Source organism: Amycolatopsis lurida (assembly GCF_900105055.1).
In the GTDB taxonomy this organism is placed as follows: Bacteria; Actinomycetota; Actinomycetes; order Mycobacteriales; family Pseudonocardiaceae; genus Amycolatopsis; species Amycolatopsis lurida.
Window position 1 is genome coordinate 1,533,485 of the sequence record NZ_FNTA01000004.1, and the last position, 113,665, is coordinate 1,647,149.

Genomic DNA, 113,665 nt, shown 5'->3' on the forward strand with positions numbered 1-113,665 from the left:
GCGGACCTTCAGCGGCATCTTCAGCAGTTCGGGTGTCGGTTTGCGGGGCATCGGCACCGGCGGGATCAACTCCAGCGGGTAGCCCCGCGCCGGGACGAGCTTGTTCTCCAGCCCGCGCTCGGTCCCGAGCGCGATCACCTTCGCGTCGGGACGCAGGCGCATCACCGCGTCGGCGAGGGCGAGTGCTGGTTCGATGTGCCCTGCGGTACCACCGCCGGCGACCACGACCACCGGTGCCTTGCCGGCGACCTCGCCTGCGGCGCCACCTCTGACGGGGTTGTTCACCTATGACCTCTCCGGTTTGCGGTACCCCGTTTCGCGGTACCGCGGTTCGCCGCCGTTCGCGCGGCCGTCCTCCTGCCGGGTTCCCGTACCGAACGGCGCCGCTCCTGTGCGGGCGAAGGCCTCGCCGTCCTCGGCGCGGGCCTCGCCGCCTTGGCGGCGCCTCCCCTGGCCGCGGCGCCCTTGCGCTTGGCGGGCGGGCGGTACGGCTCGGGCGCGGGAAGCCTCAGCAGGCGTCCGAATTTACCCGGCCCCTGCGAGCGCAGTGCGGCCACCGCCTCCGGTTCGTGCCGGGCGGCGTTGGCGAGGATCCCCATGATGAGCATGGTGATCACCAGCGACGTGCCGCCGTAGGAGATCAACGGCAGCGTGACCCCGGTGACCGGCAGCAGCCCGACCACGTAGCCGATGTTGATCCCCGCCTGCGCGACCAGGAAGACGGTCAGCGTGCCGGACACGATGCGGATCCACGGGTCGAGGTTGCGGGTGGCGATCCGCAGGCCCACGACGGCGACCCCGGCGAACAGCCCGAGCACCACCACGCAGCCGATGAAGCCGAGTTCCTCACCGATCAGGGCGAAGATGAAGTCGTTCTGCACGTTGGGCAGGTAGCCCCAGTTGGACTGGCCCTGGCCGAGGCCCTTGCCGAACATCCCGCCGTCGGCGAGCGCGAGTTTCGCCTGGTTGGCCTGGAAGCCGTCCGCGCTGGTGTCCGGATCGCCGGAGACGAACGACATGACCCGCGCCAGCCGGTACGGGGCGATGATCGCCAGCACCAGGATCCCGGCGAGACCACCCGCGAGGATGACGCCGAACAGTCGTTTCGGCGCGCCCGCGAACCACAGCAGGGCCATCAGCACCACCGCGAGGGTGATCGTGCCGCCGAGGTCGGGCTGCATCATGACCAGCGCGAACATCAGCAGCGCGATCGGCACGACCGGGACGAGCAGATGCCGCCACTGGTTGATGATGTTGTACTTGATCACCAGGATGTGCGCGCCCCAGAAGGCCAGCGCGACCTTCGCCGCCTCGACCGGCTGGAAGGCGAACCCCCCGAGCCGGAACCAGCCTTGCGAGCCGTTGACCTCGGAGCCGAGCGGCGTCAGCACCAGCACGAGCAGCCCGAGGCACACCACCGTCGCCGTCGCCGACAACCGCCGGACGCGTTCCAGCGGCACCCGGAGCCCGATCCAGAACACCGCGGCGCCGATCGCGACGAACATGAGGTGCTTGCTGAACTGGGCGTACACGCCGGTGCCGGTTTTGGGGTTGTACGAGGCGACCGACGACGCCGACAGCACCATCACGATGCCGATCACGGTCAGCACGCCGGTGAGCGCCAGGACCAGGTGGAACGAGGCGAGCGGCCGCGAAAGCCAGGCCGTCAGCGCGGTACGGAAGGCGACGAACGGGCTTTCCTTGCGTTCACGACGCTTGCGCGGCGCGGTTTCGCGCTTTCTCTCCTCAACCGCCGTCACTGGTCTCCCCCGCACCGTCGCGCAGGACACGGACCGCGCTCGCGAACGCGTCGCCGCGTGCGCCATAGCTCGAGTACATGTCCAACGACGCCGCGGCGGGGGCCAGCAGCACCACATCTCCAGGGCGCGCCAGGGCTCGGGCCGCCTTCACCGCCGCAGTCATGGTGTCATCGTCACCCGAAGGGAGGCTGTTCACCGGGACATCCGGCGCGTGTCGCGCGACAGCGGCGGCGATCACGGGTGAATCGACGCCGAACAGGACGACACCGCGCAGCCGCCCGGCGATCGAGCCGACGAGTTCGTCCACGGAAGCACCCTTGAGCTGGCCACCGGCGATCCAGACGACGTTCAGATGGGCGCGCAGCGAGCCGCTCGCCGCGTGCGGGTTGGTCGCCTTGGAGTCGTTGATGTACCGAACGCCGTCGATCTCGCCGATCTCCTCGGCCCGGTGCGGGGCGGGCCGGTACTCGCGCAGGCCCTTGGCGACGTCCTCGCCGGTGACGCCGTACGCGCGGGCCAGCGCGGCCGCGGCGAGCGCGTTCGAGACGTTGTGCGGGCCGGCGGGGCGCACGTCGGCCAGGGTGCCGAGTTCATCGGCGCTGGTCGCCGGGTCGGCGACGAAGGCGCGGTCGACCAGCAGATCCTCCACGATCCCGAGTTCGCCCGGGCGCGGGGTGTCCATGCCGAAGGCGACCCGGCGGGCGTCGGCGGGCGCGTGCTCGTCGGCGAGGCGAGCGGACCACGGCTCGTGGAGGTTGTGCACGACGTTCCGGGAATGGGTGTGGACCCGCCCCTTCGCGGCCGCGTACTCCTCCATCGAGCCGTGCCAGTCGAGGTGGTCCTCGGCGAGGTTCAGCACCACCGAGGCGAGCGGCGCCAGCGTCGACGACCAGTGCAGCTGGAAGCTCGACAGCTCCACGGCGAGCACCTCGTGCCCGGCCCGGACCGCGTCGAGCACCGCGAAACCGACGTTCCCACAGGCCACGGCGTCGACGCCGGCGGTGCGCAGGATCGACTCCAGCATCCCGACCGTGGTGGTCTTGCCGTTGGTACCGGTGATCGCGAGCCACACCGGCGGCTTGTCGCGCAGCTGCCCGACGCGCCACGCCAGCTCGACGTCGCCGATCACCTCGATCCCCGCCTCGGCCGCCGCCACCAGCAGCGGCGACGTCGGCTTCCAGCCGGGGCTGGTCACGACCAGCTCGACACCTTCGGGCGGTTCGGTCAGGCCCGGCACCAGTTCGGCGCCGAGACCTTCGAGTTCCGCCAGTCGTTCGGCGTTGCCGTCGGTGACGGTGATCCGTGCGCCCAGGTCCGCCAGGACGGGGACGATGGACTTGCCGGTGACCCCGGCTCCGGCGACGAGGACGTGACGCCCGGCGAGCTCCACTTGCTAACCCCCGAGGCCGAGCTGTTCGCTGTAGAACAGGCCGAGACCGAACATGCAGCAGATGGCCGACAGCAGCCAGAACCGGATGATGACGGTGGTTTCGGCCCAGCCCGCGAGTTCGAAGTGGTGGTGGAACGGCGCCATCCGGAACAGCCGCCGCCGCGTCGTGCGGAACACGGCGATCTGCGCGACCACCGAGATCATCTCGACCATGAACAGACCGCCGATGACGATGGCGAGCAGTTCGGTGCGGGTGGTCATCGACAGACCGGCGACGAGGCCACCGAGGGCCAGCGAACCGGTGTCCCCCATGAAGATCTTCGCCGGGGCCGCGTTCCACCACAGGAAGCCGACGCAGGCGCCGGTCGCCGCGGCGGCCACCACGGCCAGGTCCAGCGGGTCACGGACGTCGTAGCAGGCGGCCTGCGGGGTGACCGCGCACGAGAGGCGGGTCTGCCAGAAGGCGATGACGACGTAGGTCGCCAGCACCATCGCCGCGGTGCCGCCGGCGAGACCGTCGAGGCCGTCGGTGAAGTTCACCGCGTTCGACCAGCCGGAGATCACGATGTAGCAGAAGATCACGAAGAACACCGACGGGAAGGTGATCAGCGCGAGGTCCCGCACGTAGGACAGGCTCTCCGACGCCGGGGTGAGCCCGCGTTCGTCGGCGAACTGCAGCGCCAGGATCGCGAAGGCGATCGTGACCACGAGCTGGCCGACCAGTTTCGCGGTCTTGTTCAGGCCGAGGTTGCGCTGCTTGCGGATCTTGATGAAGTCGTCGAGGAAACCGACGAGCCCGAGGCCGACGGCCAGCAGGAGGACCAGCAACCCCGAGGCGGACGGGCCGCCGGTGCCGTTGCCGCCGCTGAGCGCGCTGATCAGATGCGCCACGAAATACCCGACAACCATCGCGACGATGATCGCGACACCACCCATCGTCGGGGTACCGCGTTTGGATTTGTGTCCCTGCGGTCCTTCCTCCCGGATCTCCTGGCCGAAGCCCTGCCGGGAGAACACCCGGATCAGATAGGGAGTGAGGAGGATGGAGACCAGCAGGCCCGCCGCGGCCGCGATCAGGATGCTGATCACGCGTCACCACCGTTCGAGCGTTCTTGAGAGGGGGAAGGGGCTACTACAGGGGAGGCGAGCACGGCGTCGGCCACCCGCCACAGCGCGGCGGCCTTGGAAGCCTTCACCAGCACCACGTCGCCCGCGCGGAGCTGATCATGCAGCAGGGCGATGGCGGCCTCGACGTCGGGTACCAGTACCGACTCCTCGCCCCAGGAACCCTCCTGCTGCGCGCCCTGATGGGTCGCCGCGGCCGCCTGGCCGATGACGACGAGCTTGTCGATGTTGAGCCGGACGACGAGCCTGCCGATACCGTCGTGGGCCTCGACCGAGTTCTCGCCGAGGTCGCCCATCACGCCGAGCACGGCCCAGGAGCGGCGGTTCGCGCTCATCGACGCGAGCGCCTTGAGGGCGGCGCGCATCGACTCCGGGCTGGCGTTGAAGGAGTCGTTGAGGACCGTGACGCCGTCGGCCCGGGTGGTGACCTCCATGCGGCGTTCGGAGCGCCGCTCGAGGCTCGACAGGCGGGCCGCGACCTCCTCGACCGTCGAGCCCATCTCCAGTGCCACGGCGGCCGCGCTGAGCGCGTTCGCGACCTGGTGTTCGCCGTAGAGCGGCAGCTTGACCGGCGCTTCGCCGCTCGGGGTGACCAGCCGGAACGACGCGCGCGCTTCGCCGTCGAGGGTGATGTCGGCGGCGCGGACCTGCGCGGACTCGCTTTCACCGACGAACACCACGCGCGCCTTCGTCCGGCTCGCCATCGCGGCGACGTACGGGTCGTCGAGGTTGAGGACCGCGACACCGCCGTCTTCCGCGCTCGGCAGCGCCTCGACGAGTTCGCCCTTGCCCTTGGCGATGCCCTCGCGGGAGCCGAACTCACCGACATGCGCGGTGCCGACGTTGAGCACGACCCCGATCCGCGGCGGCGCGATGGCGGCCAGTTCGGCGATGTGGCCGGGTCCGCGGGCGGAGAGCTCCAGCACGAGCTGCCGGGTCGAGTCGTCGGCCCGCAGCGCCGTCCAGGGGTGGCCCAGCTCGTTGTTGAACGATCCCGGCGGGGCCACCGTCGGGCCGAGCGGCTCCAGCAGCTGGGCGATGATGTCCTTGGTCGAGGTCTTGCCCGCCGAACCGGTGACCCCGACGACGGTCAGGTGGTCGCCGGCGAGCTTCTGGATCACGTGCCGGGCGATCTTGGCGAGCGCGGCCAGCACCGCGGCACCCGCCCCGTCCTTGTCCGAGACCAGCGCGAAGGCCCGCTCGTGCCCCTCGCCGGCCTCCAGCGGCGGCACGATCACGGCGGGCGCGTCGACTTCACGGGCCGCGAGCACCGCGACGGCGCCGGACTCGACGGCCTGCGCGGCGAAGTCGTGGCCGTCGACCTTCGCCCCGGGCAGCGCGATGAACAGACCGCCGGGAGTGACCTCACGGGTGTCGAATTCGACGCTTCCGGTGACCTCGGCGGTCCCGTCGGTCCGATGCAGCCTGCCGCCGACGATGGCGGCGATCTCGGCCAGGCTGAGCACGATCACTCTGTCTCCAGACGTCTGCGGATGGCGGAGGCCAGCTCTTCCCGGTCGGAGAACGGGTGCACGACACCCTGGATCTCCTGGCCGGTCTCGTGGCCCTTGCCCGCGATGAGCACGATGTCGCCGGGCTGGGCGAGTTCGACCGCGCGGACGATGGCTTCCCGGCGGTCGGCGATCTCGAGGATCTCGCCGCCCAAGGCCGGACCGGCGTTGCGGGCACCGGCCAGCATCGCCGCCCGGATCGCGGCCGGGTCCTCGGAACGAGGGTTGTCGTCGGTCACGATCAGGACCTCGCTGCGCCGGACCGCCGCCTCACCCATCACCGGGCGCTTGGCGGTGTCGCGGTCCCCGCCGCAGCCGAGGACGGTGATGATCCGGCCCGCGGTGCGGGCGCGCAGCGCGTCGAGCCCCTGCGCGACCGCGGCGGGCTTGTGCGCGTAGTCGACGACGGCCGTGAACGGCTGGCCGAGGTACACCCGCTCCATCCGGCCCGGCACCTCGACCGAGGCGAGCCCGGCGACGATGGCGTCGAGCGGGACACCCGCGGTGTTGAGGATCGCGGCCGCGAGTACGGCGTTCGCCACGTTGAACTCACCCGGCAACGGGATCTTCGCCGAAGCGGTGATGCCGTCGGGACCGTGGAGGGTGAAGGTCTGTTCCCCCGCCGGGGTGGGGGTCAGCTCGGTGGCACGCCACAGCGCGTCCGTCCCCTGCTCGGTGGACACGGTCACCGTGTGCGGGGTGAGGAGTGCCTGGCCCCAGGCGCTGTCGACGACGACCACCTCGGCGGTGGACCGGCCGTCGAACAGCAGCGACTTGGCGGCGAAGTACTCCTCCATGTCCTTGTGGAAGTCCAGGTGGTCCTGGGAGAGGTTCGTGAAGGCGCCGACCGCGAAGCGCGTGCCGTTGACCCGGCCGAGCGACAGCGCGTGACTGGAGACCTCCATCGGGACGTGCGTGACCCCGCGTTCCACCATCACGGCCAGAAGGGCCTGCAGATCCGGCGCCTCGGGGGTGGTGAACCCACTGGCCAGCCGCTCGCCCGCGATCCGGGTCTCGACCGTGCCGATCAGCCCGGTGGTGAGCCCGGCCGCCTTGAGCCCGGCGTCGACCAGGTACGAGGTCGTGGTCTTGCCGGACGTCCCGGTGATGCCGAGGACGGACAGTTCCAGCGACGGCTCGCCGTAGATCCAGGCGGCGATCTCGCCGAGGGCGGCGCGCGGGTCCGGGTGCACCAGGATCGGCACGCCGGCGTCGCGGAGCACCGGGCGCTCGGCACCGGCCTCGTCGGTGAGCACGGCGGCCGCGCCGGCGGCGATGGCCTGGTCGCTGAAGTCCGCGCCGTGGGCGCGGGCGCCGGGAAGCGCGGCGAAGAGGTCACCGGGGAGGACGTGCTGCGCGCGCAGCGTGCTGCCCGTGACGGTCAGCTCGGCCGCGGACGGATAGTCGTCGCCGCCGACCACGAGCCGGGCGCCCGCCCTGGCGAGCAGCGTGCCCAGCGGCATCGGCTCGATCCTGGCCGGGCGAGGGGGCGCGGCGACGGCCTTGACCGGGCTGTCCGGGACCTGGGCAGCCGTCGCGCCGGACCCGCTTTCGACGGCGGGACCGCTGCGGGGATCTGAAGTAGGCACCGACACAGCAAAGGAGGTTACCGGCGCGGCATTCGGGTGACTGAAGCGGTGCGGTGTGTGCACGCGACGATCACGGGCGTGGTAATGGGTTTGGTGAGCTCTCCTTGGCACGCAAGGGCTTCCGACTGTCGCTTGAGGACTTCACCCCGCGACGGCCCGCGTTCTTCGCACGTGCTCAGCGCGGAGACCCGTTCACACACAGCGACGATCACTTTTCCGCGCGCTGGCGGCGGCCACGGACGTTGCGAAAGCCACTTTCGCAACCTTCAACGTTGCGAAAGTGGCTTTCGCAACGTGGGTACCGGGCGCTCAGCCGTGGTGTCCGGATCCGTAACTCGCGTGTCTGGAGCCGTATTTCGCGAGTTACGCCTTCAAGCACGCGAGTTACGCCTTCGATCACGTGAGTTACGTCAGGACAGCACCAGCGGCACCTGGGGCGACGGGCCGTCCGAAAGCGGGATCTGGAACCGCTGCGCCAGGTACGCGGCCACCGAGTGGAACAGCGGCGCGGCCGAGAGCCCTTGCTGCAGGGTGGCGTCCGGGGCGTCGAGCCGGATGCCGATCACGAAGCGCGGGTTGTCGGCGGGCAGGATCCCGGCGAAGGTGATGTTGTAGAGATGGTCGCTGTAGGTCTTCGTCTTCGGGTCGACCTGCTGACCGGTGCCGGTCTTCCCGGAGATCTGGTAGCCCTCCAGCGCCGCCTTCGGCCCGGTGCCGCTCTGCTGCCCGCGCCCCTTCTGCGTCACGGCGCGCATCATGTCACGCACGGTCTTCGCTGCCTGTGGGCTGATCACCTGGACGGTCTTCGGCGCGGGCTCGGGGACGACGGTCCCGTCCGGATTGACCTTCGCCTTGACCACCCGGGGTTCCACGCGCAGCCCGTCGTTCGCGATGGCCTGGTACATCCCGGCCATCTGCACGACGGTCATCGAGAGCCCCTGCCCGATCGGCAGGTTTCCGAAGGTCGTGGCCGACCACTGGTTGCGCGGCGGCACGACACCGGGGCTCTCCCCGGGGAGGCCGAGACCCGTGCGCTGGCCGAGACCGAACTTCTTGAGCAGGTCCGCGTACCGGTCCTCGCCGAGTTTCTGCGCCAGCAACAGAGTGCCGACGTTCGACGACTTCGCGAAGATGCCGGTGGTGGTGAACTGCTGCGTGCCGTGATGCCAGGCGTCCTTGACGATCTTGTCCGCGACCTGGAGCGAACCCGGCACCGGCTGGGAGGCCTCCGGCGTGGTGATGCCCGCGTCGATCGCGCCCGCGGCGGTGACGATCTTGTTCACCGAACCGGGTTCGAACGGCGTGGTCACCGCGCGGTTGTTCAGGTTCTCCGTCTCGCTGCGCGAAGCCGGGTCGTTGAGGTTGACCGTCTTGTCGTTGGCCAGCGCGTAGACCTCGCCGGTCTTGGAGTCCAGGATGACCGCCTGGCCGCCCTTGGCCTTCGACTTGACGACGTAGTCGCTCAGCTGCCGCTGCAGTTCGTACTGCAGGTCGGTGTCGATCGTGAGCTGCAGATCCGAACCGGGGACGGCGTTCTGGATGTCCCGTTCGGTGCCGGGGATGACGAGGTTGTCGTTGCCGTTACGGGTGTTGACGATCTTGCGGCCGGGCGTTCCGGCGAGATCGTTGTCCCGCGAGGCCTCGAGACCGTAGCCACCGTGCAGGTTGTGCTTGGAGACGTCCTTGTCGTCGGTGCGCCAGTTCGCGTAACCGACGATGTTCGCGCCGATCGAGTCGCCGGGATACTCGCGCTTCGAGCGCTTCTCGACGCTGATCCACGGGTATTCCTTGACGATCGCCTCGGCGACCGACGGTTCGATGTCGTGGACCAGGTAGGTGAACCCGTCCGGCTTGTGGAACTTGTCCAGCAGTTCCTGCTCGGTGATCACCCCCGGCAGCTTGGCCGCGATCAGCTTCGCCGCGCCCGCCACCTCGGACTCGAAGTTCTTGCCCTTGGTGGGGTTCTTCGCGGCGAAGTCGTCCATCGTCTTGTGGAGCCAGTTCAGGCTCACGGCGAGTGTCCGCACCTCGACGCTGAACGCGATCTTCGTGCCGTTGCGGTCCAGGATGGACCCACGCTGCGCGGGACTTTCGATCACCGACGTCCGCTGCCGTTCCGCGGCCTCGGAGAGCGCGCCGGCCTCGAACCACTGCACCTGCACCAGTTTGAGGCCGGCGAGCACCATCACGACGATCAGCAGGATCCGGACACCGGTGAACCGGCTCCGGTTTCCCCCGTTGCCCCGGCGGGCGGTGGCGCGGCGGGTCCCGGCGGCGTACGTCCTTCGCGCGCTCCCCGCCGACCGGGCCCTGGACTGCGCCGGGCGGCCGGGCGACATCACTGACCTCCCTGCGCCGGGGCCGCGTTCTCCTGCGGCACCGCGGGCTGGTCACCCTCGTACGGCGTGCCCTGCTGCGTTCCCTCGGCGGGCGGCGGCGCCGTCGACTCGGGCGAGGCGGCGGGCGCTTCGGCTTCGGCCTTCTTCGGCTCACCGACCACAGTGGACTGTCCGTCCGGGCCGACCACGATATGCGCGGGGTCGCCGCCGGGCACCATGCCCAGTTCCCTGGCCTTGGGCGCCAGCGAAGCGGGCGACTCGGCCTTCGCGACCTCGCGCTGCAACCGCTCCTTCGCCTCGGCGAGCCCCGCGTTGGTCGTGCGGAGTTGTTCGAGCCGGTACGAATCGGCGATGGCCTGCGTGGTCAGCCACAGCGTGCACGCCACGCCGACGGCCAGCAGGCCCATCATCATCAGCACGAACGACGCCCGCGAACGCGGCCAGCGCAGCGTGAACTTCTTCGCCGGCTCTTCCTTGCCCGCACCGCCTTCGGCGTCGGGACGGTTGCGTTTCTGGTCTCGCTGCAGCAGGTCGGCGCGCTGGGCGCGGCGGGCGTAGGCGCGTTCGGCCGCCGACGTGCGGCCGCGGGAGGCACGGGTGGACGTCGTGGATTCGGTGGTGCCGGGCGCCTCGTCGACCGTGCTGGTCGCGCGGGCGCGCCGTCCGGGCGCCGGTGTCCGGCGGCCGCGGGACTTCGCGGGAGCGGTCATCGTGCTCGGTCTCCGATCCGTTCGGCGGCCCGCAGCCGCACGGAGGCGGCCCGCGTGTTCAGTTCGGTCTCCGCCTCGCCGGCCTTCTCGGCCCCTCTGGTGAGCAGTTTCAGTTCCGGGCCGTGGCCCGGCAGTTCCACCGGAAGCCCTTCCGGCGTCCGGGATTTCGCCAGTTCCGCGAAGGCCTGCTTGACCAGCCGGTCTTCGAGGGACTGATAGGACTCCACGACGATGCGACCGCCGACGGCGAGCGAGGACAACGCCCGTGGCATCGCCCGCCGCAGCACCTCCAGCTCGCCGTTGACCTCGATCCGCAACGCCTGGAACGTGCGCTTCGCCGGATGCCCGCCGGTGCGCCTGCTCGCCGCGGGTACCGCGTCGTACAGCAGTTCCACCAGGCGCCCGCTGCGCGTGAAGGGTTCCTTCTCTCGTTCCGCCACAACGGCTTTGACGATCCGCTGGGCGAAGCGTTCCTCGCCGTAGTCGCGCAGGATCCGGATCAGCTCGCCGGGCGCGTAGGTGTTGAGCACGTCGGCCGCGGTGAACCCGGTGGTCGGGTCCATCCGCATGTCGAGCGGGGAATCCTTGGAGTAGGCGAAACCGCGCTCGGCACGGTCGAGCTGCATCGAGGAAACCCCGAGGTCGAACAGGATCCCGTCCACTCTGGACAGTCCGAGCCCCTGCAGCGCGGACGGCATCTCGTCGTAGACGGCGTGCACGAAGTCGACACGATCACCGTGCCGCGCAAGGCGTTTCGCGGAGAGTTCCAGCGCGTTGGGATCGCGGTCGAGGGCGACCAGGCGCAGCAGGGGGAACGCGGTGAGCAGCGCGTCGGAATGACCGCCGAGTCCGACGGTCGCGTCGACCAGCACGGCCTCGCGGTCGGAGAAGACCGGCGCGAACAGTTCGACGATACGGTCCAGCAGCACCGGTACGTGCTCGTGTTCGTCTGCCATGTCTTCCCCCCTTTCCTGTAGTGCCGGGGAAGATGCCGGATGCCGTCAGGTCCCTGTCCGCCCGCCTGCTGACCTGGTACCGGGGAAGGTGTACCAGGGCCACTGAGCGGACAGAGGCCTCACGGCATCCGTGTGGACGGTTCCCGGCGTGTCCGAAGCACGAACCCGCGCCCCCCGACGGCGTGGGTGCTTCCTCGGCCACGTCTAGAAGACGCCCGGCAGAACTTCCTCTCGAGCCTTCGCGTAGCTGTCCTCGTGTTCGTCCAGGTAGCCCTGCCACGCTTGGGCGTCCCAGATCTCCAGCCTGGTGATCGCCCCGATCACCACGCACTCCTTGTTCAGCCCGGCGTAGCGTCGGAGCTCGGACGCGATCGCGATACGTCCTTGCCCGTCCGGGCGTTGTTCGTCCGTCCCGGCGAAGAGATAACGCTGATAGGCCCGGACCGCCTCGTTCGTGAACGGGGCGTCGGCGACCTTCCTCGCCATCTGCTCGAACTCCGCCCGGGGGAAGACGAAGAGACAGTGATCCTGTCCCTTGGTGACCATCAGCCCACCGGCGAGCGCGTCGCGGAACTTCGCGGGCAGCGTGAGCCGCCCCTTGTCGTCCAGTTTCGGGGTGTGGGTGCCGAGGAACACCGGCTCCACCTCCCTACCGCTCCCGGCTGCGAACAACCGGGCTCGGCCACGGGGCTCCCTTCTGCCCCACTGCGCACCACCGTACCCCACTTTTCACCACAGTCAACGCGTCAAAAGCCGCGACCACTCCGTCGTGTCAGGCGTTTTCGCTGGTCAGCCAGGTGGGGCCAGGTGGGGGCTCAGTGGGGGACGGTGGCCAAGATCCCCCTGGCCGGGTATCGAAGCAACCTCATCCATGCCTGATGCGTCCGGATATCGGCAGCCGGAACCCTGACGTGGGGCCAAGTGGGGGGTGAAAGTGGGTAATCCGGTGGGGCACGGTGGGGACTGCTCAGGACACAGTGGAGGGTGACGTCGGTTCATCCCATGAAATGTCGACAAAGGACCCCCGCCCCTCGTGGCCGGCGAGGACAACTGGAGCCAGGCGTGTCTCAGGTATCTACAGTCGGGTGGTTTCACGTGACTGGATGGACGACACACGTGATCCGACGGACGACACGCGTGTCCAGGCGGACGACTCGCGGCGGACCCGGCCGCACACGCGTGTCGTCCATCCAGTCACGCGTGTCGTCCGTCGGATCACGCGTGTCGTCCGATCAGGCGCGCGAAAGGACCCTCACGACGGCGGCCTCCACCCGGTTCCCCGATCACCGGCATCGGTTCCATCGCGGCACCACGACCTAGCGGTCCGGATCCAGCAGCGAAGCCAGCCGCGCGGCCAGCCGGGGACCGTCCACAGGGGACACGTTCACCCACGCCTGCCCGCCCCGGCCCTCGGTCCGCGCCGCGCAGTACGCGCCGACGTCGGTGTCGAACCAGGTCAGCCCGCCTGCCCGGTGCGCCCGGCCCTCGCGGTCGCGGGTCCGCACGGTGAACTGGCCCGCACTGTAGACGGGCCGCGCCTGGATCGCGAGCACCTCGCGCAGCTGACTGTCCGAAGCCGACGATCGCCCGCCGTCGCCGAACACCGGATCCTCCAGGTCGTCACCGAAACGCGCCGCGGGGAGGCTGATCCCGTAGCCGGGGCCGGGCCGCAGTTCGGGCAGGACGCCGACGATCGCGGCGAACACCTCGCCGTCGGTGATCCCGGACAGCGCGATGGTCTGCTCCGGCTGCGTGGCCAGCACACCGTGCCGTCCGCGCGCGGCCGCGACCGCGCGGAACGGGGTTTCGGCGGTCATGTCGGCCAGCGCCTCGCATTCGACGTAGACCTCGGCGCGCGCGAGCAGGTCCAGCCGCGCTTCCAGGGCGGCGTCGAGCCGGTCGCCGTCGTAAAGGCCTCGTTCGGCGAGGTTTTCGTAGACCGCGCCGCGGATCTCGGCGCGTTCCGCTTCCGTGGCGCCGACACTGCGGACGGACAGCGGCCAAGGCGGGGCCGCGTGGCCCAGGTCGGACCAGAGGACGTCGAACGCCGACGCGGAAACGCGGATCAAGACCGCCCCAGCTCGGGCGGCTTCCCGAAGGAGACCTGCGGCGTCAGCGAACGCAGGGAGGCATCGCGGGTGTTCATGACGTCGACGGCCTTGCGCCGGGCCTCCTCGGCCTCCGCGTGTTTGGCTTCCATCTCGTCGGCGAGCGCGGCGAGGAGCGCGAGGTTCCCGCCCGCCGCGGCGCCGCGGATCATCGAGCCGGGGTCGTAATCCACCGGCGGCGGCATGTCGGCACGGGCCCGCGCCGCCGCTTCGGCCTGCCCGGACACGGCCTTCCCGAGCGCGGACGAGATGTCCGCGGACCAGGTCAGCCAGCCGGACGCGGTGGCCAGCACGCCGCGAAGCGCATCGCCCGCTTCCCCGCGCCAGTTCTCTTCGCTGCTGCCGACCAGCCCGGCCAGCTCGGACGTCGCGTCGTGCATGCGCCGCGCGAGCGCGTCCCAGGCGGCGCCGATCCCGCCCGCCGCCTCGGGGTCGTTGCCCGCTTCGACTTCGGCGGCCAGCGCTTCGTGGCTGTAGGCCTCGTACCGCGTGGCCGCGACCGGGACCTCGCGGCCCGGTGTCTCTCCTTCAGGCACGGCAGTTCTCCTAAGGCAGTTTGGGTTCGGCCAGTCCCGCCACCGTCATCGCGCGCTCGCAGGCGAGCGGGGTGTCGGTGAAGTTCGTGTTGCTCACGTCGATCTGGACGCTCGCCTTCTCCCCCATGCCGAGCAGGACCGCGCAGGTCCCGTCGGCGGCCTTCTTGTCGGCGACCTTGAGCGCGTCCCGGCCGCCGACCTTGGTCTTGGTGGCGGTCTTGCGCGCGACCTCGAGATCCTTCAGGCCGTTGCGCTCGTCCACGGTGATGGTGACGCCGAAGGTCGCGGGCACCGTCCAGTCGCAGGCGCGGGCACCGTTGATCTCCTTCGCGACGCCGAGCACGTTCACCCCGGCCGTCGACCGGTCCTGCGGGCCGAGCAGCGCGCACGGATCCAGGACCGCCGGCGGGACCGTGGCCGCGGCGGAAGCGCCGCCGTGCACCGCCTTCATGCTCGGGGCCGGCGCCTGGCCCGCGGCCCCTTGGCCGCAGGCGGACACTGTCAGCAGGGCGAAGACGCCGAGTGCGGCAAGGCGGGAGTACATGGGGTCAGCCACCGACACAGTCCACGTCCGCCGCCGCTTGTTCATCCTGTCGGGTGTACCGGGCCAGCGCCTTCTCGATCCGGTTCTTGAGCGCCTCGAGTTCCTTGCCGAACGCCGTGAGCGCCTCGACCGCGGAGCCTTCGGCGCCGATCCCGTACTGCGCCATGAACCTGCCGACCTCGTCCGCGTATCCCCCGCCGAGGGGAACTGCGCGGCCGAGCACCTTGGCCTCGCGGACCATCTGGCCGACCACGTCCTGCAGGGCGGAGATCTTCACGTGGGCGTCGGCGGCCAGCTCCGGCGCGACCGCGAATCCGCTCAGATCGAACCTGGGTTTGGCGGTACCCACCTCGCTCATATGCGATTACGCCTCTCCGTAGTCGAGCGACCTCGCACCGGAGCATACGACAAAACCCGGCGTCAGCGGGAGCACCCGAAAACGCGCTGAGCTCACCCGATCGAGGTAAGGTCTCCGGTTGCACAGAGTCATCGACTGGGGTTGGCGGGGTTCCCCCCACGAGTTCGCCCGAGTTTGACACACTTCGTGGGAGGCTGACCGCTGCCCGGGGGACCGAAACGGTCCGGCAGAGGACCCAGCGGGAATCCAGCCACGTGGCATCAGGAGGTCGAGTGACGTCGAGAATCCAGTCTGCGACGCCCGGCGAACACCAGGGCGAGCAGGCAACCGGGCAAGCGCCGTACCCCACGGGCGCCGGCTCGGTCAGCGGTCGGCAGAACGGCCGTGAAGGCAGAGCGTCGCTGGACGAACTGCACGAGACCGCGCGGCGGATCGCCGCTAACGTGGAGCGGGTACTGGTCGGCAAACCCGACGTCATCCGCATCGCGCTCGTGACCCTGCTCGCCGAAGGCCACCTTCTCGTCGAAGACGTCCCCGGGGTCGGCAAGACCTCGCTGGCGAAGGCGCTGGCCCGCTCGATCGACTGCACCGTCAGCCGGATCCAGTTCACCCCCGACCTGTTGCCCAGCGACGTCACCGGGGTGTCCATCTACAACCGGCAGAGCGGCGAGTTCGAGTTCCGCCCCGGCCCGGTGTTCGCGAACATCGTGGTCGGCGACGAGATCAACCGCGCCTCGCCGAAGACGCAGTCGGCCCTGCTCGAATGCATGGAAGAGCACCAGGTCACCGTCGACACCTCGACCTACCACCTCGAAGAGCCGTTCATGGTGATCGCCACCCAGAACCCCATCGAGATGGAGGGCACCTACGCGCTGCCCGAGGCCCAGCGGGACCGGTTCACCGCGCGGGTGTCCATCGGCTACCCCGACCAGCAGGCCGAGCTGGCCATGGTCGACGAGCACGCCGGGCACAACCCCCTGGCCGATCTCGAGCCCGTGTCCGACCGCGAGTCGGTGCAGCGGCTGATCGAGACGGTGCGGTCGGTGCACATGTCGCCCGAGATCCGCCGGTACGCCGTCGACCTGGTGGCCGCTACCCGTCAGGTTCCGGAGATCCGTCTCGGCGCCTCGCCGCGGGCGACCCTGCAGCTGGTCCGCGCGGCCCGCGCGCAGGCCGCGCTCTCGGGCCGTGAGTTCGTCGTCCCGGACGACCTGCACACGGTCGCGGTCCCGGTGCTGGCGCACCGCATGGTGCTCACCACCGAGGCGCACGCCGCCCGCCGGTCGGCCACCGACGTGGTCCGCGCGATCCTGCACCGCGTCCCGGTCCCGCAGGGCTCGAACCACCGCTGACAGACGAGGAATAGCGCCATGCTGCGTGCTCTGTCCGGCCTGACCACACGCGGCCGCTGCCTCCTCGCCGCCGGTGTGGCCGCGGCGGCTTGCTCGTTCGTGCTCAACGAACGGGATCTGCTGCGGGTCGCGGTGTTCGTCGTCGCCCTGCCGCTCCTGGTCGCCTTCTTCATCTCGGCGACCCGGCTGCGGCTGGGCGCGGCCCGCTCGCTGCGCCCGGAACGGGTCGCGGTCGGTTCGCCGGGCGAGGTCCAGCTCGAACTCTGGCGCGACGGCAGGCTCCCGGCGGGCGAGGTCCTGCTCGAAGACGGCGTGCCGTACGCGCTGGGTTCGCGGCCGCGGTTCGTCGTCGAACGCCTTCCCCACGACCGCCGGGTCGCGCTGCGCTACCCGCTGCAGCCGGTGCTGCGCGGGGTCCAGCAGGTCGGTCCGCTGCGGGCGACGATCACCGACCCGTTCGGGCTGTGCGAGTTCGAACGGGAGCTGATCGGGCATTCCCGGCTGGTCGTCGTGCCGAAGGTGGTCGGCCTGTGGGGGCTGCCCAGCGGCGCCGGGATCGGTGCCGGCGACGACGGCAGCATCCGCCTGCACGCCGGACAGGGCGAATCGGACGTGATCGTCCGGCAGTACCGGCAGGGCGACGACCTGCGGAAGGTCCACTGGCGTTCGACCGCCCGCCGCGACGAGATCATGGTCCGCGTCGAGGAGCGGCCGTGGCGCGGCGGCACCACGGTGCTGCTGGACCACCGCGCGGCGGCGCACCACGGCACCGGCCCCGCGGCGAGCCTCGAATGGGCCGTCTCGTTCGCCGCTTCCGTGTCGCTGCACCTGCGCCGCTCCGGCCACCGGGTCCGGCTGATCACCGAACACGGCCAGACCCTGGCCGACACCCCCGGCGAGGGAGGCGAGCACTACGACAACGTCGTGCTCGACGTCCTCGCCGCGCTCCAGCCCGCGCACCAGCGCGACATCACCCTTGGCCACGACCCGGCCGAGGGACAGGAACTCATCGCGGTGCTCGGCACCGTCAGCAACGAATCCGTGCACGAGCTGTCCCGGTACCGCCCGCGCGGGATCCGGAGCCTCGCCGTGCTGCTCGACACCCCCGGCTGGTCCTCCGGCGTCAACCGGCCCGAAAACCGTGCCGCCGCCACCGAAGAATCGGTGGCGCTGCTGCGGGCCGCGGGCTGGGGCGTCGTCGTCGCCGGCCCCGGCTCGCCCATGCCGCAGGTCTGGGCCGAGCTCTGCCAGACGGCCACCCGCCGGGGCACGCTGATCGGAGGCGGCCTGTGACCGCGACCGCGCCACCCCGGCCGCACACCCCCCAACCTCGGCCGTCCGCGCCGCCCCCGGTCTGGACGAGCAGTGTCCTCGCGCCGGTCGCCGCCGGGCTCGCCACACTGTTCGCCTCGACCTCGCTCACCGGTGTGGTCTCCGGCTGGGCGTGGTTCGGCTACCTGCTGGTCGCCGTCGTGCTGATCGCCTCGACCGGGCTCGCCCTGCGCTCGCTGCGCGCGCCGACCATCGTCGTCGGCTTGGCGCAGCTGCTGGTGTTGCTGTTGCTGATCACCGGGGCGTTCACCACCAGCGGGATCCTGAAGATCTTCCCCGGCCCGGACGCGTTCGGGGAACTTCGCGGCGTCCTCGCCGCGGCGGCCGAGCAGATCCGCGTCGGCCTCCCGCCGATCGAGGGCACCCCGCCGATCCTCTGCCTGATCACGATCGCGATCGGCCTGGTCGCGGTCCTGGTCGACACGCTGGCCGTGGCCGCCGCCGCGCCCGCCGCGACCGGCCTGGTCCTGCTGTGCGTGTACGCCGTCCCAGCCGCGCTGGCCGAGGACATGCTGCCGTGGTGGACGTTCCTGCTCGGCGCGGCCGCGTTCGCCGCCCTGCTCGCCGTCGACGGCAACCACCGGCATCGCCGCTGGCGCAACCGGGACGCGCCAGGACTGGGCAACTCGGCGAGCACGTTGTCGGCCCCCGTCGGCGTGGTGGCCGCCGCGATCGCGATGGGCCTGGTGATCGGCGCGGCCGTCACCGGGGTCGGCACGGTCGGCAGCCTTCCGGGCGGGACCGGTTCGGGCCGCGGCGGCGCCGGCGGCTTCGGTGTCGAGCCGTTCACGCAGCTGCGCGGCCTGCTCGACCAGGGCGAGAACGTGGAGCTGTTCAAGGTCTACGGCATGGGCGCGGACAAACGGCTGCTGCGCGCGTTCACCCTCGACACGTACACGCCGAACAAGGGCTGGGGGCTCGCACAGAACGGCCGCGCCCAGCAGGGTGTGCAGGCCAACAAGGGCCTTCCGCCCGCTCCGGGCGACGACGGCTCCGGTCCCGCGCGGGAGATCCGGATCGAACCGACGAACTGGGTCGACAACTGGCTGCCGATCTACGGCGTGCCGCGGTCGCTCAACGGGCTGGCCGACAACTGGCTGTACGACCCCGTCGGCAGCGCCGTGTTCACCACGACCAAGCAGAACGCGCCCGCCTACACCGAGACCGCGTCCATCCAGAATCCGTCGAAGGACGAGCTCCGGCTCGACGACGCGCGCCTGGCCGAGGTGCCGCAGCAGTTCACCCAGGTCGACCGCGTCGATCCCCGCGTGGTCGCGAAGGCCAAGCAGCTGACGGAAAACGAGACCAACAACTTCGACAAGGCGCAGGCGCTCTGGTCTTTCTTCACCGCGCAGAACGGTTTCGTTTACGACACCAAGACCGCCGACGCCACCGACTCCGACGCGCTCGCCGCCTTCATCCTGAACGGCAAACGCGGGTTCTGCGAGCAGTACGCGTCCGCGATGGCCGTGATGCTCCGGTCGGTCGGCATCCCGGCACGGGTCGCCATCGGCTTCACTTCCGGGACCCCGAAGGGCGACTACCTCTCGATCACCTCGGAGGACGCGCACGCGTGGGTCGAGGTCTACTTCCAGACGAAGGGCTGGGTCAGCTTCGACCCGACCCCGCTGCTCGACGGCCGCGCGGTCGTTCCGCCGTACCTGCAGAACGACACCAGCAGCTCGACGACCAACGACACCCAGGAAGTGCCGAGCGCACCCGCGTCGAGCGCCCCCGCCACCGGCACTCCCCGCGAGCCCGGCGCCGACCTCGGCGCGGACGGCGGCACGGGCCAGCAGGAGGAAGAGCCACTGTGGCCCGCGATCCTCGCAGGGATCCTCGGTGGGCTGGCCGCCGCGCTGACCGTGGTGATGATCGTGCGGTCGCGCTTGCGGTACCGGGCGCTGATGCGGTCGTCCTCGTCCCCGGAATCGCCCGCATCGGAACACCTGTTCCTGGACAACCAGAACGTGGCGAACTGGCTGCCGCTGATCGTGATCGGGCTGTGGGTGGCGGCGTTGGCGTTCCTGGCGGCGTGGGTGTCGTGGTGGTTCGCGCTGGCGCTCGTGATCGTCCTGGGCGGGCTCGGCACGCCGACGACGATCCGGGAGATCAAGCGACGGCTGCGGCTGCAGAAGATCGCGTCCCGCTCCCCCGCCGCGGCCGACGCGGCGTGGCGCGAACTGATGGACGAATGCGCGGACCGCGGCCTGCCGCTCTCTGACGGCGACACGGTGCGCGTGGCGGGCCGGAAGGTCGTCGAGAAGCACCGGCTGGACGAGGAGGGCCGCACCGGCCTGCGGACGGTCATCGGTGTCGTGGAACGGTCCTGGTACTCGGATCAGCCCGCGGACGACCAGACGCTGGGCCCGGCCTTCGACGAGGTTCGCAAGAGCCTGAAGCGGAACGCGCCGATGTCGTGGAAGGGCCGCCTGTTCCCGCGCTCCCTGCGGCGAGGCAAGTAGCACCTGTGTGCGAAGGGCTTCACGGACAGCTCTGGCCTGGAGATGGTGTCGCGAAAGTAGCTTTCGCGGCCCCTCGGCCAACCCGGCACCCAGCGGGCCTTGGGCGAGCGAGAAACACCGGTACGGAGTGAGGCCAGGTGGTCGTGAGTGTTAAGTGTCGTTCTAACGACACTTAACACTCACGACCACCCAGACCCACTCCGTACCGGCGCCGTCGCACTTCCGGCAGGGCGAACGCACCGAGGCACGACAACGCGAACATGCCGGCAGGGCAAGGCCCTGCCGGCATGTTCGCGTGTGTGGGAGCTACTGCTCCTCGAAGCGCTGGCGGAAGCGCTCTTCCATGCGCTGGGTGAACGAGCTTCGGCGCGGGGACGCCTTGCCGCCACCTCCGCCGGCCCCCGGGCCACCGCTGTCCTTGCCGCCTTCCGGTTCGGCTCCTTGCCGAATCGATGTGACGGCCATCATGACTCCGAAGAACATCACGAGGAACCCGAGCACGCTGATCACGGGGATCTGGGCGACCCGGATGTTGACCACCACGCCGAGCACCAACAGTGCGACGCCCACTACGAACAGGGCGATGCCCTGCAAACGCCGTCGGCGGGCGGGGCGGCGCAACCGGGTGCCTCGCACCGTGGATGCGAACTTGGGGTCCTCGGCATAGAGCTCGCGCTCGATCTGATCGAGCAGCCGCTGCTCATGCTCGGAGAGTGGCATCTTTCCTCCTCCGGCACAGCTGTCGCGGGCGCCGGGCCGCGCAACGTCATGGACCCAACAGACAACCCCAGGCGGGGTGTCTCTGTCCAGGATACGAGCCCCGCGCTCGTCCGACTACCCGATCCCGTATCCAGAAGGGATCGAATTGGGCGAAACCACCCGGCTCGGCTCTCTCGAAGACGGTCGAGCAGGTGATGTCACTGGTCACGAGGGGTCAACAGTGACGCGGGCCGCACCGCGGCGGCGCCGAACTTCGACCTCGCGACGTCGGCGGCGACTTCCGCATCCCGCCAACGGGGTTCGGGTGTTGCGAAAAGGAGCTGCTCTCCATCACTCTCCGTGTCCAAACCCTCGACTCTTACCCCGATCAGGCGGACTGCGCCCGTCGGCGCGTGCTCGGTGAGGAGTTCGACGGCGGTGCGGTGGATGTCGCGGGCCACATCCACTCCGACGGCGGTTGTCCTGGCGCGGGTGATCGTCTTGAAGTCCGCGAACCGCACCTTGATCGACACCGTCCGCCCGCGCAGCCCGCGGCGGCGCAAGGTGGCGGCGACGCGTTCCGACAGCCGGAGCAGCTCCAGCCCGAGCGCCGAGCGGTCGTGGAGATCCACGTCGAAGGTCACTTCGGCACCGATCGACTTGTCCGGCGACTCCGGGACCACCTTGCGCTCGTCGTGCCCGTTCGCGAGCGCGTACAGATGCTCCCCCAGCGCCCGCCCGAGCGACCGCCTCAGCCTGGACAGCGGAGCGGCCGCGACGTCGGCGACGGTGTCGAGGCCCTGCTGCCGCAGTTGCTCCTCGGTGCGCTTGCCGACACCCCACAGCGCCGACACGGGCAACGGACGCAGGAACGCGAGCGTCTCGGCCGCGGGCACGACGACCATGCCGTCCGGTTTCGCCATCCCGGACGCCAGCTTGGCGACGAACTTGACCTTCGCGACGCCGACCGAGCAGCTGATCCCGAAGTCGGCGGCCACCCGCTCCCGGATCCAGGCACCGAGCCGGGCGGGCGAGGAGTCCAGCCGCTTGAGCGCCCCGCTGACGTCCAGGAACGCCTCGTCCAGGCTCAACGGCTCCACCAGTGGCGTCAGCTCGCGAAAGACCCCCATGACGCCCTTGGACACCTCGCCGTAGAGCCCCGGCGTCGGCGTGATGCAGATCAGCTGGGGGCAGAGCCGCTTGGCGGTCGAGAACGGCATGGCCGACCGGACGCCGAACTCGCGCGCCGCGTAGCTCGCCGCCGCGACGACCGACCTCGGCCCGCCACCGGACACGACCACCGGCTTGCCCGCGAGCTCCGGGCGGGTGCGCAGCTCGCAGGACACGAAGAAGGCGTCCATGTCGACGTGCAGCAGGCCGCAGCCGGTGTCGTCCGGCCAGGTGGTGGCCCCGGTCGTCACGCGGTAGCGGGCCATCCCGCCGGGCAGTTCAGCGTTTCGTCCCACGGGCAGACGCTAGCCCGGACCACCGACAGTCTCGTGAGTGGTAAGGACGGTTCTAACCGTCCTTACCACTCACGAGGGTCAGGGGCGGTGGGCCAGGACGTGCAGCCTGCTGGAGATGTCCCGCAGCGGCGGAACCGACGCCGCCGCCAGCTCGAACTCGGCCAGGTCCTCTTCCCGCACCCCACCGGGCACGAAGTCCGCCACGACACCGTCGCCCTGCAGTGACGTCACCTCGAGCCCGACCGCGATCAGCTGGGCGCGAAGGCCCTCCGCGTCGAAGCGCCGCAGCACGGTCTCGCGGCCGCCGCCGAGGACGCCGCTCTCGGCCGCGAGGAGTTCCCGCGCCTCGCCGAGCCGCCCGGCCAGCGCGCGCTGCAGGATCGCCGCGTGCCGGTTCGCCACCAGCACCGAGACCGCTCCGCCGGGTTTGACGGCGGCGGCCAGCGCGGTGAGCACGAGCGCCGGGTCGTCGACGACTTCGAGCAGCCCGTGCGCGAGCACTAGGTCGGCCGAGCCCGCCGCGACGTGGGCGCCGAGCGCGTCGGAGTCGTCGGCGATCACCGTGATGCTGCCGGAGACGCCCTCTTCCTCGGCGCGGCGGCGCAGGGTCGCCAGCGCGTTGGGGTTCGGTTCGACCACGGTCACCAGGCAACCCGCCGAGGCCAGCGGCACCGCCCAGCCGCCGCTGCCGCCGCCGACGTCGACGACGTGCGGCTGTTGTGCGCCTCGCGCCCGTGCGGACCGGAGTTCTGCTTCGAGAACCCGGCGAACCGCCCCCGATCCCCGCGTGGCCACGGTGTCCGTCTTCATAAACGCACAGGGTAATGCCCGCCTTCCGGGCGCCGCCGGGTGTAGTCCGATGCGGTGTTCGACACCTTGCCAAGGAGCCACCCCGCCGACTGCCCGTAGGCTGTATCGAGTGCACACGGTCGCTGTTCTCAGCCTGAAGGGTGGCGTCGGTAAAACGACGGTCGCCCTCGGTGTCGCGTCCGCCGCGCTGCGTAGGGGCGCCCGGACTCTCGTGGCCGACCTCGACCCGCAAGGCAACGCCACCACCTCGCTGGACCCGCCCTTCACCGATCGCACGCTGGCCGACGTCCTGGAGACGCCGGTGCGCTCGGTGCTCGAACGCGCGATCGCGCCCAGCGTGTGGAGCGACCAGATCGACGTCCTCGTCGGCGCCGAAGAGCTGGAGATGCTCAACGAACCGGACGCCGACAACCGCCGTTTGGAGAACCTCTCCCGCGCGCTCGACGAGCTGCACACGAATCCGCTGCGCGAAGAACCCTACGAACTGGTGATCCTCGACTGCCCGCCGTCGCTCGGCAGGCTGACCCGCTCCGCGCTGGTGGCCGCGGACAGTGCCCTGATCGTCACCGAGCCCACGATGTACGCCGTCTCCGGTGCGCGCCGCGCGCTCGACGCGATCGAGAAGATCCGCGAAGAGCAGAACCCGGGGCTGCGGCCGATCGGCGTCGTGGTCAACAAGCTCCGCGTGCGCTCCTACGAGCATCAGTTCCGCGTGGCCGAGCTGCGGGAGAACTTCGGCCCGCTGGTGATGCCGACGGCCATCCCGGACCGGCTCGCGGTGCAGCAGGCACAGGGCGCGTGCAGCCCGATCCACGAGTGGCACTCCCCCGGCGCGCAGGAGATCGCGCTCACCTTCAACATGGTGCTGGCGAAGGTCCTGCGTTCGAGCCGGGCCGGACGGCATCGCGTCCGTGGCGAAGAAGAGCCCGAAGCACCCGCCAAGCTGAGCGACACCGGCACGGGCTGACGTCCGATGCCCGAAGGCGACACCGTCTTCCTCGCCGGCAAGGTCCTCGACAAGGCACTGGCCGGGAAGACCCTGCTGCGAGGCGAGTTCAGGGTCCCTCAGCTGGCCACGACGGATCTCGCCGGACGTGACGTGCTCGGCGTCGGCACGGTCGGCAAGCACCTGCTGACCCGTCTCTCCGGCGATCTCACCCTCCACAGCCATCTGCGCATGGACGGCAAGTGGGACGTCTACCGGGCGGGCGCGCGCTGGCGGCATCCGGCGCATCAGGCGCGGGTCATCCTGGCCACCGAAGATCTGCAGGCGATCGGCTTCCGCGTGCACGACCTGGAACTCGTGCCCACGGACGAAGAACACCGCCTGGTCGGACACCTCGGCCCCGATCTGCTCGATCCACAATGGACGGACGAAACCGCGGAACGCGCGGCGGCGGCGCTGGCCGCGGACCCGGATCGCGAACTGGGCGACGCCCTGCTGGATCAGCGGATCATGGCGGGCATCGGGAACATGTACAAGGTCGAGATGTGCTTCCTGCTCGGCGTCACACCATGGACACCGGTGTCCGAAGTGGACCCGGCGAAGGTCGTCGCGCTCGGCCGCAAACTGCTGAAGACCAACGCCTGGCACACCTCGCAGACCACCACCGGTGATCTGCGCCGCGGCCGTGAACACTGGGTCTACGAACGGACCAAACAGGGCTGTTTCCGCTGTGGCGGACGGCTCAAGGTCGCTCCCCAGGGTGCCGGACACCAGGCGAGGCCGACGTGGTTCTGCCCGAAATGCCAGTCCGGGCCCGCCCCGAACGGCTAAGCTGGCGTCGTGACGCTGTTCAAGCTCCCGCTCTACGGGGCCGACACCGAACGCGGCGACCTCGCTCCCTGAGCCGCCCGTTCCCTCCGCACGTCACCTTTGTCTTCTCTCTCAGGGAGCTTTGTCATGCCCGGAATCCTCACGGGCACGGCGCTGCGCGCGTTCGTGCACGCCCTGCCCAAGGTCGAACTCCACGTCCACCTCGTCGGTTCGGCGAGCCTGCCCACGGTGCTGGAACTGGCCCGCCGCCGCCCGTCCGCAGGTGTGCCGACGGAACCGGCGGCGCTCGCCGGGTTCTTCACCTTTCGCGATTTCCCGCATTTCCTCCGCAACTACCTCGCGGTGACGTCGCTGGTGCGCGACGCCCGCGACATCCACACCCTCGTCACCGGACTGGCGGCGGATCTGGCCGCGCAGAACGCGCGCTACGCGGAAGTGACCGTGACGCCGTACAACCATGTCCTCGACGGGATGTCGACCGACGATCTCCTCACCGGTCTCGCGACCGGGCGGGCGGCGGCACGGGCGGACCACGGAGTGGAACTGGCCTGGTGCTTCGACATTCCCGGCGAGAAAGGGGTCGTCGCCGGCCGGGAGACGGTGGTGTTCGCGCTCCGCGAACGCCCCGAAGGCCTGGTGTCCTTCGGGCTCGGCGGCCCCGAGGTCGGCGTCGGCCGCGCGCAGTTCGCCCCCTTCTTCACCGCGGCCAGGGAGGCGGGGTTGCACAGCGTCCCGCACGCGGGTGAGACCACCGGCCCCGCCACCGTCTGGTCGGCGGTGCACGATCTCGGCGCCGAGCGGATCGGGCACGGCATCGGCGCGCACACCGATCCGGCGCTCCTGGAATACCTTGCCGTGCAGCGGATCCCGCTGGAGGTCTGCCCCACGTCGAACGTGCGGACCGGGCAGTGCGCTTCGATCGCGGCGCATCCCGTGCGACGGCTGCTGGATCACGGCGTGCTGGTGACGCTCAACACCGACGACCCGCCGATGTTCGGCGCGACCCTCGACGGCGAGTACGTGGCGGTGGCCGAGACCCTGAGCCTGACGGCGGCCGAAATCGCCCTGTTCGCGAAGAATGCCGTGGACGCCTCTTTTCTGCCGTCGGCGGACAAGACCGTCCTGAGGACGGAGATCGAAGAAATCTTGTTGCCGGACCCCGAACTCCTCGCATAGCGTGGCGGTACACGAGAGAGGAGGTGGTCCAAAGTTGTATTCCAACAGGACTCGTGAGGTGGCTGTCCGCTAGCGGACCCCACGCGTAGGACTTCAGAGCAGCGATACAACGCAAGTTGGAGCCACCTTCGGCTCGTCGTCTCTGCTTCGCGTGATGCCTGATAGCGAATACCAGGCAGTCACCGGGCCCCCGAGGTTCCCGAGCACCGGTCCGGCTCGGGCCCGGCCGCCGATTCCGGCGTCCGGGAGCCGCCTCGGGGGTACCCCTATTTCCGAGGTGTGCCGTCCACCGCGATTCCGCCCCAAGAACCTCGCCGACTCCGATAGCCTGACGCCATGCTGAGGCCCGATTTCCCGATCATCACCCAGCGGCTGACCCTCCGCGCCTTCACGCCGGCGGATCTCGACGAACTCAACTCCTTCCAGTCCCGCGCCGACGTCGCCCGCTACCTCTACTGGGGGCCGCGCAGCCGGGCCGAATCCGCCGCCGCGCTCGCCAAACGGGTGCACAGCAGCACCTTGTCGAAGGAAGGCCAGTTCCTCGCGGTGGCCGCGGAACTGACCGAGACCGGGCAGCTCATCGGCGACCTGAACCTCGAATACCTCAGCAGTGAGCGTCGCCAGGGCGAGATCGGGTTCGTCTTCCATCCCGACCACCACGGGAAGGGGCTCGCCGCCGAGGCGGCCGTCGAGGTGCTGCGGCTCGGGTTCGAGGACCTCGGCCTGCACCGGATCATCGGCCGCTGCGACGGGCGCAACACCTCCTCCGCCGCGCTGATGGAACGCCTCGGCATGAAGAAGGAAGCCCATCTGCGGCAGAACGAGATCGTGAAGGGCGAGTGGTGTGACGAACTCGTCTTCGCGATGCTCGAAGACGAGTGGAAGGCGAGCCGCACGTGATCGAAGCCGGAACTCGCGGCCTCCGTCGTGGTACGCCTCCAAGCACGTGAGTTCCGCTTCCCAGCACGCGTGATCCGCCTTCAGGCACCCGTGACACGTCCGTCTCGGCCCGGAGGACGTCGCCACGGGCTTAAGGCAAGCGGGATCATTCGGCACGTCGGCCACCAGGCATGATGGGGCCGTGCTCTTCGACAAGATCGTCCGCCCCGCTCTCTACCGGGTCTCCGGCAGCGACCCCGAAACCGTGCACGAACGCACCATCGGCACGCTCGCCAGGCTGAGCCGCGTCTCTCCCGCCCTCGCCGCGCTCGGCCGCGTCTACCGGACGGACGATCCGGTCACCTTCCTCGGGCTCCGCTTCCCGAACCGGGTCGGCCTCGCCGCCGGGATGGACAAGAACGGCCGCGCCCTGCACGCCTGGCCCGCGCTCGGCTTCGGTTTCGTCGAGGTCGGCACGGTCACCCGGCATCCGCAGCCGGGCAACGACAAACCGCGGCTGTTCACCCTCGCCGAGACCGACGCGGTGATCAACCGGATGGGCTTCAACAACGAAGGCGCGGAGGCGCTCGCCGCCCGCCTCGCCGCGACCGGGAAACCTCCCGTGCCGCTCGGCGTCAGCATCGGCAAATCCAAGGTGACCCCGCTCGACGAGGCCGTCGAGGACTACCGGTTCTCACTGCGGGCCCTGTACCCGTACGCCGACTACTTCGCGATCAACGTCAGTTCCCCGAACACGCCGGGGCTGCGGGCCCTGCAGGACAAGTCCGCGCTGGCCGAGCTGCTCGCCGAGCTGCGGAAGACCTCGGCCGAACTCGCCGGCGACGCGAAGCCGACTCCGGTGCTGGTGAAGGTCGCCCCCGACCTCACCGACGAAGCACTCGCGGAACTGCTGGAGGTCTGCCTCGAACACGGTGTCGCCGGGCTGATCGCGACCAACACGACGCTGTCGCGCGAAGGGATCGCCCCGCCGGAGGCCGCCGTCGGCGAGCAGGCGGGCGGCTTGTCCGGCCGCCCGCTCACCGCGCGCTCGGTCGAGGTGGTGCGGTTCGTGCACGACGAGACCGGCGGCAAGCTGCCGATCATCGGCGTCGGCGGGATCTTCGACGCCGGTGCCGCCGCCCGGATGCTCGACGCCGGCGCCGGCCTGATCCAGCTCTACACCGGTTTCGCCCTGCACGGTCCCGGCCTGGTCAAGCGGGTCGCCCGAGGTCTCGCGGCCCGGCCGTACTGACGAACCTCAGGTAGGCACGCCAGCACTGGTATCTCGTCAGCTCCGTCGCCGTCGCCGCGGCGGCCTGGTCGCACAGGACCGCCAGCGGCGTTTCCCCGTTCTCCAGCCGGATCCGGCCCAGGACGAACGGGGCGGGCAGGGTGGCCGCGAAGGCACCGAGCGCGGCGGGCGAGAGCCTCCAGCGTTCACCCGAAAGCATCGTGTGCTCGCCCGTGGCGCTCACCGGCACCACCCCCGGCTGGGGCGGATCGGTGGGCAGCAACAGCATCCGGTAGCCCTCGCCGGTCCGGACCAGGCCGGTGAACCGGGCCCCGGCGGCGACCAGGCTTCCGTTCAACGGCTGCCCGCGCAGCTGCGCGCCGAACACGACGAGATCCGCACCCGGTGCGGGATAAGGGAAATCAGCCTGTTCGTCGGTGAGCACGGCGGCGAGGTCGATGGCGACCTGGTCGTCGAACGGCCGCACCACCACGGAAACCCCGTACGGCCCCAGATCCGATGGCGACGACGGCACCGTGACCGCGGCGAGGTCGAGCAGGTTGACGAACGCCGTGAACCGCTCCAGCCGTTTCGCGACACCGTCCGGATCGGACAACGCCTCGGCGACCGAGGGATGATCCGCGACCGTCGGGAGCACGAGGGCGTCGTACTCCGACAGCATCCGGAGCGCGAGCATCCCGGCCTCGGCGACGCGCTGCCTGTCGGCGGTGAAGCCGTCGTCGTGGATCAACCCGCCCACCGTCAGCAGTGCCGACACCTCCACCGTCTCCACCCGGGCACCGGACGCCCGCAGCGCCGAAACCGCGCCGAGGAAGGCGGACCGGGATTGCAGTGAAAGACCGGTCAGCGTGTCGGAGCCCGGGATCGCCACCCTCGGCCGGTCACCCGCGGCCAGCCGGACGTCCGGGGGCCAGTCGCGGGCGAGCGGGTCGATCCCGTCCGGACCGGTCATCAGTCCCAGTGCGCGCTGCCCCAGGGTGAGGCTGCGGGCGAACAGGGCGATCCCGGCGCACGGCGCGGCGCCGGTCTTCGGGACGAGGCCCAGCGTCGGCTTCACTCCGACGATCCCGTTGAGGGAAGCGGGAATCCGGCCCGCTCCGGCCGTGTCCGTGCCGACCGCCAGGTCCACGAGGCCGAGCGCGACGGCGACGGCCGCGCCGCTGCTCGCGCTCCCGGAGACCCGCTCGGTGTTCAGCGCGGCGCTCACGGCGCCGTACGGGCTATGGGTGTGTTCGAGGTCGCCGCCGAACCGGTCGCAGTTGGTCTTGCCGATCACGACCGCGCCGGCCGCGGTCAGCCGGGACACGGCGGTGGCGCCGGCACAGCAGACGTCCTCCCCCGCCGTCGGAAGGCCGGCGACGTCGATGACGTCGGCGACCGCCACCAGCGTCCCCGCGAGCGGCAGGTCCGCGCCCGCGCGAAGACGTTCGTCCACCGCCTTCGCGTCCACGAGGGCGTCTTCCACCGGGCGGAGGGTGATCCAGACGTCGGGCCGGTCGACCTCGGCGATCCGGTCGTAGGCGGCTATGACGCGCTGATAGGAACTGGGAGGAGGAGCGGGGACAGGTTCTGGTTCCGGGGGGAGCGTCGTCACTGGGCGTCCTTTCCTCGGTGGGGACGAGAAAGACCACTGCGCGAGATCCACTGTGTCCGGTCCGCCACCCTGGGACGCCCGCTCACGCGGGCTGGGTTCAGGCCCGAGCTGGGAAGAGCACTGCGTGCATAGGAGAAACGTTAAGCATCGCGGGTCGCCGTCACCAGCGGATTCGGGTCACGCGAGCGTTTCGGTATCACACAGTGAGGATGTCGTTACGCAATGGAGTATTAGCGACGACGAATGAGACGATGGTCCAGGAAAGCGCCTGCTCAGAGCCTACCCGTTTCCGTAACTCGCGTGATCCGAGGCGTATCTCGCGTCAGGACAGCTCGCGCAGCGCCATGGCCAGTCCGGCGAGCTTGTCGGTCGCGTCGGACAGTTGCTCCTTGGAGGACGTCATGCCGTCCGAACTCGCGGCGACGGTGTGCCCGGCGGCCGCGACGAGACCGCCGTAGCCGTCGAGACCGTCGTCGAGCTGCTCGCGCAGCTGTTTGACGGCGGCGTCGAGGGCGCCGCGTTCCCGCTCGGGCGCGGCGTCGCGTCCACGTTCGATGGCCTGGATCCGGCCCGCCAGCCCACGCAGGGCCTGCGCCGCCTCGGCGGCGGTGGTGCGCGCGTCCGCGACGGCGATCTCCGAGACCGGCATGGTGCCGAGTGACGTCGGCTGCGAAAGCTGGCGAAGCAGCTCCGCCAGCGAAGCCTCGCTCTCGGCGAGACGCTCCATCGGCTCCCGCGCGACGGACCGTGCCGGAGGCAGCGGCGGCGGAGCGGCGGGCGCGGCGGGCAGCACGGTGCGGTTCAGCGTCCGCAGCCGCAGCCCCGACTTGACCCCGAAGGTGCCGAAGATGATGGCGAACGCGCCGCCCGCGATGGCCTGGAGGACGTCGGCCTGGCCGTCCTTCAACAGGCCGGTGCCCGCGACGACGGCGAACAGTCCGCAAAGGAAGGTGAGGAGGATCCAGAACGTCAGCGCGCGAGACGTCCGGCGCTTGCGTCGCTCCAGTTTGGCGGCGGGTTCGTTCCAGCGCGCCCATTTGGCCTTCGCGTCGGCGACGACCGGGATCTGGCCCGCGGCCATCGACGTCAGCTGCTGAGAGATCTTCGGCATGGCCGGCATCGGCGGCATCTGCGGGCGCGGCTTGGGCGGCGCCGGCCGAGCGGGCCGCGAAGATCCCTGCTGCTCGGAGGGCGGGATGTAGCGCTGCAGCTTCTCCTGCGCGCGCTGGGCGTAGTCGGGCAGCTTTTCGATGTGCTTCTCAAGCTTGGCGGTGAACTCCCCGAAGTCCTTGCGCCTGCCCTGGCCCATTGCCCTCTCCCCTGTCTTCGGGTGAGACCGGTCCCGCACCCGCGTGGGTGCGGGACCGGCTCTAGGTGGTGTGTCAGGCGGGGTTCTTGCCCTGTTCGGCCTGAACCCGTGCCTGGATCTCACGCTGGATGTCCGCGGAGCTCGCCGCCTTCGCCGGTGCGGCGGCGGTCTTGCCGTCGGTCACCTGAGCGACGGAGTCGCCCTTCATGGACGCGCGGATCTGCTCCAGCCGCGAGTGCCCCGCGAGCTGCGTCGTGGAGGCCTGGACCTCCATCATCCGGCCCTGGACGGAGTTCTGTGCGAGTTCGGCCGAGCCCAGCGCGGTGGTGTAGCGCTTCTCGATCTTGTCGCGAACGTCTTCCAGTGACGGGGTGTTGCCCGGCGCGGCCAGCTGGCTCATCTGGTTCAGCGAAGCGGAGACCTGCTCCTGCATCTTCGCCTGCTCCAGCTGCGAGAGCAGCTTGGTGCGCTCGGCCAGCTTCTGCTGCAGCATGGTCGCGTTGCGCTCGACGGCCTTCTTCGCCTGCTCCGCAGCCTGAAGCGACTGGTCGTGCAGGGTCTTGAGGTCCTCGATGCTCTGCTCGGCGGTGACGAGCTGCGCGGCGAAGCTCTCCGCCGCGTTCTCGAACTCGGTCGCCTTCTGCTCGTCGCCCTTGGCACGCGCCTCGTCGGCGAGCACCAGCGCCTGGCGGGTCGAAGCCTGCAGCTTCTCCACGTCGCCGAGCTGGCGGTTCAGCTTCATCTCCAGCTGACGCTGGTTACCGATCACCGAGGCGGCCTGCTGGGTCAGCGCCTGGTGGTTGCGCTGCGCCTCCTCGATGGCCTGCTGGATCTGTACCTTCGGGTCGGCGTGCTCGTCGATCTTCGACGAGAACGCCGCCATCATGTACTTCCAGAACTTCACGAACGGGTTGGCCATCTCCTCCGCCTGCCTTCTCGCATCCCACGGGCTGTTACCTCGAGGTGGGGCGTCCCCTCTGTGATGTTGCAACGTCCCGACCCCGGCGTTGAGTTCCATCGTGTCAGGTCGGCGTCCCGCGTTCCAGGCGACCCCGACGGAATTCAGGGATCCCCCTGACTGTGATGTCCACGACGTTTCGGGTTGACCCTCCGTCAGCGGCGCAGTGCGGTCTCCTCGTCCATGCGTGACAGCTTCTCGGGATTGCGCACGGCGTAGAGCCCGGTGATGAGCCCGTTCTCCACTCGCAGCGCGACGACGGTGTCGACCTCGTCGCCGAGCCGGAGGATCAGCGCGGGATGGCCGTTGACCTGAGCGGTCCGCATCGTCGCCCTGTCGTCGCGGACCGGACGGCTCGCCGCCAGCAGCGGCGCGACCAGCGCGGCACCGACCACGGGCTCCAGCACGGCTTGCACGACTCCGCCGCCGTCGCCGAGGAAGACGACGTCCGGAGCGAGGACGTCGAGCAGTCCTTGCAGGTCACCCGTCCGGACCGCGCGATGGAACGCGTCGAGCACGTCCTTGGTCTCGCCGGGCGACGCGGCACCACGCGGCCTCCGCGCGGCGACGTGCGCCCGCGCCCGGTGGGCGATCTGATGGACCGCGGCCGGGGTCTTGCCGACGGCTTCGGCGATCTCGCCGTAGGCGACGTCGAACACCTCCCGCAGCACGAACACCGCGCGTTCGGTCGGCGTGAGGGTCTCGAGCACCAGCAGCATGGCCATCGAGACGCTGTCGGCCAGTTCGACGTCGTCGGCCACGTCAGGGCTGGTCAACAGGGGTTCGGGCAGCCACGGGCCGACGTAGGACTCCTTGCGGCGGCCGAGCGTGCGCAGCCTCCCGAGCGCCTGCCGGGTGGCGATGCGGACCAGGTACGCCCGCGGGTTCTCCACGGTGCCGAGGTCGACCCCGGACCAGCGCAGCCACGTCTCCTGCAGGACGTCTTCGGCGTCGGCGGCCGAGCCGAGCATCTCGTAGGCGACCGTGAACAGCAGATTCCGGTGGGCGACGAACGCCTCAGTGGCGGTGTCGGACATGGACGGCTCCTGTTCTCGGCGACGGTGTCCCCACCAGACGCCGCGACCCTTCGATTTCTGACACGTCGAGGCCGTGGCGCACGTCACGTTCCGGTGCTGTCAGCGAGCCAGGGTCACCGGCATCTGGTGGTCGTCCGGTTCAGCACACGACCACGAAAGAGGACGAGATCATGGATTCCCGTTTCGATCTGAACGGCAACGAGCTCGGCGCCAAGCTCGGCAAGCGTTTCGCCAATGTCAGTGTGGCCATCAAGGGATCGGCCCTGCCGAAGGTCACTCAGGAGCTGGTGTCCCTGCGGGCCAGCCAGCTCAACGGCTGCGGATTCTGCGTGGACGCCCACGCCAAGGACCTGGCTGCCGCCGGCGAACCCGCCGTCCGCGTCAACCTGGTCGCCGCCTGGCGCGAGTCCACGGTGTTCACCGAGGCCGAGCAGGCCGCGCTGGCCCTCGCCGAGGAAGGCAGCAGGCTCGCCGACGCGCATCAGGGTGTCTCCGACGAGACCTGGGACCTGGTGCGGAAACACTACGACGACGACCAGATCGCCGCGCTGATCTACCTGGTCGCGATGATCAACGCCGCCAACCGGCTGCTCGTCATCACGCGCACCAAGGGCGGCTCCTACCAGGCGGGCACGTTCGACAACTGACGGCAAAAGCCCCAGGCGGACTGCCTGGGGCCTTCTGCCGTTCACAGCGTCGCTAGGCGGCGACCATCTTCGGTGCGGAGATCGTCGTCCGCAGTGCGGGGCTCATCCGCGGCGGCGAGATCCGCAGGTCGGCCAGGTCGTTGCCGATCAGCTCGGACACCAGGCGGCCACCTTCGAGGCCCGCTTCGGCGCCTTCCCGCTCCGGAGCGCGCCGCTTGCCCGCTTCGACCTTCTCGTCCACCGGGGCGACCTCGACGTTGTCCATCGCCGAGACGTCCGCCGCGACCTTGTGCAGGAGCTCGCCCAGCGGAAGGTCCAGGGCCTCGCAAATGGACGCCAGCAGCTCGCTGGACGCCTCCTTCTGCCCGCGCTCGACCTCGGACAGGTAACCGAGGCTCACCCTGGCGGCGCGGGAGATGTCCCGCAGCGTTCGACGCTGGTTCGTGCGGGCGTGTCGGAGCCGGTCGCCGATCGCCTCGCGCAACAGCACGGTCATCACGCGCCTCCCTTCCAGGACTGACTACCCCCTACGTTACCCAGAGCGGTGCCCTGGGCGCAGGTGTTGACACGGCAATACGCCAAGGGCGAACGCGGCGATCATGCGAGATGTTCCCCCAGCAGGGCGAACGCGCCCGAGACCGCACCGGCCCTGACCGAGGCTCGATCACCGGGCAAGTCCAGTGTGCGGACGGTGAGGACCCCTGGCCCCGCGAGGCCGACGTGGACGGTGCCCGGCTCGACGCCGTCCTGCCCGTCCGGGCCCGCGACACCGGTCAGGCCGAGCCCCCAGGTGGCGCCGCACCGGTTCTTCGCGCCGGTGGCCAACTGCGCCGCGACCTCGGGATGCACGGCACCATGCGCGGCGAGGAGGCCTCCGTCGACCCCGGCCAGCTTCGCCTTGAGGTCGGTGGCGTAGACCACCAGTCCACCCCGGACGGCGGCACTCGATCCCGGGACCTCGGTCAACGTCGCGCAGACCAGTCCGGCGGTCAGCGACTCGGCCGTCGCCACCGTTTCCCCACGCTCGATCAGGTGAGTGATCAAGGTCTCAGGTTCCATCCATGCCCCCGCCGCCACCCTCAGCGGACGCGCTGCGCGCGGCTGTGCCTGTCATAAGCCCGCGGCCCGCCTTCCGGCGGCGCGCAGCCGGACCGCGCGAACGACGTAGTCGAGCCCGGTCACGACGGTCAGCACGAGCGCGAGCCCCATCAGCACCCAGCGCACCGGCTCGGCGGACGCGGGCAGGGGCAGCAGATACGCGGTGATGGCGGCGATCTGCGCGAGCGTCTTGGCCTTGCCGCCCCGGCTGGCCGGGATGACACCGTGCCGGATCACCCAGAACCGCAGCAGCGTCACGCCGATCTCGCGGATCGCGATGACGATGGTGACCCACCAGCCCAGCTCGCCGAGCACGCTCAGCCCGATCAGCGCGGCGCCGATCAGTGCCTTGTCCGCGATCGGGTCGGCGATCTTGCCGAAGTCGGTGATCAGCCCGTATTTGCGCGCGACCCAGCCGTCGACCTGGTCGGTGAACGACGCGATCGCGAACAGCGCGGTGGCGATCGCGCGCCAGAAGGTGTCCGCCCCGTCGCCGGTGAACAGCGCCAGCACGAACAGCGGCACCAGCACCAGCCGCGACATCGTGAGCAGGTTCGCCAGGTTCAGTGTCGGGACCGGGGTGGCCTCGGGGACCCTGGCGTGCTCACCGCCCGTCCCCTCACCGGCCCCGGCGTCGCTCGGGGCGGCATTCACCGGTCGGCCTCGGGCGGCGCGGGCCGCACGATCAGGTCGACGCCCTCGGAGTCGACGACCTCGCAGCGCACGAAGTCACCCACCGCCAGCGGCGGCAGGTCTTCGGTCTCGATCAGGACGCATTCGCCGTCGACCTCGGGGGCCTGGTGCGCGGCGCGGCCGATCGGGTCCTCGCCGTCCTCGGCCTGCTCGATCAGGACGTCGACGAAGTCGCCGATCCGGTCCTCGGCACGCTGCGACGTCAGCTCCTCGACCAGCGCGGAGATCCGCGCGACCCGCTCGGCCACCACGGACTCGTCGAGTTTGCCGTCGAAGGTCTCGGCCTCGGTGCCGTCCTCGTCCGAGTACCCGAAGACGCCCACCGCGTCCAGCCGCGCGCCGGTCAGGAAGCGCTCCAGCTCGGCGAGGTCCTCTTCGGTCTCGCCGGGGAAGCCGACGATGACGTTGGTGCGGATGCCGGCGTTGGGCGAGTGCTCCCGGATCTGGTCGCACAGCGCGAGGAAGGAGTCCGTGGACCCGAAGCGGCGCATGCGGCGCAGCACGGTCTCGCTGGAGTGCTGGAAGGAGAGGTCGAAGTAGTCGGCGACGCCCGGAGTGGTCGCGATGGCCTTGACCAGGCCGGGACGGGTCTCGGCGGGCTGCAGGTACGAGACGCGGACGCGTTCGATCCCCGGCACCGCGGCCAGGCGCGGAACCAGCAGCTCCAGCGCGCGGGCGCCGTCACGGCCGAAGTCCTTGCCGTAGGAGGTGGAGTTCTCCGAGACGAGGAAGACCTCCTTGACACCGTTCTCCGCGAGCCACATCGCCTCGGCGACGATCTCGTCCGGCTGCCGGGACACGAAGGACCCGCGGAACGACGGGATCGCGCAGAACGAGCAGCGGCGGTCACAACCGGAGGCGATCTTCAGCGCGGCCACCGGGGAGGTGTCGAGCCTCGTCCGCAGCACGCGCGGGCCCCAGCCGTGCTGCGCGTGCCCCGGCACCTCGACCGACTCGGCGGCCGTCGGCCGCTGGACCGGGCTGATCGGCAGCAGCTTGCGGCGATCGGACGGGGTGTGGGACTCGACCTTGCGGCCGGCCACGACGTCGTCGAGACGCTCGGCGAGGTCCGCGTAGTGGTCGAAACCCAGGACCGCGTCGGCCTCGGGCAGGCTCTCGGCCAGCTCGTTGCCGTAGCGCTCGGCCATGCAGCCGACGGCGACGACCTTCTTGCCGGTGTCGGACGCCGCGAGCAGCGTGTCGACCGAGTCCTTCTTGGCGGACTCGACGAAGCCGCAGGTGTTGACGACCACGACGTCGGAGTCCTCGGGCTCGGCGGCGAGCTCCCAGCCGCCCGCCGCCAGCCGTCCGGCGAGTTCCTCGGAATCGACCTCGTTGCGGGCGCAACCGAGGGTCAACAAGGAAACGCGACGGGTGGCGACAGGATCAGTGGTGGGAGAAGGCACGTGCCTTAGGGTAGCTGGCCTGCTCGCGGGGTCGGCGATCGCTCGCTCGGGCGAGCCCTCGACCGGCCGGGGCGCCGGGGATGGCTTAATGGTGGACGTGCCCTCAGACCCCCTCCTTCACCGCCGCCCCACCGTCCGCCGGGCGCGGATCGCGGACGTCCGCAAGATCAAGGCGCTGGTCGACTCCGACGCCGGGACGGTGCTGCTGGAGAAGGAACTCGTCACCCTCTACGAGAGCGTCCAGGAGTTCTGGGTGGTCGAAGACGGCGACGACGTGCTCGGCTGCGGCGCGCTGCACGTGCTGTGGGAGGACATCGCCGAACTGCGCACCATCGCCGTCGACAAGGACTCCCGTGGTCGCGGTATCGGGCACGCGCTGGTGGGGCAGCTGATCGACTTCGCCCGCGAGATCGGACTGAAGCGGCTGTTCGTGCTGACCTTCGAGACCCACTTCTTCGCCGGTCACGGGTTCGTCGAGATCGACGGGACCCCGGTGACCCAGGAGGTGTACGAGGAGATGCGGCGTTCGGCCGACCCGGGTGTCGCGGAGTTCCTCGACCTGCCGTACGTGAAGCCCAACACCTTGGGCAACAGCCGGATGCTGCTGGAGTTGTAGCCGAAGGGCGCTTTCCCCGCGTTAGACGCGGCGAAGGGCGCTTTCACCGCATCGCATGCGGTGAAGGACGCTTTCAGCCCTTCGCAGCGTGCCGGGCCACCCGGACCCGGTTGCCGCACAGCGACGGCGTACACCAGACCCGCCTGCTGTTGGCCGCCACGAACAGCATCGAGCAGTCGTGCGCGCCGCATCGCCGCAGCTGAGCGGCACGCGGCCCGGACACGAGATCGATCGCCGCGACCGCCACGGCGGCCAGCGCGATCTCGCCGCCGTCCTCGCCATGCCAGGACGTCTCCGCTCCCTCGGCGGTGAGCCGCGGGCTGGTCGGGACGGCGGCAGCGGCCGCGTTGATCCGCTCGACCGCCCACGCCTCCGGCTCCCGTGCGGCCACTGTCGCCTCCAGCAGTTCACGCACCGCTGAACGCAGGCGCCTCGTCTGCTCGGCCGAAGGCGCCCAGGCACCTTCGGGCAAAGCTTGAATCGCCCAGAACTTCGCATGCCCGTCGTCGAGCAGGTCGATCGACGGTGAGACGGCCAGCATCACGGTGTCGGCGAGGTTCACCGCGAGATCGTCACCGGGAAGCGAGTCGAGATCGAGCATGCCTTGACACTATCAGGTACTAATGGTTCAAGGCAGTTTTAACCATTAGGGAGTGCTCATGGCGACCATCCGGCACCGTTCGGTCAAGCTCGGCGACGTCGAGGTCTTCTATCGCGAAGCAGGCGACCCCGAAGCACCCGTGTTGCTCCTGCTGCACGGCTTCCCGACGTCGTCACACCAGTTCGTGCGGCTGATGCGGCGCCTCGCCGGCCGGTGGCGGCTCATCGCGCCGGATCTGCCCGGATTCGGGCAGACCGTCACCCCGGAGGGCTTCTCGTTCACCTTCGACCGGCTCGCGGAAGTGGTGGGCGAGTTCGTGGACGCGTTGGAACTGCGCCGCTACGCGCTCTACGTCTTCGATTTCGGCGCCCCGACCGGCCTGCGGCTGGCCGTGTCGCGCCCGTCCCAGGTGACGGCGCTCATCACGCAGAACGGCAACGCCTACGTCGAGGGGCTGGGCCCGGCGATGCCGGACTTCCCCTCCCTGACCGACGAAACCGAGGCGCGGCGGGGGTTCGAGGCGATCCTCGAACCGGAGCAGATCCGGTTCCAGTACAGCGGCGCCCGCGATCCGGAGACCATCGATCCCGCGAACTACCTGCTGGACCAGTACTTCCTCGGCCTGCCCGGCCGGGCGGAGGCGATGCTGGACCTGCTCTGGGACTATCGGAACAACCCGCCCGTGTACCCGCGATTCCAGGCCTGGTTGCGCGAAGCCCAGCCGCCCGTACTCGCCGTATGGGGCCGCAACGACCCGTTCTTCGTCCCTGCGGGCGCCGAAGCGTTCCGGAATGATGTTCCCTCGGCGGAGGTTCACCTCTTCGACACCGGGCATTTCGCGCTGGAGGAGGACCTCGAACCGATCAGCGAGCTGATCGACCGCTTCCTCGCGGAACATCTCTGAAAGGCGGCTCATGGACACCTCGGTCACCGACCACCTGCTCAGCACGACGCGAGCGGTCCGCCGCAAGCTCGACCTGGACCGGCCGGTGGAACCCGGGGTGCTCGAAGAGTGCCTGCGGCTCGCGCTGCAGGCGCCCACACCGGGCAACCAACAGGCGTGGCGCTGGCTCGTGGTGCGGGATCAGGGAGTGAAGGACCGGTTGTCCGAGCTGTTCCGGCGGGTCGGGAAGGCGTACCTGGAGGCGAACGCGGCAGCGCTGGGCGAAGCGATCACCGAGCCCTCGGTGGCGCGGGCGTTCGCGTCGGGGCAGCATCTGATCGACGTGATCGACCAGGTGCCCGTCTTCGTCATCCCGTGTCTGACCGGCAGGCCCAGCGGGGACAACGCGGCCGACGCCGCGTTCTACGGCGGGATCTTCCCGGCGGTGTGGAATTTCCAGCTGGCGCTGAGGTCACGCGGCCTCGGCTCGACGCTCACGACGTACCACCTGACCCACGAGGCGGAGGCGGCCGAAATCCTCGGCATCCCCGCCGATGTCACGCAGGTCGGGCTGTTACCGGTCGCCTACACGACCGTGCCGGACTTCAAACCCGCGGCGCGGGTGCCGGTGTCGGAAGTCGCGTACCTCGACGGCTGGGGCAACCCGCTCCAGTGAGGCAGTCGTGACGGTTTCGCGTGTCGTCCGTCCAATCACGCGTGTCGTCCGGCCAGTCACGCGTGTCGTCCATCCAGACACATGTGTCGTCCATCCGGTCACTCGCTAGGCCTTCGACACCCGCAGGGTGACCTGGTCGCCCCCCGAACTCACGGCGACCAGGTCCACCCGGCAGGCGGCGAACTCGACGGACTGCCCGCCACTCCGTCCGGTGGAGGCGAGGGCCGCCGTCGTCCGCTCACCGCGTCCCGGTTCGGCCAGGGCCAGCTCGATCACGGCCTCCCCTTCCCAGACGCAGACCATTCCCGCGGCGCAGCGGGAATCGGACACCACGCGAGCGAAACGGATACTGACGTCCTTCGACGCGACCTCGGCCGTTTCACCGGCCTTGAGATCGACGGTCTCCCCCAGCTCGACGGCGCCTCGAACAGGCTGGGTCCGCTGTACCGGCGCGGGCTGGACCACCGTGGGCCTGCTCGTGGCGGGTTGTTCGCGCGCAGCGGAGCTACCGGCTCCGCAAGCGAGGCCGATCAGGGCGCAGAGGACGACGAGCAGCTTCTTGGGGTGCACGTGTCCTGGACGTAGCGGAGGCTCCGGTCCGTTGCATCGGTCCTTCGAAAGCCTCAGTCGTCTGAGACGTCGCCGCCGTTCGCGTCCCCGCCACCGCGGATCATGAACAGCACCGACTCCAGTTCCTCCGGCTTGATCAGCACGTCACGGGCCTTCGAGCCCTCCGAAGGCCCGACGACGCCGCGGCTTTCCAGCAGGTCCATCAGGCGCCCGGCCTTGGCGAAGCCGACCCGCAGCTTCCGCTGCAGCATGGACGTCGAGCCGAACTGCGAGGTGACGATCAGCTCGGCGGCCTGCAGCAGGACGTCGAGGTCGTCGCCGATGTCGGAGTCGATCTCCTTCTTCTCGCCGGCCTTCGCCGCGGTGACGCCGTCCTGGTAGTCCGGCTGCGCCTGTTCCTTGGCGAAGTTCACCACCGCGGAGATCTCTTCGTCGCCGACGAAGGCACCCTGGATGCGGACCGGTTTCCCGGCCCCCATCGGCAGGTACAGCGCGTCACCCATACCGATGAGCTTCTCCGCGCCCGGCTGGTCGAGGATGACCCGCGAGTCGGTGAGCGACGAGGTCGCGAACGCCAGCCGCGACGGCACGTTCGTCTTGATCAGACCGGTCACGACGTCGACCGACGGCCGCTGGGTCGCCAGCACCAGGTGGATACCGGCGGCGCGCGCCTTCTGGGTGATCCGGACGATCGCGTCCTCGACGTCGCGCGGAGCGGTCATCATCAGGTCGGCGAGCTCGTCGACGATCGCCATGATGTACGGGTACGGCTGGTAGACGCGCTCGCTGCCGGGTGGCGCGGTGATCTCGCCGGAGCGCACCTTCTTGTTGTAGTCGTCGATGTGCCGGACCTTGTTGACCTGCATGTCCTGATAGCGCTGCTCCATCTCCTCCACCAGCCAGGCCAGCGCCGCGGCGGCCTTCTTCGGCTGGGTGATGATGGGCGTGATCAGGTGCGGGATGCCCTCGTACGGGGTCAGCTCGACCATCTTCGGGTCGATCAGGATCATCCGGCATTCGTCCGGCGTCGACCGCGCGAGCAGCGACACCAGCATCGAGTTCACGAAGCTCGACTTACCGGAACCGGTGGACCCCGCCACCAGCAGGTGCGGCATCTTCGTCAGGTTCGCGGTGACGAAATGGCCCTCGATGTCCTTGCCGAGCCCGATGACCATCGGGTGGTTGTCCTTGACCGTCGACGGCGCGCGCAACACGTCGCCGAGGCGCACCATCTCGCGGTCAGAGTTCGGCACCTCGATGCCCACCGCGGATTTGCCGGGGATCGGCGCCAGCAGCCGGACGTTGTCGGTCGCCACCGCGTAGGCGATGTTCTTGGTCAGCGCGGTGATCTTCTCGACCTTCACGCCGGGGCCGAGTTCGACCTCGTACCGGGTGACCGTCGGGCCCCGCGTGAAGCCGGTGACCTGCGCGTCGACGTTGAACTGCTCCAGCACGCCGGTGATCGCCTCGATCATGGCGTCGTTGGCCTTGCTGCGGGACTTCGGCGCGTCGCCGAGCTTCAGCAGATCCGGCGGCGGGAGCTTGTAGTCGCCTTCGACGGTCCTCGTGACCGCCAGCGGCGCCTCGGCCTTCTTCGGCTTCTTCTCCTCGACAGGCTTGGGGGCGGGCTTCGGCGGGCGCAGCGGCGTCGGCGCTTCGGCCAGCGCCGCCTCGATGTCGAGCTGCTCGCCCTCGTGGTCGGCCGAAGCCTGGCGGCGGCGCGACGGCTTCCGCAGGCGGACCGATTTCGGGTCGGCTTCGGTGACGGCGTCGCGTTCCTCGTGGATGGCCTTGCGCTCGGCCTCGGCCTCTTCGATCTCTTCGGGGTCGAGGCCCCAGTTCCGCAGGCGGTGCGGGATCTCCCGGACCGGGGTCCCGGTGAACACGAGCGTGCCGAACAGCAGCGCCAGCACCAGCAGCGGCACCGCGACCCACGTGGTGACGCCCATGGTCAGCAGGCCGCCGGAGAACGCGCCGATCACCCCGCCGGCGTACATCCGGCCGTCGTTGGTCTCGGGCAGCGCGGTGAAGATGTGCAACAGGCCGAGTACTGCCAGGACCACCAGCAGGGTGCCGATGACCATCCGCGGCCGGGCCTCCGGCATCGGTTCCGACCGCATCAGCGCGACGGCGACCACGGTCAGCACCAGCGGGAGCGTCACGGCCCCGGCGCCCAGCAGCGAGCGGGCACCGACCTCGACCCAGCCGCCGATCGGGCCCGCGGCCCGCCACCAGACGCCGAACGCGATCACCAGCGCCAGGGCGATGAGGCCCAGCGCGAGACCGTCGCGACGGTGCTCGGGTTCGAGTTCGCGGCCGCGGCCGACCGTCCGCGCGAGGGTGCCGAGACCTTTCGCGAGCAGGTTCCAAGTACCACGCACGCCCTTGGCGAACGTGCCGGACGACTTCTTCCGCGGCGCCGGACGCCGTGGAGAGGGCTTCCTCGCAGCCGTTGACCTGGGCTTCGCCGGGGTACGCGGCTTTCGCGCCGGCCCCTTGCTGCCGCCGCTTCGCGCCGTACTCCGTTTCCTGGTCGTCGACCCGCTAGCCATGCCTCCACGGTAGCCGTACCGGCCCTCCAGCCTCGGCTGCCACTCGGAGCACATCCGGAACATTCGTCTCAGGTCACAGCTTGAGCGGCCATCCGGGTGAAAAGCGGTTCATGACATGCTCTGCCCCATGTTCGCGCTGCATCAGGATGAGAATTCGGCTCGCCGCGCCCCGGCCATCTGGCGCACGATGCTGAACATCGACCGGGGGCTGGTCAACTTCGTCGGCAAACTCACCGTGACCGGCGGTGTCTCGGCCGAACTGCGCCGTAAGCCCTTGCTCATGACGGCCAATCACATCGGCGTGTTCGACGCGTTCGTGCTGATGGCGGCCTGCAAACGGATCGGCATCAACCCGCGGTTCATGCTGGCGGGCGGCATCCTCGACGCGCCGGTCATCGGCCCGGCGCTGCGGGTCAGCGGCCATCTGCGGGTCGACCGCAAACAGGCGTCGACGGCCATCGGCCAGTTCGCCGAAGCCACCGAAGCCCTGCGGACCACCCGCGACCCGCTGATCGTCTACCCCGAGGGCCGGATCAGCCACGATCCCGGCCTGTGGCCGGAACGCGGCAAGACCGGCGCGGCGCGGCTCGCGCTGGCCGCCGGGGTGCCGGTGATCCCGATCAGCCAGTGGGGCGCGCACGAAGCCGTGTACTGGGGCACGGAGACCGTCAACGGCCCCGCCGACCTGGTGCCGCTCGCGAAGTCCGGGCTGAGCGCACCCCTGCGGCGGCCGCGGTTCCAGGTGCACTTCGGCGATCCGGTGGATCTGTCGGAGGTCGAGCCGGAGCGGCCGGGCGCCGGAGTCCGCGCGCACGCCAAGATCATGCAGGCGATCACCGACGGCCTGGTCCCGCTGCGCCGCGACGAACTCGACAAGCCGCGCTTCCACGACCCGACGCGGCCGACGGACACCGTCAGCCCCTGGAAGAAGTACTGAGTCCGGATCCTGAGACGGTTGTCCACGCTCGCCTAAGGTCGGCGGACGTGAGCACCCGCATCCTCGTCGTCTACTACAGCGCGACCGGCAACACCGCGAAACTGGCGTCGGCGCTGGCCGACGGCGCCCGTGAGGCCGAAGCCGACGTCCGCGTCCGCACGGTTCCCGAAACCGCCCCGCCCGGTGCGGTGGCGAGCAATCCGCGGTGGCAGGCGTGGGTGGACGCGGGGCCGCACCACGAGACGGCGACGCTGGAAGACCTGGAGTGGGCCGACGGGTTCGCGGCCGGGAGCCCGACCAGGTTCGGCGGTCCCGCCGCCCAGCTGAAGTCCTTTTTGGACAGCACCGGCGGCCTGTGGGCCAAGGGAAAGCTGGTGAACAAGGTCGCGACGTCGTTCACCACCGCCTCCACCGCGCACGGCGGGCTCGAAGCGACCGTGCTGGCGACGAACAACATTTTCTATCACTGGGGCGCCATCGTCCTGCCGCTCGGCTACACCGACCCGCGGCTGCTCGAATCGGGCAATCCGTACGGCGGCTCGTTCGTCTCGCGCAAATCCGCCGAACCCGACGAACTGGCCCTGGACGCTCTCCGTCTGCAAGGGCGGCGTCTCGCCACCGTTTCGCGCTACGTCGCCGACGGTCTTTTCAAGGACGGGTGAAGGGAACCGCGCGTCCGGCTCCCGCGTCATAGTGTGGTCACACAGCGTCACGCTACGGGGAGGAAGCGGGATGACCGGCGGGTACGAGGTGGCCTTGGAGGCGATCGGCGCGGCGTCGATCGCGGCGAAACGGGCTTCGGACGACGTCGGGAAGGTGAACCTCGCGGCCACGCTCGCCGACGTCGCGGCGGGGTTGCCGGGCGGCGTGTCCGGTGAAGCGGCCCGCCTGCTCGCGGACGCCTGGGGCCGCGCGGTGCCCGGCTGGGCCGGGAACACCGCGGACTACTCCGCACGGCTCGACGCGGCGGCCGCGCGTTATCGCTCGAACGAACTGACGGCGTCGCGGGAACTTCCCGTCTGATGCTCACCTGGGGAGACGTTCGCCGGTGGGATCCGGCCGCGGTCGGCCGGGTCGCCGACGCGCTCAACGACGGTTGCACCAAGATCATCGCCGCGAACGACGACGTCGAAGCCATGGTCCGCTTCACGGGCTGGACCGGCGACGCGGCCATCGCCGCCGCGACGCGGGGCGCGTCGCTGACCTCCACCTTGGAACGGCTCGTCGCCGAGGCCTCCGCAGTCCGGCGAGGCGCTCACGAAGTACAGATCGCGCTGGACCGGATCGTCGCGTTCGTGCGGGAGACCGACGAACTGGCGCATCGGAACGGCCTGATCATCGGTGCCGGCGGCGACATTTCGGTCGGCGCTCCACAGCCGGACCAGGCACGCGTGCTGGCGGAACTGGCCGACAGGATCGAGCAGGGCCTGCGCCGCGCGGCCGACGTCGACGCCGATTTCGCCGAGATCCTCCGGCGAGCGCTTCATGGCGAAATCACCGAACAGGGTGGCGGCAAGCTCGCCCAAGCGGCGGACGCCGGAGCCGCGCAGAGCGGCCTGTCGATCATCGGCCCACCCGAGAACGGCTCCCCCGGCGACAACAAGGCCTGGTGGGCGAGCCTGTCGGACACGGCGAAAGTCGCTCTGCTGCTAGGCAATCCGGGACTCGTCGGCGATCTCGACGGTATCCCGGCGGCCGACCGCGACGCCGCCAACCGCGCCGTCCTCGCCCGCGAGATCGCGCGGCTCCAAGGCGATCCGAAACTCAAGGGCCTGGAAGCCATCCAACAGCGGCTGGATCGGTCGGATCCGCAGGCGTTCCTGCTGGCGCTGGACACCAGTGGCGACGGGAAGGCGATCGTCTCGGCGGGAAACCCCGACACGGCGGCCAACGTGGCGACGTACGTGCCGGGGACCGGCTCGGAGCTGTCGAAAATCGGCGGCGACCTCAACCGGTCCGACAAGATGTGGGCCGCGGCGACCACCTCGGGCTCCCCTTCGACCGCGGTGATCACCTGGCTCGGCTACGACGCGCCGAACGAGATCACCGACGCCGCGAGCGACAAGTACGCCGACGGTGGCAAGGCGGCCCTCGCGCAGTTCCAGGACGGGCTGCGGGAAACGCATCAAGGGCCGCCGTCGCACAACACGGTGCTGGGCCACAGCTACGGCACCACCGTCGTCGGGCACGCGGCCGGTGACGGCGGCCTCGCCGCGGACGAACTCGTCTTCGTGGCGAGCCCCGGCGTCGGCGCGCACGACGTGAGCGAACTGCACCTCGACGGGGTGAATCAGGACGAGATCGGCAAGCACGTGCACGCGACGGTCGCCGAACACGACATGATCAACCTGGCCAACGTCGAGATCGCGGGGTACGACCCGATCCTCGGCCAGGACCCGACCGACGCGGACTTCGGCGGGCAGGTGTTCACCTCGGCGCCGGGCACGGACGGGTGGGGCGGGTTCAGCACGGAGGCGCACAGCGAATACTGGGAGGACAACAACCCTTCGCTGAACAATCTCGGCCAGATCATCGCCGGGAAACCGACGACGTGAACCGGGCACGCACATTCATCCTCGCCTCGCTGATGTTCTCGGCGGCCTGTTCCCCTGGAGGTGGGGACGACATGGAATCGACGATCACCGAACAGCAGGCTCGCGACAAGGTCGAGCAGTACATCCAAGGCGCGCTGTCGGCATTGCCCGACGGCGCCGCAGTGAAGCCGTTCACACGGAACCGTTCGGAATGCACGGACCCGACCGACAAAGGCCCGCTGGGCCGCTTCGAGATCTCCGCTACCTACGAGATCGTCGGCCTGGACTCCGCGCGGTTCGCCGAGCATTTCGCCGCGATCACCCAGTGGTGGGAAGCGAACGCCTTCAAGATCCTGACCGACGCCCGGCCGACGGATCAATATGTCTTCGCACGCAACACCGGCGATGCCTTCGACATGTCGATCAAGGCGAACGATCTCGGCAAGTTCTACGTCGGGGCGACCTCGCCCTGCGTCTGGCCGAACGGCACACCCGAACCCCAGGCTCTCGAAGCCACCGGACCCGACGAGCCGGTCGCCGCTCCCCCGACACCGGAACCGGAACCGGTCCGCAAACCGCGTCGCGCCCCCGTCGACGACGAGGACTTCGCCCAGACGAACTGGACCGACGGCGGCACCTCCTTCTGACCCTGATCGTTGTCCGTCCGCTGGGAAAACGGGTCGACCCGCCGCCACCCGGCCTCTACCCTCCGGCCGTGACCGCCGAACTCGCCGCCACTCCCGCCCCGCACGTCGCGCATCGCGGCCGGGGCATCACGCTCATCCTGCTCGCCGCGCTCTTCTTCGGAACCTCGGGTGTGCTGGGCAAACCGGCGATGCAGGCCGGGTTGTCCCCGGAACAGGTCGCGGCGATCCGCATCGGGCTGTCGGCGATCGTGCTGCTCGCGCTGGTCGCCGTTTTCCGGCCGAAGCTCCTCAAGGTCACGAAGAACGAGTGGCCGCTGCTGCTCGCGTACGGCTCGCTCGGTGTCGCGGGTGTCCAGCTCATGTACTTCCTGGCGGCGGGCCGGATCCCGGTCGGGATCGCGATCCTGCTCGAGTTCACCTCGCCGGTGCTGATCGCCCTGTGGGTGCGGTTCGTGCGCCGGGTGCGGCTGCCCAGGGTGATGTGGGCGGGGATCGTGCTGGCGATGACCGGGCTCATGTTGGTCGCGCAGGTCTGGGAGGGGCTCAGCCTGGACGTTCTCGGGTTGCTCGCCGGGCTGGGCGCGGCCGTCTGTTCGGCGGGCTACTTCCTCCTGGGCGAGCGTGGTGTCGCGGACCGCGATCCGCTCGGCATGGTCACCTGGGGGATGACGATCGGCGCGGTCCTGGTGTGCGCGGTCGCGCCGCCGTGGACGATTCCGTGGGGTGTCCTCGGCACCCCGACGACGTTCGGGCCGTGGGAGCCGCCGGTGTGGTCGTTGCTGATCGCTCTGGTGCTGATCGCGACCGTCCTCGCCTACGCGACGGGCATGGCGGCGCTGCGGCATCTCCCGGCGCCGGTGGCGAGCGTCGTCGGGCTGGTGGAGCCGTTGATCGCCGCCACCGCGGCCTGGCTGCTGCTGGGTGAGGCCCTCAGCTGGATCCAAGCCGCCGGCGCGGTGGTGCTGCTGACCGGCGCGTACCTCGTCCAGCTGAATTCCAACGTGGTCCAGACGGACTCAACCCTGCTGGAAGCCCCGTAGGTCGCTGATCTCCTGCTGCTGCGAACGTGAGGTCGTCGCGGCGAGATCGCGGGCGTCGGGGTTGCGGCCGTGCTGGGTTTCGGCGTCGGCGATGCGGACGCCCGCTTCGCGCTGGCGCAGCAACCGCGCGGCGAACTGGCGGTCGAAGTCCTTTCCGGACAGTCCGGCCAGTGCCGCCATGTCGCCGGGACCGATGTACCCGTCGCGCTGGACGTGTTCGAGGTTCGGGTCGTCCGGCGCGGGCTGGCCCCACGCCTCGATGAGCCCGGACAGCCGCGCGATCTCCGGTTCGTGCGTGTCGATGACCCGCTTCGCGAGCGCCTTCAGCTGCTCGTTCGCCGCGCGGGTTTCCGCCAGGGAAGCCAGATCCACACCCTGCTGGTGGTGCGCCAGAGCCTGCCGCGCGAATGCGACGTCGGCGTCGTTGAACGGAACGGCGGCCTGCTGCGCCACCGGTGATGACCCCGGAGGCGCCGTCTGCGACTGGGGTGCCTCGTCCGAGCAGCCCGCGAGCGCGACGGCGGCCAGGGCGACGGCGGGCAGGAACCGGAGGACGGCGTGCGGCATCGAAGAGCTCCTCGGAACGCGCGGTGGAGGTGCCTAGGTTGGCAGAGTCCACATCGGCCTGTTCACCTGGGGTTGCGCAAACACTTTTCCTCCCGGCCTCGCGGTGCGACAATCCCGCGATCCGCCGTCACTTCGAGGAGGAGGTCACCGCGAATGGGCGCCGAGACCACGACCGAACGGGCGGGGTTGCGCCCGGAGCTGCGGCAACGCCACGTCCGGATGATCGCCCTCGGCGGCATCATCGGTGCGAGCCTGTTCATCGGCAGCGGCGCGGTCATCCACACCGTCGGCCCGGCGGCCGTCCTCTCCTACGCCATCGGCGGCCTGATCGTCGTGCTGGTGATGCGGATGCTCGGCGAGATGGCGACGGCCACGCCGTCACAGGGTTCCTTCATGGAATACGCGCGGACCTCGCTCGGCGGCTGGGCGGGCTTCACGGTCGGCTGGCTGTACTGGTACTTCTGGGTCGGCGTGGTCGCGTTCGAGGCCGTCGCCGGGGCGAAGATCCTGCAGACGTGGATTCCCGTTGTACCGCAATGGATCTTCTCACTGGTGCTGATGTTGCTGCTGACCGCGACCAACCTCGCTTCCGCCCGCTCGTTCGGGGAGACGGAGTTCTGGCTCGCGTCGGTCAAGATCGCCACGATCGTGGTGTTCCTCGTGGTGGGCATCCTGTTCGTGCTCGGGGCTTGGCCCGGCGGATCGTTCTCGGTCGGCAACATCGCGCAGGACGGTTTCCTGGCCAACGGCCCGTTCTCGGTGGTGCACGGGGTGGTGATCGTGATCTTCTCCTACTTCGGCGCGGAGATCGTCACCATCGCCGCCGCCGAATCGCGGGAGCCCGAAACGGCCGTACGCAAGGCGACCTCGTCGATCGTCTGGCGGGTCATCGTGTTCTACGTCGGCTCCGTGACGCTGCTGGTGATGATCACCGGCTGGCGCGACATCCCGACCACGACGAGCCCGTTCGCCGCCGCGTTCGGCCGGTTCGGCATCCCCGCCGCCGAGACCGTGGTCAGCGCGGTGGTGCTGACGGCCGTGCTGTCGGTGCTGAATTCGGGGCTGTACACCGCGTCCCGCATGTTGTTCGCGTTGCGCGGCAACGGCTGGGCTCCGAAATGGATCGCGGACACGAACCGGCGCGGCGTGCCGTGGAAGGCGATCCTGGTGTCCACCTCGGTCGGTTACGTGGCCGTGGTGATGAACTTCGTCTCCCCGGACAAGATCTTCTACTTCGTCATCAATTCCGCCGGGGCGGTCGCGCTGTTCGTCTACGCGATCATCGCCGGCTCCCAGCTCCGGATGCGGCGCCGTCTGGAGGCCGAAGCACCGGAACGGCTGAAGTTGCGCATGTGGGGCTACCCGTGGCTGAGCTGGCTGACGCTCGCCGGGACGCTGGCCGTGGTCGCGTCGATGCTGTTCGTGGACGCGGACACGCGCGCCCAGCTGTACCTGAGCTTGGTCAGCCTGGCGGTGATCCTCGGCGTCTACTTCATCCAGCGCCGGCGATCCGGCCCAGAGCACCGTAAAACACCTCTCCGATCTTCGCGGGATCACGGCTGAGGAAGGCCTGACCGCCGGCGGGCGCGACGAGCTGACGCAGTTCGGTCTCGTCGGCCTCCGGCCCGATCCCGATGGCGATCAACGGCACCGGGCGGTCCCGGTCGCTCAGCTTTCCCAGTTCCGCCACCAGGTTCTCGCGGCTGATACCGCCGGGATCGGTGTCGCGGCCGTCGGTCATCACGATGACGAGGTTCAGCTTCCCCCGCTCCCATTCACCGTGCGCGAGCCGGTAGACGTCGAGGACGCTGTCGTAGAGCCCGGTCTGCCCGTCCGGCACGGCGCGGACCGCGCGCAACCGGTCGACGGCGGCCAGCTGCCGGGCGACCGGCGCCATCGGCAGGATCTCCCGGTAGTCGCGGTCACCGTCCACTTTGGTCGCGAAGGCCAGAAAACGGACCTGTGACGCGGATCTGAACAGGTGCAAGGCGTTCTCCGCCGCCTCCAGGGTGATTCGCAGCCGGGACTTGCCGGTTCCCGGGACCGGCGCGCTCATCGAACCGGACACGTCGATCAGCACCTGGACCCGGGCACTCGCGTTCACCGCGGCCCAGTGGCTGAGCGCCTTGGCGACCTCCTCGGCGGCCGGGATCTCGGCGCTGCGCTGTCCTTGTGCCTCGACGCGTTGATCGGTTTCGGTAAGCCGCAACGCTTGCCCGCCAGGGGCACGCAAGTCGGATCGCGGACCTGTCGCGGCTCCGTAGAGCAAAGTGCGTTTCAGTTCCGCGACGGCCTTGCCCTGCTGCGGGGTCGCTCCCGCGACCTCGACGAACGGGTAATCGAGCGCTGGGGCGTCGGGTGAGTACACGGCCACCAGCGCGGTCTCGCCTTCGAGAAGCCCGGAGTTGTGCCGCAGCACCGCGTTCTCCGCCGTGGGGAACACCGTCGCGCCGGATGTGGTGGCGGAGAACTTCCGGAGCAAAGCCACGTACGCGGCGGCGGGATCCGAAACACCCTTCGTGACTTCGCGCAGTGCCAGCAGCGCGGACACCCCGGCGGGATCGTGTACCGGATCCGGCATCCCCGCGACGACTCCGGCACCGGCGAGTACTTCCGGCCAGGTCAGCGACTTGCGCGGCCAGCCGAGCGCCCGCGCGACCGGCTCCGCGACGGCGAGCACCACCGGCGAACTGGCGATCGAGGGCCCGGAGGCGGGCACACCGCCGGCCTTTCTCAGGTACAACGTCGAGGACGGGATCCAGGCCTGCGGCCGGGGCGCCGTCCCGGACAGCTCGGCCGCGACCTGGTGGGATTCCCTGGCCTGGACATCGAAGGCGACGCAGGCGAGATCGAGGGCCCGGGCGGCCTCGGTGACCGCGGGGGCGATGTCGGGCGACGCGGCGACGACCACCCGCGCCGGCTCGCAGCCGGGTTCGGACCGCGCCATGGCCACGGCCACCCAGGTGGCCGCGCCGAGCGCGATCGCCAGCAACGGGAGCAGTATCCGTCTTCGGGTCCGGGTGGTGGCGTGGCGTCCCATGGACTCTCCCGGTCTCCCGGCATGGGGCTCGAGGAGCGTCCGAGGGTACGCCGCGAGCACCCCTAGGGGAAGGCTGCGACTTTCGGCGGAGAAAAACCCCACCGAGGCGGGAGGTGCCCCGACGCGGGTCGCGAAACACTTGCCCGGTAAGGAAAGCACTCGAAACCGGGGGAATTCGTGATGAACCGGCCCACTCGCGCGGAACAGCGCAAAGCCCGCAACGCCCTCTTCGGCCAGGCGCTCACGGTCGCCTTCGCCCTGCTGCTGGCCGCCGCCTCTCGTGAGTGGTAAGGACGGTTCTAACCGTCCTTACCACTCACGAGGCACTGACTAGACCGGGATGACCGTCGGCACGATCATCGGACGGCGCCGGTAGGTGTCGGCGACCCAGCGGCCGACGACACGGCGCACGGCCTGCGCGATGCGGTGCGTGTCGGTGATGCCCTCGGCCTCGGTCCTGGCGAGTTCCATCTCCACCATCGGAAGCACGGCGTCGAGCGCCTTCGGGTCGTCGGAGAACCCGCGTCCGGACACCGTCGGGCGGGTCACCGCGCGGCCGGTGCTGGTGTCGACGGCGACCGTGATGGCGATGAAGCCGCCTTCGCCGAGTACGAGCCTGTCCGACAAGGTCGACTCGCCGACGTCACCCACCGAGAGGCCGTCGACGTACACGTGCCCGACCTCGACCCGCCCGGTCCGCGTGGCCTTGCCGTCGACGAGGTCGACCACGACGCCGTCCTCGGCGATGACCACGTTCTCCGGCGCGACACCGGTGCGGACGGCCAGTTCGCCGTTGGCGCGCAGGTGCTTCCACTCGCCGTGCACCGGCATGACGTTGCTGGGGCGCACCGCGTTGTACAGATACAGCAGTTCGCCCGCGGACGCGTGCCCGGACACGTGCACCTTGGCATTGCCCTGGTGGACGACGTTCGCGCCGAGCCGGGTGAGGCCGTTGACGACGCCGAAGACCGCGGTCTCGTTGCCCGGGATCATCGAGCTGGCCAGCACGACGGTGTCGCCGGCGCGGATCGAGATCTGCCGGTGCTCGCCGCGCGCCATCCGCGACAGCGCCGACAGCGGCTCGCCCTGCGAACCGGTCGACACGAACAGCACCTTGCTCTCGGGCAGATCGCCTGCCTGGTCGAGGTTGACCAGCAGGCCGTCGGGCACGTTCAGCAGCCCGAGGTCGGCGGCGATCCCCATGTTGCGGACCATCGACCGGCCGACGAAGGCGACCCGGCGGCCGTGCCGGACGGCGGCGTCGAGCACCTGCTGGACGCGGTGCACATGGCTCGCGAAACAGGCGACGATGACACGCTGGCCGACCTTGCGGACGACGTCGTCGAGCACCGGGCCGATGTCGCGTTCCGGCATGACGAAACCGGGCACCTCGGCGTTGGTCGAGTCGACGCAGAACAGGTCCACGCCCTCGTCGCCGAGCCGGGAGAACCCGGCGAGGTCGGTCAGCCTGCCGTCGAGCGGGAGCTGGTCGAGCTTGATGTCGCCGGTGTGCAGCACGACACCCGCGGGCGTGCGGATGGCCACCGCGAGCGCGTCCGGGATCGAGTGGTTGACCGCGAAGAACTCGAGGTCGAACTCGCCGACCTTGCGGCGCTCGCCCTCGCGGACCTCGATCAGGTTCGGCCGCTGACGGTGCTCCTTGGCCTTGGCCGCGAGCAGCGCGTTCGTGAAGCGGGAGCCGTAGATCTTCAGATCCGGGACCAGCCGCAGCAGGAACGGGACGGCGCCGATGTGGTCCTCGTGCCCGTGGGTGAGGACGAGGCCGTCGATGTCCTCGAGGCGGTCTTCGATCGCGCGGAAGTCGGGCAGGATCAGGTCGACGCCGGGCTGGTCGTCCTCGGGGAAGAGCACCCCGCAGTCGACGATCAGCAGACGGCCGCCGAACTCGAAGACGGTCATATTGCGGCCGACTTCGCCGATCCCGCCGAGCGCGACCACGCGCAAGGCGCCTTCGGGCAGCGCGGGCGGTGGGGTGGTCGGTCCGGGTCCGGTTGACAATGAACTCACCGAGGCATGGTCCCTACGCTGGTATGTGAGGTCGGCGCCGTGTAGGCCGCCGCTGAATCTGCTTGTGCCACTCGTGCACCATGCCAGTCACTGGCGGCGCTTTCCCCGAGCGGCACGCCTCCCTGGGCGAGATCCGCGGAAATCGCCTGGAGCTGCTCGTCGTTCGCGGCCACGATGGGCAGCCGCGGGTCGCCGATGTCGAAGCCGCGCAGCCGCAGGGCCGCCTTCGAGAACGCCACCCCGCCGACCCGGGACATCGCCCGCAGGACCGGCAGCATGCCGCGGTGGTTGGTGCGCGCGGTGGAGGTGTCGCCGGACTCGTAGGCGTCCATCATGCCGCGGATACGGCCCGCCACGACGTGCCCGATCACGCTGACCACGCCGGTGCCGCCGACGGAGACCCACGGGAGGTTCAGGCCGTCGTCACCGGAGTAGTAGGCGAGCTGGGTGTTCGCGATGACCTCGGAGCCGGCGATCAGGTCGCCCTTGGCGTCCTTGACCGCGAGGATGCGCGGGTGCTCGGCGAGCCGCAGCAGCGTGTCGACCTCGATGGGGACGATCGAGCGCGGCGGGATGTCGTAGAGCATCACCGGCAGCTCGGTGGCGTCGGCGACCGTGGTGAAGTGCGCGTACAGCCCGGCCTGGCTGGGCCGCGAGTAGTACGGCGTGACGACGAGGATGCCGTGCGCGCCCGCCGCTTCGGCCTGCTTCGCCTGCTCGATGCTGTGCGCGGTGTTGTTCGTGCCCGCCCCTGCGACGATCGTCGCGCGATCGCCGACGGCTTCGACGACGGCGCGGACCAGCTCGGCCTTCTCGGCGTCGGTCGTGGTGGGGCTCTCCCCGGTCGTGCCGTTCACGACGAGACCGTCGTTGCCCAGTTCCACGAGGTGTTCGGCCAGCTCCTGCGCCCGCTTCAGGTCCAGCGCGCCGTCGGCGTCGAAGGGGGTGGCCATCGCGGTGAGCACGCGCCCGAACGGTCTTCCCGGCGCTGCGGTAGGTGGAGTGGACATGCTGTGAAGGTACCTCCTGCCTGCGCCGAACCCTTGCCGACGTGGTCGTTCCCGCCGAATGCGGGAGATTTTCCGCGACGAAGGCGAACTCGGCGCAAACTCTCTGTGAGCTATTTGACCTTGGTCGTGATCTGCGCGGGGATCTGGCTGCCGTCGGTCTTGGCGAGCAGGCAGAGGAAGCCGCGCGAGTAGCTCCGGTCGTCCTCGTTGGGCGGCCGGTTCCATTCGGCTTCGGTCGGCACGACGGCCCGCCAGGTCAGCGAGGTCCGCTGCGCCCCGGGCACGACGTTCGAATTGAAGGTCGCCGAGCACAGCGACTCGGCGATCCGGTTGACCGCGTCCGCGCCGGGATACACCGCGACCTGGGCGTCGTCGTCCGAATAGGACTGGACGTCGAGGAGGCTGCCCTTGGCGAAGACCTCCAGCAGGTGGTCCTTGTCGCAGCTGATGCCGTCGTTCAGGTTGACGCCCTCTTTGAGCGGCACGTTGTAGCAGTCACCGGAGGAACCGAGCTTGACCTGCCCGTTAATGCCGTAGGTCAGGGTGGGCTGGGCCTGGTTGTTCCCCTCCGGCGCGGCCATCCACCGGCCGAGGAAGATCCCGCCGACCAGCGCGCCGACCACGGCGACCGCGGCCAGGCTCAGCCACAGCGGGCGCAGGTTGCGCTTCGCCGGGGCCGGGGCCGGGGCGAGCCGGGTCATCGGCTGACCGTGCTGCGGCATCATCGCCGTGCCGCCCGAAGGCGGCGTCGGCTGGGCCTGCACGCCCTGCGCGGCCGCGAGCAGGCTGCGCACCTGGTCGTACGACATCCGAGCCTCGGGTTTGGTGACCAGCAGGCCGAGGATCGCGGCGGCCAGCGGCCCCTGGACCCTGGTCAGGTACGGGGCCTCCGTCATGATCGCGTGCAGCGTCGCGGCGGTGGTGGACCGTTCGAACGCGACGATGCCCTCCGCGGCGAAGAACAGCGTCGTGCCCAGCGACCAGAGGTCGGATTCGGGCATCGCGTCCCGGCCCTCGACCCGTTCCGGCGCCATGAACGCGGGCGAGCCGACGATCATGCCGCTGGTGGTCAGGCGCGGGTCGTCGGCGGCGTGCGCGATACCGAAGTCGGTGAGCTTCACCCGGCCGTCCGCCGCGACCATGATGTTCGCGGGTTTGACGTCGCGGTGCACGATCCCGGCGGCGTGCGCGGCCCGCAGCGCGGACAGCACCCGCTCCCCCACCAGCGCGATCTGCTGGGCGGGCAGCGGACCGCGGTCGCGCACCAGATCGGCCAGCGTCGGTGCCTCGACCAGCTCCATCACGATGTAGGTCGCGCCGTTCTCGGTGACGACGTCGTACACGGTGACCACGGCCGGGTCGTTGAGACGACCGGCGGAGCGGACTTCGCGCAGCATCCGCTCCGTCAGCACCGAGGCGTCCTCGGGCGCGTTCGGGAACTTCAGCTCCTTGATCGCGACCTGACGGCCGATCACCTGGTCCTGCGCGCGCCAGACGATGCCCATCCCGCCTCGGCCGAGCTCGCCCAGCAGGGCGTATCGGCCGGCGACGATCCGCGCGCCGGAGGCCTGCTGCGTCTGCTGGGGCGGCCCGTACGGACGGGTCTGTTCGTCGGTCAAGGTTTGGTGCTCCTTCGGTTCGCGCAGGATGCTAACTCGGACCCGTTCGCGCTCCGAAAGGTTCCTTCGCCGGGCTCGTGAATCAGACCGTGACCTCGTGCCCGGCTTCCCGGAGCGCCTTCACCGCGCGCTCCAGCTCCGGAGCCCGGACCAGCACGTGGTCGGTGTCGAAAGTGGACATCGAGAACAGCGCCACCCCGGCGGCGGCCAGCTCGCTGGACAGCGCCGCGATGATGCCGGTCAGCGTGAAGGCCAGCGGCCCGCGCACCGACAGCAGCCGCCAGCCGTCCTCGACGGTGGCCCCGGCCGGCGCGAGACCGGCCGGGCAGATCACCGACAGTTCTTCCGGGGTGCGCGTGATCGAGATCAGCACGGGCTCGCCGGGGTCGAGCAGGTTCGCCGGAACCGGCGCGTCCGGGGCGAGGCGGGCGACCGTGTACTCGCCGGGCCGGACGTCGATCGCGAGGCGTCGCATCAGCCCTCGAGGACCTTCGGGCTGGACGCGACCTCGGTGCCGTCGGGCAGCGCGGAGATGGTGAAGTCCGCGAACACGTTGCCCGAAGCCTTCTGCAGCTCGCGCAGGCACTCGATGGCCAGGGCGCGGATCTCGACGTCGGCGTGCTCGGTGGCGCGCATCGCGATGAAGTGCCGCCAGGCGCGGTAGTTGCCGGTGACCACGATGCGGGTCTCGGTCGCGTTCGGCAGCACGGCGCGGGCGGCCTGGCGGGCCTGCTTGCGGCGCAGGGTCGCGCTCGGCACGTCGGCGAACTTCTCCTCCAGCCCGGCGAGCAGCTCGGTGTAGGCGTCGACGGCGGCCTGCGAGGCGGCGAGGAACTTGGCGTGCAGCTCCGGGTCCTGCGCGATGACGTCGGGCTCGACGAACGCGGCGTCGCGCTCGGGCACGTAGCGCTGCGAGAGCTGCGAGTAGGAGAAGTGACGGTGACGGATCAGCTCGTGCGTCAGCGACCGGGAGATCCCGGTGATGTAGAAGCTGACGGAGCCGTGCTCCAGCACCGAAAGGTGGCCGACGTCGATGATGTGCTCGAGGTAGCCGGCGTTGGTGGCCGTCTTCGGGTTCGGCTTCTTCCAGGACTGGTAGCAGGCCCGGCCCGCGAATTCGGCCAGCGCCTCACCACCGTCGGCATCGGTCGACCACGGTACGTCCGACGGCGGGAAGAACTCCGTCTTCGCGATCAGTTGAACCTTGGGTGACACGGTCTCGGCCACGTTCGCACTCCTTTTCGACCCCTGCTCCACGACTCCAGGCAGCGTAACCGCAACCCTCTTTGACGCCGGGGCGACATCACGATGACGTCATGTCTCCTTGACTGACATCAAAAGTGACGTCATAGTGGTGTCATGGATCTGACGCCGTACATCACAAGCCTTCGCGAGGACCTCGCGAACACGGCTTCGGCCGGCGACGAGCAGACGCGGCGCGCTGCCGCGCTGCTGTCGTCGGCGCTGGAGCCCGCCGCCCGCCTGACCATCATGAACGCCCTCGCCGACCTGGCCGCCGAAGTGACTTCGGCGCTGCCGGGCCACGTCGTCGACGTCCGGCTCGACGGCCGCGACGTGCGCGTCGTCGTCACCGGTTCCGCCGAGGGCTCCGAGCAGTCCGCGCCCCGCCAGGAGGCGCCGCGGGAGGCTCCGCGCGCGCCCAAGGTGGACACGGGCGACATCACCCGCATCACGCTGCGCCTGTTCGAGCAGGTCAAGGGCCAGGCCGAAGCCGCGGCCGCCGCTCAGGGTGTCTCGCTGAACACGTTCGTCTCGCAGGCCGTCCAGGGGGCGCTGGGCAAGAGCGGGAGCGAGCACTGGCACTACAAGCAGAAGCCGGGCGGCGGTGCCGGTTCGCACCTGCACGGCTGGGTCCAGGGCTGAGGGGGACGGAAATGACCGAGGAAAACACTCCCGCGGGTGAAGAGACCGTGCGCGTCGAGGACTTCGAGGCCGAGGGCCCGATCGAGATCGACGTGAGCGTGGGCATCGGCCGGGTGACCATCGAACTGACCGGCGAGAGCGGCGTCCACGCCGAGGTCCGCCGGGACGGTGGCGAACAGCAGCCGTGGGTGGACGGGATGACGAGCCTGCTCAGCTGGGTCGGGGAACGCTTCGGCGACCAGCTCGGCGGTTCACCGGCCGGTTCGGTGGGCGACGCCGTGGCGCAGACGCGGATCGAGAAGGTCGGCAACCGGCTGGTCGTCCAGGCGCCGAAGGCCTGGCAGCTGAAGAACGTCCCACTGGCCGTGACCGTCCGGGCGCCCGCCGGTTCGCATCTGGAGGTGCGGGCCGGGGCGGCCGACGTCACGGTCACCGGCTCGGCCGGACGGGCCGACCTCCTGACCGGCGCCGGCAAGATCGGCCTCGAACGGGCCGACGGCTCGGCGATCGTCCGCACCGGCACCGGTGACATCAAACTCGGGCCGACCCTCTCCGGGCTCCAGCTGCGCACCGGCAGCGGCTCCGTCGAGGCGGCCTCGGTGAGCGGTTCGGCCACGCTCGCGACCGGCACGGGTGACGTCTGGCTCGGCGAGGTCGCGGGCGAGGTCCTGGCGCGCACCGGCAGCGGCTCCCTCTCGGTGGCGGACGCCGCCTCCGGGACGCTGGAGCTGACCACCGGATCGGGTGAGGTCCGGGTCGGGATCCGCGGCGGCGTGAACGCCGAGGTCGACCTTTCGTCGACGACCGGGTCGGTGTCGAGCGAACTGGAGGTCGCGGAGACCGCGCCTTCGGAGGTCTCGCTGAAGGTGCGGGCGCGCACCGGCACCGGCGACGCGGTGGTGACCAGCGCGGCCAGCTGAGCCGCGGGCTGCAGGGGGATCGAGGGACCTTTGCTCGCACTTTTCCACGGGGGTGGGAGCAAAGGTCCCTCGCTCATTTCTTGAGCGGGGCGCCACGCGAGGAGCCCTGCACGCCCGCGAGGCAATGCCGGCGAGGTAGCGAAGGCCTCCTTCCCTACTTGAGGGTAGGTAAGGAGGCCCTTCACGGACCTCCCTGCGGCGGCCGCCGCGATGAACGGTCCTTTCCTGCCAGGAAAGGACCGTTCATTGCGTTCGGGAGGGGCCCCGGTGACGTGTTGCGAAAGCCACTTTCGCAACGTTGAGAGTTGCGAAAGTGGCTTTCGCAACGTCGGCTGTGGCGGGCGGGCACCCGGCCCAGGTGCTCGTGAGCGGGAAGGGCGGTTAGTCCAGCAGGTGCCTTCGGTACCTACGTGGATTCAGGCTGCGGTGGACTCGGGGGCGCGGTGGTCCGTGAAGGCCCCCATCCCTCGGCTCAGTCGAAGAAAGGCGGCCTCCACACACCGGCACCGAGCCCGTCAACCACCGTCATCACCACTCGCGAGGCTCAGTGCACCAGGCGCGACAGCACCGGCGCCAGGTCGCCCCGCTCCCCCACCACGACCCCGTCCAGTCCCTGCCATTCCGCCATCAGCCGCAATTCGCCCGCCAGCTCACTGGCGACCCGCGCGACCTCCACCCCGGGCTCGGAAAAGGCGCCCTGAACGCGAAGCACTCCGGCGGCGCGATCGCATTTGAGGTCGACCCGGCCGACGAGTTCGCCGTCGAGCAGGAAGGGGAACACGTAGTACCCGTAGATCCGCTTCGGCTCGGGCACGTAGATCTCGATGCGGTAGAAGAAGTCGAAGATGCGCTCGGTGCGGGCGCGTTCCCAGATCAGCGGGTCGAACGGCGACAGCAATGCCCGGCCGGTGACGCGGCGAGGCGCCTTCGCCGCGACGTGCCGGTACGCCGGGGCGGGCCAGCCGTCCACGGTCACCCGTTCCAGCACACCCTCCTCGACCAGTTCGGCCACCGCCCGCTTGCTGACGTCGGGGCCGAGCCGGTAGTAGTCCCGCAGATCCGGTTCGGTGCCGATGCCCAGCGCGACGGCCGCGCGCGTGATCAGTTCGCGGGCGCCTTCCTCCGGGCTCACGGTCCGCGACAGGATCTCCGGCGGGACGACGCGTTCGGTCAGGTCGTACAGCCGCTCGAACGACCGGCGCGTGCCGGTGGTCAGCTGCCCCATGCCGAAAAGCCACTCGCAGGCCTTCTTGACCTCCGACCGCTCCCACCACGAACCGGGCCGCGAGCCTCCCGACTTGCCCTCCAGCGCACGCTCGATACCGCCCGCGCCGATCGGTCCCTGCTCCTTGACCACAGTCAGGATGTCGTCCACCAGCTGGGGTGTCTGCTCCAGCACCCGGGCGTAGTTGGTCCACCAGCCCATGCGTTTCGCCCCGGACCGCAGGAGCGGCCAGTCCGCCACCGGCAGCAGACTCGCCTCGTGGGCCCAGGTTTCGACCAGCATCCGGGGCTTGCGCGCGGAATGGGACCAGGCCGCGTCGTCCACCAGCGCGGGCTCGTACGCGCCGAGCCGGGAGAACAGCGGCATGTAGTGCGCGCGGACCGCGACGTTCACCGAATCCAGTTGCAGCAACTGGATTCGCGACAGCACGCGCTGCAGATGCCGCCTTGTCACCGCTCCGCCCGGACGTGCCTCGGCGAACCCCTGTGCGGCCAGCGCGATCCGGCGCGCGACCGGCCCGCTGATGGTCGTAGTGCTCATCGTCGGAATGGTGCCATCCACCACCGACAGTTTCCGGCGACACCGCTAAATCCACCTTCCTCCCCACCCCCACCCTCAACGGAAGGAGCTTCGCTCCGCTGTAGATTTCCTGCCATGGCCGCCGCCGAAGTCCGCCCAGCTGTCGTGTCCGACGCCCCCGAGATCGCGCGCATCCAACGCGACACCTGGCGAAGCGCCTACACGGAGTTGCTCGGCGAAGCGGCTGTCGCCGGGCTCGACATCGAGGAACTCGAGAAGACCTGGGCCGAAACGATCGAGTACCCGGGCACGCGCGTCTTTCTCGCCACCGAAGGCGAGTTCACCGTCGGCTTCTGCGTCGCCGGCCGCGCTCCGGAGAGCGAGGTGGCCACCGCCGACGGTTCGCTGCCCGACGACGCTTCGACGACGGCGCTCATCGCCTCGCTGCTGGTCGAGCCGCGCTGGGGACGGCGCGGGCATGCGGGACGGCTGCTGGCGAACGCATCCGCCTGGCTGCGCGAGGACGGCGCCACGCGCGGGATCAGCTGGGTCGCCCAGACCGATCACGCGTCACTGGGCTTCTTCCGCCGCGCGGGCTGGTCGCCCGACGGCACCGTCCGCATCCTCGACACCGGAAGCACGAACGTGCGCGAAGTCCGGCTCACCGGCGGCCTCGACCTCGAGCTCACTCCCTGACTTCGCGAACACGACCCAGCGCATCACCGAGTACATGAAGACGCCTTCGCACGCCCCGGCGATGAGCCTGGAGAGGCGGTAGTCGACGCCCAGCGCGGCCAGCCCGGCGCCGACGCCGAGCAGGAACGCCACGTAGTTGACGACGATCGCGATGACGTACAGCACCGCCTGCCTGCCGACGGGCGCGTGCGAGCGGAAGTTCATGCTGCGGTTCAGCACGAAGCTCAACCCGAACGCCGCCGCGTACGCGAGCGTGATCGCCAGCCACACCGGCAGGCCGAGCCAGCTCCGGAGCAGGGTCAGCAGGATCAGGTCGACCCCGAAGGTGAACCCGTTGATGAGCGCGAAACCGAGGAAACTCGGCGCCACCAGCCGGGAAAGCCCGAAGGGGAGGCGCCGCACCACGGCCGCGCAGAAGTCGGCGAAGCGATCCGCGAAACCTTTGCCGCGGACCGCGTCGTGCACGTCGGCCACGGCTCCAGCATGGCAGCGGCAGGTGGCCGCGAGCCGACGAACAGGTGATCTTCTGGTGCGGCCAGGAAGCCGGGAACGGGGGCTGGCCCCAGTGCGTCCTGGTTTTCAGCTGATAGCTTGGAGAGGACGAACATAACGGGGAGGCAACGATGGCGGGCTGGTTGCTCCTGTCGTTCGGCGTCGCCTTCGGTTCCGCGATCCTCCCCGTCGTCAGCATCGAGATGTTCCTCATCGGCCTGTGCGCGAGCCAGCCGACGATGCCGTGGCTGCTGCTCGGTGCCATCGTCGCGGCCGGTCAGGTGGGCGGGAAAACGCTCTACTACCTCGCCGCGAAGGGCACGATCAAACTTCCGAAACCGCTGCACGACCGCCTCCACCGGGAGCGGCCACCCACCCCGCGCCGGGAACGATGGCGGGCGCGCACCAAGAAGATGCGCGCCCGGCTCGACGCACTGCGCGAACGGTGCCATCGGCATCCGCATTGGATGGCGGGCACATACGGGGTGAGTTCGGTCGTCGGCCTGCCGCCGTACATGGCCACGAGTGTGCTCGCGGGGCTGGTGCGGATGCCGCTGGCGACGTTCCTGGCCACCGGTTTCCTGGGCCGCTGGCTGCGGTTCAGCCTGCTGGCCGCTTCCCCCGCCCTGTTCGCGGGCTGGTTCCACTACTGAGCCGGATAAGGTGATGCGCGCCATGACGGCCGCGCTCTAAGGTTTCGACCCATGCCGACTCCGTCCGCGTATCCGCCGTTGAACGTGCAGGTGCACACACCCCGGTTGTCCTTGCTGGGAGCGACGGACGAACTCCTGGAGCGGCTGGTCCCGACGGTCCGCAAGGGCGTGGTCACCGAACCGCCGTGGCCCTTCGACGATCCGGCCTCGCTCTACGAAGACAGCCCGCAGCGCGAATGGCGCTGGCTGCGCGGGATCTGGCGGGGCCGGGGTCAGGTGACCGAGAGCCAGTGGCGGCTGTACTTCGCCGTGGTCGTCGACGGCGAGCCGGTGGGCATGCAGGATCTGATCGGTATCGACTTCGCCACGTTCGGCACGGTCACCTCCTTCTCCTGGCTCGACCCGGATCTGCGAGGCCGCGGGCTCGGCAAGGAGATGCGGCAGGCCGTGCTGCAGCTGGCGTTCGAGGGGTTCGGAGCGCGCGAGGCGTCCAGCGACGCCTTCTTCGACAACCAGGCCTCGAACGGTGTCTCGCAGGCCCTGGGTTACGAGCCGAACGGCGTCACCTGGGACACCCGGCGCGGCGAACCCGCACAGCTCAAGCAATGGCGGCTGCTCCGCGACCACTGGCGGCGCCGGGACGACATCGAACTGGTCGCCGTCCGCGAATGCCTGCCCGTTCTCGGGATCGAGTCCCGCGTTTAGCGGGCTAAGTGCGGGAAGCGGCTTCGAGTTCGACGGCGCGCCTCATGGTGGCGCGGGCTCGTTTCCGGTCGCCGGCGATCTCGTACGCGTACGCCAGCCGGTACCAGACGCGCCAGTTCTCCTGATCCGCCTCGACCTCGGCGCGGCGTTCGTCGAACCAGGCGTCGGCGGCGTCGCGATCCACCCGGCCCGAAGGCCGCCGGGGCAGATCGGAGACGTCGGGCAGGCCGCCTTCCTCGTCCAGCCGCCGCGAAAGCCGCTGGATCTGGACGCCGGAACGCCAGGTGGTCACGATGATCCAGATGCCGAGTAACGGCAGCAGCAGCACACCGATCCCGAAGATCACCGGCACCGTCTCACCGGTGCGCACCAGCGCGATGCCCCGGCCCGCCAGCAGGACGACGTAGACGGCGAGCGCCGCCGTCATCACCAGCGCGAAGTTGCGGGCCCTCACAGGTCGAGGATGTTCTCGAGACCGACCGTGAGGCCGGGCCGCGTGAGCACCGAACGCACGCCGAGCAGCACCCCCGGCATGAACGACGTGCGGTGCAGGGAATCGTGCCGGATGGTCAGGGTCTCCCCCTCGCCGCCGAACAGGATCTCCTCGTGCGCCACCAGTCCGGGCAGCCGGACCGAGTGCACGCGGACGTCGTCGACGAGCGCGCCGCGGGCACCGTCCACTTCGGACGTCGTCGCGTCTTCGCCCGGCGCGAGACCGGCTTCCGCGCGGGCCTCGCCGATCAGCCGCGCGGTGTGCGCGGCGGTACCGGACGGCGCGTCGGCCTTGCGGTTGTGGTGCAGCTCGATGACCTCGGCCGAGTTGTAGAACCGTGCCGCCTGCTGGGCGAATCGCATCGCCAGCACAGCGCCGAGCGCGAAGTTCGGCGCGATCAGCACGCCGAGCGACGGGTCGGCCGCGAGCCACGAACGCAGCTTCTCCAGCCGCTCCTCACTGAACCCGGTGGTGCCGACCACGGCGTGGATCCCGTTGCCGGTCAGGAACTCCAGGTTGTCCATCACCGCGTCGGGATGGGTGAAGTCGACGACGACCTGAGCCTGCTTCAGCGCCGAGAAGTCGTCACCGGCGTCGAGCGCGGCGACGAGCTCCATGTCGTCGGCGCCGTTGACGGCGTTGACCACTTCCTGGCCCATCCGGCCGCGTGCGCCCAGCACACCGACGCGAATTCCAGCGGTCATGATGCGATCACCTCGTGCAGGTCGTCCGGAAGGTCGTCGGCGTGAGCGTACGGCCCGACCACCGCCGCCGCCGACACGCCACCAGGACGGGCGAGCAGAGTGCGAGCGAGCGCACAGACCTCTTCGGTGGTGACGGCGTCGATCCGCGCCACCGTGTCGTCGACGCCGAGATAGCGGCCGTAGTTCAGTTCGTTCTTGCCGATCCGCGACATGCGTGACGAAGTGTCCTCGAGGCCGAGCACGAGCCCGCCCCGCAACTGCCCCTTCGCCCGCGCGACCTCGGCTTCGCTCAGCCCGTCCTTGCCGACGAGTTCGAGCACCTCGCGGATCACCCCGGCGACCTCGCCGAGCTTCTCCGGCTGGCAGCCCGCGTACACGGCCATGTGCCCGGTGTCGGCGTAGCTCGCGACGGACGAGTACACCTGGTACGCCAGCCCGCGCTTCTCCCGGACCTCCTGGAACAGGCGCGAACTCATCCCGCCGCCGAGCGCGGCGTTGAGCACCGACTGCGCGAACCGGCGGTCGTCGTGCCGTGACAGCGAACGCAGGCCGAGCATCACGTGCGCCTGCTCGGTGTCGTCGGTGTGCAGCGCGAGTTTCGGCACCATCGCGATCCGCGCCCGTCCGCCACGCGGCGGCACCGGCGTCGCCGTCCCGGTCAGCCGGTTCCGCAAAGCCTTGCGCACCAAGCGAAGCACCTGGGTGTGCTCGATGTTCCCGGCGACCGCGAGCACCATCCGCGGCAGGGTGTAGCGGCGCCGGTAGAACCCGCGCAACGCCGAAGCGGACATCTCGGCGATGGACTTCTCGCTGCCCAGCACCGGGCGGCCCAGCGCGTGGTTGCCCAGGATCGCGCCGACGAACGTCTCGTGCAGCAGGTCTTCGGGGTCGTCGTCGCGCATCGAGATCTCTTCGAGCACGACACTGCGCTCGGTCTCGACGTCCTTGTCCGCGCACAGCGCCTCGAACACGACGTCGGTGACGAGGTCCATCGCCAGCGGCAGATCCTCGTCGAGCACCTGCGCGTAGTAGCAGGTGTGCTCCTTCGCGGTGAACGCGTTGAACTCGCCGCCGACCGCGTCGATCTCCTCGGCGATCTGAGTGGCGTCCCGGTTCGTGGTGCCCTTGAACAGCAGGTGTTCGAGGTAGTGCGCCGCGCCTTCGACCGACGACGGCTCGTCACGCGATCCGACCCCGACCCACAGCCCGACCGTCGCCGACCGGGAGGCGGGAACGTGCTCGGTGATGACCCGGAGGCCACCGGCCAGCACACTGCGCTTGACCACCGCACCGTCCGAAGTGGACTCCAGGGTGCGGGTGCTGCCGACGGGCTGTTCGTGCCCGGGAACCTGACGAGCCAACGGATTCCTTACTCACATGTCAGGAAAGGGTCGTTCAGGACGAAAACCGTCCTGAACGACCCTTTCCTGACGTTTCACATCGGTACAGCCAGGATTACTGGGCGTCGGCCTTCGGAGCCTCGGCCTTGTCGCCTTCGGCGGCCTTGGCGTCCTTCGAGTCCGCCGAGTCTTCTTCCTGGACCACGATCAGGCTGATCTTGCCGCGGTTGTCGATGTCGGCGATCTCGACGCGGAGCTTGTCGCCCACGTTGACCACGTCCTCGACCTTGGCGATCCGCTTGCCGTTGCCCAGCTTCGAGATGTGCACCAGGCCGTCCTTGCCCGGCAGCAGCGAGACGAACGCGCCGAACGCGGCCGTCTTCACCACGGTGCCGAGGAAGCGCTCGCCGACCTTGGGCAGCTGCGGGTTGGCGATGGCGTTGATCTTGTCGATCGCCGCCTCCGCCGACGGGCCGTCGGCCGCGCCCACGTAGATCGTGCCGTCGTCCTCGATGGAGATGTCGGCGCCGGTCTCCTCGGTGATCGAGTTGATCATCTTGCCCTTCGGGCCGATGACCTCGCCGATCTTGTCCACCGGGATCTTCACGCTGGTGACGCGCGGGGCGAACGGGCTCATCTCGTCCGGAGCGTCGATCGCCTCGGCGATGACCTCCAGGATGGTGAGGCGAGCGTCCTTCGCCTGCTTCAGCGCGGCCGCGAGGACCTCCGACGGGATGCCGTCGAGCTTCGTGTCCAGCTGCAGGGCGGTGATGATGTCCTTGGTGCCGGCGACCTTGAAGTCCATGTCGCCCATGGCGTCCTCGGCACCGAGGATGTCGGTCAGCGCGACGTAGCGGGTCTCGCCGTCGACCTCGTCGGAGATGAGACCCATGGCGATGCCGGCGACCGGCGCCTTCAGCGGGACACCCGCGTTCAGCAGGGCCATGGTCGAGGCACAGACCGAGCCCATCGAGGTGGAGCCGTTGGAGCCCAGCGCCTCGGAGACCTGGCGGATCGCGTACGGGAACTCGTCCCGCTTCGGCAGGACCGGGACCAGGGCGCGCTCGGCGAGCATGCCGTGGCCGATCTCGCGCCGCTTCGGCGAACCGACGCGGCCGGTCTCGCCGGTGGAGAACGGCGGGAAGTTGTAGTGGTGCAGGTACCGCTTCGTGGTCTCCGGGGAGAGCGAGTCGATCTGCTGCTCCATGCGGAGCATGTTCAGCGTGGTGACGCCCAGGATCTGGGTCTCACCGCGCTCGAACAGCGCGGAACCGTGCGCCCGCGGGATCACGGCGACCTCGGCGGCGAGCGAGCGGATGTCGGTCAGCCCGCGGCCGTCCATGCGGATCTTGTCCGTGAGGACGCGCTTGCGCATGATCTTCTTCGACAGGGCCTTGAACGCCGCGCCGATCTCCTTCTCGCGGCCTTGGAAGGCTTCGCCCTCGCCCAGGCCGACCTTCTCCAGCACCGCGGCCTTGACCTGGTCGGTCGCGTTGTCACGGTCCTGCTTGCCCGCGATGGTCAGGGCGTTCGCGAGGTCGTCGGTCGCGATGGCGGCGACGGCGTCGAAGGCGTCCTGCTCGTAGGCCAGGAAGACCGGGAACTCACCGGTCGGCTTGGCGGCCAGCTCGGCCAGCTGCTGCTGGGCCTCGCACAGCACCTTGATGAACGGCTTCGAGGCCTCGAGGCCCTCGGCGACGGCGATCTCGTCCGGCGCCTTGCCGCCGTCGGCGATCAGGTCGAGAGTCTTCTCGGTGCCTTCGGCCTCGACCATCATGATCGCGACGTCATCACCGACGATACGGCCGGCGACCACCATGTTGAAGGTGGCGTCCTCGAGCTGCTTCCAGGTCGGGAACGCGACCCACTGGCCCTCGATCAGCGCGACGCGGACGCCGCCGACCGGGCCCGAGAACGGCAGGCCGGCGATCTGGGTCGAGGCCGAGGCCGCGTTGATCGCGAGCACGTCGTACGGGTCGTCCGGGTTGAGGCTCTGGACGGTGATGACGACCTGGATCTCGTTGCGGAGACCGTCGGCGAACGACGGGCGCAGCGGCCGGTCGATCAGGCGGCAGGTCAGGATCGCGTCGGTCGACGGGCGGCCCTCGCGACGGAAGAACGCGCCGGGGATGCGTCCGGCGGCGTACATCCGCTCCTCGACGTCCACGGTCAGCGGGAAGAAGTCGAAGTGGTCTTTCGGGTGCTTCGACGCGGTGGTCGCCGACAGCAGCATGGTCTCTTCGTCGAGGTACGCGACGACGGAGCCGGCGGCCTGACGGGCCAGGCGGCCGGTCTCGAAGCGGACGGTGCGAGTGCCGAAACGGCCGTTGTCGATCACGGCTTCGGTTTCGTGCACGGTGACTCCGGTGGAGTCGGTCATAGGGTGTATCTCCTCTTTTGTTCCTCTGTAACGGCGCGAGTCTCCCACCCTGGGACCTGTTTCGCCTGCGGACGCTCGAGGAGTGAGGCCGGTCTTCGATCGAAGCCCCCGGGCCGTTGCCCGGGAACCACTACCGAGGACCGGCGGACGGTTCCTCGTGCGCGCTCGCGCCTGTGTTCTTAGACCGAGGGGGAGCGACCGATGTGGTCACTCCCCCTCGGGTTCAAGCTATCGGCGGAGGCCGAGACGCTGGATCAGCGCACGGTAACGCTCGATGTCCACCTTCATCACGTAGTTCAGCAGCCGGCGGCGGCGGCCGACCAGCAGCAGAAGCCCGCGACGGGAGTGGTGGTCGTGCTTGTGAGCCTTGAGGTGCTCGGTGAGGCCGACGATGCGCTTGGTCAGCAGCGCGACCTGGGCCTCGGGGGATCCGGTGTCCGAGTCGTGCACGCCGTACTCGGCAAGGATCGACTTCTTCTCTTCGGTGGACAAAGCCACAGTGGTGCTCCTAGATATCTGTGCCGTGCGGCCCGGACGATGTCTTCACGCCGGGTGAGACGGTCACGGCCGCCACGGACTGCAGCCGGACCCGATCGTCAAGGCTACCAGCCTCGTGATCAGCGGCTTCAGGCGCGGGCGTGGTCCAACGCGTACGACCGGATCACCCGGTAGCGCGAAACGCCCTGTTCACGGTCACTGCCCATCAGAACGGCCTCGGTCGCCGTCCAAGTCTCACTGGTGAACCCGGCCAGCCGCTCCTCCCACGCGCTCGCGGCGCGGGGCCGGTCGCGGGGGAAGCGGGCCAGTGTCAGGTGGGCCACGTACGGCCTGCCTTCACTCTCCGCGCCGGCCTTCACGGCCAGCTCGTGGAGCCCGGTTCCGAACACACTCAACCACAGCACCCCGGGGAATGTCGCCGCCTTTTCCAGCCGGAGGTCGATCGGGCCCGCGCCGTCCAGCCGCCCGGCGAGCCAGTCGCCTCGGCCCGCCGGGTCGTCCTGGCCGTAGAAACCGAGGGTGATATGCCAGTCTTCCCGCGGCGACCAGCGGAAATCGTCTTGTTCGGGCGTGCCGAGCGCGGCGGCGACCTGGTCGAGGACCTCGTCCGGCGGGATCACCGCGCTGAAGAGCGTCATGGGCACGTGACTCGCGTGATCAGAGCCGTAACTCGCGTGCTTGGAGGCGTAACTCGTGAGTTACGCCTCCAAGCACGCGAGTTACGCCGCCAGACACGCGAGTCACGTCAAGAACCGTTCCTCGCGGCGCGGCGCAGCAGGTCCGCCAGGGCCGGGAAGTCTTCGTCGAGCAGCTTCGCGGCTTCGGTGAGGTCTTCGTCCTCGCCGATGTCCCGCAGTGCCACGAGCACGCCCTGGTCGTCGGCGACGGCGCCGACCGGGATGCTGTCCCTGCCCACCGTCGGCCGCGAATCGCGGACGTCCTCAAGTGCCTCCTGCATGGCCTTGCGGTCTCCCGCGGCGACCGCCGGGACCAGCACCTTGCGCTCCAGCATGATCATCTTGGCGAGGACGACCGGGTTCCCGATCTTCGCGCGGCGGCCGCTCATCACCTGGCTGAGCATGGGCGCGCTGATGCCGAGGACCTCGGCGAGGAAGGCCTGGGAGATGTCGAAGGCGACGACCAGTCTCCGCACGCGATCGCCGAGCGGCTCCCCGTACCACTCCCTCTGCAGCGCGATGTTCCGCTGGACGATCTTGTGGTCCTCCACCTTGGTCCGCTCCCCTTAACCCCATCGAACGCCATGCGCGGTCCGTGACATCTTGCCACCGGAACGCACGTGAGCGGGTGTGTTTGTCGATTGTCATCCGGCCAAGGCCGGAACCGGTCAGGCCTGCCCGCCGAGCAGTTCCCTGGTGCGGGCGACGTCCTCGTCGATCTGCGCCACCAGCCCCTCCGACGTCGGGAACCGGACCTGATCCCGCAGCTTGGCGACGAAATCGAGCGCGACGTGCTGCCCGTAGAAATCCTCGTCGATGTCGAGGACGAAGGCCTCGACGGTGCGTTCCCGCCCCGAGAAGGTCGGATTGGTGCCGACGGACACGGCGGCACGCAGCCGTCGGCCGGAATCCGACGAACGGGTGAACCAGGCGCTGTAGACCCCGTCGGCGGGCACCGCCGCGAACCGCGGCGTCGACAGGTTCGCCGTCGGGTACCCGAGATCGTGCCCCCGGCCGTCGCCCCGGACGACGATGCCCTCCAGCCGGTGCGGCCTGCCGAGCGCTTCGGACGCGGCGACGACGTCTCCGGCGTCGATGCACGAGCGGACGTAGGTCGAGGAGAAGGTGATGTCGTTGTCCGCCTGCTCCTGGGCGAGCAGCCCCTGAAGTTCCGCGCCCTGCGCCACGAAACCGAACCGCTTCCCCAGCGTGCGGAGGAGTTCGACGTCACCGGCCGCCTTGGCGCCGAAGGTGAAGTTCTCCCCCACGATCACCGCGGCCGCGTGCAGCTTGTCCACCAGTACCTCGTGCACGAACTCGTGCGCCGTCAGCCGCGACAGTTCGAGCGTGAACGGCAGCACGCAGAAGACGTCCACGCCCAGGCCCTCGACCAGTTCCGCCTTGCGGCGCAACGTGGTCAGCTGCGCCGGATGACTGCCCGGCCGGATCACCTCCGACGGATGCGGATCGAAGGTCAGCACCACACTCGGCACGCCGCGTTCGGCGGCGGCGCGGACCGTCCTCGAAATCAGCTCCTGATGACCCCGGTGCACGCCGTCGAAGACGCCGATCGTCACCACACACCGTCCCCAGCTCCCGGGGAGGTCACCCAAACCACGCCAACGCTGCACTTCTAGCCCCGTCTCCTCAGGCCCGCTCCGGTCAATACCCTAGGCCGTGCCCTGCGCGGCACGCTCGCGGGCTTCGCGCCCAGGCGGCCCTGACTCGTGAGTGGTAAGGACGGTTAGAACCGTCCTTACCACTCACGAGGTCCCCTACCTAAGCGGGCAGCAACACGACCACCGACCGGGCCAGCTCGCCTTCGTCCGCGGCGAGCGCGAGCACCCGGCCGTCCGGCCCGAACATCCCGTACGTGCCTTCGATCCCGGCCGCGGGCACCCTCTGTCCATATCGGACCGCCTGGGCCATGCGGACGTCCAGATCGCGGCGCGGGAACGCGGCGGCGACGGCGGCGTCGAGGTCCAGCGACAGCTCCGGCTTGTCCTCGAGCTGGTCGAGGGTGCGCGCCTTGGCGAGGGTGAACGGCCCGACCGTGGTGCGCCGCAACGCGAGCAGATGCCCGCCGGCGCCGAGCCCGGCGCCGAGATCGCGGGCCAGCGCCCGGACGTAGGTCCCCGACGAACATTCGACGACGGCGTCGAGTTCGATCCGGCCCGCCTCGCGGCGGGTGGCGAGCAGATCGAAGCGGTGCACGGTGACCGGCCGCGGCGGGATGACGACCTCTTCGCCGGCGCGGACCCGGGCGTACGCGCGCTTGCCGTCGATCTTGACCGCGCTGACCGCGCTCGGCACCTGCTGGATGTCACCCGTCAGCGCGGCAATCCCGGCGGCGATCGCTTCGTCGGTGATCTTCTCGACGACTTCCGGGGCGGCTTCGGCGATCGGCTCGCCCTCGGCGTCGTCGGTCGTGGTGGACAGTCCCAAGGAGAGGGTCGCGAGGTAGGTCTTGCGGTCCAGAGCCAAGTGGCCGAGGAGTTTCGTCGCGCGTTCGATGCCGAGCACGAGGACACCGGTGGCCATCGGATCGAGGGTGCCGGCGTGCCCGACCTTGCGGGTGCCCATGAAGCGCCGCGCCCTGGCGACGACGTCATGGGAGGTCATCCCCGACGGCTTGTCGACGATGACGAGACCGGGGGGCGGGGCGGGACGTTTCTTGGCTTGAGCCTGATTGGGGCGCGACACGGGCCGAACCCTATCTTTCGGGGCTTCGCCTAGGACGAGACGGGCAGCGGCGCTTCGGCGTCCCAGCGGCGGCGCCGGATCTGCACCGGGATCTCCTCGCCGCGGGCCTCGGCCTCGAACAGCACGGCGCGGGTGCGCCGCCACCACACGAGCATCCGGAAGGTGCCGAACGCGAGCACCGCGATCACGGACAGCAGTGCCAGGCGGAACGTGCCGCCCGTCCACTCCAGCAGCACGCCGACCGCGAGCGCCGAGATCGTCGTGGCCACGAACCCGCCGACGTTCACCACCCCGGTCGCGGTGCCGACGCGCGAGAGCGGGTTGTAGTCCCGCGCCAGCGCGAACCCGATCATCGACGCCGGGCCGCCCAGGGAAAGGAACGCGAACACGGGGACCAGGACCGCGACGGGGATCGTCCCGCCCCAGCCGAGCAGGACCGCCCACATCACCGCGGCGCCGCCGATGTACCCGCCGACGAGCGGCATCCGCAGCGACGGGCGCCGTCCGATCAGCCCGCCGGCCACCGGTCCGCCGATCATCGAGCCGAACACGAACACGATCAGCAGCGAACTCGCGGTGGACTTCGGATATCCCTGCCCCTGTACGAGGAACGGGACTCCCCACAGCATGGTCAGCACGTTGGGGGCGAACATCGTGCTGAAGTGGACCCAGAACCCCAGCCGGGTCCCCGGGGTGCGCCACGCCTCGGCGACCTGTCGGCCCAGCACCTTCGGATGGACCTTTTCCCGCACGGGCTCCGGCATCCCGCGCGGGGTGTCTTCGACGCGGAGGGCGACGACGGCGGTGTACAGCGCCGTCACCAGCCCGACGGCGAGGAACGTCGAGGTCCAGCCGGGGCCGTCGAGCAGCAGGCCCAGCGGGAGGGTCGCGGCGAGGTTGCCGACGTAGCCGATCGCCCCGGTCAGCGCGGCGAGCAGGGCGTACTGGCGGCCGGGGAAATGCGCGGCGATCAACCGCAGGATGCTGACGAAGGTCAGCGCGTCACCGAAGCCGACGACGGCGCGGGCGAGCAGGCCGAGCGGGTACGAATCGGCGACCGCGAGCAGGATCTGGCCGAGCCCGAGGAAGAACACGGCGCCGGTGAGCACGCGGCGCGGGCCGTAGCGGTCGACGAGGACGCCGGTGGGGATCTGCATCGCGGCGTAGACGCCGACCTGCAGGACGGTGAACGTGCCGAGCGCGGCCGCGCCGACGCCGAAGCGGTCGGCGGCCTGGAGCCCGGCGACACCGAACGAGGTGCGGTGGAAGACGGCGAGAAGGTAGACGGTGACGGCGGCGAACCAGATGAACCAGGACCGGCGGGTGGCTCGGCCTGTCACAGTGTTTCCTCCTCGGGCACGGTTTCGGGCGAAGAGACGCCCGCACTGCCGCCTCATATAGTTGTAGCGCGTACGCAACGACGAAACATAGCCGTTACCCGGGTGCTTTTCGCCACACGCCCGGCTCCCGCGTTCAGAGGACTAAACGCGGACGGCGCCCTCGACGGCCCACCGCCCCGAGCGCCACCGCACCAGCAGGGTCGCCAGCCGCAGCAGCATGAACAGCGAGAGCCCGGTCCAAATCCCGGCCAGCCCCCAGCCGAACGCGAGCGAAAGCCAGATCAGCGGCAGGAACCCCAGCGCCGCGCTCAGCAGGGTCGCGTTGCGCAGGAAGGCGGCGTCGCCGGCGCCGAGCAGGACGCCGTCCAGCGCGAACACCACCCCGGCGATCGGTTGCAGCGCGACGAAGAACCACCACGCGTGCGGGATCTGGCCGAGCACGGCCGCGTCGGAGGTGAACACCTGCGGCAGCACCCCGGCCACCGACGCGAACACGACACCGAGGAAGCAGCCGAAGATCAGCCCGTAGCCGGTGATCTGACGCGACAGCCCGAGAGCCCGTTTGCTCGCCCCGGCACCGAGGGCCGCCCCTACGAGCGACTGCGCGGCGATCGCGAGCGAGTCCAGCACCAGCGCGAGGAAGGTCCACAGCTGCAGCACGACCTGGTGCGCGCCGACGGCCTCGGTGGACGTCCGCGCGGCGACCGCGGCGGCGGAGACGAAACACGCCTGGAAGGCGAGACTGCGGAGCACCAGGTCCCGGCCGAGGCCGAGCTGGGCACGCATGACCTTCGGCTCCGGGCGCAGCGGGACCCGTTCCCGCACCAGGGCCGCGACGAACAGGGACGCCGAGATCACCTGCGCGACGACGTTCGCGATCGCCGACCCTTCCAGCCCCCAGTCCGCGCCGTACACCAGCACCGGGCACAGCACGGCGGAGATCCCGTTGCCCGCCAGCACATAGCGCAATGGCTTCGCGGAATCCTGGACGCCGCGCATCCAGCCGTTGCCCGCCATCGTGATCAGGATGAACGGCGTCCCGAACAGCGCGATCCGCAGCCAGGAAACGGCCGCGTCGGTGATCGCGGCGTCGCCGGAAAGGACCCGCGCGATCGGCGCGGCCAGCAGCTGCCCGGCGACGATCACGACCAGCCCGACGATCACCGCCAGCCAGGTCGCCTGGACTCCTTCGCGGACAGCGTCGCCACGACGGCCCGCGCCGTGCAGCCGCGCGGTCCGTGACGTGGTGCCGTACGACAGGAACGTCAGCTGGCTCGAAACCTGCGACAGCACGACCCCGCCGACGGCGAGCCCGGCCAGCGGCAGCGCGCCGAGGTGGCCGACGACGGCCGTGTCCACCAGGACGTACAGCGGTTCGGCGGCGAGGACGCCGAGTGCGGGCACGGCGAGGCCGAGCACGCGTTTCGGCGGGACGCGCTCGTCGATTTCGGAAGCTTCAGGCACCCCTGGAGACTAAAGGCCCGCAGCCGGCGTGCTCACGTCACAGCGCGGAAGGCGACAGCTCCACGAAGAACTGGGCGGAACCCGGGCGGATCACGGTGAGGACGGCCTCGATCACGGTTCCGTCCTCCGCCCGGGTTTCCCTGCGGCGCCGCAGGGTCGGCACGCCGGCCTCGCTGTCGAGCAGCTCCGCGTCCCCCGCGTCGAGCAGCACCGGATCGAGATAGACCCGGACCGGGCCCAGCGCGATCTTCTTCGCCGCGAAATACCGCAGGCTGACGAACTCCGCGAGATCCTCGTCGAGCAGGTTCGGCGCGACCGAGAAGAGAATCGCGTGCCGTTCGACGGTGCGCGGCCGCTCCTGGAGGTCGAGTTTGACGCGGACCAGCTCGACGACCGCGGAATCCGGGTCCGCGCCGGGGATCTCGACGACCGCGTCTCCTGCCCGCACGATCCGCTGGGACACCACCTCGTGCCTGCCGGGAACGCCTTTCCCGGCCGCTCCCGGTGCGGTGAAGTTCAGCAGGTTGATCTGCTGCCGGAAGTCGGCGACGAACGTTCCGTGCCGTCGCCTCCGCACGACGAGCCCGGCATTGGCCAGCTCGTTGAGGGCGCGCTGCGCGGTGGCCCGGCTGACCCCGTACTGGCTCTGCAGCTCCGCTTCGGCGGGCAACCGCGCGCCGGGCGGGAGGTCGCCGCGCTGGATCTTCTCCTCCAGCTCACGCCGGATCTTCAGGTGCAGCGGCGTGGCCATGCTCTGACCATACAAATCGTGATTCGATCGGTCAATCGGCGGATTGACCGGCCTATTGTCGTTTTGTACGGTCAATTGCGAACCCGAAGGGAGTGCGCATGAAGATCGTCGTCGTCGGCGCCGGAATCATCGGCGCGAGCGTGGCGCGGGCACTCGCCGTCGCCGGGGCGGACGTGGTGCTGCTGGACCAGCGGGGCCCCGGAAGCGGAACGACCGCCAGGACATTCGCGTGGACCAACGCGAACCGCAAACCCGATCCCGCCTATCAGCGGCTCAACATCGCCGGGATGGAAGAACACGAGAAGCTCGCCGGGGAACTCGCCGGTGCGCCGTCGTACTTCCGGAGTGGCGGCCTGCACTGCGCCGACGCGGGCAACGAACCGTCGCTGACCGCGAACGTCGAGCTGCTGCGGTCCCGGGGCTACCCGGCCCAGTGGGTCGACCGCGACGAAGCCCGGCGGATCGCCGGTGACGTGCTGATTCCCGAAGCCACGAAGGCGATCGCGTACTTCCCCACCGAGGGCTACGTACTCCCGGAACGCTTCCTCGCCGCCGTGCTCGGCGATGCCCGCCGACACGGCGCGACGCTGACGATCGGGCAGGTCGTCTCGGTCGGCGAACGGCCGCAGGGCGCGTCGGTCACCCTGGCCGACGGCACCGTGCTCCGCGCCGACCGGGTCGTGGTCGCCGCCGGCCGGTGGACCGCCGGACTCGCCGCGCGCAGCGGCTTCGACATCCCCATGGTGACCGACGTCCAGCGCGGTTCCCCGATCGTCGGCCTGCTGGGGTTCGTGCGCTCCCCCGCGATCGGCCTCCGCTGCGTCCTGCACACCCCCGGCCTCAACCTCCGACCCGCCGCGGAGGGTGCCACCGTGGTGCAAGCGCTCGATCTGAACCCCCTCGTCGACCCCGCGGACGCCGAGGTCGACCGCGACATCACGGCCGCCATCTCCGCGCGGTTCACGGCGGTGACCGGTCACCCGTCGCCGGACATCGAGTTCCGGGTGGCGATCCGGTCCATGCCCGCGGACGGGCACACCATCGCGGGAAACCCGCCGGAAAGTGCGCGGATCTACTTCCTGGTCACCCACAGCGGAATCACCCTCGCCCCGATCCTCGCCCGGCTGACCGCGGCGGAGATCGTCACCGGTACGGGGCAGAACGCCCTCGCCCCCTTCCGCCCGTCCCGGTTCGCGGGAGCGCCGCGCTCGGATGCGGCGATCGCGCACCCGGTACACCTCGGCGAGCAGTGACTCCCTGCGGTGAACCCGCCGCCAGGTGAGGCGTCCGCTCAGCGGAGGAAAGGTTCGTAGCGCCGTTGCCTTCGCAGCGATTCGATCTGCCGCGTGGTGTCGAGCGAGACACTGACGAGGAACACGAGGACCACCTGCAGCGTCACCCCGGAGACGAGCAGCGTCGGGCCCCCGTCCAGCAGGGCCAGACCGGCGACCGGGATCAGCGCGACCACTCCCGAGCAGAGCGCTCCGAACGCGAGGACCCGGCGGTTCACGGAATCGAGATATTCGGCGGTCCAGTTCCCCGGCCGGATGCCGGGGACGAAACCGCCCACCCGCACCAGTTCGCCCGCCACCTTGGCCATGTCCTGCGCCGCGGCCGCCCGCATGAAGGCGAAGAGGCAGACGAGGACGAAGTAGACCGCGATCCACCCGGGATCCGCCAGGCCGAGGTAATGCACCAGTACCGACAGCAGGACCGCGGCGACGACGGCCGGACTGTTCGCTTGGGGGAAGCGGAGGGGAACATAGGTCGGTGTCCCGCCGAAAGCCCGCCTGCCGATCATCCGCTTGGCGTACTGCACCGGGACACGGCGCTGTCCCTGCGCGATGACGATCGTGAGCACCGTGATCGACAGCGTCACCACGGTCATCACCGCGATCGCGGCCCAGCCCGTCCTTTCGTACAGGCGCAGGAACTCCGCGGGCAGCACCGCCAGGACCTGCGCGAGCAGCAGGATCCGGACGCCGTCGCCGAAACCGCGGTCGGTGATCACCTCGGTCAGCCGCAGGACCAGCGCGGTGCCCGCGGTCAGGCACGCGACCGCGACGGCCCCTTGTCCCTCGAGGACGTCCTGGCCGCGAAACACGAGCACCCCGACGGCGCCCACCTGGCCGAGTACGACGACGAGCCGCCGTTGGTACCGCTTCAGCACCCGCGCACCGGCTTCACCTTCGGCCCGGAGCGCGGCCAGTCGCGGGATCAGGACGATCAGTCCCCGCAGGAGTCGCGGAGCGGCCAGGCAGGGCAGGACGCCGAACGCGAACACCGGCAGGGTGGCCAGGCCGCCGCCGGTGAGGAGGTCGAGGATCCAGCGCAGCGGGTGCTCGGCTTCCGGCGCGCGGACGGTCACATGAGGGGTGGGCAGGGTCTGGCCCAGCCGGAACAGCACGATCACGCCCAGCGTGACCAGGATCCGGCGGCGGAGGGAGGCTCGCTCGTTCATCGTGAGGATCACGTTAGGAACGAGCGATGAAATTACGATGACACCGTTCGTCAGCGGGTCACAACAGCGGCGCCCTCGACAGTGCCTCCCGCACCTTGCCGAGCACCTCGTCCGCCGTCCCCTCCGCGGTGCATCCGGCGGCCTGGCGATGTCCGCCGCCGCCCAGCTCCCCGGCGGCCGCCGAGACGTCGACGCCGCCCGCCGAGCGGAGCGAGACCGTCCATCGCCGCCGCGGCCCGATCGGCTCGGCTTCCTTGAGCACCACGGCGACGCCGGCCTCGCGAGTGGACCGGACGACGTCGATGACCGCTTCGACCTCCTCGGCACGCACGGACCGCGCGGCGTCAAGGGTCACCACGGCGTGCGCCAGGCCGAAGCCGCGTGCCTCGTCCGGCTCGAGCCGGGCACCCGCGAGGACGTCCGACAGCATCGGCAACCACGCGAACGGGTGGTCGTCGACGATCTCGCGGACCACCTTGTCCGGGTCCACACCGGCTTCGAGCAGCTTCGCGGCCATCAGATGGGTCGACGGCCGTGCCCGGCGGAACCCGCTCGTGTCGGTGACGAGCCCGGCGTACAGACAGCGCGCGATCGGCTCGTCGAGCTCGGCGCCGAGCTCGGCCAGCAACGCGAAGACCAGGACGGCGGTGGCTTCGGCGGTGTCGTCGACGACGTGGTGCGTGCCGTAGAAGACGTTGGACGCGTGGTGGTCGATCACCAGGACGTCGCCGCCCGCCGCACGGACGGCGTCCACCCGCGGCGCGAGCTTCCCCAGCCTGCCCGGGGTGGGCGTATCGAGCGCGACCAGCAGCTGTTCACTCTCCGGCAGCTCGCTCGCCGGGACGAAGAGCCCGCCGACGTCCAGGCTCCGGAGGGTTTCGGGCATCTCCTCGGGCTCGCCGACCGAGACACGGACCTTGACACCGCCACGCAACTGGAGCGCCCGGCCCAGCGCCAGCGCGCTGCCGAGCGCGTCGGCGTCCGGGCGGACATGGCCGAGCAAGGTCACGTCGTTCGCGCGCGCCAGCAGGGCGGCGGCTTCCTTCAGGTTCGGCACAGGAGTCGCTGTCACAATCAGTCAAGCTACGCTCTACCGGATGTCCGAGTACGCGATCCTGGTCTACCCGTCCGCCAACCGGGTCTACACCGACTCCACTCCGGCCCTGCTGCGCGCGGAGCTGGCGGTGTTCGGTCTGTCCGCCTTGGAGACCGAGGTCTCCGAGATCGGCGAGACGGAACTCGGCGGCGTCGGCTACCTCACCTTCACCACGCCCGCCCCGCTGAGCGAACGCGATCTCGCGCTCCTGTCGAACCTTTCCGCGCTGTACGCGCTGTTCGAACTCGGCGACGGCGTCCTGAAGCCGGTGACGATCAGCCCGCTCGCGAACTTCGACTCGGATCTGCTCACCATCCAGAAGTACCCGGGCAAGACGAACGAGCTGTTCACCAAACTGCTCGTCAACGTCACCCTGATGTCGACGGCGAACCCGGCCGCGATGCTGGACACGCCGCTGCATCTGCTCGATCCGCTCTGCGGCCGCGGGACCACGCTGAACCAGGCGATGATGTACGGCTTCGACGCGACCGGCCTCGACGTCGACGGCAAGGACTTCGACTCCTACGAGCTGTTCGTCAAGACCTGGCTGAAGCAGAAGCGGATCAAGCACAGCGCCGAGTCCGGTCAGGTGCGCCGCAACAAGGTCCGCCTCGGCAGGCGGCTCGACATCGGTTTCGGGATCACCAAGGAGCGGTACAAGGCGGGTGACGTCCGCAAGCTGAGCTACCTCAACTGCGACACGCTCACCACCGACGAACTGCTGCGGCCGAACTCGGTGGACCTCATCGTCACCGATGCCCCGTACGGCGTGCAGCACGGCAGCCACCGCACGCAGGACGCGTCGCTCGCGCGCAGCCCGCGCGACCTGCTCGCGGCCGCGGTCCCGGTGTGGACGCGGGTGCTGCGGCCCGGCGGCGCACTCGGCATCTCCTGGAACACCAACGTCGCGCCCCGCGAGGAACTCGCCGCGATCCTGGACAAGGCCGGGCTCGAAGTCCGTGAGGACGGCCCGTTCGCGGAGTTCGCGCACCGGGTGGACCAGGCGATCGTGCGGGACCTGATCGTCGCGGCGAAACCCGCCCACTGAGGGCCCCGATGCGGCCGCAATTTCACGTCGGGGTCGTGAGTGGTAAAGAGCGTTAGAACGACCATTGCCACTCACGACCCCCGCACAAAGCGCCCAAATCGCGCATGCTGCCAGGCTTGGCGTCCTCACATCGCGAAGCTCGCACCACGCCCCACGCGTTTCGTCCTCTGAACGCGGTGGTCGGCATCGCGCACCACCGCATCCGGAGGACGAAACGCGGGGTCAGGCGACGCGTTCCCCCACGAACTTCAGCACGTCCGGCATGATCCCGCGCCAGTAGTCCTCGTTGTGGGCACCGGGGGTCATCTTCGCGACGGCGGGCTTCACTGCCTTGATGAGCTTGCGGTCGGCGCCGGCGAAGGGATCCGAGTTCCCGCACCATACTCCGGTCGACGCGGCGGAAAGGTCGCCGGTGTGCAGCAGCGGCTCATGCGATTCCCATTGCGCGCGATCCGCGAAGACCTTGCGGGACTTGGCATCGGGCCAGCTCACGAACAACGCCGCGCTGGCGACGGCGACGGCCTTGAGGTTCTTGTGGTCGCGGGCGTAGCGCAGGGCGCCGAACCCGCCCATCGAGATCCCGAACATCGCCGACGGCGGCCGCAGCTGGCGCTGGGCGAGCCAGCCGGGCAGCTCGTCGGACAGCATCCGCTGCGGGTCGTCGCCCTTGCCGACGTCCACCCAGTAGTTGTCGCCGTCGACGGCGGCCACCGCGAACCCGGGCCGTCCGGCCGCGACGGCCTGGTTCAGGGCGTCCTGCACGCCGAGGTTCAGGAAAGTCCGCGCGTCGGCGCCGCGCCCGTGCAGGGCGACGCAGACCGGCATCCCGACCCGTGACACCCCGTCCGGCGCGATGATGACGAGGTTGACGTCGCGGTTCCGCGCCGCGGACCGCATCTTCTGCACCGTGACCGCTTCGGTGAGCGGCGTCGGGGTACTCGGCGGGGCCACCGGCGGCGGCCCCACCAGGGGCGGCGGCTCGGCACCGCAAGCGGAAACCAGCGCCGAGCCGCCGAGAGCCGCGGCTCCCAGCAGCAGGCCACGCCGGCTCACGGCGTGGCCCACTCCCTCAGCTACGGGTCTCCTCATCGGCGAACTCATCGTCTTCGGCCTCTTCCCGCGGCGGCTTGTACGGGTCGGCTTCACCGGCGTGCTGCGCCCCGGTCGCCCGCCTGGCGACCTCCGCGTCGGCTTCCCTTGCCTTCGCGAGGAGGTCTTCGATGCGCTTGGCGTCCTCAGGAATGCTGTCGGCCACGAAGGCCAGCGTCGGCGTGTAGCGAACGCCCGTGCCCTGTCCGACCTTCGTGCGCAGGACACCGCGGGCGGATTCGAGCGCCGCCGCGGCACCGGCGTGGTCGGGCGTGGACTCCAGGTTCTCGCCGAGCACCGTGTAGTAGACCGTGGCGTCGTGCAGATCCGCCGTGATCTTCGTATCGGTGATCGTCACGTGGTCGAGCCGCGGATCCTTGATGTCGTGCTCGATCGCGTGCGCGACGATCTGTGAGATCCGCTTGGCGAGCTTACGAGCCCGAGCGGGGTCGGCCATGGGATTCGTCTCCTCGAAAGGTCTTCTGCTAGTCATCCGGGCCGAGCAGCCGGCGGTGGGCGGAGAGCAGGTCGAACTCCGGCCTTCCGGCCACGAGGCGCTCACACGAGTCGAGCACGTCACGAACCTGCTCGCCACTCGCCGCGACCACGGCCACACCGATCAGCGCGCGCCGGTGCAAATCTTGATGGCCCGCTTCGGCGACGGAGACGTCGAAACGCCTGCGCACCTCGGCCAGCACCGGCTTGATCACGGATCGCTTCTGCTTGAGCGAATGGACGTCGCCCAGCAGGATGTCGAGCTCAAGGGCTCCTACGAACATGTGGGGTTCTGGGTTGGTTCGAAGGTGAAGCGGCGCTCCCCCGCCCAGATGCGGAGGAGCGCCGCTTTGTCACTTACGCACGCGGCTTTTCGCGCTGCTCGTAGGTCTCGATGATGTCGCCGACCTTGAGGTCGCTGTACGACCCCAGAGTCAGACCACACTCGAATCCGTCGCGGACCTCGACCACGTCGTCCTTGAACCGCCGCAGCGAGCTGATCGGCAGGTTCTCGGCGATGACGGTCGCGTCGCGGAGCAGGCGGGCCCGCGCGTTGCGGCGGATCTCACCCGAGATGACGAGACAACCGGCGATGGTGCCGATCTTCGACGACTTGAAGACGTCGCGGATCTCCGCCTTGCCGAGCTCGACCTCTTCGTACTCCGGCTTGAGCATGCCCTTCAGAGCCTGCTCGATCTCCTCGATCGCCTGGTAGATGACCGTGTAGTACCGGACGTCGACGCCTTCGCGGGTGGCCCGCTCGGTCGCCTTGCCCTGCGCACGGACGTTGAAGCCCAGGACGATCGCGTCGGACGCGGTCGCCAGGTCGATGTCGGACTCGGTGACGCCACCGACACCGCGGTGCACGACGTTGAGTTCGACGTCGTCGCCGACCTCGAGCTGCACCAGCGAGGCTTCGAGCGCCTCGACGGTACCGGAGTTGTCACCCTTGATGATCAGGTTGAGGCTGTTCGTCTCCTTCAAGGCGGAGTCGAGGTCCTCGAGGCTGACCCGCTTGCGGCGCGACGCGTTGAGGGCGTTGCGCGTCCGGGCGGAGCGGCGCTCGGCGATCTGCCGGGCGACGCGGTCCTCGTCGACCACCAGGAAGGTGTCGCCCGCACCCGGCACCGAGGTGAACCCGATGACCTGGACGGGACGCGACGGGTACGCCTCCGTGACGTCGACGTTGTGCTCGTCGACCATGCGGCGGACGCGGCCGTAGGCGTCACCCGCCACGACCGAGTCACCGACACGCAGCGTGCCTCGCTGGACCAGCACCGTGGCCACCGGACCGCGGCCGCGGTCGAGGTGGGCCTCGATCGCGACACCCTGGGCCTCCATGTCCGGGTTGGCCCGGAGGTCCAGCGCGGCGTCGGCGGTCAGCAGGATCGCCTCGAGCAGGCCGTCGATGTTGATGTTCTGCCGCGCGGAGATCTCGACGAACATAGTGTCGCCGCCGTACTCCTCGGCGACCAGGCCGTACTCGGTCAGCTGCTGCCGGATCTTGTCCGGGTTCGCGCCTTCCTTGTCGATCTTGTTGATCGCGACCACGATCGGCGCCTTGGCGGCCTGCGCGTGGTTGATCGCCTCGACCGTCTGCGGCATCACACCGTCGTCGGCCGCCACCACGATCACCGCGATGTCGGTCGAGTTGGCACCACGGGCACGCATGGCGGTGAACGCCTCGTGACCCGGGGTGTCGATGAAGGTGATCAGACGCGGGTTGCCTTCGAGCTCGGTCTCGATCTGGTAGGCGCCGATGTGCTGGGTGATGCCACCGGCTTCACCTTCGCGCACCTTCGTCTTGCGGATCGTGTCGAGCAGGCGGGTCTTACCGTGGTCGACGTGACCCATGATGGTCACGACCGGCGGACGGACCTGCAGATCCTCTTCCTCACCCGCGTCTTCGCCGTAGGTGATGTCGAAGGTCTCGAGCAGCTCCCGGTCCTCTTCCTCGGGACTGACGACCTGAACGTTGTAGTTCATTTCGCCGCCGAGCAGTTCCAGGATGTCGTCGGACACCGACTGCGTCGCGGTGACCATCTCACCGAGGTGGAAGAGCACCTGCACCAGCGAAGCCGGGTTGGCGTCGATCTTCTCGGCGAAGTCGGTCAGCGAGGCACCACGCGGCAGGCGGATCGTCTCGCCCTGCCCCTTGGGCAGACGGACACCACCGACGCTGGGCGCCTGCATGTTGTCCATGTACTCCTGGCGCTTCTGCCGCTTCGACTTGCGGCCCTTGCGCGAGGGGCCACCGGGACGCCCGAAGGCACCCGCGGTACCGCCACGGCCACCGGGGCCACCACGGCCGCCGCCGCCACGGAAACCGCCGCCACCGGCCGGGGCACCGCCGCCGCCACCGGGGCCACCGCCACCGGGACGGAAACCGCCGCCACCGCCACCGCCGGGACGGAAACCGCCACCGCCGCCACCGCCACCGGGACCGCCGCGGAAACCTCCGCCGCCGCCACCGGGACCACCACGAGCGCCGCCGCCGGGGCCACCACGGGCTCCGCCACCGGGACCGCCACGGCCGCCACCGGGACCACCGGCCGGACGGGCCGGACGGCCCGGCATCATGCCGGGGTTCGGGCGCGGGGGCATGTTGCCCGGGCTCGGCCGGTTACCACCGGGCGCGCCGCCACCGGGACGCGGGGCCGGACGGTCGCCGCCCTGCCCGCCACCGGGACGCGGCGGACGGTTGTCGCCGCCCTGCTGGTTGCCGCCACCGGGGCGCGGGCCGGACGGGCGCGGGGCCGGGGAACCGGAACCCACGCCGAACGGGTTGTTGCCGACACGCGGGGTGCGCGGGCCGGGCTTCGGACCGCCGGGCTTGGGGCCCTGCGGCTTCGGCGGCACGACCGAACCCTGCGACGGCGTCTGGGACGCCGGCGGGGTCGCGGGTGCCGGAGGGACGTCCTTGGCCGGTTCGGCCTGCTTCGGCTCGGCCGGAGCGGCCTTCGCCGCCGGGGCGACCTCTTCCTTGGGCGCCGGCGGCCGGGGGCCGGGGCGCGGACCCGGGCGGACACCCGGGGTGGAAGGACGGGACGACTGCTGGGCCGGTGCCGGTGCCGACGGAGCGGACGCCGCGGGGGCGGCCGGGGCCTCGGACTTCGCCGCGGGCGCGGGCTGAGCGGGCTTCGCGGCCGGAGCCGGGGTAGCGGGCTTCGCGGGCGGCGCGGGTGAAGGACGCGGGCCGGGGGTCGGAACCGGCTTCTTCTTGCCGTCCTTGGACGGATACGCGTCACGGAGACGACGGGCGACCGGCGCCTCGACGGTGGACGACGCGGACTTCACGAACTCGCCCTGTTCCTTCAACTTGGCGAGAACTTCCTTGCTGGTGATGCCGAGCTCTTTCGCGAGCTCATGTACTCGGGCCTTGCCTGGCACAGCTCTCCTCATCTGGGGAGGCCGGCGGCAGACCCGCAGACCTCGTCCTATTGTCGCGCGTTCATTGATTCAGCTTCACGGCTGACTCATGACGGGTCGACCTGCTTCCTGATTCCATCCGGCACCGGGGATGTCCCGGCGCCCTTTAGCCTTCGGCGTGCCGCTCCAGGCGTTCGTGGACACCCTGGGCGTCGAGCGACCCCGGAACACGTAGTGCTCGGGGGAACGCCCTGCGCCGCTCGGCCTTGGCCAGACAGTCCGGCACGGGGTGCAACCAAGCACCCCGGCCCGGCAACCGCCGACGTTCGTCGACGATCAGCCGACCGTCCGCCGCGACCACTCGCAGCAACTCGCCGATCAAGGCCCGCTTACGGCAACCCACACAGGTGCGAACCGGAGTTTCCCGGTCATGCTGGAGGTCGGTTCCCGGCCGCGGGCTCTGAACCACTCGTAAGTCTAGCGCTTCGACCTTCACTCAGCCGAACCGGTTGCCGCGGCGGGCCGCGCCTGCCCGGCGTGTGCTTCGTCACCCTGCTCAGGGGCGGCGTCACTGCGGATGTCGATCCGCCAGCCGGTGAGCCGGGCGGCGAGGCGGGCGTTCTGCCCTTCCTTGCCGATCGCGAGCGAAAGCTGGTAGTCCGGGACGACGACCCGAGCGGTCTTGGCCCGCTCGTCGACGACCTGTACGGAAACAACCTTCGCGGGCGACAGCGCATTCCCCACGAACTTCGCCGGGTCTTCCGAGAAGTCGATGATGTCGATCTTCTCGCCCGCCAGTTCGCTCATCACGTTGCGCACGCGCGCGCCGACCGGGCCGATGCAGGCGCCCTTGGCGTTGACGCCGGGCACCGTCGAGCGGACCGCGATCTTGGTCCGGTGTCCCGGCTCCCGCGCGACGGCGGCGATCTCGACCGTGCCGTCGGCGATTTCGGGGACCTCGAGGGCGAACAGCTTGTGCACCAGCTTCGGGTGCGAGCGGGACAGCGTGATCTGCGGGCCCCGGTTGCCACGCGAGACGGTCACGACGTAGGCCTTGATCCGGTCGCCGTGCTCGTAGGTCTCGCCGGGCACCTGCTCGATCGCGGGCAGCACGCCTTCGATGTCGCCGACCTGGATGACGACCATGCCGCGGGCGTTGGCCCTGGCGTCGCGCTGCACCACGCCGGCGACGATCTCGTTCTCCTTGGCGGAGAACTCGCCGAACGTCTTTTCGTGCTCGGCGTCGCGCAGCCGCTGCAGGATGACCTGTCGCGCGGTGGTCGCCGCGATCCGGCCGAAGCCCTCGGGGGTGTCGTCCCACTCCTCGTCGGTCTGGCCGTCCGGGGTGAGGGTGTGCGCGAGGACACGGACCAGCCCGCTCTTGCGATCGATGTCGATCCTGGCGTGCGGCTGGTGGCCCTCGGTGTGCTTGTACGCGGTGAGGAGCGCGGTTTCGATCGCTTCGATCACCGTCTCGAAGGGGATGTCCTTGTCCCGTTCGATCGCGCGCAGCGCGGCGATGTCGACGTTCACTTCGGCTCCTCCTTCGGCTCCGTGGTGGCGGCGTTCAGGGCCGACGCATCGTTTTCCAACAGTTTCAGGTCCTCGGCAGGTGGTTGCTTGAACTCGATCTCGATGACCGCCTTGGTCACCGAGGCGTAGGGGACGTCCCGGATTTCGCCGTCCACGAGCACTCGCGCGGATTTCTCCCCCGCGTGCCCCACGCGGCCGATGAACGCCGCGCCTTCGGCCGGTGTGACCTTGACGAGGCGGAACTTCGCGCGCCGCCAGTGCCGTCGCAAGGTCAGCGGCCGGTCGAGACCCGGCGAGGTGACTTCGAGCGTGTACGCGCTGGCGATCACGTGCTCGTTCTCGTCGAGCGCGGCGGAGACGGCGCGGCTGACGCTCGCCACCTCGTCCAGCCCGACGCCGTCGTCCCCGTCGACGACGACCTTGACCAGCTGGCGGCGGCCTGCCTGCTGGACCTCGAAGGAATCGAGGTCGAAACCCGCGGCCGTGACGGCTTCGGCCACGATGGGCTCCAGCCTGCTGGCGAGGTCGTTGGGCACGGTGGAGCGCTCCTGTTCGGCTGTGGGCGACCCGGCGGCGTGGATCCGGGTTCGGTAGTGGACCAGCTTATCCGGTCACCCCCGTGTGACGCGCGAGCGGCGGCCCCGCGCGGGGTACTGGCAGGATGGGGCGGCGTGACCGGAAGATCGACAGAGCCGAGCCGTCGCACTTTCCTGCGGATGGGAGCGCTGGCCGCGCTGGCCGTGCCGCTGGCGTCCGCCTGCTCCCCCGGCTTCGACGAAAGCCCCGACCCGCTGGGCCCGTTGCTGCGCGCGGCGGAGGCCGACGCGGCCGGCGCGAAGACGCTGGGCGCCGAGGGCGAAGCGGTCGCCACCGCGCGGGCCGCGCACGCGGCGGCGCTCAAGACCGAGGTGGACCGGCTCAACCGGCCGAAGCCGGAGCAGCCGGGTCCGGCGGCGATACCGCCGCCCTCGTCGCTGGACGGGCTCAAGGAGCGGCTCGCCACGGCCCGCAAGCAGGCCGAGGGCCTCGTGCCTTCGCTGCCCCGCTACCGCGCCGGGATGGTCGCCTCGATCGCCGCGGGCTGCGCGGCGCTGCAGCAGAGTTCGGAGAAGCTCGGCCGCGGCGACGACGCCGGCGCGTTCGAAGTACCCGCCGGAGTCCAGCTCGGCGGGGAGACGGCGGAGGCCGTCCAGCAGGCGCTGGCCGCCGAACACGCGGCGATCTGGGTGTACGGGCTGGTCAGCGCGTACCTGCCGGCCGCCTTCTCCGGCGCGGTGGCCCGGGGCACGGCCGAGCACGTCAAACGACGGGACGTCTGCGAGCGGATGCTTTCCGCGGCGGGTCAGGCGCCCACCGGCCCGGAGGCCGCGTACGTGCCGCCGAGGCCGGTGACCGAGGCGAACTCGGCGATGGAGCTGGTGGCGACGGCCGAGGCGGACGCGACTTCGGCCTGGCTCGGCGTGATCGACCGGACGGACGACGCGGCTTTGCGGACGACGGCGCTGAACGCGCTGATCGGGTCGGCGCGGCGGGGTACGGCCTGGCGGGCGGAGTTCGGCGCGAAGCCGGTGGCGATCGCGATGCCGGGCCAGTCGGCGTAGGACGCTTGCCCGCATGTGATGCGACGAAAGGGCCCTTCACCGCGTGAGATGCGGTGAAGGGCCCTTTCGGCTCACGGTGTCAGCGGCGCAGGTCACCCGAAAGCCGCAGAGCGTCGGTCGCGATCCGCTCGATCAGCGGCTTGTCGGTCTGCTTGTTGTAGAAACCGGCCAGCACGATGGCCACCTCCGGCCCGGTGACGTGGGAGTCGTAGGCCGCGTCCTGCCCGGAGATCTTCGGCGCGCCTTGGTCCTTGAAGGTCCCGTCACGCACCAAGTCGGACACGTTGCCCGTGCCGTCCTTGTCGGTGAGCGCCTTGAGCTGGGTCGCGGTGACCTCGCCGGGCATGGTGACCAGGACGACCGACACCAGCGCCTTCTTCCCCCCGGTCTCGGTCGTGTACAGCGCCCGCGAAAGGCGTGTGCACGGCGTGTCGGTGAAGAACTTCTTGGTGTCGCCGTAGGCCTTGCTCGCGCAGTCGGAGGTGACCTGCGGCCCCTCGACCAGCGTGTACTGGAACTGGCCGCTCTTCGACGGCGGGTCCGCGACCGGGGTGGGCTCCGGCTCGTGCCGGATCAGCCACCAGAGCAGGGCGGACACCACCGCGATGGCGACCAGCCCGGCGCCCTTCAGCGCCAGGCCCTTGGTGTCCCTCGGCGGATTCGGCGCGGGCGGCGGCCCGCCCGGCCCTGCCGGCCGCACCGGCTGAAGCCGGGCCGTTTCCGTCGGTCCCGGGGTAAATTGCGCACCAACCACGGGAACATACGGTAGTTCACGCCGCTCCGGCGGTTCACCCGAACGTGCTTATCACCCGTTCGACGTCGTCAGCCGTGTTGTAGAGATGGAAGCCGAACCGCTGCCGCCCGGCCCGGGTACCGGCCACGATGCCCGCTTCCCGCACCCGGCGGGCGTCGGCGTCGAGCGAGACGATCGCGCTCCCCTGACCGGGTGAGCCGAGCGCTTCGAGGAGCGAGTCGGCGAGCCCCACGCAGTGCGCGCGGACGGCGGCGAGGTCGAGAGACGCGAGGTAGTCCAGCGAGGCCGCGGCGCCGACGAACGCGAGCCAGGCCGGGGACAGGTCGAGCGAGCGTGTGCCCTCGGCGAGCCTGAGCGGGAGGCCGTAGACGGTCTGCCAGCGGTCCTCTCCCGCGTACCAGTTCGCGGCGACCGGCACCGCCCGCTCCAGCACCCGCGGATGCGCGGCCAGCCACGCCGCCCCGCGCGGCGCGAGCAGCCATTTGTATCCGGCGGCGACCACCCAGTCGGCCCAGCCGAGGTCCAGCGGCTGCCAGCCGGCGGCCTGGGTGGCGTCGAGCAGGACCGCGGCACCCGCCGCCTCGGCCGCGGCCCGGAGCGCGCCGAGGTCGACCTGGGCACCGTCGGCCGACTGGACGACGCTGACCGCGACGAGGTCGTGCCCCTCGACACGTGCGGTCAGCTCGGCCAACGGGACTTCGGTGACCTTCACCCCTCGGCGGGCCTGGGCCGCGAACGGGAAGGTGACGCTCGTGAAGTCGTTCGCGGCGGCCAGCACGCTGGCACCGTCGGGGAGGCCGGCGGCCACGTTCGCGATCAGCTGCGAGACGGACGCCCCGATCGCGATCCGCTCCGCCGGGACCCCGATCATCGCGCCGAAACCCGCCCTGGTCCGCGCGACGGGCTCGTCGAAGTCCACCGGGCGGGCTTCGCCGCGGCGCCACCGCTCGACCGCCTCCGCGACGGCGTCGGCCACGTGCGACGGCGGGACGCCGATGCTGGGCGTGTTCAGATAGCCGGGCGGGACGGCGAATTCGGCTCCGAAGGTCTGCATGCTCCCGAGATTAATGAGATCCCGGGAGCAGGGCGGCGACGTCGGCGTACGACGGCGGGGTCAGCGGGAGCTCGCCGCCGTCGCGAACGGCCTCCACCGTGCGCAGCGTGGCGGCCAGTGCCATCCGGTACGGCAGCGAACCGAGGCTGACCCGCGCGACGCCGAGCCCGGCCAGTCCGTCGACGGTGACCTTGCCGGGCAGGAACAGCAGGTTCACCGGCACCCCGACGGCCTCCACCAGCCGCTCGACGTCGGCGGGCGCGGCGAGCCCCGGCACGAACACTCCGTCGGCACCTGCGTCCACATAGGACAGACAGCGATCGATCGCGGTGTCGATGTCGGGCTCCCCCAGCCAATGTGTGTCCGTCCGCGCGTTGACGAAGAGCCCGGGAGCGCGCTCCTTCGCCGCCGCGATCTTGGCCGCGTGCCCCACGGGGTCGCCGAGGGCGTCTTCGAGGTTGATGCCCGCGACACCGGCTTTGGCGAGTTCCGCCGCCAGCGCGCCGACCTCGCCCGGGTCTTCGCTGAACCCGTCCGCGAGGTCGACGCTGATCAGCGTGTCCAGTTCGGTGAGCCGCCGCGCCAGCCGGACGGTGGCGTCCTTCGAGGACGGCGCGCCGTCCGGCTCGCCCTCGGCGGCCGAGACCCCGAGGCTGGTCGTGCCGAGCGCCGGGAAGCCTTGCGCGGCAAGGAAGGCGGCGGCGCCGAAGTCCCAGACGTTCGGCAGGAGCAGCGGAGAACCGGGAACGTGCAGTGCGGCGAATGCGGTCATGTCACGACGGTAGCCGCCGGATGCTTCGGTGACGGCCGAAGCGTCACCGCGGGTGCGCATGTTTCCGCAACACCTGACCGGCCGCCCACCCCCGCCGACGTTGCGAAAGCCACTTCCGCAACGTTGAAGGTTGCAAAAGTGGCTTTCGCAACGTGACGGTCACCGGACGCGTGCCCGAACTCGGCGGACGAAGAGCCCCTTCGCCGCATCAGACGCAGCGAAGGGAGCTTTCGCAACGTCAGTCGCCCAACCCGAAGCGTCAGGCCCGTTCCAGGAAGGGCGTCAGCAGCTCCGGCACGGACTCCTCCGCGAAAAGCAGGCCCTGCTCCTCCCCCGCGTCGTACACCGAGTACGCCCCGGCACCGGCGGCCGTGGTCGCCACGACGGTCAGCAATCCCTTGCGCCGCTGGAAGATCGACTGTTTCACCGTCCACCCGATCACGCCTTCGCGTTCCAGCGCGAACGTGCTCCGCCGCACGGTCCCGTGCCGTCCGACGAGGTACCGCCCGGTGATCCCGTGTCCCAGGTTGCGGTAGGCGTCCAGCGCCAGCAGCACCGAAACCGGCAGCAGTACGACGCCGAGCGCGGCGCCGATCACCAGCAGGACGTCGGTCAGCAGGAGACCGAGAAGCGCGAAGATCGCCAGCAGGACCACCACCGAACCGACCCACCAGCGCAGCAGCCGTCCCCGCGCGGCGCGGGGGTGGCCGGTGAGCCGGACGGCTTCGGTCGGCGAGACCGGTTCGCGCAGGACCGCCGCGGCGACCCGGTTGGCCGTCGCGACGGGCGCGGCGGGCAGGAGGGTGTGGTAGTCGGTCTTGTCCTTGTCGTCGCTCTGCCGCATGCCGGTGGCGATCGCGTCGACCCGTGCCGCGCCGGAGATCCGGTTCCCGAGCGGTTCGACGAGGTCGACGCCGCGCATCCGGCTTTCCTCGATCGAGATCGAGCGCGTGGTGAACAGTCCGCGGCGCACCCGCAGCGTGCCGCCGGATTCGCGGTCGAGCCGGTAGTTCCACCACATCTCGATCCACAGGCCCAGCGCGCCGACCACGCCGACGACCATCGCGATCGCCAGCAGGATCAGGATCGCCACCACCAGCGGGATGCCGCGGAACAGGCCGATCACCCAGTCGACCAGGCCTTTCTGCAGGCCCGCCCATTCGGAGATCTGCATGAGGCCACCGCCGGCCGCGAGGCCCAATGTCGGCGTCAGGAACGACATCGGCGCGTAGCGGATCCAGCTCCGGTCGAGTTCGGCGAGCGGCGCGTCGTCGTCGGTCTCCGCGATTTCCGCGCGGCGCAGCAGGTCCGCGCGCAGCCGTTCGGCCTCGGCGCGCGAGACGGGGTTGAGCTTGATCCGGCCCTGCCCGCCCGACTCGTGCGAACCGGTGCCGATGGTCACCACCGCGACGCCGAACAGCCGGTGCAGCGGGTTCGCCGTCAGGTCGACGTTGCGGATCCGGTCTCGCTGCAGGGATTTCCGCGATCGGAAGACCAGGGTGAACGCCGTCTCCAGCCGGTCGGGCGTGACCCGGTACCGCACGCCCTTCCAGTAGAAGAGGTCGGCCAGCACGCCGCCGGCGACGAGCACCACCCCGCCCGCGACGACCCAGGCGAGCGCGACCCAGAACCGCGCTCCGCCGCCCACGATCGCGGCCGTGGTCGGGATCGCGGCACCGACGGCCGCGCCGGTCATCATCACCGCGGTGACGGCGAGAGTCCGTTTGTCGAGTGTGTTCCAGCCTTCGAACTCGCCCGAGGTCATGTCGCGTCCCCCGGCGTCGCCTGCGTCGTTTCGGTGAGCTGCTCCGCCAGGCTCGCGGCCAGCTCGTGGTCGAGCCCGCGGATCTTGACCGCGCCCCGCGCCGACGCGGTGGTGACCGTGACGGTCGCGAGCTTGAACACCTGCTGCAGCGGACCGCGCAGGGTGTCCACGGTCTGGATCCGCGACATCGGCGCGACGCGCCACTCCTGCCAGAAGAACCCGGAGCGGGCGTACACCGCCGTCTCCGTGACCTCCCAGCGATGCACCTTGAACCACCACAGCGGCATCGCGATCACCCAGACCAGGCCCAGCACCGCGATCACCGCCGCCGGTGCCAGCAGCCAGAACCGCGCGGGCGCGATGAGCAGCCCGAGCACCACCAGTACCAGCACCGGAGCGCCCCAGAAAAGCGTTCCCTGCAGCCGCCACCAGCCCACGACCCGCTGGTCCAGCGCGTTCCGCGGCGGCCTCAGCCGCACCTTCCCCCGTTCGGCTTCCACCGAAATCACCCCCGACGAATGTTTACAATGCGATCGCATCGCAATAGCGTCGGACAGTAGTGGCAATGCGATCGCATGGCAAACAGCGGAACGGATGGTGAGGGTGCCGAAGCAGGTGGATCACGCGGCGCGACGCGCGGAGATCGCCGAGGCGCTGACGAGGCTGACGGCCACGCGGGGCCTCGAAGGAGTCAGCCTCCGGCACGTCGCCGCCGAAGCGGGCATGTCGATGGGCTTGGTGCAGCACTACTTCAAGACCAAGGACGAGATGCTGCTGTTCGCCGTCGAACGCCGCTCGCAGGTCTACGAAGAGCGCATCAAGGCCCAGCTGAAGGCCGGCGAACTGCCGTCGACACCGAAGGCCATCATCCGCGCGATCATGATCGAGATCCTGCCGCTCGACAAACGCCGCCGCGGCGACTGGCTGATGGGGGTTGCGTTCTTCATCCGCGCGATCTCCGACCCGTCGTTCGCGGCCGCGTTCACCGACGGTGTCCCCCAGCTGTTCGAGCTGTTCGCCCTCCTGATCCGCCAGGGACAGGAGGCGGGCGATGTCGACAAGTCGGCCGACCCGATGCACGAATCCGCGATCCTCTGGGCACTCGCCGATTCGCAGGGCACCAACATCGTGATGAAACACCGCACGCCGGACGAGGCGCTTTCCACTGTGGACTACCAACTCGACCGGCTGTTCGGTCAGGCGGTGAGCTGACCGTCGTGGTTCTTGCGCGCGTCGAGCACTTCGCCCATGTGGACGCGAGCCCACTTGTCGAGCATCTCGAGCGGTTCGGCGAGGTTGCGGCCGAGCGCGGTCAGCTCGTACTCGACGCGCGGAGGGATCTCCGGGTACGCGGTGCGCGTCAGGATGCCGTCGCGGACGAGGCTGCGCAGCGTCTGGGTGAGGACCTTCTGCGAGATGCCGCGCACGCGTTTGCCGATCTCGGTGAACCGGAGCGGGCCGTCGCCGAGCACGCCGACGATCAGCACGGTCCACTGATCGCCGATGCGGTCGAGCAGCGCACGGGTGGGACAGTCGGGGTCGTACGGGTTTCCGAGCACGTGACCTCCTCACTCTCCCCGGGAGAGTAACACGCCTAGCGAGAGGGGGTGGGCTGCATCAGCGCCTCGAACAGCAGGATCAGATGACGGCGGCCGCGTTCCCAGCGCGCCTCCAGTTCGGTCTGGTCGCGAGTCGCCCAGCTGGCGATGAGGATGCCGCGGACGACGTCCATCGCGGTGTACACCGCGTGCAGGAACTCCGGATGCGCCGAATGGTCCGGCAGGAGCGCCTTGCCGAACTCGACCAGGCTGCTCGTCGCGATCGGCTCGACGACCGCCATCTGGGCGCGCAGTTCCGCGTCGGTCCGCGACGCCACCCACAGTTCCACCGTCGCCGAGAAGACCGGCCCCTGGTGCATCTCCCACAGCAGCTGCAAAGCGTCCCCGACCGGGTCCGCCGATGCCTTGAGCCGGTCGATCTCAGCCATCGCGACCTCGGCGCGCTTGGCCGCGAGATGCCGGATCGCGGAGGTGACGAGATCGGTCTTGGTCGGGAAATGGTGCACCTGCGCGCCGCGGGTCACCCCGGCGCGATCCGCGACGCGGGTGGTCGTGGTGCCCGCGTAGCCGTATTCGACGAGACAGTCGATCGTGGCGTCGAGCAGCCTGACGCGCATCGCGGCGCTGCGTTCCTCCTGGGTGCGTCGTGGGGCTGCCATGCGCCTACTTTATGGTGCGCCGCGCGACGCGCGCGCCACGAGGCTCTCGACCATGCGGCCGAGGAAGTGGCCGAGGAACCGGCGATGGAACCAGCCGGTGCCCGGCACCTTGGCGGTGAACGTGGAATGCCAATGGATCCCGGTGCCGTCCCGCTCGGGAGTGAGGTCGACGTAGGCGCGGTAGTCGCGCAGCGGGAGCCCCTTCTTCAGGGCGTAGCCGAAGCGCTTGCCGGGTTCGAGCGCGATGACCTCTTCGCAGCTGTGGACGCCGTTGGTGCTGAAGACGCCGACGGCGCCGAGGCCGTTCTCGTCGCCCTTCTCGAGGAGGCGGAACGAGCCCATGGGTGACCAGTCGGGCCAACGCTCGCGGTCCACAAGGAGCGCGTAGACGGCTTCGGGGCTCGCGCTCGTGTGGCCGTGGACGGAAATGCGCTGGATCTTCGCCATACGTGCTCCTTCCCTCTCGCAAGTAGGTGACTAATTGCGGGCAGCGACCGGGACTGAGAGCGAAGTAGCACCCAGGTCGAAGGTCACCCGGGAGCCGAGAGCGGGCAGCGCCGGGTCGAACATGTCCCCGTCGGTCCCGCCCAGGACGAGCGCCAGCCGGTGCCCCGCCGGGACGACGTGGTCCAGGCTGCTCAGCCGGAACGTCATCGTGTACGCCTTGCCTGGCACGAGCGGTTCGCCGCGCCACAGCGAGCGGTGGTGGCCGAGGTCCGCCCAGCCGGTCGCCACGATCCGTTTGTCCACAGTGGTCGGATCGGCGACGGTGTCGAGGAAGCAGCCGGTGTCCGCGGCGGTGCCCGCGCCCCAGCAGGAGCGGGTCGTCAGGTTCTTGATGCCCAGCGCGGGGAACTTCGTGTTCCGCGCGGTCGCGGGGCCGTAGTCGACCAGCACCGCGCCGATCCGCGCGGCGGATTTGCCGGAGCGCGCGGTCACCGTGACGGTGGCGGTCCCGGCGACACGGGTGTCCGTCCGCATCGGTTCACCCGTGAAGACGAGCCGTTCGGGGCTGGGTTGAGACGGGTTCTCCACCCACTGCGACGCCCCGCGTGCCGGATCGTCGGTCATCGAGGCCGTGCCTGACGAAGGGCGATTCCCCAGCCCGCCCGACACCGCTGGCCACAACACGCGTGTCTGGGTGGCGGGCGGCCAACGGCGCTCGTCGGTCCAGCGATCGGGGGTGTGCTCGATCCGGATCGCGGGCTCGGTCTCGACGCCGTTGCGGACGCCGAGCAGCCAGCGGTCGAACCAGCGGTGCAGGGTCTTCACGAACAGCGATCGGTCGAGGTCGAACGGGTCGACGTGCGCCGCCTGGTGCAACCACGCCTTGCGCGGCACGCCGTATGCGTTCAACGCCTCCCACCAAGGGCCGAACTGGATCGGGTTGACGTTGAGATCGTGGAAACCCATCGACGCGAAAACGCTCGCACGCACCTTGCCGGTCTTCGCGACGTAGTCGAGCCCGCGCCAGTAGTCGTTGAAGTTCCCGTCCGTGCCCGCGCGCCGCGCGTTGTCCTCTTCGAACGGGCGGCACAGTTTCCCGGCGCGCTCGTTGTAGAAACCGGGACCGCCCGCCCAGCCGAAGTAGGCGCCGTGCGAGTTGTGGACCTCGTAGTACGAGCTGACCCCGGCGATCGGCACGATGGTCTTCAGGCCTTCGATCCCGGACGCGGCCATCCCGATCGCCGTCGCCCCGTCCTGCGACTTCCCGATCGCCCCGACCGATCCGTTCGCCCACTCCGCGCGCACGCGCTCGGGCCCGAACGGCGTCCGGAAGGCCCGTGCGCGCCCGTTGAGCCAGTTCACGACGCCGTTGCCGGACGCGACGTCGTCGAAGCACCCGGACGAGCGATTGGTGCCCCCGACGTCGACCAGCACGACCGCGTACCCGCGCGGGACGAAGTAGTTGTCGTAGAAGAGCGGGAATTGCGACGGCGTGCCGTCGGGGAGATACGTCTTCGGCTGGCGCTCGTTACCGCGCCCGACCTTCTCGAAGTACGGGCTGACGTCCATGATCACCGGAACGCCCTGCCCGCGCGCGGCGGGTTCCGCCGGGCGGATGATGTCGGCGGCGACCCGGTCGGCCTGCCCGTCGCGGTCGAGGTCCTGGCCGGTCTCCACCCAGGCGGTCTCCCGGATGGCCTTCTCGTAGGAGAACACCGGCTCGCTGACGCCTTCGCGCAGGACGAACGCGGGTGACGCGACGGCGGGTGCGGCGGTCAGCAGCAGTGTCGCCACCACGGTGGCGGTCAAGGTCTTGAGCCCCATCGTCCGAGTATCGCTTACAAAACCCGAACATTTCCCCCACATTCCTCGTATCCGGCCGCGCGACGCTCTTCGCATGCTGAAACACACCATCGCCGCCGGACTCGTCGCGGCCGGTCTTGTCGCTCTCGCCCCCGCCGCCTCGGCCCAGGCTCCGATCACCCTGAGCCCCGAAGAATCCCAGACGCTGTGCGCCGAATGGCTGCCGAAGCTCACCCAGCGCACCACCAACCTCACCGAACGCGTCAACGGCGGCCCCGAGGTCCGCGGTTCGGTGGCGAACCTCAAGGCCAGGGCCGAGGGCCAGCGCAAGAAGGGCCACAACGACGCCGCCGACCGGCTGCGGAAGCGCGCCGACAAGCGCAACGCCAGGCTTCCCGAGCTCACCACAGCGAAGCAGAAGCTCGAGGCGTTCGCGAACGCGCACTGCAAGGCGGGCAAGTGAAACGTCTCGTGGCCGCCGGCTTGACCGCGCTCGCGCTTTTCGGCGCGGCCGGGTGTTCCGACGAAGAACCCGCTTCGAGCCCGGCGCCGGGACAGCTGAGCGACGTCCAGCAGACCCTCGACTCGATCGAGCAGGACATGGCAGGCGACCCTGCCCCGTGACAGGATCGGCCGGTGACGACACAACCGGGACGCGGGCTGGTGCTGGTCGTCGAGGACGACCCCGCGATCGCCGAACTCGCTTCGCTGTACCTGCGGCGGGACGGGTTCGGCGTGCACGTGGAGCCGGACGGCGGCGCGGCACTGGCCACGATCCGGCGGCTGCGCCCGGTCGCGATCGTGCTCGACATCGGACTGTCCGGTATGGACGGTATCGAGATCTGCCGGACGCTGCGCGCGGACGGTGACTGGACGCCGGTGCTGTTCGTGACCGCGCGCGACGACGAGCTGGACCGCTTGCTGGGCCTGGAGATCGGCGCCGACGACTACCTGACGAAACCGTTCAGCCCGCGTGAACTCTCGGCGAGGGTCCGGACCGTCCTGCGCCGTGCCGCCGGACCGCCTTCGCCCGCCGAGACCTACACTGCGGGCGGCGTCCGCGTCGACGTCACCCGGCGGCGCGTGTGGGCCGCCGACACCGAGATCGCGCTGACGTCGACCGAGTTCGAGCTGCTCACCCATCTGGTGCGACGGCCCGGCCAGGTGTTCAGCCGCGAGCAACTGCTCAGTTCCGTCTGGGGTTACGCGGCGTCGGCGGGCACGCGGACCGTCGACGTCCACATCGCCCAGCTGCGCGGGAAACTGGGCGAGCACAGTCCGATCAGGACGGTCCGCGGGATCGGCTACGCGGCGGACGCCGGATGAACCGGACCTCACTCGCGCTGCGGATCACCGTGGTGTGCCTGGCGATCGCCGCGGTCGCGGTGGTGGTCGCCGGCTTGGTCGCGGCGCGGCTCATCCGCACCACCGGCACCGACGTGCTCCGGCAGTCGCTTTCCGCGCAGGCCGACGTGGTCGCGAGCCAGCTCGACGAGACCGGCATCGGCAACCGGCTCCGCGTCGGGAAGGCCGCGGAAGTGGTTCGGGGGCAAGGGATCGACGTCGTCGTCCGCCGTCCGAACGGGACGGTCGACGGTGACGGGACGGTCGCGGCGATCGCCGCCGCCGAAACGGGGTTCGCCCGCTCGGGCACGGTGGTCGTCGAAGGGCGGCAATACCTCGTCGAAGTCCGCGCGGTGGGCGAGAGAGGTGCCGCGTTCGCCCTGGTCCAGCCGACGGAGATCGGCGAGGCGCGCGGCAGGGCCTTGGTGCGCAACACCGTGCTCGCGCTCGGCGCCGGGCTCGCGGTCGCCGCGATCGCCGGGCTGCTGCTGAGCCGGATGCTGTCGCGGCCGCTGCGCCGGGCCGCGTCGGTGGCGAACGGGATGCGGTCCGGGCGCCGTGACCTGCGCGTTCCGGTGGAAGGGCCGTCCGAGGTCGCGGACGTGGCGAAATCGGTCAACGAACTGGCCGACGCCCTGCAGTACAGCGAAGCGCGACAGCGCGAGTTCCTGCTTTCGGTGTCGCACGAACTGCGGACGCCGCTGACCGCCGTCACCGGATTCGCCGAGGCGATCGGGGACGGCGTGGCCGAAGGCGAGGACGCGCGCCGCGCCGGGCGGACCATCCATCGCGAGGCGGAACGACTGGAACGCCTGGTCAGCGATCTGCTGGAGCTGGCGCGACTCGGCGCGGACGAGTTCCGCCTCGACCCGGCGCGCCTCGATCTCGCGGCACTGGTCGACGAATGCGCGGACGTCTGGCGGCTGCGCTGCGCGCGGCAGGACGTCACGCTGCTGGTGGAGCGGCCGGCCGGCGAGGTCCCGGTCGTCGCCGATCCGCGGCGGCTCCGCCAGGTCGTCGACGGCCTGGCCGAAAACGCCCTGCGCGTGACCCCGGCGGGCGCGCCGATCGTGTTCTCCCTGGTGGCGGCCGACGGGCAGGCCCGGCTGGCGGTGCGGGACGGCGGGCCCGGCCTGGCAGCGGAGGACTACCCGGTCGCGTTCGAGCGCGGGGTGCTGAACCAGCGGTACCGCGACCGCCGCCCGGTCGGTTCGGGTATCGGGCTCGCGCTGGCACACGGCCTGGTCACCCGCATGGGCGGGACGCTGACGGCGGGCCCGGCGCCCGAAGGCGGGGCCGCGTTCACCGTGGCCCTGCGGTCAGGCCGTGCCCGGTGAGACCGCGAGCGGACTCACCGGGCACGGCCTAGGGTGAACGCGTGGAGATGTTGCACCTGCGGTATTTCGTGGCCGTCGCCGAGGAACTGAACTTCTCCCAGGCGGCCCGAAGACTGCATATGGCCGCCTCCCCGCTGAGCCAGCGCATCAAGGATCTCGAACACGAACTGGGGCACCGGCTGTTCGACCGCAGCACGCACCACGTCACGCTCACCGCGGCGGGCGCCGCGCTGCTGCCGATCGCGCGCGACGTCCTCGAACAGGTCAACGCGATCCCCTGGCGGTTGCAGGAAGCGGTGAAACCCCGGCGCAGCACCGTGTTCATCGGTATCCCCGCCGGCGTGCACCCGGCGCTGAGGGAACGGGTCAAACGCCTCGAAGAACGCTGCCGCGACCGCTTCGAGCTCAAGCGCTGGCCCGGCACGACTCCCGATCTGGTCGCCGCGGTGCACCAGGGCAAGCTGGCGTTGTCGCTGGTCCGGATGCCGGTGACCGATCCCGCGCTGGAGATCGTCCCGGTGCAGGTGGAGCGGCTCGGCGCCGTCGTCCCGGCCGGCCGGTTCGCCGGACGGGAGACCGTCACCATCGCCGAATTGAGTGATCTGTCCTATATCCCGTCCGCTTCGGAAAGCATTCCTGCCTATTCGGACGATATGGACCACACCTTGTCGAAGGCGGGTATCAAGAAAAGGCTCAAAGTCGGCGGAACCGAATATTCGGGCATTTCCGAGCTGGTGGCGAACGGCTCGTCATTCTCGATCACGATGCTGGATCCGGCGAGCCCGATGCATCTGTTCCTCGTCGACGGCGCCACCATCCTCCCGTTCTCGGATTTCCGGCCCCGGCTGGAGACCGCCTTGGTCTGGCGACGGGACCGGGCCGAGGAGGGCGACCTCGCCGAACTGGTGGCCGGGGTGCGGGAGATCTTCGCCGAACCGCTTTCGACCTGATCGAGACCCCCGCGGCAGCCTGACGGGAAGACGGTGTTGCGAAAGCCACTTTCGCAACTTTGAAGGTTGCGAAAGTGGCTTTCGCAACGCTTCCAGCGACGCCAGGGCCAGCCAGGCGCACCGCACGGGATCCCCAATGTCGCGAAAGCCACTTTCAGGACATCCAACGTCCCGAAAGTGGCTTTCGCGACACCCGAGACCGGCACGCGGACAGCCAGGACAGAACGAAACGGCGCCCACTCTCGACCACGATCCCCACCCCCCAAGAATGGTATGACCACCGTGGTCATACCATTCTTCGTTTCTTGATCATTCCCTTTTCCGCTATTCGCGCCTAACTTCGGTTGTAGAGCGAACAACGGCGAAGGGAAGCAAAATGACACAAACCGCTACCGGACCCCTGGACGGCGTTCGCGTGATCGACCTCTCGACGGTGGTCATGGGCCCGTACGCCGCGCAGATCCTCGGCGACCTCGGCGCCGACGTGATCAAGATCGAGTCCCCGGCCGACACCGTGCGGGTCGGCAAGTTCCGCACGACACCGGGGATGACGCCGCTCAACCTGAACGTGAACCGCAACAAGCGCAGCGTCGCCCTCAACCTCAAGGACGAAGAGGAACGCGAGCAGGCGCTCAAGCTGATCGACACCGCGGACGTGCTGATCACCAACATGCGCCCCGGCGCGCTGAGCAGGCTCGGCATGAACCACGCCGACCTCGCCGCACGCAATCCCGGCCTGATCTACGCCCACGCGCAAGGGTTCCGCGGCGACTCCGACCGCGCGGGGCACGCCGCCTACGACGAGACCGTGCAAGCGGCGTCCGGGCTGGTCGACGTCGCGAATCGCGCCCTGGGCAAGCCGGTCTACCTGCCGACGATCATCGGCGACAAGGTCTCCTCCCTGACCATCGTCTACACCGTGCTCGCCGCGCTGGTGCACCGTGACCGGACCGGCGAAGGCCAGCGGGTCGAGATCCCGATGACCGACACGCTGATCGCGTTCAACCTCGTCGAACAGCTCGCCGGGCACGTCTTCGAGCCCGCGGAGGGCCCGACCGGCTTCGGCCCGTCGCTGAACCCCGGCCACCAGGCGGTGCACACCAAGGACGGCATGGCGTGCGTGATCCCGTACAACCCGCGGAACTTCCGCGACTTCTTCCACGCCGCCGGGCGGCCTGAACTGGCCGAGGACCCGCGGGTCAACGGTGACGCGCTCGACGGCGCCGACCACGAGGCGCTGGCCGCGATGATCGCCGAATGCGCCCCGGCGCTGACCACCGAGGAGTGGACCGAGGTCTGCGCGAAGCACAGCATCCCGATGGCCCCCGTCCTCGAACTCGACAAGGCGCAGGACGACGAATACGTCCGCGACGGTCACCTGCTCGACGTCGTCGAGCACCCGAGCGAGGGCTCGATCCGCACCATCGGCATCCCGGTGAAGTTCTCCGCGACCCCCGGCTCCGTCCGGCGGCTGGCTCCCCTCCCGGGTCAGGACACCGAAGAGGTCCTGCGCGAACTCACCACCACTCGCTGAGGAAGAAACCATGAGCACCGAAGTACGGACGGAACGGGTCGGCGGCACGCTGCTGATCACGATCGACCGGCCATCGGCCCGCAACGCGGTGAACGCCGCCGTCGCCGCCGGTCTGGCCGGAGCACTCGACCTCCTGGAAACCGATCCCGGCTTACGGGCCGGGGTCCTGACCGGCGCGGACGGTTCGTTCAGCGCCGGTATGGACCTCAAGGCGGCACTGAAGGGAGAGTCGCCCGAGATCCCCGGCCGCGGGTTCGGCGGGCTGACCGAGGCCGAGCTGTCGAAGCCGCTGATCGCGGCCGTCGAAGGCTGGGCGATGGGCGGCGGCTTCGAACTGGCGCTGGGCTGCGACCTGATCGTCGCCGCCGAGGACGCCAAGTTCGGGCTGCCCGAGGTGAAACGCGGGCTGATCGCCGCCGGTGGTGGCGTGATCCGGCTGCCGAAACGGATCCCGCACCACCTGGCGATGGAATTCCTGCTCACCGGTGAGCCGATCGGCGCCGCACGCGCCGGAAGCCTCGGCCTGGTGAACCGGGTCGTCCCGAGCGGCGAGGCCGCCGCGGTCGCCCTGCAACTGGCCGAACAGGTCGCCGCCAACGCTCCCCTGGCGCTGGCCCTGGTCAAGAAGATCGTCCGCGCGGCGGACGGCGTCCCCGACGCGCAAGCGTTTGCCACCCAGCGTGCGGAGCTCCCGGCGCTGATGAGCTCGGCCGACGTCCGCGAGGGCATGCAGGCCTTCGCCGAACGCCGCGCTCCACAGTGGACAGGTGAGTGAGATGAAACAGCAAGAAGTTCTCCGGCACGTGACCACGCCGCTCACGAATCCGGCGTACGCGCCGGTGGTGCCCCGGTTCACGAATCGCGAGTACCTGAACATCGTCTACCGCACCGACGCCGACGCCCTGCGCGCCGTCGTGCCGGAGCCGCTGGAGATCGACGAGCCGCTGGTGCGGTTCGAGGTGATGAAGATGGGCGACGTCAGCGGTTACGGGCCCTACACCGAATCCGGGCAGGCGATCCCGGTGAGTTTCGAGGGCGAGCGCGGCGAGTATCTGCACGCGATGTACCTCGACAACTTCCCGGCCACCGCGTCCGGCCGCGAGATCAGCGCCTACCCCAAGACCATCGGCTCGCCGAGCTTGTTCGCCGAGAACGGCGCACTCGTCGGGACACTGGACCACGGCAGCCAGCGGGTCGCGACCGCGACCATGGGCTACAAGCACCACCGCCTGGACGTGGCCGAGGCCGAAGCGCAGATCACCGTGCCGACGTTCATGCTCAAGACCATCCCGGACTACGACGGTTCGCCCCGGGTCTTCGAACTGGTCCGCACCGAGATCACCGACGTGGTGGTCAAGGAAGCGTGGACCGGGCCGGCGCGGCTGCAACTGTTCCAGCACGTGCTGGCCCCGCTCGCCGATCTCCCGGTGCTGGAGGTCGTTTCGGCGAGCCACATCCTCACCGACCTGACACTCGCCCCGGTCAAGCCGGTCTTCGACTACTTGAAGGGAGCTCGGTCATGACTTTTCGCACCGCCGCGGTGATCGGCGCGGGCACCATCGGCCTGTCGTGGACGGCGTTGTTCGCCGCGCACGACCTGGAGGTCCGGGTCTCGGATCCCCGGCCGGATCTCGCCGACGCCATCGCCGGCGCGCTGGAGACGTTCGCCCCGCATCTCGGCCGGACCGCCGCGGACCTCTCCCGTCGCGTCCACCTCGCGGCCGACGTCTCCGAAGCCGTCCGCGACGCGGATGTCGTGCAGGAGAACGGACCCGAGAACGTCGAGTTCAAGAAGGACCTGTTCGCGACCCTGGTCCGCGAGGCGCCGTCGCACGCACTGTTGCTCAGTTCGTCTTCGGCGATCCCCTCGACGGCGTTCGCTTCGGAACTGGACGACGCGTCACGCGTGCTGATCGGGCACCCGTTCAACCCGCCGCACCTGATCCCGCTGGTCGAGGTCGTCCCCGGTGAGCGCACCAGCGCCGAGTCGGTGGACCGCGCTGTCGAGTTCTACCGGTTCGTCGGCCGCACGCCGGTGGTGGAACGCAAGGAGATCCCCGGCTTCGTCGGCAACCGGCTGCAGAACGCGCTGAGCCGCGAGGCGATCTACCTGGTGGAACAGGGTGTCGTGTCACCGTCCGAAGTGGATGCCGTGATGACGAACTCGCTCGGCATCCGCTGGTCGACCGTCGGGCCGTTCCTCGGCTCGCATCTGGGTGGCGGACCCGGCGGCTACCGGCACATGGCCGAGCACATCGGCAAGTCGATGAAGCAGATGTGGGCGGGTCTCGGCACGCCCTCGCAGACCCCCGAAGAACAGGAACGGCTCATCGAAGCCGTGGAATCCGCTTACGGCTCCTCCACGTACTCGGAACTCGCCGAGACGCGCGACCGCAAGCAGCTCGCCGTGCTGTCCGCTTTGGACAGTGCCAGGGAGGAGAACTGACATGACCGCCGACTTCTACGCCTACGAGGACCTGCTGCCGGAGGAGGAGCGCAAGCTGCTGCTCAAGACGCGCGACTTCATGCGCACCGAGGTCAAGCCGCTGGTGAACGAGTACTGGGCCAAGGGCGAGTTCCCGCACGAGCTCGTCGGCAAGTTCCGCGAACTCGGTGTCGCCGGGCTGCCCTACGAGGGCTACGGCGAGCACCTTCCGGCCACCAGCCACCTGCTCAGCGGCATGATGGCGATGGAGATGACCCGCACGGACCCGTCGGTGGCCACCTTCTTCGGTGTCCACAACGGACTCGCGATGTACAGCATCTACTCCGGCGGCGACCAGGAACAGCGCGACCGCTGGCTCCCGTCGATGGCGGCGATGGACAAGATCGGCGCCTTCGCGATGACCGAACCGCTCGGCGGATCCGACGTCGCGGGCGGCATGCGGACGACGGCGCGCCGCGAGGGCGACACCTGGATCCTCAACGGTGCCAAGAAGTGGATCGGCAACGCGACCTTCGCGGACCTCGTCATCGTGTGGGCCCGTGACGAGGCGGACAACCACGTCAAGGGTTTCGTGGTCGAGAAGGACTCGCCCGGGTTCGTGCCGGTCAAGATCGAGAACAAGTTCGCGTTCCGGATCGTGGAGAACGCCGAGATCACGCTGACCGACGTGCGGGTGCCGGAGGCCAACCGGCTGCAGGGCATCGACTCGTTCCGCGACGTCGCCGAGATCCTGCGCGCGACGCGCGGTGGCGTGGCCTGGCAGGCGCTGGGCGTGATGATCGGCGCCTACGAACTGGCGCTGGACTACGCCAAGGAACGCGAACAGTTCGGCCGTCCGATCGCGCGCTTCCAGCTGGTGCAGGACCTGCTGGTGAAGAGCCTCGGCAACATCACCGCGTCGTGGGGCATGCTGGTGCAGCTGGCCAGGCTGCAGGATGCCGGGATCTTCAAGGACGAACACTCGTCTCTGGCGAAGGCCTTCGTGACCTCGCGCATGCGGGAGGTCGTAGCCTGGGGCCGCGAGATCTTCGGCGGCAACGGGATCGTGCTGGACAACGACATCATGCGGTTCTTCACCGACGCCGAGGCGATCTACTCGTTCGAAGGCACCCGGGAAATGAACACGCTGATCGTCGGGAAGGCCATCACCGGCCAGAGCGCCTTCGTGTAAGCCTCGCTTTGCGCATGAAGGCCCCCTTCCCTCGGGGGCCTTCATGCGTGTCTAGCGGTATTTGCCGCCGCAAGTCTTTTGGCTTCCGGAAGAGAAGCCGTCACGGAAGGCGGCGACCCTGGCGAAGCCGGCCGGGAGTGTCCGGCCCCGGACGTCCGCCGCGATCAGGCTGTTCCGCGTCAGCATCTCGGCGATGGCCTCGTCGAGGTCGCCCGGTGACAACGTGAGGGCCCCGCCGTCCACGAGGGTCGACGCCCAGAAACCGGTGAGGCACGCGGTGCGCTGCGCGGCCACCGGTCCGTCGAGACGGAACCCGCCCTCCTGCTGGACCGCGAGCGTGTAGCGGGACGCGACCTCCGCGAACGCGGCGAAGTCACCGATGCCGCCCTGCCTCCCCCGGCGCGGCGGGGTGCCGATGCGGACGAGACCGTCGAGATCGAGGTTGATCTGGTTGGACTCCGAACAGTACGACGCGAGCGCGTCCTCCGCCGTCACACCGCAGGCCGCTCCGGTGGTGAGCGTCGGCGGGGTGGCCGCGAGCCGGAAGGCCTGCCGCAGACTGGTGGTGAGGTCGGCGAGTGCCCGGCGGTCGTCGAGGCGGACGTTCGCGGCGGCTCGCTCGCCGGCAGCGGCGCCTTGTGTGCTCCGGCCTTCGATTTCCCGCTCGTCGATCTTCGCGCACCGGGCGGGCCCGTCGGTGAAGCCGAATTGGAACGCGGACACCCGATCGAACGCGTTGCCGTGCGCGCCCTCGTCGTCGAAAGCCACGCCGGCGGAGTCCCGGATCTGGAACAGCGCCGTGAGCACCTCGTTGAGCCCACGGCCGGTGGACACCCGGAACATCGGCGACCGGCCCTCGGCGACCCAGCGGAAGTACGCCCCGGTGTAGCAGTCGGCCTGCTGCTCCTTGACGATCGACGGGCTCGCGGCAGGCAGCCCCAGCCGGAACTGGACGGCGTGGCCGATCTCGTGGGCGAGCACGGCCATCACCGCCGCCGGGCCGATGGAGTCATTGAGCATCGGGAGCAATTCCCCGCGATCCCACGCGACGACGTCTTGCCCCGAGCAGTAGAAGGCGTTCACCAGACCGGCCGTCGAGGCACCACAGATCTCCCTGCCGCGCCCCGCCGAATCGTAGGAGACGAGTGTGGCCAGCGGCCGGAACTCGCGATCGAAGGTCGCGGGCAGATGCTCGCGCCAATACCGCTGGACGTCGGCGACGGCGTTGGCCGCGAGCCTGTCGATCTCCCCGCCGTCCCCACCGTCGACCGGGAGACCGGCGTCGAGCACGCCGGGTTTGAGACCACTGGGGCCGTCGGAGATCTCTAGCCCGGCGACGCGGGTCGGATCCACCGGTTGCGCCACCCCGCCCACGGTCGCGGCGCAACCGGCGAGGCAGAGGGAGAGACCCACCAGAATCGTCCGACGCTTCATCACACCATCCCTGTCGCCCTGACTTCCCCGACTCCAGGGACACGGACGGCGGCACGACACGGTTCAAAAGAATCTTGGGCGCTTCTTGGAGGCGACCGGCGTGATCACGCTCGCAATTAGCCGACTAATTGCTTTAGCGTAGTCGTCGTGTCGCGCCGAATCACCCTTCGGTGTTGTCCGCACGTTTCGCTCGTCGCTTAAAATTACGAACACATGTTCTATTTGTTCGGGTATTATTGAGGGGTGTCCGAGACCTTCCTTCCCGAGTTGCCGCAGGAGTTGTGGCGCGCTGGCAAGCTGGAGCTTGCCCATGGCGTGCAGCAGTCCTTGCAGGTGATCAGGATGGCCACCGCCGGACTGGGGCGGTATTTGGCGGAGGTCGAGTCTCGGGGCGTGAAGGACTTGTACGGGTATGGCCGCACGGCTGCATGGTTCGCCGATATCGCGGGGTTGTCGGTCGGTGAAGCGGGTGCGGTGGTGAAGCGGGCGATCGCCCTGAACCCGACTCGTGCGTTGGAAGGCAGCGAGGTTCCGGCCGCGCTGCCTGCCACTTCAGCGGTCGCTGCCGAGGGGTTGGTCGGGGACGAGCGGATCGATCAGATCCTGGAGATTCTGAAGAGGCTTCCGGCCGAGATCTCGGCAGAGGACCGGGCGAACGCGGAGAAGATTCTCGCCACTCTCGCCCGCGACGCTGGTCCTCGCCAGTTGGCGGACGCTGAAGCGAACCTCCTCGCCTTGCTCGACCCCGACGGCAAGGAGCCCAAAGACCCGGAACCTGCTGAGCCGCGCCGGGAGATCACCCTGGAGCGTCGCAAAGACGGGTTCTGGAAACTGACCGGTCTCCTGGATGACGAGGCCGGTGCCCGCACCGCTGCCGCGCTGGAGGCCTACGCGCAACCGCGGCCGGTGGACGAGTTCGGCCAGGCGGATCTGCGGATGAAATGCGAGCGCATGGGTGACGCCTGGGTCGACCTCCTCGACCTGGCCATCGCCTGCCCGGACCAGCCCGGCACCAGCGGCTACCGCACCCTCGTGAACGTCACCATCGGCCTCGAGGAACTCAAATCCGGCCTCGGCACCGCGTGCCTGGATTTCGTCGGCACGATGACCGCGAGGGAAGCCCGGCTGGCGGCCTGTGACTGCCTGATGCTGCCGGTCGTGCTGAGCGCCGCCGGAGAACCCCTCGACGTCGGACGACTCAGACGGTTCGTCACCCCAGGCCAGAGACGGGCGTTGAACATCCGCGACGGCGGCTGCGCGTTCCCTGGCTGTCATCGGAAACCCAAGAATTGCCACGCTCACCACATCCATCACTGGGCAGACGGCGGACCGACGGATCTCCGGAATCTGGTGCTGCTGTGCGGGTTCCATCACCGGCTGATCCACCACGGCGACTGGCAAGTCCGCATGGCGGCCGACGGGTTACCGGAATTCATCCCTCCCCAATACCGAGACCCGCTCCGACATCCCCGCCGCAACACCCTGCATCGCGTCTGAGCCCCGAGGAGCCCGCCAGCCACACCGGCGACGGGCCCCTCGGCATGCCCACGAGCCCCAGGCCGAGTTCCACCCCGCCCCAAATACCGGGAGCCGCTCCGAAAACCCGCTACGACACCGCCGACGGGCCCCAGGCGAGTACGTCAGATCAGACCGGCGCCCCTGGTCATTCCCTTCCCGCCGTTGCTCCTCCGCCGTCACGGCCAGACCGATCTCCACGAGCAACTCGCGGCGGCACCCTCCCGCCCAAATCTCATCGCACTGGTGCGGCCGATCTCCCGGCCCGGCACAACCGGCGCCAAGATCACCCGACCGCTCAGTTCACGCAGCCCGCCATCGCGGGCGGCGTGGAAGCCGAAGGCGGCGCGGCGACCGAAGACGTGGCCGCGACCGGTTTGATCCCGACCCCGCCGGTCGGTTCCCCCACCGCGGCGACGCTCGTCGAGTTCAGCGCGGCCTTCACGAACGCCTGCACCTCGGCCGGATCCACCTTCACCGCGTCGCCGTCCGACGGCGTCGGCAGGGAGAGACTCTGGACCGGGATCGTCTGGAACTTCAGCGCCCCGGAACTCATCCCCCGCAGCTGCTGCGCGAAGCTGAGCACGTCCCAGCCGCGGTCGAGCACGACCGAACCCTGGATCGCGCCGATCAGCGCGCTCAGCCTGGTGGGATCGGTGAACGTCCCGGCGTCCAGGACAGTCTTGGCCATGCTCGAAAGGAACGCCTGCTGCCGTGCGATGCGGTCGAGGTCGCTGGGCAGCCCGTGCCGCTGCCGCACGAAGGCGAGCGCCTGCGGCCCGGAGAGCAGCTGTTTGCCCGCCGGGAACGACGCCCCGGAGAACTTGTCCTGCACCGCTTCGTTGAGGCAGACCTCGACCCCGCCGACGGCTTCGCTCAGCGCGGAGAACCCGGCGAGGTTGACCGCCGCGTAGTGGTTGATCGACAGCCCGGTGAACCGCTCGATCGTCTGGATCGTGAGTTTGGCGCCCGCCTCGTTGGCCTTGACCTCGAGCTCCGGACCGGAGAGGCCCTGCGCGCGCAGCGAGTTCAGCGCGGCGTTCTTGCCGCGGCTGTACGCCGAATTGATCTTGTGCTTGCCGAGCCCGCCCGCGATGTCCACATAGGAATCACGCGGGATCGAAATGGCCGTCGCGGCCGCTCCGCCCGCCGGGATGTGGACGATGATCATCGTGTCGGTGGTGTCACCGCCGTCGTCGCTGTCCCCGGCGTGCAACGCGTCGAGGACGTTCTGCGGCAACGGGTTCCCGTTCGTGTCGGTGCGGGAGTCGATGCCGACGAGCAGGATGTTCTGCGCCACCTTCAGCGGCTCCCCCGCCGGGCCCACGGGCACCTGGGCGGAGGGCGCGATGACGTCGGCCGTGACGATCGCTTGGTCCAACCGGCTCAACTGGGTCCATGCGAAACCCGTGACACCCAGTACGGCCGTCGACACCAGGCCCAGTGCGACGCGGCCGCCGATCCGCCGTCCTCGCGACGTGAGCAGCACGACTTCTCCCCGCTTCCGTGAATGATCCCCCGCAATCGAGGATCACCGCGTTAGCTGGGAATTACCTGAGAAACGTGTCATAACCGGGTCTTAAAGCCCGTTCGGACGAGCCAGAGTGATCAAGCGGACAGCCGGCCGCGACTCCGCGTACCGGACCGACCGCGTAGCGCTCCCCTACCGGGGCATGCGGCGCCAGATCGCGCGTGGCACCAAGCGCATCACTGAGAACACCAGCCTCAGAAGTCCCGGCACCCACACGGTTCCCCGGCGCTTCCGGAGCGCGGCGACCGTCGCGTCGGCGACCTGATCCGGAGTGCTGGAGAACGGTGCGGGCGACATTCCCTCGGTCATCCGCCCGATCACGAACCCGGGCCGGACGAGCAGGAGGTGCACGCCGCTGCCGTGCAGGGCGTCGGCAAGGCCGCTCGCGAAACCGTCGAGGCCCGCTTTCGCCGATCCGTAGACGTAGTTCGCCCGCCGGACCCGCACCCCGGCGACCGACGAGAAGACCACGAGGCTTCCGTTTCCTTGCTCACGAAGCACATTGGCCACATGCGTCAGCACACTCACATGAGCCACATAGTCCGTGTGGACGATCGCGACGGCGTGGGCGGCGTCCGCTTCGGCGCGCGCCTGGTCGCCGAGGATGCCGAAAGCCGTGACGACCACGTCGAGCGGCCCGTGTTCCGAGACGACCTTCTCCATGAACGGTCCGTGCCCGTCGAGGTCGTCGGCGTCGAACTCGACGGCTTCGACGGTTTCCGCCCCCGCGGCCAGCAGCCGGCGGGACTCGGCGCCGAGGTCCGCGCTCCGTCGCGCGGCCAGCACGATCCGGCGCGCCCCGCCCTTGGCGAGCCGTTCCGCGACCGCGAGGCCGATCTCGCTGCGTCCGCCCAGTACCAGCACCGTTCCGCTCACCCGCCGCAGTCTGCCAGGCGCCCTGGCACCATCCGGCAGTGGCACGCTTCACAGACTGCAATTTTGCAGTATCTGCATCTTTGGGCGTATCGTGGTGCTCATGCCCGAACCCGTCAAAGGTCTCCGCGAGCGCAAACGGCTGGAAACCCACCGCGCGCTCGCGACCACCGCCGTCCGGCTCGTCGCCGAACGTGGTCTGGACCAGGTGACGGTCGAGGACATCAGCGCGGCGGCGGGGGTCTCACCGCGCACCTTCTTCAACTACTTCGCGTCCAAAGAGGACGCTGTCGTCATCGCACACGCCGACACCGCCGACCGGACTCAGCGCACCATCGACAAGTTCCTCGCCGCGCCGAAGGAAGTCAGCACTCCACGCGCTTTCGTCAACGCGTTGAAGGAAGACTTCGCCCAGGTCGACGAGAACCGCGAAGAGTGGCTCGGCCGCATGAAGGCCATTCAGGAGAACCCCACCCTGCATTCACGCGCGGTGACCATGAACCACGACGCCGTCGCGCCGCTGATCGAGGCGATCGCGCACCGTACCGGCGTGGATCCCCAGGCCGGGCTGTACCCGACGCTGCTGCTGTCCACGCTCGGCGGAGCGGTGAACGCCGTGCTCATGCTCTGGTACCGGCACGACGGCCGAGTGTCCGCGCTCGACCTGCTGGACGACGCCGTCGAAACACTTCTCGCCGGGTTCCCGGAGCCCGGCGGCCGCGCGCGCTGACGCGCCCGGCACCACAGAACACGAAGGGGGACGACCATGTCCGTATCCATGACCGAACCACGAGAACCGGAGGCCCCGGCGGGCTCGATGGACCGCAAACAGGTCTTCGAAGCGATGTCGGGGTTGATGATGGGCATGTTCGTCGCCATCCTCGCCTCCACGGTGGTCGCGAACGCGTTGCCACGCATCGTCTCCGAACTCGGTGGCTCGCAGGCCTCCTACACCTGGGTGGTCACCACCGAACTGCTCGCGATGACCGCGACCGTTCCGCTTTGGGGCAAACTTTCCGACCTGTACAACAAGAAACTACTGATCCAGCTCTCGCTCGGCCTGTTCGTGGTCGGTTCGCTGGTCGCCGGGTTCGCGGGCAACATCGAGCTCCTGATCGGCAGCCGGGTCGCGCAGGGCATCGGCGCGGGCGGGCTCACCGCGCTCGCGCAGGTGATCATGGCCGCCATCGTGTCCCCGAGGGAGCTCGGGAAGTACTCAGGCATCTTCGGTGCCGTGTTCGCCGTCGGGACCATCGCGGGCCCGCTGATCGGTGGCGTCATGGTGGACACGTCGTGGCTGGGCTGGCGCTGGTGCTTCTTCCTCGGCGTCCCGTTCGCGGTCGCGGCGATCCTGCTGCTGCAGCGCACCCTGAACCTGCCGACGATCAAACGTGACGTGAAGGTCGACTACCTCGGCGCGTTCCTGATCATGGCCGGTGTCTCGACGCTGCTGGTCTGGTCGTCGCTGGCCGGGCACCAGTTCGCGTGGGGCTCCTGGTGGACGGTCGGACTGGTGACCGCCGGCGTGGTCATCCTCGCCCTCGCCGTCTACGTCGAATCGAAGGTGGCCGAGCCGATCCTGCCGCTGGGCCTGTTCCGCAACCACACGGTCGCCCTGACCACCCTGGCGAGCTTCCTCGTCGGTGTCGCGATGTTCGGCGGAACGGTGTTCCTGTCGCAGTACTTCCAGCTCTCGCTCGGCAAGTCGCCGACGGTGGCCGGGCTGCTGAGCCTGCCGATGATCTTCGGCATCCTCGTGTCCTCCACGGTCTCCGGCCAGCTGATCAGCCGGACCGGCAAGTGGAAGAGCCACCTGCTGCTCGGTGCGTCATTGATGACCGCGGGCCTGGGCTTGCTGGGCACCATCGACGCGAAGACGAACCTCGTCGTCCTCGGCGCGTACATGGTGCTGCTGGGCGTGGGCGTCGGCATGCTGATGCAGAACCTGGTCCTGGTCTCCCAGAACGACGTCGACGCGCACGACCTCGGCACGGCGACCTCCACGCTGTCGTTCTTCCGCAGCCTCGGCGGTTCCATCGGGGTGAGCGCGCTGGGCGCGGTGCTCGCGAACCGGGTCCTCGCGCTGATGAGCGAGAAGCTCGGGCCGCTGCCCGGCGGCGGCGAAGGCGGCGCGGTGCCGAACATCGCCACGCTGCCCGAACCGGTCGCGAACGTCGTCCGCGAGGCCTACGGGGAGGCGACCAGCGAGTTGTTCTTGATCAGCGCGCCGATCGCGCTGCTGGTCGTCGTCGCCGTCGCCTTCCTCAAGCACAAGCCGCTCAAGACCCAGTCGGGCAACGAGCGGCTCGCCGAGGAGACCGCCGCCGCCTGACCGTCATGACAGAGGGGCCCGGTTCACCGAACCGGGCCCCTCTTTTTTCGCGC

110 protein-coding genes and 1 pseudogene (1 of these 111 only partly in view) are annotated in these 113,665 nt (G+C 69.8%); 41 read left to right on the forward strand and 70 right to left on the reverse strand.

Translation table 11 applies throughout. From position 1 onward, the window contains the following. The 14 genes from murG to BLW75_RS12405 form a co-directional block, all read right to left on the reverse strand. A protein-coding gene (gene murG, locus BLW75_RS12340; protein WP_034312058.1) for an undecaprenyldiphospho-muramoylpentapeptide beta-N-acetylglucosaminyltransferase crosses the window boundary here: on the reverse strand, positions 1–285 show its 5' portion. 843 nt of this gene lie to the left of the window's left edge; the window shows 285 of its 1,128 coding nt (coding positions 1–285); its start codon is at positions 283–285; the stop codon falls past the left edge of the window. Next, the gene (gene ftsW / locus BLW75_RS12345; RefSeq protein WP_034312061.1) at positions 282–1,760 is read right to left on the reverse strand and encodes a putative lipid II flippase FtsW; all 1,479 of its coding nucleotides are present in this window, start codon (positions 1,758–1,760) and stop codon (positions 282–284) included. The genes murG and ftsW overlap by 4 nt, the downstream gene beginning before the upstream one ends. Beyond that, the gene (gene murD, locus BLW75_RS12350; protein WP_034312064.1) at positions 1,747–3,150 is read right to left on the reverse strand and encodes a UDP-N-acetylmuramoyl-L-alanine--D-glutamate ligase; all 1,404 of its coding nucleotides are present in this window, start codon (positions 3,148–3,150) and stop codon (positions 1,747–1,749) included. Before murD ends, ftsW begins: the two co-directional genes overlap by 14 nt. A gap of 3 nt (positions 3,151–3,153) precedes the next feature. Further along, on the reverse strand, positions 3,154–4,239 hold the full coding sequence (gene mraY, locus BLW75_RS12355) for a phospho-N-acetylmuramoyl-pentapeptide-transferase (RefSeq protein WP_016332673.1): 1,086 nt from the start codon (positions 4,237–4,239) through the stop codon (positions 3,154–3,156). Continuing rightward, a complete protein-coding gene (locus BLW75_RS12360) occupies positions 4,236–5,747 on the reverse strand; it encodes a UDP-N-acetylmuramoyl-tripeptide--D-alanyl-D-alanine ligase (protein WP_034312066.1) in 1,512 nt (503 codons plus the stop codon). The genes mraY and BLW75_RS12360 overlap by 4 nt, the downstream gene beginning before the upstream one ends. Next, complete coding sequence (locus tag BLW75_RS12365) at positions 5,744–7,249, reverse strand: UDP-N-acetylmuramoyl-L-alanyl-D-glutamate--2,6-diaminopimelate ligase (protein WP_034312067.1); 1,506 nt, start codon at positions 7,247–7,249, stop codon at positions 5,744–5,746. The genes BLW75_RS12360 and BLW75_RS12365 overlap by 4 nt, the downstream gene beginning before the upstream one ends. A gap of 536 nt (positions 7,250–7,785) precedes the next feature. Continuing rightward, the gene (locus BLW75_RS12370; protein ID WP_034312070.1) at positions 7,786–9,714 is read right to left on the reverse strand and encodes a peptidoglycan D,D-transpeptidase FtsI family protein; all 1,929 of its coding nucleotides are present in this window, start codon (positions 9,712–9,714) and stop codon (positions 7,786–7,788) included. Next, positions 9,714–10,424 carry a cell division protein FtsL gene (ftsL, locus tag BLW75_RS12375; RefSeq protein ID WP_034312073.1) on the reverse strand — a complete coding sequence of 237 codons (711 nt, stop codon included), beginning with the start codon at positions 10,422–10,424 and terminating at the stop codon, positions 9,714–9,716. The genes BLW75_RS12370 and ftsL overlap by 1 nt, the downstream gene beginning before the upstream one ends. Continuing rightward, positions 10,421–11,380: a 16S rRNA (cytosine(1402)-N(4))-methyltransferase RsmH gene (gene rsmH, locus BLW75_RS12380; protein WP_034312074.1), complete on the reverse strand. Its 960-nt coding sequence runs from the start codon at positions 11,378–11,380 to the stop codon at positions 10,421–10,423. Before rsmH ends, ftsL begins: the two co-directional genes overlap by 4 nt. Positions 11,381–11,584: 204 nt before the next feature. Beyond that, the gene (mraZ, locus tag BLW75_RS12385) at positions 11,585–12,016 is read right to left on the reverse strand and encodes a division/cell wall cluster transcriptional repressor MraZ (protein WP_005156436.1); all 432 of its coding nucleotides are present in this window, start codon (positions 12,014–12,016) and stop codon (positions 11,585–11,587) included. A gap of 680 nt (positions 12,017–12,696) precedes the next feature. After that, entirely contained in the window at positions 12,697–13,449 is a 753-nt protein-coding gene (locus BLW75_RS12390; RefSeq protein ID WP_034312076.1) for an ESX secretion-associated protein EspG, read from the reverse strand. Further along, complete coding sequence (locus BLW75_RS12395) at positions 13,446–14,024, reverse strand: PPE domain-containing protein (protein WP_034312078.1); 579 nt, start codon at positions 14,022–14,024, stop codon at positions 13,446–13,448. Before BLW75_RS12395 ends, BLW75_RS12390 begins: the two co-directional genes overlap by 4 nt. Before the next feature lie 10 nt (positions 14,025–14,034). Then, positions 14,035–14,580: a DUF3558 domain-containing protein gene (locus BLW75_RS12400; RefSeq protein ID WP_338399995.1), complete on the reverse strand. Its 546-nt coding sequence runs from the start codon at positions 14,578–14,580 to the stop codon at positions 14,035–14,037. Beyond that, a complete protein-coding gene (locus BLW75_RS12405) occupies positions 14,573–14,926 on the reverse strand; it encodes a hypothetical protein (protein ID WP_034312081.1) in 354 nt (117 codons plus the stop codon). The genes BLW75_RS12400 and BLW75_RS12405 overlap by 8 nt, the downstream gene beginning before the upstream one ends. 272 nt (positions 14,927–15,198) lie before the next feature. Here BLW75_RS12405 and BLW75_RS12410 point away from each other — a divergent pair, with 272 nt between their 5' ends. Genes BLW75_RS12410 through BLW75_RS12420 form a run of 3 tightly spaced genes read left to right on the forward strand, consistent with a single transcriptional unit; the run spans position 15,199 to position 20,075 of the window. Beyond that, the gene (locus BLW75_RS12410) at positions 15,199–16,278 is read left to right on the forward strand and encodes an AAA family ATPase (RefSeq protein WP_034312084.1); all 1,080 of its coding nucleotides are present in this window, start codon (positions 15,199–15,201) and stop codon (positions 16,276–16,278) included. Between the two features lie 18 nt (positions 16,279–16,296). After that, positions 16,297–17,571, forward strand: coding sequence for a DUF58 domain-containing protein (locus tag BLW75_RS12415; RefSeq protein WP_034312086.1), 1,275 nt, complete (start codon positions 16,297–16,299; stop codon positions 17,569–17,571). Further along, a complete protein-coding gene (locus BLW75_RS12420) occupies positions 17,568–20,075 on the forward strand; it encodes a transglutaminase TgpA family protein (protein WP_034312088.1) in 2,508 nt (835 codons plus the stop codon). The genes BLW75_RS12415 and BLW75_RS12420 overlap by 4 nt, the downstream gene beginning before the upstream one ends. A gap of 306 nt (positions 20,076–20,381) precedes the next feature. Here BLW75_RS12420 and BLW75_RS12425 read toward each other — a convergent pair whose 3' ends face one another. The 3 genes from BLW75_RS12425 to BLW75_RS12435 all read right to left on the reverse strand — a co-directional run bounded on the left by BLW75_RS12425 (position 20,382) and on the right by BLW75_RS12435 (position 23,050). Further along, a complete protein-coding gene (locus tag BLW75_RS12425) occupies positions 20,382–20,795 on the reverse strand; it encodes a DUF3040 domain-containing protein (protein WP_034312091.1) in 414 nt (137 codons plus the stop codon). A gap of 197 nt (positions 20,796–20,992) precedes the next feature. After that, positions 20,993–22,210 carry a DNA polymerase IV gene (gene dinB, locus BLW75_RS12430; protein ID WP_034312092.1) on the reverse strand — a complete coding sequence of 406 codons (1,218 nt, stop codon included), beginning with the start codon at positions 22,208–22,210 and terminating at the stop codon, positions 20,993–20,995. A 108-nt stretch (positions 22,211–22,318) separates the two neighbouring features. Beyond that, the gene (locus tag BLW75_RS12435) at positions 22,319–23,050 is read right to left on the reverse strand and encodes a methyltransferase domain-containing protein (RefSeq protein WP_034312095.1); all 732 of its coding nucleotides are present in this window, start codon (positions 23,048–23,050) and stop codon (positions 22,319–22,321) included. A 109-nt stretch (positions 23,051–23,159) separates the two neighbouring features. Between BLW75_RS12435 and BLW75_RS12440 the strand changes: the two genes are divergently transcribed. The 5 genes from BLW75_RS12440 to BLW75_RS12460 all read left to right on the forward strand — a co-directional run bounded on the left by BLW75_RS12440 (position 23,160) and on the right by BLW75_RS12460 (position 28,134). After that, a complete protein-coding gene (locus BLW75_RS12440) occupies positions 23,160–24,017 on the forward strand; it encodes a ParA family protein (RefSeq protein WP_034312098.1) in 858 nt (285 codons plus the stop codon). A gap of 6 nt (positions 24,018–24,023) precedes the next feature. Next, positions 24,024–24,827, forward strand: a complete 804-nt coding sequence (locus BLW75_RS12445; RefSeq protein ID WP_034312101.1) for a DNA-formamidopyrimidine glycosylase family protein — start codon at positions 24,024–24,026, stop codon at positions 24,825–24,827. 126 nt (positions 24,828–24,953) lie between these two features. Beyond that, positions 24,954–26,003 carry an adenosine deaminase gene (add, locus tag BLW75_RS12450; RefSeq protein ID WP_034312103.1) on the forward strand — a complete coding sequence of 350 codons (1,050 nt, stop codon included), beginning with the start codon at positions 24,954–24,956 and terminating at the stop codon, positions 26,001–26,003. Between the two features lie 336 nt (positions 26,004–26,339). After that, complete coding sequence (locus BLW75_RS12455; protein ID WP_034312105.1) at positions 26,340–26,903, forward strand: GNAT family N-acetyltransferase; 564 nt, start codon at positions 26,340–26,342, stop codon at positions 26,901–26,903. 181 nt (positions 26,904–27,084) lie between these two features. Continuing rightward, entirely contained in the window at positions 27,085–28,134 is a 1,050-nt protein-coding gene (locus BLW75_RS12460) for a quinone-dependent dihydroorotate dehydrogenase (RefSeq protein ID WP_034312107.1), read from the forward strand. On the opposite strand, the gene BLW75_RS12465 is transcribed toward BLW75_RS12460, so the two are convergent. The 4 genes from BLW75_RS12465 to BLW75_RS12480 all read right to left on the reverse strand — a co-directional run bounded on the left by BLW75_RS12465 (position 28,094) and on the right by BLW75_RS12480 (position 33,032). Beyond that, complete coding sequence (locus BLW75_RS12465; protein ID WP_034312110.1) at positions 28,094–29,728, reverse strand: amidase family protein; 1,635 nt, start codon at positions 29,726–29,728, stop codon at positions 28,094–28,096. The genes BLW75_RS12460 and BLW75_RS12465 overlap by 41 nt on opposite strands. A 322-nt stretch (positions 29,729–30,050) precedes the next feature. After that, positions 30,051–31,037 (reverse strand): phage shock envelope stress response protein PspM, encoded by a 987-nt coding sequence (pspM, locus tag BLW75_RS12470; RefSeq protein ID WP_034312113.1) that lies wholly within the window; start codon positions 31,035–31,037, stop codon positions 30,051–30,053. A gap of 73 nt (positions 31,038–31,110) precedes the next feature. After that, the gene (locus tag BLW75_RS12475; RefSeq protein ID WP_034312115.1) at positions 31,111–31,956 is read right to left on the reverse strand and encodes a PspA/IM30 family protein; all 846 of its coding nucleotides are present in this window, start codon (positions 31,954–31,956) and stop codon (positions 31,111–31,113) included. A gap of 194 nt (positions 31,957–32,150) precedes the next feature. After that, on the reverse strand, positions 32,151–33,032 hold the full coding sequence (locus tag BLW75_RS12480; RefSeq protein ID WP_034312117.1) for an RNA polymerase sigma-70 factor: 882 nt from the start codon (positions 33,030–33,032) through the stop codon (positions 32,151–32,153). Between the two features lie 170 nt (positions 33,033–33,202). Here BLW75_RS12480 and BLW75_RS12485 point away from each other — a divergent pair, with 170 nt between their 5' ends. Continuing rightward, entirely contained in the window at positions 33,203–33,679 is a 477-nt protein-coding gene (locus BLW75_RS12485) for a carboxymuconolactone decarboxylase family protein (protein WP_034312120.1), read from the forward strand. 52 nt (positions 33,680–33,731) lie between these two features. On the opposite strand, the gene BLW75_RS12490 is transcribed toward BLW75_RS12485, so the two are convergent. The 4 genes from BLW75_RS12490 to rimO form a co-directional block, all read right to left on the reverse strand. Next, a complete protein-coding gene (locus BLW75_RS12490; protein ID WP_034312122.1) occupies positions 33,732–34,175 on the reverse strand; it encodes a helix-turn-helix domain-containing protein in 444 nt (147 codons plus the stop codon). Between the two features lie 101 nt (positions 34,176–34,276). After that, positions 34,277–34,738: a CinA family protein gene (locus BLW75_RS12495; RefSeq protein WP_034312124.1), complete on the reverse strand. Its 462-nt coding sequence runs from the start codon at positions 34,736–34,738 to the stop codon at positions 34,277–34,279. Between the two features lie 51 nt (positions 34,739–34,789). Next, a complete protein-coding gene (gene pgsA / locus BLW75_RS12500) occupies positions 34,790–35,431 on the reverse strand; it encodes a CDP-diacylglycerol--glycerol-3-phosphate 3-phosphatidyltransferase (protein WP_034312127.1) in 642 nt (213 codons plus the stop codon). Next, positions 35,428–36,876, reverse strand: a complete 1,449-nt coding sequence (rimO, locus tag BLW75_RS12505; protein ID WP_034312129.1) for a 30S ribosomal protein S12 methylthiotransferase RimO — start codon at positions 36,874–36,876, stop codon at positions 35,428–35,430. The genes pgsA and rimO overlap by 4 nt, the downstream gene beginning before the upstream one ends. Before the next feature lie 88 nt (positions 36,877–36,964). Here rimO and BLW75_RS12510 point away from each other — a divergent pair, with 88 nt between their 5' ends. Beyond that, entirely contained in the window at positions 36,965–37,492 is a 528-nt protein-coding gene (locus BLW75_RS12510) for an amino-acid N-acetyltransferase (protein WP_034312131.1), read from the forward strand. A gap of 73 nt (positions 37,493–37,565) precedes the next feature. Here BLW75_RS12510 and BLW75_RS12515 read toward each other — a convergent pair whose 3' ends face one another. Then, a complete protein-coding gene (locus tag BLW75_RS12515; RefSeq protein ID WP_034312134.1) occupies positions 37,566–38,093 on the reverse strand; it encodes a CGNR zinc finger domain-containing protein in 528 nt (175 codons plus the stop codon). Between the two features lie 58 nt (positions 38,094–38,151). Here BLW75_RS12515 and BLW75_RS12520 point away from each other — a divergent pair, with 58 nt between their 5' ends. Both BLW75_RS12520 and BLW75_RS12525 read left to right on the forward strand, forming a co-directional pair. Next, positions 38,152–38,997, forward strand: a complete 846-nt coding sequence (locus BLW75_RS12520; RefSeq protein ID WP_034312136.1) for an alpha/beta fold hydrolase — start codon at positions 38,152–38,154, stop codon at positions 38,995–38,997. A gap of 10 nt (positions 38,998–39,007) precedes the next feature. Next, positions 39,008–39,652, forward strand: a complete 645-nt coding sequence (locus BLW75_RS12525; protein ID WP_034312139.1) for a nitroreductase family protein — start codon at positions 39,008–39,010, stop codon at positions 39,650–39,652. A gap of 105 nt (positions 39,653–39,757) precedes the next feature. Here the strand turns inward: BLW75_RS12525 and BLW75_RS12530 are convergent, their stop codons facing one another. Both BLW75_RS12530 and BLW75_RS12535 read right to left on the reverse strand, forming a co-directional pair. Next, positions 39,758–40,222 (reverse strand): hypothetical protein, encoded by a 465-nt coding sequence (locus tag BLW75_RS12530; protein ID WP_034312141.1) that lies wholly within the window; start codon positions 40,220–40,222, stop codon positions 39,758–39,760. Positions 40,223–40,275: 53 nt separating this feature from the next. After that, positions 40,276–42,603, reverse strand: a complete 2,328-nt coding sequence (locus BLW75_RS12535) for a DNA translocase FtsK (RefSeq protein WP_034312143.1) — start codon at positions 42,601–42,603, stop codon at positions 40,276–40,278. Positions 42,604–42,901: 298 nt separating this feature from the next. On the opposite strand from BLW75_RS12535, the gene BLW75_RS12540 reads away from it, so the two are divergent. The 6 genes from BLW75_RS12540 to BLW75_RS12565 all read left to right on the forward strand — a co-directional run bounded on the left by BLW75_RS12540 (position 42,902) and on the right by BLW75_RS12565 (position 47,932). Next, the gene (locus BLW75_RS12540; protein ID WP_034312145.1) at positions 42,902–43,711 is read left to right on the forward strand and encodes a lysophospholipid acyltransferase family protein; all 810 of its coding nucleotides are present in this window, start codon (positions 42,902–42,904) and stop codon (positions 43,709–43,711) included. 47 nt (positions 43,712–43,758) lie between these two features. Further along, positions 43,759–44,373, forward strand: coding sequence for an NAD(P)H:quinone oxidoreductase (gene wrbA, locus BLW75_RS12545; RefSeq protein WP_034312147.1), 615 nt, complete (start codon positions 43,759–43,761; stop codon positions 44,371–44,373). A 70-nt stretch (positions 44,374–44,443) separates the two neighbouring features. Continuing rightward, the gene (locus tag BLW75_RS12550; RefSeq protein ID WP_034312149.1) at positions 44,444–44,734 is read left to right on the forward strand and encodes a hypothetical protein; all 291 of its coding nucleotides are present in this window, start codon (positions 44,444–44,446) and stop codon (positions 44,732–44,734) included. Continuing rightward, positions 44,734–46,266 (forward strand): alpha/beta hydrolase, encoded by a 1,533-nt coding sequence (locus tag BLW75_RS12555; protein ID WP_034312151.1) that lies wholly within the window; start codon positions 44,734–44,736, stop codon positions 46,264–46,266. Before BLW75_RS12550 ends, BLW75_RS12555 begins: the two co-directional genes overlap by 1 nt. Positions 46,267–46,337: 71 nt before the next feature. After that, a complete protein-coding gene (locus tag BLW75_RS12560) occupies positions 46,338–46,892 on the forward strand; it encodes a hypothetical protein (RefSeq protein ID WP_034312294.1) in 555 nt (184 codons plus the stop codon). A 68-nt stretch (positions 46,893–46,960) separates the two neighbouring features. Beyond that, the gene (locus BLW75_RS12565; protein WP_034312153.1) at positions 46,961–47,932 is read left to right on the forward strand and encodes an EamA family transporter; all 972 of its coding nucleotides are present in this window, start codon (positions 46,961–46,963) and stop codon (positions 47,930–47,932) included. On the opposite strand, the gene BLW75_RS12570 is transcribed toward BLW75_RS12565, so the two are convergent. Then, complete coding sequence (locus BLW75_RS12570; RefSeq protein WP_034312155.1) at positions 47,909–48,499, reverse strand: DUF305 domain-containing protein; 591 nt, start codon at positions 48,497–48,499, stop codon at positions 47,909–47,911. The genes BLW75_RS12565 and BLW75_RS12570 overlap by 24 nt on opposite strands. Before the next feature lie 153 nt (positions 48,500–48,652). Here BLW75_RS12570 and BLW75_RS12575 point away from each other — a divergent pair, with 153 nt between their 5' ends. Further along, positions 48,653–50,062, forward strand: a complete 1,410-nt coding sequence (locus BLW75_RS12575; protein WP_034312157.1) for an amino acid permease — start codon at positions 48,653–48,655, stop codon at positions 50,060–50,062. On the opposite strand, the gene BLW75_RS12580 is transcribed toward BLW75_RS12575, so the two are convergent. The 6 genes from BLW75_RS12580 to thyX all read right to left on the reverse strand — a co-directional run bounded on the left by BLW75_RS12580 (position 49,992) and on the right by thyX (position 57,423). Further along, the gene (locus BLW75_RS12580; RefSeq protein WP_091597395.1) at positions 49,992–51,539 is read right to left on the reverse strand and encodes a substrate-binding domain-containing protein; all 1,548 of its coding nucleotides are present in this window, start codon (positions 51,537–51,539) and stop codon (positions 49,992–49,994) included. The genes BLW75_RS12575 and BLW75_RS12580 overlap by 71 nt on opposite strands. 330 nt (positions 51,540–51,869) lie before the next feature. Further along, positions 51,870–53,558: a ribonuclease J gene (locus tag BLW75_RS12585; protein WP_395766734.1), complete on the reverse strand. Its 1,689-nt coding sequence runs from the start codon at positions 53,556–53,558 to the stop codon at positions 51,870–51,872. A 5-nt stretch (positions 53,559–53,563) separates the two neighbouring features. Then, positions 53,564–54,577 carry a 4-hydroxy-tetrahydrodipicolinate synthase gene (dapA, locus tag BLW75_RS12590; protein ID WP_034312161.1) on the reverse strand — a complete coding sequence of 338 codons (1,014 nt, stop codon included), beginning with the start codon at positions 54,575–54,577 and terminating at the stop codon, positions 53,564–53,566. A 110-nt stretch (positions 54,578–54,687) separates the two neighbouring features. Further along, positions 54,688–56,196: a serine/threonine-protein kinase gene (locus BLW75_RS12595; protein WP_034312163.1), complete on the reverse strand. Its 1,509-nt coding sequence runs from the start codon at positions 56,194–56,196 to the stop codon at positions 54,688–54,690. Between the two features lie 82 nt (positions 56,197–56,278). Further along, positions 56,279–56,671, reverse strand: coding sequence for an ACT domain-containing protein (locus tag BLW75_RS12600; protein WP_034312164.1), 393 nt, complete (start codon positions 56,669–56,671; stop codon positions 56,279–56,281). Next, on the reverse strand, positions 56,671–57,423 hold the full coding sequence (gene thyX / locus BLW75_RS12605) for an FAD-dependent thymidylate synthase (protein WP_034312167.1): 753 nt from the start codon (positions 57,421–57,423) through the stop codon (positions 56,671–56,673). Before thyX ends, BLW75_RS12600 begins: the two co-directional genes overlap by 1 nt. 132 nt (positions 57,424–57,555) lie before the next feature. Between thyX and BLW75_RS12610 the strand changes: the two genes are divergently transcribed. Both BLW75_RS12610 and BLW75_RS12615 read left to right on the forward strand, forming a co-directional pair. Beyond that, positions 57,556–58,080: a toxin-antitoxin system HicB family antitoxin gene (locus tag BLW75_RS12610; protein ID WP_034312170.1), complete on the forward strand. Its 525-nt coding sequence runs from the start codon at positions 57,556–57,558 to the stop codon at positions 58,078–58,080. 11 nt (positions 58,081–58,091) lie between these two features. Further along, the gene (locus BLW75_RS12615; RefSeq protein WP_034312173.1) at positions 58,092–59,000 is read left to right on the forward strand and encodes a DUF4097 family beta strand repeat-containing protein; all 909 of its coding nucleotides are present in this window, start codon (positions 58,092–58,094) and stop codon (positions 58,998–59,000) included. Positions 59,001–59,544: 544 nt separating this feature from the next. On the opposite strand, the gene BLW75_RS12620 is transcribed toward BLW75_RS12615, so the two are convergent. Next, positions 59,545–60,765: a winged helix-turn-helix domain-containing protein gene (locus tag BLW75_RS12620; RefSeq protein ID WP_034312298.1), complete on the reverse strand. Its 1,221-nt coding sequence runs from the start codon at positions 60,763–60,765 to the stop codon at positions 59,545–59,547. A 114-nt stretch (positions 60,766–60,879) separates the two neighbouring features. On the opposite strand from BLW75_RS12620, the gene BLW75_RS12625 reads away from it, so the two are divergent. Continuing rightward, the gene (locus BLW75_RS12625) at positions 60,880–61,440 is read left to right on the forward strand and encodes a GNAT family N-acetyltransferase (protein ID WP_091597401.1); all 561 of its coding nucleotides are present in this window, start codon (positions 60,880–60,882) and stop codon (positions 61,438–61,440) included. A 66-nt stretch (positions 61,441–61,506) separates the two neighbouring features. Here BLW75_RS12625 and BLW75_RS43495 read toward each other — a convergent pair. Next, positions 61,507–61,914: pseudogene (locus BLW75_RS43495) on the reverse strand (GtrA family protein); the annotation flags it as partial. Between the two features lie 149 nt (positions 61,915–62,063). On the opposite strand from BLW75_RS43495, the gene BLW75_RS12635 reads away from it, so the two are divergent. After that, positions 62,064–62,585: a YqaA family protein gene (locus BLW75_RS12635; RefSeq protein ID WP_034312179.1), complete on the forward strand. Its 522-nt coding sequence runs from the start codon at positions 62,064–62,066 to the stop codon at positions 62,583–62,585. Between the two features lie 51 nt (positions 62,586–62,636). After that, positions 62,637–63,290: a GNAT family N-acetyltransferase gene (locus tag BLW75_RS12640; protein ID WP_034312182.1), complete on the forward strand. Its 654-nt coding sequence runs from the start codon at positions 62,637–62,639 to the stop codon at positions 63,288–63,290. 4 nt (positions 63,291–63,294) lie between these two features. Here BLW75_RS12640 and BLW75_RS12645 read toward each other — a convergent pair whose 3' ends face one another. The 12 genes from BLW75_RS12645 to BLW75_RS12700 all read right to left on the reverse strand — a co-directional run bounded on the left by BLW75_RS12645 (position 63,295) and on the right by BLW75_RS12700 (position 75,640). Next, complete coding sequence (locus BLW75_RS12645) at positions 63,295–63,744, reverse strand: tetratricopeptide repeat protein (protein WP_034312183.1); 450 nt, start codon at positions 63,742–63,744, stop codon at positions 63,295–63,297. Beyond that, positions 63,741–64,487 (reverse strand): 4-hydroxy-tetrahydrodipicolinate reductase, encoded by a 747-nt coding sequence (gene dapB / locus BLW75_RS12650; protein ID WP_034312185.1) that lies wholly within the window; start codon positions 64,485–64,487, stop codon positions 63,741–63,743. The genes BLW75_RS12645 and dapB overlap by 4 nt, the downstream gene beginning before the upstream one ends. Then, entirely contained in the window at positions 64,484–65,848 is a 1,365-nt protein-coding gene (locus tag BLW75_RS12655) for a M16 family metallopeptidase (protein WP_034312188.1), read from the reverse strand. Before BLW75_RS12655 ends, dapB begins: the two co-directional genes overlap by 4 nt. 94 nt (positions 65,849–65,942) lie before the next feature. After that, the gene (locus BLW75_RS12660; RefSeq protein ID WP_034312190.1) at positions 65,943–68,207 is read right to left on the reverse strand and encodes a polyribonucleotide nucleotidyltransferase; all 2,265 of its coding nucleotides are present in this window, start codon (positions 68,205–68,207) and stop codon (positions 65,943–65,945) included. Positions 68,208–68,435: 228 nt separating this feature from the next. Then, the gene (rpsO, locus tag BLW75_RS12665; RefSeq protein ID WP_003084034.1) at positions 68,436–68,705 is read right to left on the reverse strand and encodes a 30S ribosomal protein S15; all 270 of its coding nucleotides are present in this window, start codon (positions 68,703–68,705) and stop codon (positions 68,436–68,438) included. Between the two features lie 128 nt (positions 68,706–68,833). Further along, positions 68,834–69,343: an RNA 2',3'-cyclic phosphodiesterase gene (thpR, locus tag BLW75_RS12670; RefSeq protein WP_034312193.1), complete on the reverse strand. Its 510-nt coding sequence runs from the start codon at positions 69,341–69,343 to the stop codon at positions 68,834–68,836. 107 nt (positions 69,344–69,450) lie between these two features. Beyond that, positions 69,451–69,933, reverse strand: coding sequence for a helix-turn-helix domain-containing protein (locus tag BLW75_RS12675; RefSeq protein WP_034312195.1), 483 nt, complete (start codon positions 69,931–69,933; stop codon positions 69,451–69,453). Positions 69,934–70,050: 117 nt separating this feature from the next. Continuing rightward, entirely contained in the window at positions 70,051–71,013 is a 963-nt protein-coding gene (locus BLW75_RS12680) for a bifunctional riboflavin kinase/FAD synthetase (RefSeq protein WP_091597404.1), read from the reverse strand. Positions 71,014–71,161: 148 nt separating this feature from the next. Continuing rightward, positions 71,162–72,085 (reverse strand): tRNA pseudouridine(55) synthase TruB, encoded by a 924-nt coding sequence (gene truB / locus BLW75_RS12685; protein ID WP_091597407.1) that lies wholly within the window; start codon positions 72,083–72,085, stop codon positions 71,162–71,164. 29 nt (positions 72,086–72,114) lie between these two features. After that, positions 72,115–73,425 (reverse strand): MFS transporter, encoded by a 1,311-nt coding sequence (locus BLW75_RS12690; RefSeq protein WP_034312203.1) that lies wholly within the window; start codon positions 73,423–73,425, stop codon positions 72,115–72,117. A 141-nt stretch (positions 73,426–73,566) separates the two neighbouring features. Next, entirely contained in the window at positions 73,567–74,889 is a 1,323-nt protein-coding gene (locus BLW75_RS12695) for an MATE family efflux transporter (protein WP_034312205.1), read from the reverse strand. A 37-nt stretch (positions 74,890–74,926) separates the two neighbouring features. Further along, a complete protein-coding gene (locus BLW75_RS12700) occupies positions 74,927–75,640 on the reverse strand; it encodes a GntR family transcriptional regulator (protein WP_034312207.1) in 714 nt (237 codons plus the stop codon). A 98-nt stretch (positions 75,641–75,738) separates the two neighbouring features. Between BLW75_RS12700 and BLW75_RS12705 the strand changes: the two genes are divergently transcribed. Beyond that, positions 75,739–76,893, forward strand: a complete 1,155-nt coding sequence (locus BLW75_RS12705) for an NAD(P)/FAD-dependent oxidoreductase (protein WP_034312210.1) — start codon at positions 75,739–75,741, stop codon at positions 76,891–76,893. A 38-nt stretch (positions 76,894–76,931) separates the two neighbouring features. Here BLW75_RS12705 and BLW75_RS12710 read toward each other — a convergent pair whose 3' ends face one another. Continuing rightward, complete coding sequence (locus BLW75_RS12710; RefSeq protein WP_034312300.1) at positions 76,932–78,101, reverse strand: preprotein translocase subunit SecY; 1,170 nt, start codon at positions 78,099–78,101, stop codon at positions 76,932–76,934. Positions 78,102–78,159: 58 nt separating this feature from the next. Continuing rightward, the gene (locus BLW75_RS12715; RefSeq protein ID WP_091597414.1) at positions 78,160–79,158 is read right to left on the reverse strand and encodes a DHH family phosphoesterase; all 999 of its coding nucleotides are present in this window, start codon (positions 79,156–79,158) and stop codon (positions 78,160–78,162) included. Positions 79,159–79,198: 40 nt separating this feature from the next. On the opposite strand from BLW75_RS12715, the gene BLW75_RS12720 reads away from it, so the two are divergent. Then, a complete protein-coding gene (locus tag BLW75_RS12720; RefSeq protein ID WP_034312215.1) occupies positions 79,199–80,245 on the forward strand; it encodes a TRM11 family SAM-dependent methyltransferase in 1,047 nt (348 codons plus the stop codon). Between the two features lie 222 nt (positions 80,246–80,467). Here BLW75_RS12720 and BLW75_RS12725 read toward each other — a convergent pair whose 3' ends face one another. From BLW75_RS12725 to rimP, 7 genes are all read right to left on the reverse strand, one after another. Next, a complete protein-coding gene (locus BLW75_RS12725) occupies positions 80,468–81,334 on the reverse strand; it encodes an alpha/beta hydrolase (protein ID WP_091597417.1) in 867 nt (288 codons plus the stop codon). Beyond that, positions 81,315–81,791: a 30S ribosome-binding factor RbfA gene (rbfA, locus tag BLW75_RS12730; protein ID WP_034312218.1), complete on the reverse strand. Its 477-nt coding sequence runs from the start codon at positions 81,789–81,791 to the stop codon at positions 81,315–81,317. The genes BLW75_RS12725 and rbfA overlap by 20 nt, the downstream gene beginning before the upstream one ends. Positions 81,792–81,819: 28 nt before the next feature. Then, positions 81,820–82,113 (reverse strand): DUF503 domain-containing protein, encoded by a 294-nt coding sequence (locus tag BLW75_RS12735; RefSeq protein WP_034312220.1) that lies wholly within the window; start codon positions 82,111–82,113, stop codon positions 81,820–81,822. A 73-nt stretch (positions 82,114–82,186) separates the two neighbouring features. Next, positions 82,187–85,219, reverse strand: coding sequence for a translation initiation factor IF-2 (gene infB / locus BLW75_RS12740; protein ID WP_034312222.1), 3,033 nt, complete (start codon positions 85,217–85,219; stop codon positions 82,187–82,189). Between the two features lie 145 nt (positions 85,220–85,364). Continuing rightward, a complete protein-coding gene (locus BLW75_RS12745; RefSeq protein ID WP_240598104.1) occupies positions 85,365–85,601 on the reverse strand; it encodes a YlxR family protein in 237 nt (78 codons plus the stop codon). 89 nt (positions 85,602–85,690) lie between these two features. Further along, entirely contained in the window at positions 85,691–86,731 is a 1,041-nt protein-coding gene (nusA, locus tag BLW75_RS12750) for a transcription termination factor NusA (RefSeq protein ID WP_034312226.1), read from the reverse strand. After that, positions 86,728–87,267 (reverse strand): ribosome maturation factor RimP, encoded by a 540-nt coding sequence (gene rimP / locus BLW75_RS12755; RefSeq protein ID WP_034312228.1) that lies wholly within the window; start codon positions 87,265–87,267, stop codon positions 86,728–86,730. Before rimP ends, nusA begins: the two co-directional genes overlap by 4 nt. A 135-nt stretch (positions 87,268–87,402) precedes the next feature. On the opposite strand from rimP, the gene BLW75_RS12760 reads away from it, so the two are divergent. Next, positions 87,403–88,332 (forward strand): ferritin-like domain-containing protein, encoded by a 930-nt coding sequence (locus BLW75_RS12760; protein WP_034312231.1) that lies wholly within the window; start codon positions 87,403–87,405, stop codon positions 88,330–88,332. 79 nt (positions 88,333–88,411) lie between these two features. Here BLW75_RS12760 and BLW75_RS12765 read toward each other — a convergent pair whose 3' ends face one another. The 5 genes from BLW75_RS12765 to BLW75_RS12785 form a co-directional block, all read right to left on the reverse strand. After that, entirely contained in the window at positions 88,412–89,032 is a 621-nt protein-coding gene (locus BLW75_RS12765) for a hypothetical protein (protein WP_034312232.1), read from the reverse strand. Between the two features lie 88 nt (positions 89,033–89,120). Then, positions 89,121–90,140, reverse strand: a complete 1,020-nt coding sequence (locus BLW75_RS12770) for an aminotransferase class V-fold PLP-dependent enzyme (protein ID WP_034312234.1) — start codon at positions 90,138–90,140, stop codon at positions 89,121–89,123. A gap of 10 nt (positions 90,141–90,150) precedes the next feature. Continuing rightward, positions 90,151–90,912: an isocitrate lyase/PEP mutase family protein gene (locus tag BLW75_RS12775; RefSeq protein WP_034312304.1), complete on the reverse strand. Its 762-nt coding sequence runs from the start codon at positions 90,910–90,912 to the stop codon at positions 90,151–90,153. A 259-nt stretch (positions 90,913–91,171) separates the two neighbouring features. Beyond that, on the reverse strand, positions 91,172–92,677 hold the full coding sequence (locus BLW75_RS12780) for a PH domain-containing protein (RefSeq protein WP_034312237.1): 1,506 nt from the start codon (positions 92,675–92,677) through the stop codon (positions 91,172–91,174). Then, complete coding sequence (locus BLW75_RS12785; RefSeq protein ID WP_091597424.1) at positions 92,674–93,216, reverse strand: PH domain-containing protein; 543 nt, start codon at positions 93,214–93,216, stop codon at positions 92,674–92,676. The genes BLW75_RS12780 and BLW75_RS12785 overlap by 4 nt, the downstream gene beginning before the upstream one ends. 55 nt (positions 93,217–93,271) lie before the next feature. On the opposite strand from BLW75_RS12785, the gene BLW75_RS12790 reads away from it, so the two are divergent. Further along, positions 93,272–93,889, forward strand: a complete 618-nt coding sequence (locus BLW75_RS12790) for a TetR/AcrR family transcriptional regulator (RefSeq protein ID WP_034312242.1) — start codon at positions 93,272–93,274, stop codon at positions 93,887–93,889. Here BLW75_RS12790 and BLW75_RS12795 read toward each other — a convergent pair. The 4 genes from BLW75_RS12795 to BLW75_RS12810 are packed head-to-tail and all read right to left on the reverse strand — an operon-like array spanning position 93,874 to position 97,166. Next, a complete protein-coding gene (locus BLW75_RS12795; protein ID WP_034312245.1) occupies positions 93,874–94,236 on the reverse strand; it encodes a winged helix-turn-helix transcriptional regulator in 363 nt (120 codons plus the stop codon). The genes BLW75_RS12790 and BLW75_RS12795 overlap by 16 nt on opposite strands. Before the next feature lie 35 nt (positions 94,237–94,271). Next, positions 94,272–94,853, reverse strand: a complete 582-nt coding sequence (locus BLW75_RS12800; RefSeq protein ID WP_034312246.1) for a TetR/AcrR family transcriptional regulator — start codon at positions 94,851–94,853, stop codon at positions 94,272–94,274. A 51-nt stretch (positions 94,854–94,904) separates the two neighbouring features. Further along, on the reverse strand, positions 94,905–95,342 hold the full coding sequence (locus tag BLW75_RS12805) for an SRPBCC family protein (protein ID WP_034312248.1): 438 nt from the start codon (positions 95,340–95,342) through the stop codon (positions 94,905–94,907). A gap of 30 nt (positions 95,343–95,372) precedes the next feature. Next, positions 95,373–97,166, reverse strand: a complete 1,794-nt coding sequence (locus BLW75_RS12810; protein ID WP_091597427.1) for a CocE/NonD family hydrolase — start codon at positions 97,164–97,166, stop codon at positions 95,373–95,375. Between the two features lie 73 nt (positions 97,167–97,239). Here BLW75_RS12810 and BLW75_RS12815 point away from each other — a divergent pair, with 73 nt between their 5' ends. The 10 genes from BLW75_RS12815 to BLW75_RS12855 all read left to right on the forward strand — a co-directional run bounded on the left by BLW75_RS12815 (position 97,240) and on the right by BLW75_RS12855 (position 105,927). Next, on the forward strand, positions 97,240–97,608 hold the full coding sequence (locus tag BLW75_RS12815; RefSeq protein ID WP_034312251.1) for a hypothetical protein: 369 nt from the start codon (positions 97,240–97,242) through the stop codon (positions 97,606–97,608). Continuing rightward, positions 97,605–97,769 (forward strand): hypothetical protein, encoded by a 165-nt coding sequence (locus BLW75_RS42785; RefSeq protein WP_167373492.1) that lies wholly within the window; start codon positions 97,605–97,607, stop codon positions 97,767–97,769. The genes BLW75_RS12815 and BLW75_RS42785 overlap by 4 nt, the downstream gene beginning before the upstream one ends. 12 nt (positions 97,770–97,781) lie before the next feature. Then, a complete protein-coding gene (locus BLW75_RS12820) occupies positions 97,782–98,471 on the forward strand; it encodes a response regulator transcription factor (RefSeq protein ID WP_034312253.1) in 690 nt (229 codons plus the stop codon). Next, positions 98,468–99,826, forward strand: a complete 1,359-nt coding sequence (locus tag BLW75_RS12825) for a HAMP domain-containing sensor histidine kinase (protein WP_034312255.1) — start codon at positions 98,468–98,470, stop codon at positions 99,824–99,826. The genes BLW75_RS12820 and BLW75_RS12825 overlap by 4 nt, the downstream gene beginning before the upstream one ends. Positions 99,827–99,867: 41 nt before the next feature. Next, positions 99,868–100,776 carry a LysR family transcriptional regulator gene (locus BLW75_RS12830; RefSeq protein WP_034312257.1) on the forward strand — a complete coding sequence of 303 codons (909 nt, stop codon included), beginning with the start codon at positions 99,868–99,870 and terminating at the stop codon, positions 100,774–100,776. A gap of 376 nt (positions 100,777–101,152) precedes the next feature. After that, positions 101,153–102,310: a CaiB/BaiF CoA transferase family protein gene (locus BLW75_RS12835; protein ID WP_034312260.1), complete on the forward strand. Its 1,158-nt coding sequence runs from the start codon at positions 101,153–101,155 to the stop codon at positions 102,308–102,310. Positions 102,311–102,320: 10 nt separating this feature from the next. Then, positions 102,321–103,085 carry a crotonase/enoyl-CoA hydratase family protein gene (locus BLW75_RS12840; RefSeq protein ID WP_034312262.1) on the forward strand — a complete coding sequence of 255 codons (765 nt, stop codon included), beginning with the start codon at positions 102,321–102,323 and terminating at the stop codon, positions 103,083–103,085. Position 103,086: 1 nt separating this feature from the next. Continuing rightward, positions 103,087–103,833: an acetoacetate decarboxylase gene (locus tag BLW75_RS12845; protein WP_034312263.1), complete on the forward strand. Its 747-nt coding sequence runs from the start codon at positions 103,087–103,089 to the stop codon at positions 103,831–103,833. Next, the gene (locus tag BLW75_RS12850; protein WP_034312266.1) at positions 103,830–104,756 is read left to right on the forward strand and encodes a 3-hydroxyacyl-CoA dehydrogenase NAD-binding domain-containing protein; all 927 of its coding nucleotides are present in this window, start codon (positions 103,830–103,832) and stop codon (positions 104,754–104,756) included. The genes BLW75_RS12845 and BLW75_RS12850 overlap by 4 nt, the downstream gene beginning before the upstream one ends. A gap of 1 nt (position 104,757) precedes the next feature. Then, complete coding sequence (locus BLW75_RS12855; RefSeq protein ID WP_034312268.1) at positions 104,758–105,927, forward strand: acyl-CoA dehydrogenase family protein; 1,170 nt, start codon at positions 104,758–104,760, stop codon at positions 105,925–105,927. Positions 105,928–105,978: 51 nt separating this feature from the next. Here BLW75_RS12855 and BLW75_RS12860 read toward each other — a convergent pair whose 3' ends face one another. Continuing rightward, entirely contained in the window at positions 105,979–107,361 is a 1,383-nt protein-coding gene (locus BLW75_RS12860; protein ID WP_034312270.1) for a neutral zinc metallopeptidase, read from the reverse strand. A 243-nt stretch (positions 107,362–107,604) separates the two neighbouring features. Here BLW75_RS12860 and BLW75_RS12865 point away from each other — a divergent pair, with 243 nt between their 5' ends. Next, positions 107,605–108,858, forward strand: coding sequence for an HNH endonuclease signature motif containing protein (locus BLW75_RS12865; RefSeq protein WP_091597431.1), 1,254 nt, complete (start codon positions 107,605–107,607; stop codon positions 108,856–108,858). A 316-nt stretch (positions 108,859–109,174) separates the two neighbouring features. On the opposite strand, the gene BLW75_RS12870 is transcribed toward BLW75_RS12865, so the two are convergent. Both BLW75_RS12870 and dprE2 read right to left on the reverse strand, forming a co-directional pair. Continuing rightward, a complete protein-coding gene (locus BLW75_RS12870) occupies positions 109,175–110,365 on the reverse strand; it encodes an LCP family protein (RefSeq protein WP_034324328.1) in 1,191 nt (396 codons plus the stop codon). A gap of 174 nt (positions 110,366–110,539) precedes the next feature. Then, complete coding sequence (dprE2, locus tag BLW75_RS12875; RefSeq protein WP_034324326.1) at positions 110,540–111,283, reverse strand: decaprenylphospho-beta-D-erythro-pentofuranosid-2-ulose 2-reductase; 744 nt, start codon at positions 111,281–111,283, stop codon at positions 110,540–110,542. 100 nt (positions 111,284–111,383) lie between these two features. On the opposite strand from dprE2, the gene BLW75_RS12880 reads away from it, so the two are divergent. Next, complete coding sequence (locus tag BLW75_RS12880) at positions 111,384–112,010, forward strand: TetR/AcrR family transcriptional regulator (RefSeq protein WP_034324323.1); 627 nt, start codon at positions 111,384–111,386, stop codon at positions 112,008–112,010. A gap of 87 nt (positions 112,011–112,097) precedes the next feature. Beyond that, the gene (locus tag BLW75_RS12885) at positions 112,098–113,612 is read left to right on the forward strand and encodes an MDR family MFS transporter (protein WP_091599730.1); all 1,515 of its coding nucleotides are present in this window, start codon (positions 112,098–112,100) and stop codon (positions 113,610–113,612) included. The last annotated feature ends 53 nt before the right edge of the window (positions 113,613–113,665 follow it).

Excerpts from the sequence above, each read along its gene's own strand:
- BLW75_RS12365 (WP_034312067.1), bottom strand. The coding sequence starts at position 7,249 with ATGCCGCTGGGCACGCTGCTCGCCAGGGCGGGCGCCCGGCTCGTGGTC.
- BLW75_RS12370 (WP_034312070.1), bottom strand. The coding sequence starts at position 9,714 with ATGTCGCCCGGCCGCCCGGCGCAGTCCAGGGCCCGGTCGGCGGGGAGC.
- ftsL (WP_034312073.1), bottom strand. The coding sequence starts at position 10,424 with ATGACCGCTCCCGCGAAGTCCCGCGGCCGCCGGACACCGGCGCCCGGA.
- rsmH (WP_034312074.1), bottom strand. The coding sequence starts at position 11,380 with ATGGCAGACGAACACGAGCACGTACCGGTGCTGCTGGACCGTATCGTC.
- BLW75_RS12405 (WP_034312081.1), bottom strand. The coding sequence starts at position 14,926 with ATGAGCGAGGTGGGTACCGCCAAACCCAGGTTCGATCTGAGCGGATTC.
- BLW75_RS12415 (WP_034312086.1), top strand. The coding sequence starts at position 16,297 with ATGCTGCGTGCTCTGTCCGGCCTGACCACACGCGGCCGCTGCCTCCTC.
- BLW75_RS12425 (WP_034312091.1), bottom strand. The coding sequence starts at position 20,795 with ATGCCACTCTCCGAGCATGAGCAGCGGCTGCTCGATCAGATCGAGCGC.
- dinB (WP_034312092.1), bottom strand. The coding sequence starts at position 22,210 with ATGGCCCGCTACCGCGTGACGACCGGGGCCACCACCTGGCCGGACGAC.
- BLW75_RS12435 (WP_034312095.1), bottom strand. The coding sequence starts at position 23,050 with ATGAAGACGGACACCGTGGCCACGCGGGGATCGGGGGCGGTTCGCCGG.
- BLW75_RS12445 (WP_034312101.1), top strand. The coding sequence starts at position 24,024 with ATGCCCGAAGGCGACACCGTCTTCCTCGCCGGCAAGGTCCTCGACAAG.
- add (WP_034312103.1), top strand. The coding sequence starts at position 24,954 with ATGCCCGGAATCCTCACGGGCACGGCGCTGCGCGCGTTCGTGCACGCC.
- BLW75_RS12455 (WP_034312105.1), top strand. The coding sequence starts at position 26,340 with ATGCTGAGGCCCGATTTCCCGATCATCACCCAGCGGCTGACCCTCCGC.
- pspM (WP_034312113.1), bottom strand. The coding sequence starts at position 31,037 with ATGGGCCAGGGCAGGCGCAAGGACTTCGGGGAGTTCACCGCCAAGCTT.
- BLW75_RS12475 (WP_034312115.1), bottom strand. The coding sequence starts at position 31,956 with ATGGCCAACCCGTTCGTGAAGTTCTGGAAGTACATGATGGCGGCGTTC.
- BLW75_RS12480 (WP_034312117.1), bottom strand. The coding sequence starts at position 33,032 with ATGTCCGACACCGCCACTGAGGCGTTCGTCGCCCACCGGAATCTGCTG.
- BLW75_RS12485 (WP_034312120.1), top strand. The coding sequence starts at position 33,203 with ATGGATTCCCGTTTCGATCTGAACGGCAACGAGCTCGGCGCCAAGCTC.
- BLW75_RS12490 (WP_034312122.1), bottom strand. The coding sequence starts at position 34,175 with ATGACCGTGCTGTTGCGCGAGGCGATCGGCGACCGGCTCCGACACGCC.
- BLW75_RS12495 (WP_034312124.1), bottom strand. The coding sequence starts at position 34,738 with ATGGAACCTGAGACCTTGATCACTCACCTGATCGAGCGTGGGGAAACG.
- BLW75_RS12510 (WP_034312131.1), top strand. The coding sequence starts at position 36,965 with ATGGTGGACGTGCCCTCAGACCCCCTCCTTCACCGCCGCCCCACCGTC.
- BLW75_RS12515 (WP_034312134.1), bottom strand. The coding sequence starts at position 38,093 with ATGCTCGATCTCGACTCGCTTCCCGGTGACGATCTCGCGGTGAACCTC.
- BLW75_RS12520 (WP_034312136.1), top strand. The coding sequence starts at position 38,152 with ATGGCGACCATCCGGCACCGTTCGGTCAAGCTCGGCGACGTCGAGGTC.
- BLW75_RS12525 (WP_034312139.1), top strand. The coding sequence starts at position 39,008 with ATGGACACCTCGGTCACCGACCACCTGCTCAGCACGACGCGAGCGGTC.
- BLW75_RS12540 (WP_034312145.1), top strand. The coding sequence starts at position 42,902 with ATGTTCGCGCTGCATCAGGATGAGAATTCGGCTCGCCGCGCCCCGGCC.
- BLW75_RS12550 (WP_034312149.1), top strand. The coding sequence starts at position 44,444 with ATGACCGGCGGGTACGAGGTGGCCTTGGAGGCGATCGGCGCGGCGTCG.
- BLW75_RS12555 (WP_034312151.1), top strand. The coding sequence starts at position 44,734 with ATGCTCACCTGGGGAGACGTTCGCCGGTGGGATCCGGCCGCGGTCGGC.
- BLW75_RS12560 (WP_034312294.1), top strand. The coding sequence starts at position 46,338 with ATGGAATCGACGATCACCGAACAGCAGGCTCGCGACAAGGTCGAGCAG.
- BLW75_RS12570 (WP_034312155.1), bottom strand. The coding sequence starts at position 48,499 with ATGCCGCACGCCGTCCTCCGGTTCCTGCCCGCCGTCGCCCTGGCCGCC.
- BLW75_RS12575 (WP_034312157.1), top strand. The coding sequence starts at position 48,653 with ATGGGCGCCGAGACCACGACCGAACGGGCGGGGTTGCGCCCGGAGCTG.
- BLW75_RS12580 (WP_091597395.1), bottom strand. The coding sequence starts at position 51,539 with ATGGGACGCCACGCCACCACCCGGACCCGAAGACGGATACTGCTCCCG.
- dapA (WP_034312161.1), bottom strand. The coding sequence starts at position 54,577 with ATGTCCACTCCACCTACCGCAGCGCCGGGAAGACCGTTCGGGCGCGTG.
- BLW75_RS12600 (WP_034312164.1), bottom strand. The coding sequence starts at position 56,671 with ATGCGACGCCTCGCGATCGACGTCCGGCCCGGCGAGTACACGGTCGCC.
- BLW75_RS12610 (WP_034312170.1), top strand. The coding sequence starts at position 57,556 with ATGGATCTGACGCCGTACATCACAAGCCTTCGCGAGGACCTCGCGAAC.
- BLW75_RS12615 (WP_034312173.1), top strand. The coding sequence starts at position 58,092 with ATGACCGAGGAAAACACTCCCGCGGGTGAAGAGACCGTGCGCGTCGAG.
- BLW75_RS12620 (WP_034312298.1), bottom strand. The coding sequence starts at position 60,765 with ATGAGCACTACGACCATCAGCGGGCCGGTCGCGCGCCGGATCGCGCTG.
- BLW75_RS12625 (WP_091597401.1), top strand. The coding sequence starts at position 60,880 with ATGGCCGCCGCCGAAGTCCGCCCAGCTGTCGTGTCCGACGCCCCCGAG.
- BLW75_RS12635 (WP_034312179.1), top strand. The coding sequence starts at position 62,064 with ATGGCGGGCTGGTTGCTCCTGTCGTTCGGCGTCGCCTTCGGTTCCGCG.
- BLW75_RS12640 (WP_034312182.1), top strand. The coding sequence starts at position 62,637 with ATGCCGACTCCGTCCGCGTATCCGCCGTTGAACGTGCAGGTGCACACA.
- dapB (WP_034312185.1), bottom strand. The coding sequence starts at position 64,487 with ATGACCGCTGGAATTCGCGTCGGTGTGCTGGGCGCACGCGGCCGGATG.
- BLW75_RS12660 (WP_034312190.1), bottom strand. The coding sequence starts at position 68,207 with ATGACCGACTCCACCGGAGTCACCGTGCACGAAACCGAAGCCGTGATC.
- thpR (WP_034312193.1), bottom strand. The coding sequence starts at position 69,343 with ATGACGCTCTTCAGCGCGGTGATCCCGCCGGACGAGGTCCTCGACCAG.
- BLW75_RS12700 (WP_034312207.1), bottom strand. The coding sequence starts at position 75,640 with ATGGCCACGCCGCTGCACCTGAAGATCCGGCGTGAGCTGGAGGAGAAG.
- BLW75_RS12705 (WP_034312210.1), top strand. The coding sequence starts at position 75,739 with ATGAAGATCGTCGTCGTCGGCGCCGGAATCATCGGCGCGAGCGTGGCG.
- BLW75_RS12710 (WP_034312300.1), bottom strand. The coding sequence starts at position 78,101 with ATGAACGAGCGAGCCTCCCTCCGCCGCCGGATCCTGGTCACGCTGGGC.
- BLW75_RS12720 (WP_034312215.1), top strand. The coding sequence starts at position 79,199 with ATGTCCGAGTACGCGATCCTGGTCTACCCGTCCGCCAACCGGGTCTAC.
- BLW75_RS12725 (WP_091597417.1), bottom strand. The coding sequence starts at position 81,334 with ATGAGGAGACCCGTAGCTGAGGGAGTGGGCCACGCCGTGAGCCGGCGT.
- rbfA (WP_034312218.1), bottom strand. The coding sequence starts at position 81,791 with ATGGCCGACCCCGCTCGGGCTCGTAAGCTCGCCAAGCGGATCTCACAG.
- BLW75_RS12735 (WP_034312220.1), bottom strand. The coding sequence starts at position 82,113 with ATGTTCGTAGGAGCCCTTGAGCTCGACATCCTGCTGGGCGACGTCCAT.
- BLW75_RS12770 (WP_034312234.1), bottom strand. The coding sequence starts at position 90,140 with ATGCAGACCTTCGGAGCCGAATTCGCCGTCCCGCCCGGCTATCTGAAC.
- BLW75_RS12775 (WP_034312304.1), bottom strand. The coding sequence starts at position 90,912 with ATGACCGCATTCGCCGCACTGCACGTTCCCGGTTCTCCGCTGCTCCTG.
- BLW75_RS12780 (WP_034312237.1), bottom strand. The coding sequence starts at position 92,677 with ATGACCTCGGGCGAGTTCGAAGGCTGGAACACACTCGACAAACGGACT.
- BLW75_RS12785 (WP_091597424.1), bottom strand. The coding sequence starts at position 93,216 with ATGCGATCGCATTGTAAACATTCGTCGGGGGTGATTTCGGTGGAAGCC.
- BLW75_RS12790 (WP_034312242.1), top strand. The coding sequence starts at position 93,272 with ATGGTGAGGGTGCCGAAGCAGGTGGATCACGCGGCGCGACGCGCGGAG.
- BLW75_RS12800 (WP_034312246.1), bottom strand. The coding sequence starts at position 94,853 with ATGCGCGTCAGGCTGCTCGACGCCACGATCGACTGTCTCGTCGAATAC.
- BLW75_RS12805 (WP_034312248.1), bottom strand. The coding sequence starts at position 95,342 with ATGGCGAAGATCCAGCGCATTTCCGTCCACGGCCACACGAGCGCGAGC.
- BLW75_RS12810 (WP_091597427.1), bottom strand. The coding sequence starts at position 97,166 with ATGGGGCTCAAGACCTTGACCGCCACCGTGGTGGCGACACTGCTGCTG.
- BLW75_RS12815 (WP_034312251.1), top strand. The coding sequence starts at position 97,240 with ATGCTGAAACACACCATCGCCGCCGGACTCGTCGCGGCCGGTCTTGTC.
- BLW75_RS12825 (WP_034312255.1), top strand. The coding sequence starts at position 98,468 with ATGAACCGGACCTCACTCGCGCTGCGGATCACCGTGGTGTGCCTGGCG.
- BLW75_RS12835 (WP_034312260.1), top strand. The coding sequence starts at position 101,153 with ATGACACAAACCGCTACCGGACCCCTGGACGGCGTTCGCGTGATCGAC.
- BLW75_RS12840 (WP_034312262.1), top strand. The coding sequence starts at position 102,321 with ATGAGCACCGAAGTACGGACGGAACGGGTCGGCGGCACGCTGCTGATC.
- BLW75_RS12845 (WP_034312263.1), top strand. The coding sequence starts at position 103,087 with ATGAAACAGCAAGAAGTTCTCCGGCACGTGACCACGCCGCTCACGAAT.
- BLW75_RS12850 (WP_034312266.1), top strand. The coding sequence starts at position 103,830 with ATGACTTTTCGCACCGCCGCGGTGATCGGCGCGGGCACCATCGGCCTG.
- BLW75_RS12855 (WP_034312268.1), top strand. The coding sequence starts at position 104,758 with ATGACCGCCGACTTCTACGCCTACGAGGACCTGCTGCCGGAGGAGGAG.
- BLW75_RS12860 (WP_034312270.1), bottom strand. The coding sequence starts at position 107,361 with ATGAAGCGTCGGACGATTCTGGTGGGTCTCTCCCTCTGCCTCGCCGGT.
- BLW75_RS12880 (WP_034324323.1), top strand. The coding sequence starts at position 111,384 with ATGCCCGAACCCGTCAAAGGTCTCCGCGAGCGCAAACGGCTGGAAACC.
- BLW75_RS12885 (WP_091599730.1), top strand. The coding sequence starts at position 112,098 with ATGGACCGCAAACAGGTCTTCGAAGCGATGTCGGGGTTGATGATGGGC.